Raw genomic sequence first — 115,343 nt, forward strand, 5'->3', positions numbered from 1 at the left:
CCCTTGAAGACGACGAGGTTGATAGGCCTGAGGTGGAAGTGCAGCAATGTATGGAGCTGACAGGTACTAATCGGTCGAGGGCTTATCCAATATCTAATTCAGATTCCAGTTTCGTATCCAGTTTTCAGGTGATTAAACCTGAAAACATATTCCCTGATAGCTCAGTTGGTAGAGCACTCGACTGTTAATCGAGTTGTCACAGGTTCGAGTCCTGTTCGGGGAGCCATATGGAGAGGTGTCCGAGTTGGCCGAAGGAGCACGATTGGAAATCGTGTAGGCGTCACAAGCGTCTCGAGGGTTCGAATCCCTCTCTCTCCGCCATAATTTTTCATTAATAATGTATAAGGCCCGTTGGTCAAGGGGTTAAGACACCTCCCTTTCACGGAGGTAACAGGGGTTCGAATCCCCTACGGGTCACCATTTTCACTTGATTTTCTAGACTTGCATCTGTTACAATAGAATTTGTCTTTCCCTGGAGGCTTAGCTCAGCTGGGAGAGCATCTGCCTTACAAGCAGAGGGTCGGGGGTTCGATCCCCTCAGCCTCCACCATTTAACTGACGCGGGGTGGAGCAGCTCGGTAGCTCGTCGGGCTCATAACCCGAAGGCCGCAGGTTCAAATCCTGCCCCCGCAATTAATTCCTTAAGGAATTGTGCATTACTAGTGTGGAGCCGTGGTGTAGAGGCCTAACATGCCTGCCTGTCACGCAGGAGACCGCGGGTTCGAATCCCGTCGGCTCCGCCATTTTTATCCTAAATGCAAGGCTCGGTAGCTCAGTCGGTAGAGCAGAGGACTGAAAATCCTCGTGTCGGCGGTTCGATTCCGTCCCGAGCCACCATTTAACAACTGAATGAATGTAGTACGCCGTTGTAGCTCAATTGGTAGAGCAACTGACTTGTAATCAGTAGGTTGGGGGTTCAAGTCCTCTCGACGGCACCACATGGAGGCTTAGCGAAGTGGCCAAACGCAGCAGACTGTAAATCTGTTCTCGTACGAGTTCGGTGGTTCGAATCCATCAGCCTCCACCAGTTTTTAGGGGCATAGTTTAAAGGTAGAACAAAGGTCTCCAAAACCTTTGGTGTGGGTTCAATTCCTGCTGCCCCTGCCAGATTCAACTGAATACTTCTTTATGGCGGTCGTGGCGAAGGGGTTAACGCACCGGATTGTGGCTCCGGCATTCGTGGGTTCAAGTCCCATCGATCGCCCCATTTTTTTCTTTTCTAATAATATACGTTGGGGATTAGCCAAGCGGTAAGGCAACGGACTTTGACTCCGTCATCCATAGGTTCGAATCCTATATCCCCAGCCATTAAGCGGACGTGGCTCAGCGGTAGAGCATCGCCTTGCCAAGGCGAGGGTCGCGGGTTCGATTCCCGTCGTCCGCTCCATTTTATATATGGCGCCATAGCCAAGTGGTAAGGCACAGCTCTGCAAAAGCTTTATCCCCAGTTCGAGTCTGGGTGGCGCCTCCAGTATTTTATAAGCCGGCGTGGCGGAATGGCAGACGCGCTCGACTCAAAATCGAGTGGGAAACCGTGGAGGTTCGAGTCCTCTCGCCGGTACCATACATACGCAGAATTAACGGTGATTTATACGCTGATTGGACAAGTGTCCGGTCGGCGTTTTTCATTTTAATAATAAATACGTAGCGACTTGCGCAACCTCGACGAATATAATTCGAGGAGAGTATCGAAATGGCACGGAGAAAAAACGCATTGAATTTTGAGGACGTCGCTAAACAGGCGCATCCCATCTATGTGGTCGATGATTTCGACGGTCATGTTTGAGTTGTTCTACGGCCTCAGCCGTGCGCCGTTCTCCTGGGACATGCCGACCGGCGAACTCTATGAGTCTGTCATCCTCGAGGAGACGCTTGGCCGCCTCTCGTACGCCGCCCAGCGGCAGTGGTTTGCCGTCGTCACCGGCGACTGCGGAACCGGCAAGACGACGATTCGCAGGTTTACCGAGGTTTTCGAACCGGCGACATACAAGGTGCTGTACCTGTCGGACTCCAAGCTTACGCCGCGGCACTTCTACAAGGACCTGCTCGAACAACTGGGCTGCGAATCGAAGTTCTACCGCGGCGACGCCAAGCGCCAACAGCATCGGGAGATCGAACTCATGCGCGGCATTCACCGGCTGCAGTCCGTTGTCGTCGTCGACGAAGCGCATCTGCTGGATCGCGAGATGCTTGAAGAAGTCCGCTTCCTGCTCAACTTCAAGATGGATGCCCAGAGCACCATGGCGCTTATCCTGGTTGGGCAAAGCGAGCTGTGGGACCGCCTTGGGCTGCAAGCCTACGGGTGATTCGCCAGCGAATCGATCTGCAATGCAAGCTGGCTCATTTCGACCGGGCGCAGACCGGCGCGTACATCGCCCGGCACATGAGCTACGTCGGTGCCGAGCACGACGTGTTTACAGAGGCGGCGATCGACGATGTGTTCCGCTTCTCCAGCGGCGCCGCGCACCTGACCAACAAGGTCTGCACGAACAGCCTCATCTACGGCTCGCAGAACAAACATCGCATCATTGACGATCATATGATCAAACGCGTCATCGAGGGAGAATTGTCATGATTCTCCCTTTCTTCACACCATAGACCGGACAACGGGTCCCAGCCCTTGTTCATCCAGATGTCGAAGCAGCAAATGGAAGCAGTTTATTGTTCCCAGACCTATACATGGAATACCACATGAAGCGGACCAGATTCCCCGCCGCCATAATAAGTGAACGCTGCGTTGCTGCCAGTATTCAGTTGGGGCAGGACTTCGTTCAACGTTCCCCCCCCCATCTCTATTTCATGCTTCATAGAATCGCTCTTGAAACCGTCAGTTTGGCTAATTGTATTATTTTTTATGTATGAGGCAACAAAATCAGTGAGCTCTGCTACTGTTGGATCGTTCAACATTTGCCGCAGAAAGGCATCAAACGGAATGGACTGACTTTCACAAGCATAATGACTCAATCGCGCAGCTTCCCGTCAACCTGAGCCATGATTAGTGAATGCGCACCATGTTATACGGAGGGCCCGCTGCCTATTGATAATAAGGGACGGAATCCGTTAAATAATCATGCCCCGTCTTGACGCCGGGCCGGAGCAGCCGTATTGTACAAGTGACAAGAACTGACAATCGTAGGGAGATACATGCTCAAGAAGGGGGAACTATGAATACATTCACAGCCTATGGCCGGCAGCTCGGACGGCAGATCGCCCGCAGGTATTACCGGATATCCATCAAACAGAGGATTCTGTTCTCGTTCATCGTGCTGATCACGCTGTCCATCGGTGCAATGGGCAGCTTCTCGTATTGGATTGCTGCGCAGGAGATCGAGGACAATGCCTACGCCGGCAGCCGGGAGACTGTAAGCAAAACGGCACAGCTTCTGGATTCCCGCCTGAATGATGTAGCGCTGTCCGTGCAGTCCCTGATGCTGAGCGATGCGTACCGCAAGATGATGGTGGATGTGCTGAGCCATGAGGTCTCTAATTATTATGTACATCTGTCCGATCTGCAGTATGTACTCTCGCAGGCAACGTTCAATCAGCCGATCATTGAGAATGTGCTGATCGTTACCCCGATTGGCGATTTCTATTCCACTACGCAGATCCGGGCGCAGGACAACTCGTTCTACGGCTCGGAATTATATGATCTGAGCAAGGAGCAGCCGGGCGGCTACTGGGCCAAAGGACATTATGACCGGTTATTCACGGGCAGCCAGCGGGTGGTCTCCTTCATAGTCCGGGGAATTTATGAATACCCTTACACGCCGATCAACAATGTATTTATTGTGGTCAATATCAGGGAGAGCCGGATAGATGAGCTGCTGAATAAAGGAGGAGAACAAGCAGGGAGAAATTATTATCTGGTGAACGGGGAAGGAGAAGCGGTGGTGGAGTCCCGCTGGCCGTTCCGGGGCAGGTTCCCTTGGAAGCCAGTGCTTGCCGAAGCCGGGAAAGCGGCCGATCCGCAGGATCATTACTACAGCTATGGCGGCAAGGAGTATCTGGTGAATTATGCAAGCTCAGCGGTATCACCCGACTGGATCATCTCCGGCATGCAGTCGCGGGACCAGCTGCTGGGCAAGCTGCAGCGGGTGCAGCGCATCACCATCTATGTCATCGTTGTTTTCCTGCTGGCGACCTGGCTGATTTCCAATAAGCTAACATCTGTACTGTTAAAGCCCCTGTTCAAGCTGCGGCGGCTGATGCGCAGAGTCGAGGAGAACCAGCTCAGTGTGGTGTATGAGAGCCGTTATGAGGACGAGATTGCCCAGGTCGGCTTTCAGTTCAACCGGATGATGTCGGAGATTAATACGCTGATCGCAGATGTGAAGGCGAAGGAGAAGGACAAGCGCCATGCAGAGATCCGTGCCCTTACGGCGCAGATGGAGCCGCACTTTCTGTACAATACGTTGAATACCATTTATTGCAAATCGGTCATGGGCGAAAATGACGATGTGAATGAGATGATCCTGTCGTTGTCGCAGATGTTCCAGATTGGGCTCAGCGGCGGCAAGGATCTGATTCCCCTGGCGGATGAGCTGTCCCACATGCGGCAGTATTTCGCCATTCAGCAGAAATGCTATGAAGGACTGTTTGAATACAAGGTGACGGTAGAGGACGAGGCCCTGCTGTCCTGTCTGCTGCCGAAGATTATTCTGCAGCCGGTGGTGGAGAACAGCATTAAGCATGGATTCAGCGACCGGACCATAGGAGGCAGGATAGACATCACGTTCAGCCGGGAGCAGGGGCTGCTGCATATTTGCATTACCGACAACGGACGGGGGCTTGATGCTGAACAGGTCAAGCAGGGGCTGGTCAGGGCTCCGCAGTCGAGGAAAGGTTATGCCCTGTTCAACATCAGGCACCGGCTGGCTCTGTATTACGGGGACGAAGCCCGTATGGACGTTGGCGGCGAACCAGGTAAGGGATCGCGGACGGATCTGTGGATTCCCGCAGAGGAGGAGAGTTGAAGGATGGACCAAAAGCTGGAGCCGGAAAGGTTCAAATTATGTGTAATCGACGATATCAAAAGTGTGGTGGAGATGGTCTCGCGCAAGCCGCCGTGGCAGGAGCACGGTATTGAGGTCACAGGTACGGCGCTTAACGGTGAAGCGGGCCTGCAGATCATCCGCGAGACCCGGCCGGACATTGTGCTGACGGATATCCGGATGCCAAGAATGGACGGCCTGGAGATGACCCGGGCGATTCTGGAGGTGCTGCCGGACTGCAAGATTATTATCCTCAGTGCCTACTCGGAGTTCTCTTATGCCCAGGAAGCCATCCGGCTGGGGGCGCTTGATTTCGTGAAGAAGCCCTTTTCCCTGGAGGAGATTGTGAATGCAGTGCTGAAGGCCAGGGAGCTGTGCCGGGAGGAGCGTCAGGAGACCGCCAGACTTGCTGTAATGGAGGCGAGAATCAGGGAAAGTCTGCCTATCCTCCGCCAGGAATATCTCACCTTCCTGCTGCACCATCAGACGACAGAAGCCGATGCCCGTTCCCGCTGGGCCTATCTCGATATCCCGCTGGACCAGCATGATTTCTTCGTGTTTGTCGCCGAGATCGATCATTTCGCGGAGAAGCTGAGCGGCCAGCCTGTGCAGGAGGTCGAGCTGCTAAGATTCAGCCTGCACAATATTCTCGAAGAGACGATTTCCGCCTGGACCCGCGGCGTTATTATCCGGGAGGCGACAGACCGGTACGTCTGTATCATGAACGGCTCAGACCCGGAGACCGCCGCGCTGATTACGGAGGCCTGCTGCATGAATGTAAGCCGCTTCTCGCGTCATACCATTTCTATTGGCGTGGGCCTGGGCACAGCGGCGATTCAGGAGCTGGGCACGGCGTACAGGCAGGCGCTTAGCGCGCTGGGGTATCATTTCTATACCGGGGGCAACGGGGTATATCATTACAGCAATATCGAGAATAAACCTCTCACGCTTCACAGCTATTCCGCCGCCGCCGAGCAGGAGCTGCTGTTCGCCCTGCGTTCCGGCAATTCCGCCAAAAGCCTGCAGGTGCTGGACCAGCTATTCGCGGAGCTGCTGGACAGTGGGCTTTTGCCTGAGCCGCGTTATGTTGAAAGTGTCGGCTATGAGCTGAGCTCCAGGATCTGCCGGGTCCTGCTGGAGCAGTTCCCTTACGGGCAGGTGGAGCCGCTGGAGCTCAGAATTGCCGCCATGAAGAACCAGGTGCATCCTTCGCTTCAAGATATCCGGGACCTGCTGTCCTGGCTATGCCGGGAGGCCTGTGCATTGGTTACGGAGGCCCGTTCCCTGGAGTCCACGCGGATTATCCGTCAGGCCGTCGAATATATCCATAGTCATCTGGACACGGGGCTGTCACTGGAGCAGATGGCGAAGCAGATTAACCTTAGCCAGGGGTATTTCTCCAATCTGTTCAAGAAGGTGCAGGGAATTTCGTTTCAGCTGTATGTGATGCATGAGAAGATGGAGAAGGCCAAGGCGATGCTGATCAGCGGCCGGCAGGTTCAGGAGATCGCCCAGGATCTCGGGTATGAGCACAGACGTTATTTCAGCGAGGTGTTCAAGAAATATACCGGCATGACCCCGTCCGAATTCAAATTGCATTATCTTGGAAAAGAATAGGAATCAACAGGGGAGGGATTTCCGCAGGGCGGAGATTACCTCCCTTGCCTGTATACAACTCCTGCAGATATCTGCCCTTAATGTGGGCTTACCCGCCTTATCTGGATGCGCCTATCGAACTATAATCAGATTGTAAGCGAATACAGAAGGGATATTTAAGGGGGCACTACCAATGATGAAGCGTATGCTAATGACATCTCTGAGCCTGGTCCTGGCACTTGGCTTGGCAGCCTGCGGCAACGGTAACAGTGGCGGCGGCAATGCAGCTGAAGGCAAGGGAGAAGGGGCGACTGGCGGTTCGGGGGAAAAAACTAAAATCAGCTATTGGACAGGCGACCGCCACGATGCGGATTTCGTGAAGGAGAAGGTAGCCGAGTTCAACAGGGCCAATCCCGACGGGATTGAGGTGGAGCTGGTCGTCAAGGGCGACGACTTCGATACTGCGCTCGATCTGTCCTTCCAGACCTCCGATGCACCGGATGTGATCCGGGTGAAGGAGAATACCATCCAGACCTTCTACAAAAAAGGCTTTCTCGCTCCGATTGACGAGTTCCTGAACGATGAGCTGAAGGCGAAATTCCCGGCCATGCCGGATCTGAATGAATTCGACGGCAAGCGTTACAGTCTGCCGAACTATGGAACGACCATGCGTCTGGTGTACAACAAGGATCTGTTCGCCAAAGCGGGCATTGAACATCCGCCGACTACCCTGCAGGAGCTGGTGGATACAGCCAAGAAATTGACAGAAGCCGGCAAAGCGGACGGCGCTTACGGCTTCGCCCTTAACTTCAAGAGCCCCGGCAGTGCGTTCGCACGTTCGGCACGGGTGGTTGCGGAGATGAGCGGCTATGGCGGCTTCGGGTATGATTTCAAGACGGCCCGCTACGACTTCAGCGGCTTCGAGCCGATCATCAATGCCTTTAAGCAGATCAGGGACGACGGCAGCATGCTGCCGGGTGTAGAATCGCTGGATATTGATCCGCTGCGGGCGCAGTTTGCGGAAGGCAAGATCGGAATGTATATGTCCTACTCCTCAGAGCCTGGCGTCTACAAGAATCAGTTCCCGGCCAAGATTGACTGGGCGGCTGCTCCGGTTCCTACCATCGACGGCATCGTGAAGGGGGCTTCCGGCTTCCTCGGGGGCCAATGGCTGGCGCTGAGCTCGAAATCAGAGCATAAAGAAGCAGCCTGGAAGTTCATGGAGTTCATGTACGGCGATCAGGTGCTGACGGATTATCAGGAAAAAGGCTTCGGCATCTCCATGGTTCCATCCATTAGTGCAGCAGCCAAGACACCGGATGTGAACGGCATTGAAGGCTTCCTGCCGAACAAGCACGATGGGGTGTGGCCGATCTATCCGTCTGTAGCACCGGAAGGAATGAAATCGGATGACGCCTTCTTCAAATATATGCTGAACGGCGGCGACCTGAAGGCGGTTATCGCTGATCTGAACAAACGCTATAACGCTGCACTGGACAGTGTGATTACGAATGACGGCATAAAGGCTGAGCCGGATACCGGCTTTGATCCCGCCGCTCTGGGCGGCAAGTTCGCCAAGTAGACAGAAGGTTAGGGATAGAGATATAGGCCGGGATAGCGGGGGATGAGGGAGCAACTCCCTCATCCCTCTGCTCTGGTCGTAAAGGAAAGGAGCCGGAAGAAACCAGATGAACAAAACGAAACATGCCTTATTTTCATACAGTTTTATCTTTCCAAGCGCCTTGCTCACGTTGGTTCTCGGGATTTACCCGATTGCCTGGGCGTTCCGCTATATGTTCTATGATTACAAAGGGTTCGGAACGGCGCGGTTTACCGGTCTGGCCAATTTCAGCCGCATTCTGAAGGACACCCAGTTCTGGGATTCGGTGGTGAATACATTTGTCTATGCTGGCGGCAAGCTGCTGATCACCATTCCGCTGGCCCTGCTGCTGGCAGTCATATTGAACCGGGGGCTGCGGGGCAGACAGCTGCTGCGGGGGATTTTCTTCATGCCGACCGTCATCAGTACCGCCGTAATGGCTGTAGTCTTCTTCACGATTTTTAACTCGTATAACGGGATTCTCAACCAGTTTCTGATCCGCCTGGGCCTCTCCGATTCCGGTGTGGACTGGCTGGGGCCGAAATATGCCATGCTCACCGTCATTCTGGTTGCGGCCTGGGGGGCGGTTGGCAATTATATGCTGCTCTTCCTCGCCGGTCTGCAGAATATTCCGGAGGATGTGTATGAGGCGTCTTCCCTGGACGGGGCAGGGAAAATTCAGCAGTTCCGCTATGTCACCCTGCCGATGCTCGGGCCTGTCATGCAGATGGTTATTATGCTGGCGATCATTACAGCCCTGAAGGGCTACGAGAGCATCATGGTACTGACTGAAGGCGGTCCTGTAGGCAAAACGGAGGTCATGTTCCTGTATTTGTACAAATTATTTTTCCCTGTCGGCGGGAGCAGCGCGGCGGTTCAGGTCCAGGAGTTCGGATACGGCAGTGCGGTCGCCTTTGTGTCTGCGGTCATTGTAGGGATGATATCACTCATTTATTTCTACGCATCCAGACGCATGAATCAGACCGATTGAGGAGAGAGGCTATTATGAGACTAAGAACCATACTGGGCAATATCATCCTGTGGATTTTTTTACTGGCTGTTGCTTTTATTACGCTGATTCCGGTCGTTATCACCATCCTGGGCTCCTTCAAGACGAATGCTGAGCTTACTGCGGGAGCGACCTTTCTGCCGGCGAGCTGGCACTTCTCGAACTATGCCGAAGCCTGGGCGCAGGCCAATTTCTCCAGGTATACCCTGAACAGCCTGATTGTCTCCCTGGCGGCGGTGGTCGGCACGCTGCTGGTATCATCCATGGCAGCTTATGTGGTGGACCGGATGGATTTTGCCGGCAAAAAATTGTATATCGGACTGCAATCCTTCACCATGTTCGTGGCTGTAGGGGCGGTCGTGCTGCGTCCGCAGTTCGATCTGATGGTTAAGCTTCATCTGCACAGCAGCCTGTGGGGCGTTATATTGATTCTGATCTCCGCCCATGCTTCGATCTTCTTCATTCTCTCCAGCTTCATGAAGGGGATTCCCCGCGAGCTGGACGAGGCGGCGCTGATGGACGGCAGCTCTCCCGGCCGGACCTTCTGGCGGATCATTCTGCCGCTGCTTGGACCCGGACTTGGCGTAGGTGCCCTGTTCACCTTCCGCGGCGCGTGGAATGAATATCTGCTGCCGCTCGTGTTCACGATGACGAAGCCGGAGCTGCAGACGCTGACCGTCGGGCTGGCGAACCTGAAATACGGGATTTCGGCCGCTGCTCAGACCCACTATATGATGGCGGGCGCCTGCTTGTCCATTCTGCCGATTCTCGTGGCCTATCTGTTCGCCAACAAATCCTTCATGCAGATGACGGCCGGTTCCCTCAAAGGGTAGCGGTCCGGCCCTGCGCAACCCATATTCCATATTTAACATTCAAGGAGGTACACCCCATGACTCAACATGCTCCGGCAATTCTGCAATCTGCCCCGTTCATCCGGCGGTATCCGGGCAATCCGGTGCTGGATGCAACGAAGGTTCCTTACCCCACCGCACTGGTATTCAATGCCGGTGTAACGAAATTTAACGGCAAGTATGTGATGATCTTCCGTAATGATTACGGCTCACTGGTCGATCAGACGCTTGAGCCGCACCACACCACGGATCTCGGCATTGCTTACAGTGACGACGGGCTGAGCTGGACCGCCGGCCCGAAGCCAGTGTTCAAAATGCATGACGAGGAAATTATCCGCGCCTACGACCCGCGCCTGACCGTGATCGGCGACCGTTGTTATATGTGTTTTGCCGTGGATACGCACCATGGCATCCGCGGCGGAATTGCCGTTACCGATGATCTGGAACATTTCGAGGTGCTCAGCCTGTCTACACCGGACCTTCGCAATATGGTACTGTTTCCCGAGTTGATCGGCGGCAAGTATGTCCGACTGGAGCGTCCCTTCACGGTATACAGCCGCGGCGGACGGGACCGCTTCGATGCCTGGATCTCCGAGTCGCCGGACCTTGCGCATTGGGGCAACTCCAGCCTACTGCTCGCCGTTGAGCAGGTGCCGTTTGCCAATGACAAGGTCGGCCCAGCCGCACCTCCGGTCCGGACGGATAAGGGCTGGCTGACCACCTTCCATGCGGTGGATGTGGACCCGGCCAGAGGCAAGCACGGTTGGGAGGACACCTGGAAGAAGCGCTATACCGCCGGAATTATGCTGCTGGATCTGGAGGACCCCCGCAAGGTGATCGGCATGAGCAGGCAGCCGCTGCTGGCACCGGAGACAGACTATGAGATTGCCGGGGGCTTTCGCAATTATGTGATTTTTCCGGGAGGGATGATTCTGGAGGATGACGGCGAGGTCAAGATTTATTACGGTTCTGCGGATACGGTGGAATGTCTGGCAACGGCCCATGTGGACGATCTGCTAAGGCTCTGTCTGGAGCCGGAGCAGAGATAAGTTTGGAAGCAGGCTGAGGGCGGAAATGCGGAGTAACTGATGACAGAGTATTTTATAAAAATATGAAAGAGGTGTTTATTTATGCTAAAAAAGTTAAGGTTATTAAGTTTGATTGTTTGTATGCTCGTCAGTATTTTAGCGATCGTTCCTTTGACAGCAAGCGCGGCGGGTACAGTTGTAAGCTATCCGTTACCGTCGATCTATACCACGACCAGTCAATACACGGTAACAGCAGACTCTACCAATATACCGGTAATCGACACTTCGGAGGTATTTGTAAACTATAATTATTGTAATTTCTCTTTTTCAGGTACGACTACCATCACAATAACAGCAAGCGAGCCAATCAATACCTATAATATTTCTCCCAAAGCTTTTGGAATCCCTGCAACAAAGAGCGGAAATACCCTTACCTTTACACTTTCATCACCAACCTATCTTATCGTTAAGATCAATAACTTGAAAGATCTGGTTATTGCGGCAGATGCTCTTGAAACCAATGTTCCGGCTTCATCCGGTACAGGGATATACAATGTTAAAACCGGGTACGGTGCCGACAGTACCGGTGCCACTTTGGCTACAACTGCCATACAAAACGCCATCAATGCGGCTAACGCAGCAGGTGGCGGTATCGTATACGTTCCAGCCGGAGTTTACAAGAGCGGAAACCTTGTTCTAAAAAGCAATGTTTCGGTTTATCTGGAGGGTGGTTCTGTTATAAGGGGTTCAGGAAATCCAAGCGATTACACTACTCATTTCCATAAGAATTCTCTGAATAAGGATGGAACATGGTTTATTTATACCGAAACCAATGCAAACAATATTAAGATATACGGCAGGGGGACTATTGACGGCAATGGCCATTATATGAGAAATACAAACAATTATTTGAACAATATTCTTGTACCCTTGCAGTGCAGCAACTTCACGGTTGACGGCATAACCATAAGAGACAGCGGTGGCTGGGCTACAATCGTTACAAGATCTAATAACGTAACCTTCCAGAATACCAAGCACTTCAACAACAATGAACTTGATTATGAAAATGATGCAATAGACATTCAAGAGAGCCAGAATGTACTCATAAAGCACACGGTAGCCGTATCGGAGGATGACACCTACTCATTTAAGACATGGGATGTAGCAACTACGGATATAGCTGCAAACTGGCCGGGAAGTCCTGAAAAACAGTCAAATGTAGTTGTGGATGATGCTTTGGCTTGGAGCAGATGTGGAGCATTCAAGGTTGGAGATGGAGTGAAGCAGCTTCAGGATGGTATAGTTGTTAAAAACTCTTATGTATACAGATGCTGGCGCGCTTTAGCGGTAGGTCATCTTTATGGGACTCCAGCAGCACAAAACATCATATTTGACAATATAGATGTAGAAGGCTTCTGGCCAAGATCCGGTGTTCACTCCAGGTGGTTTGATCTTTCTGCAAAAAGCGGTCCGATCAAAAATGTGGTCTATAATAATATCAATTTACGCGCTTTAGGTGAAGTTTCCATAATGAAGGGTTGGAGTGACACATCTACTGTCTCCGGAGTTACAATCAACAATGTTCGCGTCGGTGGAGTTCCGGCAACTACATTGGCAGAATTGAAAATAACAGATACGAACAGCTATGCTGCAGCTCCCAAATTCAACACCTTGAAATTTGAAGCGGAAGGCTATAACCTTAGCTCAGGTGTTATACACTATGAGGCAAGCACTGATGGCGGGCTGGATGTTGGCGGAGGGAGTAATGGCGACTATATCGCATTTAAAAATGTAGACTTTGGCAGTACAGCTAAAACAAGTATTGATTTGAAGGTTGCATCCGCTAATTCCGGCGGAAGGATCGAATTCCACTTGGACAGTCCTACAGGCACTATGCTGGGTTATTGGACGGCAGAAAGCACAGGCGGATGGCAGAAATGGTCAGTCAAGAATATCCCGCTTAATGCCGGGACAGCTGTAGGAACCCATACGGTATATGTTACTTTTGTTAAGTCAGATTCAAGCACAGTTGCAAATTTAACTTGGTTCCAGTTCAAATAGAATGGAAATGGTTTGATTTAATTGAAATAAGATGGAAGAGGTATATCAAATGATATGCCTCTTCATTCAGCTAAAGTCAAGTGGTTAGCTTTACGTTCGCATCTTGTAAAACCTTGGGTATGAATTTTTTTTGCGTAATCTGGCGCTTACGACTATAGATTTTTCGAAAAAGCTAACGTTGCGTGACGTTCACCGCCGGAGGCGTGGATGCGGAGCTTGGACGGCGAATGTCTGCACCGAATTCCAGTACTACGACGATCCGTTCCTGAGGCTGAATTCCAAATGGCGTACATTTTTCGTGATGGTAAGTCCATTCCGGCAGGGTTCGGTAAACGTGCCAGAGGTTGGACTTGGCCAATAATTGAAAGTTCTGAATCAGACAGCATACGGCCGCGTAATCCTCATCTTGCTTGTGAAGATCGCTTTCTTCCTTGGCCACAATGAGCAGGAATGACGTCGACGAGCTCCCTTGTAAACTACGAAGCTTGCCGGCTGTTTCCCCTCCTGTTACATAAACAAAACGCCATGGTTCCCGCATCCCGTCGTTTGGCGCATAGACAGCTTCATTCAACATTCCCAGAATGGTTTGCGGAGAATACGGCAAAATGTCCGGATTTGTATGCGTATAATCATCCCCGCCGATCATCGTCCATTTCTGTTCCGCCGGCGTTCTCTTCCGGGCTCTGGGCACTTTCTCAAAGTATCCGATACTCAGAATCCCGGCAAAACGCTCCCCGTTCTGCAATCCGATTTCCTTGAAGAAAGTCTCGCTCATGATTAGCGGGTCCGTATACCACAGCATGCCCAGTCCTTGCTCCCAGCCTAGCAGCTGGAAATTCTGTATGATGCTGCAGACCGCGGAATAATTCTCGTCGCTTTGCCGCCGCGTGTTGGCGGATTCCGTAATGAATACTATGTGAGCGGGAATCTCGGTGGCATGTTTGCTATAAAAGTCGGTCATTTTGTCGGGGATGAACTTGCCGAAACGACTTTCCTTGATCTTGGCGAGCATGCTTGCGGCCAGTCGTTGACGCGATTCCAGGGAATTGTAATAGATGCAGCGCCAGCTTGGAGTGCCCTCAGTTTCATACAAACCGGCGGCTTTATTCAACAAGGAAATAATCTGCTCTTGCGCGACCGGCGTGGACTTGAATTTGCGAATCGTTCTGCGTTCTCTTATCGTTGCGGAAGCATTCATAAGAATCCCCCTTCTTTACTCGTATTGTTAACTAGTTAACAATTTATTTTGTTAATGAGTAAACTATATAGTCGGATGCGTTATGTTGTCAATTGGAAATTTTGAATGAATGACACGGTTTGATTGCTTGAATAAAGTGTGTTATGTTTGTTTACAAATAAACAAAAAGAGGAGCCGAAGGTATGAATTCGTCCGAGGGACTTAAAAGATTACTGTACAGCCGATTTCTTCATTTTTCGCATTTGACCGAACAAATCTTAGCGACCGAGAGCGAAGAATTTGTAGATTTTGCCCGGCTGGAAGGGCTCAGTGCGTTCCCGACCAATCTAACCAGCGTCCATACCATCGACTGCATCGGCCATAATGAGCCTATCAATAATACTTCCATTGCAGAGAAAATGAATTTATCCAAGGCGAGCATTTCCAAGATCAGCACCAAGCTGCTGGAGGAAGGCTACATCAAGCGCAGCCAGATGAACGACAACAAAAAAGAAGTCTATTTCAGCCTGACGCCCAAAGGCCGACAGATCTTCGAGGTCCATACCAGAATGCATGTCATCTTCGAGAACCGGTTTATCGAATCAATGAAAGACTTTTCGGAATCGGAGCTTCAGGGCGTCCTGAAGTTCTTTCAAATGATAATTCAACATAACGAAAATATCGCAAAAAGGGAAGAATGAGACAATGGGAATCGAGGGAAATTGATTGTTCTTACCATATTTTAGTCCCCTGTAACAGCAGTTACGCTGTACCACTTAGATACGGGGGCGATTGTTTCCATGGGAGGCAGCTTCGATTTTATGGATGAGCGCTCACACGATGGGACAAAAGGGATTACAAGCACTATAGCTTCGAATGGTGGCACTACGGTTTAAGAAACGAACCCTGTTTGACAAGGGGAGCGGTCGATCGATTTTGTACGATATTTTATAAAAATTTAATTTTTACCCCACTTATTCTTTAAACAGTCCTCTCTAATCTAAAGATACGAATGGATGGAGGAAACTGAGAATGAATATGTGGGGTTTTTATATAAAAACGCATGTTGTCATGCTTTGTACCCGCACATGAGCGGGTACTGCTCCTATTTTATAGGTAGGAATGGTTGGAGGAAGCAGAACATGAAGAAACGGTTCATTAGGCATGATGTTGCCATGAAGATAAAGAAACGGATGCGCAAGGATTCGGCGATTGCCTGGATATTTCTCGCACCGAGCGCAGTCGGATTCGCGCTGTTCTACCTGATTCCGTTTGTCATGGGAGTGTTCTATTCATTCGTGGACAATGCGGTAGATCGTCATTTTGTGGGATTGGAAAATTACAGCGAATTGCTTGCGAGCGGGTCCTTCCGTAAGGCAGCATTCAATACGTTTTATTTCAGCGCGGTGGGCGTTCCGATTAGTCTCGCGTTGTCTTTAGGGTTGGCGTTGCTGCTGAATACGAATATTTATCTGCGGAAATGGTTGCGAACCGCCTATGTGTTACCACTTGTCGTTCCCGTCGCCTCGATTGTGTTTATCTGGCAGATGCTGTTTGATTGGAACGGATCTGTGAACGCCTGGCTGAACGACTTCGGAATCGAACGCGTGGACTGGATGAAGACCGAAGCGGCCCGGTATGTCATCATTGTCGTTTACTTATGGAAGAACATCGGCTATAACGTCATTTTATTTTTGGCGGGATTGCAGCAAATCCCGAAGGATTATTATGAAACTGCCCAAGTGGAAGGAGTGGGACGTTTGCGGCAGTTTGGCAGCATTACCCTTGTCTATCTCACGCCCACGATGTTTTTTGTCGTCATTTTATCGATCATGAACTCGTTTAAAGTTTTTCGGGAAACGTATTTGATCGCAGGCGATTATCCGCATGACAGTATCTACATGCTGCAGCACTATATGAACAACATGTTCACGTCGTTGGACATTCAGAAGCTGACTGCTGCAGCGACTTTGATGGTCGTTTGTATTCTTTTGATCGTCGCGGGATTGTTCGCGCTTGAACGCCGGTATCGGCAGTTCATGGAATAGAGGTGGAAAATCATTGCGCATTTTCAAAGTATTTCAAAGATTTGGGCTCACACTCGTCATGGGCACGGTTGCGGTACTATTCTTATTTCCGATCGTGATCACGTTCACGAATTCGTTCATGACGGCACAGGAAATCGATATAAATTATGGGCCCATCGGGCAGATGAATGATGCGACTGGAAAAAACCTTTTTGGAAATTTAAAATGGCTGCCGGATCAAGTGTCTATGGAACAGTATGGCAAAGTGCTAGTGGGCAGTTCCAACTATTTGACGATGTTCTGGAATTCGGTCTTTTTGGTGATACCGATCATCGGCGGACAAACCTTAGTATCGGCCTTTGCCGCGTACGCCTTCTCCAAGCTGCAATTTCGCGGCCGGGATCGTTGGTTTCTCGTCTATGTCATGACGATGCTCATGCCGTTTCAGGTGACACTTGTGCCGAATTATATTATGGCGGATAAATTGGGGCTGCTGAATAGCCCGAATGCCATTATATGGCCCGGCATTTTCGCAGCTTTCGGCGTATTTATGCTTCGACAGTTCATGCTGCATATTCCGTACGCCTACATTGAAGCGGCGAAGATGGACGGGGCCGGCCATTTGCGAATTTTCTTCACGATCATTGTTCCCATGGTGAAGCCGGGTCTTGCCGCGCTTGTCGTTCTTTTGTTTGTCGATTATTGGAATATGGTAGAGCAGCCGCTTATTTTTCTGGACGATCCGTTCAGGCAGCCGCTATCCGTGTACTTGTCCAGGATCAACGATGAGCCGGGGATCGCTTTCGCGGCATCCGTGCTCTATATGACCCCCATGGTGCTGTTATTTTTGTATGCGGAAACCTATTTCATTAAAGGCATTCAATTATCCGGCATCAAGGGGTAATAGAAGCAAGCATTCCAACAGAAAGTTTTTTAGGAGGAGATAGACGGGATATGGAGTTAGCAAACGAACAGGTTGATCGCGGACGCAAACGAACCATTCAAATTGTCTTCATTGTTTTTATGGGATTGTTGCTACTGCTTACGTTTTTCGGCAATACGCTCCGATCATTAACCTTGCCGAAAGTAAGAACGGAACCGCTGGCAAACGGGAGTCTGTTGTTTACGATCAAAGGTAGCGGCATGCTGCAGCCGTTCACTGAAGCGAAATTAACGAATCCTGCCGGCTGGGAGGTCCAAAAGCTGTTCGTAAAGGAAGGGGACCGCGTGAAGAAGGGGCAAAAGCTGATCGAGTATGTCAGCAAAACCGCCGAACGGGAATTGGAAACGGAAATCGCCAACTTGAAGAGGATGAATATTGAGCTGCAAAATCTTCAGGACCAGTTCATCCAATCAATAAGGGAGGAGGACGAACTCGGGATTCGGAACGCACGCCGCGTGATCGAAACGCGAAAGCTTGACCTGGACACGCAGGAACGATTAATTGACGAGCTGAGAGACCGTTTGGCACGCGGACGGGAACTGACCGCTCCGTTCAACGGCATCGTCACAAAATTGAATGCTGTCGAGGGGATGGCGTCATCGGGCGAACCGGATGTTCTGGTCTCAAATGATAGTTTGGGCTACAGGTTGGATATTCTCGCCGATTCTGCGTTGTTGACCCGCTTGGAGATATCGGTCGGGACGAAGATCGAGGTCGAGGTACAAACCGTTCAGGAACCGCAGACCCGTATTCTCGAAGGAACGATTACCGAAATGGCGGATGCCGAGCCGAGAATCGGCCCATTCGAATCTGGAGAGGAGGCGGGCCAGACCCGAATAGATCCTCGGAAGCTGCTCCGCATCAAGGTCGTAGATCCCGATCTGAAAGGAGGTGAGCAAGCATGGATCAACATCGAGAAACGCTCTCGCCTGGAAGGACTGGTTGTTTCAAACGAGGCGATTCACCAGGAGCGTGACGGAATGTTTGTTTATAAAGTCGACGAACAGAGAGGCGCGTTGGGCAATGTTTTCGTCGCGCGTAAAGTGCGCATTCAGTCCGGTGAAAGCAATGATAATGAAACGTTGATTCAGGCCGATAGTCTCTATGAGGACGATCTGTTGATTTTGGAAAGCAGCGAGCCTTTGCAAGACGGAAACCGTATTCGTCTACAATAGGTAAACTAGAATTTAGAGTGAAATGATAGGGAGGAATTCATTCGATGAGAAAGTGGCCAAGTATGGTATCTATGGGCATTCTAATCCTATTAGTGAGTGCATGCGGTTCCGGGGGCGGCAAACAATCGGAAAGCTCGAAAGATTCGGTCAATCCAGAGGGGAAAACCGTCGTTACATTGTCTGTCCAACAAGCGGACTCATTTTATGAGACAGCAAAGAAAAAGTTTGAAGAAAAGTATCCGGACATCGAGTTGCAAATTCAGGTTACAGAAGATTATGAACAATACCAGAAAACGACAAATACAGCAATACTATCGGGCAAAGGCCCGGATATCTTTGAAATTAGCGGCTTGCCAATCAAAGATTATGTGAATAAAAACCTTCTCCTGAACATGGAAGATCTCATAGAACAAGACAAAACGATAGATAAAAGCAATTTGCAAATGAACATTTTGGATCCAATAAAGTCAAATGATAGTTTGTATGCCATGCCTTTCGGATTTTACCTGCGGGCGTTTGTAGGCGATGGAGATATCCTTGGAAACACGAGGATCGATGACCGGAATTGGACTTGGAAGGAGTTCGAAGAGATTTCGAAGGAACTGGGGGCGAGCGGCACGGAACGTCGGTATGCCATGACGGGTGAAGCGCCTGATTTCCGCATGCAAGAAATGATTGTGGACAGGTATGCTGAGTTTGTTGATACTGCCGAGAAAAAGGCCATGTTCGACTCGCCCTTATTCGTGGATGCGATGCAGCAAATTAAAGATATGTATGATCATAAAGTCATGACTTCAGAACCGGCTGATATAGGCAAGCAAATGTTCTATTCTACCGTTCTGAGTTCGTCGGCAGACTTTATCGATGGTCTGCATTTATACTTCTCAAATCCTAAGTTGCTGCAAAAACCGGAGCAAAGAGGCGGAACGAGGATTGTCCCTGCATCTCAGTTTTCCATTCAAGCCCAATCCCCGGTGAAAGAGGAGGCTTGGAAGTTTATTGTCTTCATGCTGTCTGAAGAAGGGCAATCGCTGCAAGAGAGACAAGGATTTTCACTACTGAAATCCGTGAATGAGAAGAAACTGGACGACATTCAGGAGCAAGTGAATAACGGAACGTACAAGACGCCAGACGGGAAAGCACCTAAAGTGTCGGATGATGAATTCGCCAAGTTCAAAGATTTCATTAATACAGCGGATAACTATTCGGAAGGGGGCGGTAAGGTGATCTCCATTGTAGGAGAAGAATCAATGGCATTTTTTAGCGGACAAAAAACTGCTGAAGAAGTTGCAAAGCTGATCCAGAACAGAGTGACAACTTATTTAAACGAGTAGGAGCATTAAAATGAAGCAGCGCATCATTGTGCGCTGCTTTTTATACGTTTCGTTTAAAAAAGCTACATTTATGGACCGAGGAGAACCCTATTATCATTGGAATAGAGAACCAACACGATAGTAATTTGGAGACAGGATGAAAAAATCCTCCTGTTGGACGTTATGTAAGTAAGGCGGTAAGAAAAAGCAATTTGCCGCAAAGAAAAACTTTTGAAGTAATCGAAAAGGAGCTGTTTTTATGAAAAGATTGAGATCATTCAGCCGAGGTCTGAGCTTACGAGCTTTGGCCATTCCCTTGCTCGTTGCCGCGTTTGTTTCCCTCATCGGATGTGTGAGCCCAACCGGGAGCGACCCGGTTAGGCAAGGAGTGCCAAAGAAGCCGCTATCCAGTGTTCAGCCTGCAGATGGGCCTCTGCAAGAGACAGCGCCTCCGGAGATGTCCAAAGCCCCGGCGTTCCCTCCGGTTGACTATGAATCTGCCTGGCCGGAACAAACGGTTCTCTCTGACCAGGGGTACCCGGTGAACAACTGTGTTCCCGAAGAACTGCGCACGCATGCTGTGACGCTGAAGACGAGCGACGGGAAGTACCTATCATCGCTTGTGCTGGGGAGCGGCTCCGACGGGGTATTGCTTGCGCATGAGCAAGGGTACAGCATATGTTCCTTCCTCGATCTCGGTAAGGAATTGGCTGAGCAAGGTTATCTGGTTGTGCTTCCTGAATATCGGGCTCATGGAGCCTCGCAGCAGTCCGATAATACGGAATCCATTGAGCTTGACGCCGAGGCTGCGCTCAAGGAGCTTGAGCGCCAGGGCGCGGAGCGTGTGTTTCTGGCTGGCGCTTCCTGTGGAGGAACGACCGCCATCTTCTCAGGCGTCCGCCAACCGTTGCCCATTCAGGGGCTGCTGATTCTGTCTTCGCCTGCGCAGTGCGGACCCCGGCTGGATGCCATCCCCAGCGTAAAGGAAATAAAAGCGCCGTCCCTGTTTGTCGCGTCTCCGGGAGACATGCTGGGGGAGATTGAAGAGCAGGTTCGCCAGTTGTACGAAGCATCCGAAGCGGATCAGAAAGAACTGATTATTGACGAAAGTGGCTTTCACGGAACAGATATGTATAAAAGAGGGGAGGACGGCGACAAGCTTCGAACCCGGATTATGGATTTTATCACCGCGGCGTTTCTTTAAATGCAGTTTTGAAATAGGCATAACGATCGGCTGGAGAGCACCGTCCGGAGGAGCTATATGAAATATTTGATGCAAGGCACGGGTAAACCATAAGTGTGCACGAGCTTTTGCTTGTTTGCTTCATACTCTGCTTCTGTATCCGGTAAATTAATAATGTAGTAGAATGATGTAGTGCAACAAATTAAGCATATGAAGGAGGAACAAGCATGCATCCAGAATTTCAAATAAAGGGTATAGGACAAGTATCGATTCGTGTACATAATATGGAGGTCGCTACTCAATTTTATCGAGATATTTTAGGACTCCAACTCTTGTTTCAAGTGCCCAACATGACTTTTTTTGAATGCAATGGGATACAAATTGTATTGAGCATTGCAGAGAATGCCCAATTTGATCATCCTAGCTCTGTGTTTTATTTCAATGTCGATCATATTCATTCAGCTTATGAAGCGTTAACAAGAAAGCAGGTGCAGTTTTTGGACAAGCCTCATAAAGTTGTCGACACAGGACAAACGGAAACGTGGATGACTTTCTTCTATGACCCTGATCAAAATGTACATGCATTAATGAGCATCATTCCCACCTTGCTCAATGATTGACGAACATACTAAGAATCTGAGTAATGCTTTGCGCTTCTTTGTCTGCTCCCGACAGGTGTTCCATGCAATTTACTGAAGTGAAAGACACCGTCGTTTCCATAAGTCGTAATCAGGAAGCCGGTTGGGTTAAACGCTGCTCTGGTGCTTGGGAGAGAAAAAACGGGTAGCTTATCGGTTTGCCGTCTGGAACATTTCGCCTCTTTGGTGTGTCTGAATGTTGAGGTGAACGATTTGATGAATAAAATGTATATTGGTTTGCTGGGAGCTGTCGTCACATTCTTTTCTGCAACTGGTTGCTCTTCACTTTTAGCGATCGATGATTTTTCGGAATCCAATACTCATCACGTGCATGCAGAAGCCGCAATAGAATCATTTGAAGCATCCATTCCTGTTGAACAGGAGCAAACAAACGAAGGGGACGTAAAGGAGGCTCCCGATCAGCTAACAGGGTTTGTTGAAAATGAGATCATGCGTGTGAGCCTGTTGGCGCAACTGGAGTCGGATCGAACGAATTATAAGACCACAATTGAATTTCATAACAAGTCAGGAAAATCGGTGGATTTAATTTTCGATTGCGGCCTTCTGATTTCAAATGATCAGTTTGCTCCTAAAACGGGAGATTGTCCTGCTGTGGAATCGATGCTCTTAAAGAAAAACGGGCGGGAATCCGTATCTGTCTCTTTGCCGAGAGCCTTTTTCGATGTTGCGGACAACTTGATCACGATTCGATATCGTCAGGACAGTAGCCCTAATGACTTGGAAATCCAACTGGAGGCATCGAATACGGAGTCTGTGAACGGGCTCAAATAGAAGTCGCTGAGCTTTCCAGCTTTCATGCAGCTCTTGGCGAATCGGGCCTGTTCTTTTGTCGGCTCAAAACAGAAATTGGAGCTTAAAAATGATGCGAGCGGTAAGGTTGGGCGGACAAACCTGCAAATCTGCAGTTTTTTCGAAGGATTTACGTGATTAGCCCAAAAGCCTGCAAAAGTGCAGGGATTTTTAGGATTTGAGTCAATCGGTGTGTGGGTGAAAATAGACCGATTGAGACTCAAAAACTGCACTTTTGCAAGATTTTCATATCATTGGCAGAATGCGTACGAATTCGTCAAGCATCGATTTTTAGGTTGAGCCCTTTTACCTCGCTTGAAATTTCCAAATTTGCAGTATGCCGACTCCTTCGCTGCTGCGCTCGCCGGATACTGCGAATTGCCGGGCATTTTTGGCGGGGATCAGAAGTTTACCATATTTTAATCCCCTGTAACAGAAGTAGGGGGCGCATCTGTTGCTGCTCGACCGGCCTTAAATCCGGAAGCGAGCAGCAGGATCAAAAATCCCACGACGACGCCCCACAAAACGAAGGCGTTCGAGCCGACCACGTCCAGTCCTCCGAAGTACATCACTTCCCGCAGCCCTCCTGCCGCAAACTGCAGCGGCGTCCACGAATAGATCCAAACTCGTGTCGTCTGCGACAAGAACTCCGGAGCCATATTCAACAGCGGCATGGAGAAGAACATCAGGAGTACGAGCAGAGGCATAGCCCGGAATCCGATCCAATTCAGCAAGGAAGATTGCAACAAGAAGAACGCCGATCCAGCCAACCATAAGAACAACCAAGTCTCCCTCGCGTTCGCCAGCTCCATGCCGTACCACGACGAAGCCATCCATACGGTGAAGCCTGACGCTATACCAGCGGTCGCAAGTCCCACGATAGCTTGCAGCGCACTTACTGCCCATCTCCTTGAACCCGCGGCGACCGCCTTCCGGCTAGCCAGGAACAACATGATCCCGGTCACCAGACTGCCGATCCACATGATCTGGATCAATAAACCCGGCGCATTCCCCGATGCATTATTCACTCCCGGTGGATGCACGACTTCCTCCTGAACGGTAATCGGTGTCATTAAAGCTGTAGCCGTTTCAATCGGAATTTGCTCCGTTTGCTGTCCAATCTGCCCAAGCAGCTGCTGCAACAGTTCCCCGCTGATCATTTTCATCGCTTGCCCCATTGCTTGTCTTATGACCATCGAGGCTTGGGTATTCATACCCTCGTTAGAGATGATCTTCACATTAGGGTGAATCGGCGAGTGAGTTGCTAATGAGAGTAAACCGCTGCTCAGATCCGCCGGAATCACCATCGCTCCGTAATATTCGTGTTTATCCAGTCCTTCCCGAGCCTTTTCCTCGGAATCCACGATATGCCAGACGAACGGCATTGCCGGGTCTGACACCAACTTTTCCCGGATCATTTCCCCTACCGCAAACGTTCCTCCAGTCGGCAGCTCCGCCGGCTGGTCAAGGACAACGAGGGCGACCGGGAGCTCCTTTGGCTTCGATCCAACCACCGATCCCATCATCGCAACCCCGAATACGGTCAACACGATCAGGACGAGCGCTAATCCAAGCCACATCATTTTTTGTGTCAATATTTTCATGATTCTCCCTGTTTCCATTGGACTATAAAATTTTCCATTCAAGTACATTCGTGAAGCGAAAGACATCACCGTAATTACATTCGGCGATGTCTTTCTTGCGATTCAGCTACACAAGCTTCAAAATCTACTGTTCGTATTTTTTCGTTTTTCTTCCGGCAGAATGGCCTCGATGACGTCCCAATGCTCAGCGATCTTTCCATCCTGTACGCGGAACAAATCGTAGAAAGCTGTAGGTTGACCATCAAATTGACCTTCACTCCCGGTAAGAACAAAATCGCCTTGCCCGATAATTTGATGGACGTGAGTATATTGAAACTCAACTTTTCTCTCCTTCAGCGCCTGCAATGCAGCGTGAAGACCGGAAAGGCCGTCTGCAATATGCGGACTATGCTGAATGTAGGTATCTCCATCAAAGTAGGAGGCAAGCAGGTCAGGGTTCTTCCCGAGCAAGATGTTCTCAACATAGCTTTTGACCAATACTTTGTTGGCCTCCGTCTTGTCGATATCCTTAATCGTAACCGGTCCGTCAATCATCGTATGATGGCTTGGTGTCTTCTCCACCATCTCTTGCAAATTGTCCCAATGTTCAACGATGAGTCCATTCTCAAAACGGAAGATATCAAAACCGATTTTAGGGCCGTGAAAATGATATACCGAATGAAGAGCCACAACATTTCCGTCAACTAAAGCCCGCTTAACGCTTACCTTTGTCCCCATTTCCTTTAAATGATCAAGTGCGCCAAGCATGGCTTCACGACCATCGAGTAAAGCCTGGTTGTGCTGAATATATTGATCCGGGTGAACGTAAGCCGTAATCGCTTCGGGATTGCCGCTCTCAAAACTTTCCAGTACGGCGACTGCCTTACGAACAAGCTCATTTTGATGGTTGGATGTCATTGAAGTATCCTCCTTAGATTTTTTGGTTATTAGATAAATAATGAACAGTGTGTTGTTTATTTATCTTCTGCTTATTATAATTGAGGTTAATATAACGCTCAATATTCAATATTTTTAGTTATGATAGATAACAGACAACTCATAAAACTTTGTCGCTTAACGACCTAAATAAATTTAGGGGGAACGAAAATAATGACTAAGAAAACCGACCTAAGAATACTGCGTACGATACAATCGATTCGAAAGGCGTTTTATGAGCTTATTCCGGAAAAAGGATATGAGGCGATAACGGTCCAGGATATTGCCGATCGGGCTATGATCAATCGAAACACGTTTTATCTTCACTACCAAAACAAGCCTGATTTATTGGATACATGTATGAATGAACTGTTAAGCGAATTAAAGGAGGCCGTCGTTCTTTGTCCGATCAGCATGAGTCCTTTCAGCCTTTCTTTACTTGAGACCGTCATGCAAACGGTACTGGAGCAAATTTCACTAAATATGACCTTTTACCGTTCCATGTTAATTGAAGAGAATCGAATCTATCCGTTTCAAGCGAAAATGGAGAATATCATTAAGGATAAATTAATGGAGGGGTGGAAACCTGCTCAGGAAAACTCCGTATTAGCGATATCCAAGGAATTGCTGATCGAATACCTCGGATCGGCTTTCATGGGGATCGTAATTTGGTGGGTTAAAAATGATAAGCCCCTTCCTGCAGATGAAGTTTCATCTCAGTTTAGCAGAATCGTTGCCTATGGGCACTTAAGAACTGCCGGCATCGCCGTAGAGGAAGAAAATTAGCCGATTGATTGATGATTGACGAAAGTGGCTTTCACGGAACGGATATGTATAAAAGAGGGGAGGACGGCGACAAGCTTCGAACCCGGATTATGGATTTTATCACCGCGGCGTTTCTTTAAATAATACTTACATAGGAGAATATGTTTATTCTATTAAATCAGAAGTCTGTCAGTGGGTGTTTTTTATTGAGATTTGTAAGGAGAAGACAATTCATCACGTTGTAGAGATTTTGTAGAGACTTATAACGCAACTGATCAGGTGAATCTTCCCAATTATAAATAGAACTAAAACAGGTTGGTCAGAATTAAAAGCGACCGCAATCACGGTATAGATCGTCGTCGTCGGTGCTCCCGGTATTACCTCCAGCGGGGAGAATCCCCTTGTGAGAGAGTAATCGCTCATCCTCGATGATTTGTTTGGCGATGCCCAATTTCTCGCTCACCGCTCCTTCATGGTCCGGAAGCAGTTCCTCCACAGTCTCTCCCAACTGTGCCAAGTTGCTCAGCATGGTTTTCTCCGCTTCCGCATCTTCGCTTTTAACGGAGGGCTGCTAGGTAGTTTCTTCTCCAACTTGGGGTGGCGTTTGACAACGACGCGAAACAGTCGCTTGGCCGCGCCACGTAGCACTTCGAACGGCTTTTGTTTTGGACTGCTGGCCAGTGTATGCGTGGCATCCAGGATGATTCTGGTCTGCTGGAATATGCCCAACATGTAATGATAATTTTTTTCGCGTATTTCCCCAATCCAAAGAAACGTGTTGGATTGCATACAACCCACTTTTCTGCAATGACTATTTTCGACAAAAAGCAGAAATCTCTTGTAAATTTCTTGTCTAGTTTTTGTCGAGATTGTTGTAGTATGTTGAAGATGTACACTCAAAATGTAATATTATGGAATTTTAAGTGTGTGATTGCGAGATTTTCGAAGGGAGGGAAGTAACCAAGCATCGATCAACTCCCGCACACCCGCGGCCCTTATTCGGTATTCGTAAGGGCATAGAATTTGAACGAGGCGGAGGTGCTGGGACAAGTAAATAGCGAAAAGGGAGCTTTGACATGAAACGAAGACGTCGTGTAAGAACATCTGTGCTATCTCTCTGCTTGGCGGTCGTGCTTGCCTTGCAGGCATTGACGTTCCCTGCTGCCGCATATGCGGATATCGCCCCAGAAGACGGTTCCGAGACGGTATCCGTTAGCGAATCCGACTTGCCGAACGCGGATGAACCGTCGTCAGTGCCTGAAGCCGTGTACGCCGTGCCAGCTCAAACGATGGCAGCCGGACCGCAGGACAAAACAGCGATCATAGAAGCCGCCAATTCGCCTTTTCCACTGGAAGTCATACAGGACGGGAAACCTGTGCCTGATGATGGTACCGGTATCATTAACGGTAGACAGCCACTCACCCTGAATCTGACTAATCTCAAGGTGCCGGTGCTTGGCGACGATCAAAGCGCCGATCCTGAGTCGATCGTCCAGAAGGGCAACAAGGTGATTTTCGACAAAGCGACTTATTTCCCTATGGTGAGCCTGACGGCAACAGGCAGCAGGTCAATCATGGTGGACGGCCTAAAAATCGCAACTGCTACTTTTAGCGAAACTGCCGTCACCATTACCTTCGATGGGGATGATGTGTTTTTTAACGGTATCAAATACGGCGTTCTAATCAATCTCACACTCGCCGCAAAACCGGATGTGTCGGATAACTACGGGGAAACAGAGGGGACACAGATATTCTTGAAGCCCTACTCCATCTATAACCCGCCGCTGACACCCGCGTATAAGATCGCGATAACCCCCCAGGACAGTCATAAGCCGAGTCAGTATAGCTACGTTAACCTGGGCAACAATTCGTTTGTAGAGGGAACCATCACGTGGAAGGTGGATGTCGCAGCCTTTGACCGGGACGATAACACGATTCCGCTGTCGCTGGAAGGAACGACGTTCTATGACGACCTTAGCAAGGGGACTACCCTTAACGCTGCCGGCGTCTATGTAGAAGATTCGTTCACGGTCAATGGGCAGTCGGCAACGCCGGTCTATGAAAACGGTGCGCTGTCTTATATTTTTCCGCCGGGCTCTAGCGATAAGGCAACCATTACTTTCAAAACGTGGATCTCCAAGAACTTGTACTACTATGAATACCAGCCTGTTCCTGGAAATGATGGCGGTCAGAAGATAGAGACGACTGCTCAGTTGAAAGATAAAAACGGGGATGAGTTGGCTAAGGCCCTCTCTTATCGCGTCAATATCTATCCCGACTGGATTCAGCAATCCGGCGTGGTGAGCAAGCAGGGGAATGACACCTTTGTGACATGGACCATCGATGTGAACCGAAATTACAAGAAGCAGGGGCTAAAAAACTTCACCATTACCGATGCTCTGCCAACCGGGCTGCATTGGGAATCGGCTGCTTATCAACTGTGGGATGCAAACACGAATAATTGGTCCGTCACAACAACGCCAATTACTCCGACCGGCGCAAGCAATGATACTTATTCTATACCCGGAGGAGAGAGCAACGCCGTCAGGCTGGTCATTGAATCCAAGGTGGAGAGCGGCAGCAGCTTCACGAATTGGGCTCGCGCCAACTGGAAGCTGGATAATCCTCCAAACGGCTTGCAGGACAACGATGCGACGGTGGGGAATAACCCCCAAACCGTGAGTGCTTTCGCGACTGTCACTGTCGGCGCGCATGGTTTGACCAAGAGCGGTACATTTACCGCTGACGATCTCAAGATCGGTGCCGCCACATGGACCGTGAATCTGACGCCGCAGTATAATGACTCCAGTACCGTGGTGTATGACCTGCTAGTGTACAGCAGAACCCTCAACTTCATCGATCCCAGCAAGCTGGATTCTAAGGGCAAGGTGAATTCAACGGTTTTGACGACACTTGCAAATAATGTAAGAGGTAATTCAAATTTGATCGGGCAGCAGTTCCTTGAGGGTTCCTTTACGACCAACGCTGGTTTGCAATGGGAAGTGATTCCCCTGTATCAGGATGATGTCCGGGTGGCGGATTTATTGAAGGTCAGCGGATACACGGACAAGCAGGCGAGCTTCACATTCCGTACGCTGATGACCGATCCCGAGCAATTCGCTGGACAGTATTCCAAAACAAGCTACGCAGCCCCTAGGTACAACCGCGCCTATTTATTTGACGGTGATAAATACTCAAATATTTACGCAGACAACTATGTGAATCGTCACGGGAATATGCTTGAGAAGGGGACGCTTTTCGCATCCGTACCTTTGAAAGCGGACGGTACGCCTGAGAACGTTAAGGCCAACGATATCAACAGCTACATCAAGAACGACAGCAACGAGGCATGGACGACCGCGGGCTACGACCGGGTAACGAAAACCGCGACTTTCCGTCTTGCAGTCAATCATAAAGGCCTAGATACTGTAGCGATGGCTAAGTACGGCGGGAATCGGGTAGCTAGCGACATTAAGCTGGTGGACACCTTGCCTGAAGGCTGGGAATTTGTCCCCTATGATGCGAGCGGGAATTTCTACGAGTTGTATAAAGGCTATTCGAGCAATAATTCAGATACGCAGTACGGTACCCAAATTAGGGCAGACAACGTCATTCCGCCAGACTCTGATGCTCATGTGGTCAACTTCTCCCATAGCGGCAATGTAGGCACGTTTACTTTTTCCAAGCTGGAAGGTCCTTACGTTATCTTTGTGAAAGCAAGTCCTACAGCAGAGAAGATAGATGCAGAGCTCGCGGCAGGCAAGACGAAACATGAGGGATATAATGAAGCTGAGCTGACGATCAAGTGGGGCAGCGTTGAAACAAAGTATAAGGAAAGCCGCAAGGTGATTGTTCCACTTAGTTCGCTGACCAAATCGGTAACCAAGCCTGCTCCCGGCATTCAGGAATGGACGGTGAACTACAGTCCGTCCTTCATATTATCGGATGACGTCTATCTGCAGGACACCCTTGGAGCAGGTTTGAAGTTGCGTGAGGATGTGAACGGCAAGCTATCGCTGACATCTCCGGATATGGCGATCTATCGTGCCACGATGACCCCGAGCGGAGACCTCGCTAGGGATGTCACGGCAATTGATTTAACCGGTCCCGACCCTGAAGTCAGAGTGGAGATGCTCAAATCAGAGGGCAATCCCACCAAGCTGATCTTCAAGATGAAGGACCCTAACCAGTTCTACCAAATCGTCTATCAGACCGAGTCGAGCGGGATGTCTCCTGGAAAAGTCGGCAACAAAATCGAGCTGTTAGGCGATAACAGTCTGCCGCCCGTCGAGGCAAGCCAGGAAGCCACGTTGGACGCCAATGACGTAAGCGGCGCCGCAGGGTCTAACGGCGTGTTGTATATCCAAAAGGTGGACCCCGCTAAGAAGCTGCTTCCGGGCGTTGAGTTTACGCTGTATGAAGCCGATGGCATAACGGAGGCGAAGAATCAGCAGGGGAATCCCATCAAAGGAACTACAGACGCCAACGGTAAGCTGATGCTGCTGATCCCTACACCGGGGCTATATCAGTTGAAGCAGACCTTTATTGACGAGAATACTTACCTGCCCACCACAACGGTTTACACAGTGCGAGTTGCCAATGTAAAAGACAGCCCGACCTTTGCGGACGGGGAGCTCGTGACCTCAGTCAAACCGCTGGTTGTGCCTACCCCGATCACCGGCAAACTAACGATTGGGAAGACCGTGGCGGGGAACGGCGGGGAACAAGGTAAGGAGTTTCTGTTTACCATTACCTTCGACGGTGAGGGGAAAGATGGCGAGTATCCTTATAGCAAACCGGATGGCTCCGCCGGAACCATAAAAAGTGGAGATACGATCCGTCTGAAGCACGGACAAACCGTGGTTATCCCGAGACTGCTTAAGGACCTTGTCTACACCGTTACCGAGGCCGATTATACGGCCGACGGATACACGACCAATTGGCCGGACCGGCAAACGACCGGCACCATTGCCGAAGGAGGCGACCATAAAGCCGAGATCGTCAACACGCGGATGGTGTACGGGGGTCTGCTGATCGGGGAGACCGTGGAAGGTACCGGAGCGGACAAAGGCAAGAATTTTACGTTTACGGTTGAATTCCCTGATGCCCCTGCGGGTGAGACATATACTTACACGAAGTCAGACGGAACGAAGGGAACCCTCAAGTCCGGCGACACGATAACCTTGAAGCATGAGGAAACCGTCGCCATTGAAGGCATTCCGAGCGGTGACAGCTATAAAGTTATCCAAACCGATTATGCGGACGACGGTTACACCACCGACCCGGAAAATCGCGAGTATAGCGGCACGATCGTGGAGAAGCAGATTGCCGAAGCTCGATTCGTCAATGCGAGGTATCTCCCGGGGCATCTGACGCTGACGGCGGAACCCCCAGTCGTTCCCGGTAACGGTGCGACGCCTTCGCAGTTGACGGCCACGTTGACCGACTATGAAGGCAAACCGGTTGCAGATACCGAGATCGTCTTTACCTTGCCGGACAACACGGAAGTAAAAGCTAGTACCGATGCGGAAGGAAAAGCGGTCATCCCTTATACACCGCCGAAGCTGGACACTACAACGCCGGAGGACCACCTCATTACGGCGAAGGTGGACAGTCCGACGGAGGGGAAATTAACCGACACCGCGACGGTAACTACCGTACCGGCGGCGATCACCGGGGTGCTGCGCGATAACACAACGGGTGAAGTGATTCCGAATGCGCCCCTTGTCATCACCGACAAAACGAATGGCAACGAGCAAGAAATCACGACCGACGCCAATGGCGCATACTTCCACCCTGTGCCGTATGGCGGCGACTATACGATCAGCTACACAAAACTGATCCAAGTGAATGGCGTCGACCAGCCGATCACCTTCACGCAAAAAGCGCAAGTCGATGGCAATGTGAAGGGCGGCGAACTGGTTCCGGCGGACATTACAGCTGTAGGCGTCGTGCTTCTGAAGCAGCCTGAAGGGCAGGCTTCGCTGCTGAGCAGCGAACTCGCCGACAAGATGCGCATTTATTTGCGGGACGCAAACGACCGATATGTTGCAGATGAGAACGGCGCTCCGAAAGCGTTCAGTTTGCAACCGAACGGCACGTTCTCGGCGGAAGACTTAGTGGCGGAAACCTACAAAATGGAAGTGCGTTACGAAGTTGCGCCGGGCAAAGAACTGACGATCATTCGGGATGCGGAGCTGGACGTAAAGGCGACCGGGGAATTGAATATTTCCCAGGAGCTCGTTGACCCGTACGGCATCGTTACGGACGAAACAACCGGCCTTGTGATCGAAGGTGCTGAAGTAACGCTCTACTATGCGGATACGCCGGAGAACAAAGCGCAAGGCATTGAGCCGGGCACGAAAGTGACGTTGCCTGCCATTCCGGGCTTCGCGCCGAACGATAACGCCAGCCCAACTCAGTACAGCGACGCAAGCGGCGCCTATGCGTACATGGTGTTCCCGGATACGGATTACTACCTAATTGTGACGAAAGCCGGGTATCAGACGCATACCAGCCCAACGATCTCGGTCGGAACCGATATCGTACGCTACGATGTCGAGTTGAAGCCGGTAAGTTCGGGCGGCGGTAATAACGGTGGTGGAAATGATGGTGGTAGCGGTGATGGCGGTGGAACCGGACCCGGCACCATCGATCCCACACCCGCGAACCCCGGACCTAGCCAACCTGATCAACCCGAACCTGGAACTGGCGACGATAACAACGGAGCCGGCAACGGCGACGACGAAGCTAACAACAGCGACAATGGAACCGATGAGGTCGACAACGAAGCTGACAACAGCGGCGGTGGAACCGGCAACGGTATCAGCGAGACCGACAACGGCAACAACGGGGGCGGAACCGGCAACACTGGCCCCCGCAACGACAACAACGTCAGCAACAACGTTGGCAATGCCGGCAACGAGCTGGACGATGTTCCGGAAACCGGGGATCACAGCGCACCGCCAATCTTCTATATGGCTTTGGCGCTGATGTCCTTGATTACGATCGTACTCTGTCTGCTCGGCAGCAAGAAGAAAAAAATCATTCAGTAACTGGAAAGGCGGTAAGAACATGAGTAAAATTAAAAAAATTCTTATCGCCGTTTCCTCCCTTCTGCTGGTATTTTCTCTCGTTATGGTTGCAAGAACTTTCCTGCGGGATTATACCGAGCAACAGAAAATCGAAGAGCTGACCCGCGTTTGGGAGGATAAGTCAGATAAAGGAGGAGGAGGGGAATCCCTCCCCTCCTCTTTTATCAATAAAACGAATGAACCGATCATGCTTCCCGAATTCCGGGAGCTTTACGAGCGGAACCCCGACATCGTCGGTTGGCTGAAGATCGACGGTACCCGAATTGAGTATCCGATTATGCAGAATCCACAGGATGCGCAGTATTATCTCAATCATGATTTCGACAACAAGAAGAACCAAGGCGGCCTTCCCTTCTTGGACACGCACAGCCGGATCGACAGCTCGGACATCTTGCTGATCCACGGGCATCACATGAAAAGCGGCTGGATGTTTAAAGACTTGATGAAATACAAGGAGGAGAGCTTTTATAAGGAGCATGCCACGTTCCAGTTCAGTACGCTTTACGAAAAGGAAGAGTATGAGATTGTTGCCGTTATTCTGTCCAAAGTTTATCGCAAATCGGACGACATTTTTAAATACTACCAGATCGAGAAGGTCAGAACGCCCGCCGAATTCGATTCCTATGTTCAGAACATCAAGAAACTCGCTCTTTACGACACGGGCGTAACCGCACGGTATGGCGACAAGCTTGTTGTACTGTCCACGTGCGAGTACTCGACCGAAAACGGCCGGTTAGCGGTGGTCGCCCGAAAGCGTTAATGACGATGGTGAAATACGGAGTCAAGCTGTTTTATCTCGTGTTCTCCCTTGGAGGACGCGATTTTTTAGGTTTCTTTTGATAGAGCGCTTGCAATCTCAGTCTTAGGATTCAATGTTAAGACCCTTACTAATAACTGAGCCGCCTCTTGACGACTAAGCCATCTTCCTTCTGAACAATTCTGCATTCAGCGAAAAGAGCTTGAAAGCTTCAGCATGATCATTGATCTCCATACAGGCGATGACCATTTCCCAAGAATAAGCATTTGCGCGGTCACGCAAAACAAATGCGCGGACACCCCGTCTTTCACCCCCTTCTACCGATTCCCTCCAGCCGCCCGGATGTTAATATGGATTAGTGTGCTCCCACTTCAATCGTCACATCATAAAAGGAGATTAACTATGAAAAAGTTCATTATGCTCATCCTCGCTGCCGCCCTGTTCCTCCCGTCCGGTGTAATAGCGGCAGACCCGCAAGCATCCCCTTCGGCCGTGAAGCTGGATAAAGCCGAGGCCGAAGCCTTTGCAGCGCAATTTTTTGGACAAAAGGAAGTCAAGGAACAATTGGCAGGCGCCTTGCTGGTCATCGTCAAGGACGGACAGGTGCTCCTGAACAAGGGCTACGGTTATGCTGACATTGCTGCAAAGAGGCCGATTGACGCCGACAAAACACGGTTCCGCCTGGCCTCTGTATCCAAGCTGTTCACCTCTGCAGGCATTATGCAGCTGGCTGAAGCCGGAAAGGTTGATCTGGACAAGGATGTCCAGACCTACTTGCCGGATCTGCAAATCCCGAACAAAACGGGAGTGCCGCTTACACTGAAGCATTTGATGACCCATACAACTGGCTTCGACAATGCCGACAGCTTGGGTTCAGATAAAGCTTATACGTTAAAGGACTATCTGAAGGACATGATGCCTACCGTCGTACGCAAGCCGGGTGAAACATTCCGTTACGACAACTTTGCTTTTACTTTGCAGGGATATATTATCGAGAAGGTCTCCGGGATGTCTTTTCAGGATTATGTCGGCAAAAATATATTCAAACCGCTCGGTATGGACAGCAGCAGCTTTATGTTCAACGATGAGGTGAAGCAAGCCATTGCCACTCCCTATGACAACAATCTGGAGCCAGTTGCGCAAATCCCGAACGTGCCCGACAATTCGCCGCAAGGGGGAATGTTCTCTACGGGGGCAGATATGGCCAAGTTCATGCTCGCAATGCTGAACGGCGGGCAAGCCGGAGGTGAGCGGTTCCTGACGGAAGCTTCAGTAAAAGCGATGGAGCATACAAGCGTCACGATCCATCCGGACATCCCGGGCATCGGCTATGCCTTTGAGACGAACTATCCAAAAGACTACAACGGGTATAGAGTCGTGGAAAAGGGCGGCGATTTATCGGGTTTCCATTCCAATCTATGGCTGCTGCCCGAGCAGAACACCGGTATGTTCCTCGTTTTGAACAGCGACAAAGGTAACCTGCGGCTCCCTTTCTTTGAGCAGTTCATGAGTCGTTATTTCCCCAAAACAGATGCCGGACCGGCTTTTGTGAAGCCGGCACCGGACAAGCAGCAGCTTCTCCGGTTTGAGGGACTGTACCGCCATCTGCGCACGCCCGTATTGCGTTATGACATTACTGCTGCTGATGGTGCTTTGATCGTGCGCGATGTTTTTGGCACACATACCTTGCGCCAGGCGGACGATCTGTTGTTCTATGACGAAGAAGGGACTCCTGCCGGCTTTAAGCTTAATGCGGATGGAGACATTGCCTACTTTTCCTACAACATGACAGACAGCTGGGCGGAGAAGATACCCGAGCCACCTGTATTCAGCGATGTCCCGGTAGACCATCCTTATGCCAAATCTATTTATTATCTGGTTCAGCTTGGAGCCATTCCGGGCGGCACAGACGAATTCAAACCGGACAAGCCGGTTACGAGAGGCCAGTTCCTCGCACAGATCATGCCGCTGGCGGGATTCCAGCTCTCTACCCAGCCATCTATATTTTCCGACACCAAAGGCAGCCCCTATGAGGCTGTAATCCAGACGGCGGTTAATTACGGGATTGTCCAGGGACTCCCCGGCGGCGTCTTTGGCCCTGACCAGCCATTAACCCGAGAGCAAGCGGCCACCTTCATCTGGCGGATGGTCCAAATCTCGCTGAACGCTGATCCAGTTAAGGCTGACCTGAAAACCTCTGCCTCTCCTTGGGCATCCGAAGGGGTACAGTACATTGTAGGCCAACGGATGTTCGGCCCTGACGTTAAGGCGACAGGCGGAGCGCTGGATTACAGACCGAAGGACCCTATGCTGAACAAGGAAGCAGCGGTATTGATCTACAAGCTTGTTCAACAGCTTTTTTAGACAAGGATTGTAGTTGAAGGCGATAAACAAGCAGGCGGGTCAAGACGATCTGCTTGCTTTTTATTATAATAGAAGGAAACTTACCTGAAGGATTGTGAAACCTGCCATGTCTAGCCTGCTCCGGCACCGGCGCATACAATATTTGTATATCTATGTTTGCCTCGTGGTTTTTATTGCTGCTTCCTTATATATTCAAATCGAGTCGTTTACAACTCCGTATTCGGGAATCCTGGTCGAAATCAACAGTTCTTTGGAATGGATCATCGCCAAAGTCCAGAACGATTCTATCGCCGCTAACTGGGATATCGCACCCGGAGACCGCATCGTATCGGTTGACGGACAGCCAACCCCGAAGATTTTCACAGCAGCCAATGAGAACATGCTGGTTGGGGCCACCAGGCTTGAGGTGCTCAGCAACACGGGATCCCCCCGCTTGTTCATTGTGGCACCGACCTTGAAGGATAAGCTGGAAAACGGGTTGGCGTTTCTGATGGAGCTGTTTCTCATCGGTGTTGGCGGATACGCCTTACGCAAGAAACCGGAGTCCCGATTAATTCGCAGGTTTTTTTTGCTGAACGTGCTGATAGCGTCTACTATTATCACCTTATTTTCAGATGAGGTGGTTGTATCCTCCTATTTATTCTCTTACTGTGCGATTTGGCTGCCCTATGTAATGCTGTCCTTTTATCTGCTATTTGCGTTCAGGAGCATTTATTCCAAGTTCCGCCTCTTGCTGACGGGTTATTTGGCTTATGCCTTCGCCTGCTCCGCGTTCACGGCGTTCTTCCTGCTCCGGCGGGAAGTATACGAATGGATGTCCCATTTGCTGAATATCATTTTTCTCTTCACACTACTGCTGATGGCCGGAATTACCGCTTTCTATTCGAAAAGGCTCGACCGGATTGAACAAAATCAGTTGCTCCTGTTGTTTGTTGGTATATTCACCAGCCTGATGCCTTATGTCCTGCTGTATGCCCTGCCGGAACTGCTTTGGGGCAGTGCTTTGATCCCCGCCGAGTATGCGCTGATCGGACTGGTCCCGATTTCCGGAACCCTGGCCTATCTACTTGTCCAGCGGCAGATCGTGGATATGAAATTTTATATTACTCGGCTATCCGTGCACAGTCTTTATTATTCCTCGATGCTGGTGTTGTTCATGCTTGCGGCGGTGTGGGGATCGCTGCTGTATGCGACTGAACTTTTTATCCTTTTCGGACTGTTAACCTACGGTTATCGCCGCATCCTCCTTCGTATGCAGCAACGGGAGAACCGCAAGAAGGAATGGCTTGAGCACCAGAAGCTCCGCATGTCGCTGCAGCTCGCCGAGAAGAGAAATATCCGCGACATTCTAAAATTATCTGCCGACCTGCTCCATGATTTAATTGAGGTGCAAGGCCTCACCCTGGTCTATTTTGATGATGACAATCTGCCCCTTGTGTACAGCACGGGCATTTACCTGGATACCTGGGCGCCCGGAGCCGCAACTCTACCGGACAACCAGGATTGGAATGACAGAAAGGAGTACGCCCAGGTCATAGAATTGTCACACAGGCCGGAAGAACCACAACTGGGTTACCTGTGCCTTGGACCAAAAACAAACCAAACCCTGCTCTCCGCCGAGGAGAACCGCCTTGTAGAGAAGTTCCGCAGCGAAGCCATTCAAATGCTGCTGAACGCCAGACAAACGTTCCGTTTAAGGCAGAAGTATGAGCAGTTGAACAAGGAACAGGCTGCCTACCATGAACGCCGGTTCCGTGATTTACAGACATACAGCCATTTGGCGCTGGAAGCAAGAGAGGCTGAGAAGATCAGAATCTCCTATTTCCTGCATGACGACTTACTGCAAAACCTGATTTTTCTATCCCGCGATCTGGAGGAGCTGCATGACACCGGCAAATATGAACGTGAGCGCAATGCCACATGGCTAAAATGCCTGTACGATACACAGCGCAGCATACGTTCACTGAGCGATCAGCTCTATCCGCATATTCTGGACAAGGGCGATCTGCAAGAAGCGCTGCACTGGTTGCTCCGCGACATGAACCGGCTAAATGAAATCGCCGTGACGCTGCAATACGAAGCACCCGCACCGGAGGCGTTCCCATCCTTTGTCAAAGCCAATCTGTTCCGCGCTGTGCGCGAGCTGATTGTTAACGTATTCAAGCATGCAGAGGCAACGGAAATGCATGTACGAGTCTGGCAGGCCAAGGACAACCTATATTGCAGTGTCAGTGATAACGGCAAAGGCTTTGCCGAAGCGGCTTCCCGTCCCCAGGCTGCCCGCGGCCCAAGCTTCGGTCTGATGTCGGTCTGTGATCAGATGGAGCATTTAGGCGGCAGCGCCGATATTGACTCCGTACCCGGACGGGGAACCACTATTACGCTAAAATTACCTCTTTTTAAGGAGAAAATTGCCCCATGACTGATAACATTCGCGTTTATTTACTGGATGATCATCCGCTCGTACTCGAAGGCCTCCAGCACCGCCTCGATGCCGAACCCGGCATTGAAGTGCTGCATACGTTCACCGATCCCCGCGAATTCATCGCCCAGACTGAACAGCTCTGCCCCGACGTCGCCGTTATGGACATCTCGCTGCCGCACATGGACGGGTTCGAGTTGGCCCGGAAGCTGAAGGAGCGGTACGGGAATACCTTGAAAATTATTTTATTGTCCGGCTACACTTACGAAGAGTTCTATATCAAGGCTTATAAAGCAGGGGTCCATGCCTATCTGTCCAAGCAAGCTTCCTACACCCAGATTATTAATGCGATCAAGCAAAGCATGCTGGGCCACATTCTGATTCCGGAGAGTATCGGCACCAGACACAGCTCGCAGGATGCGCTTACTTCTGCCGAGCGGAAAGTGCTCCAACTGCTGGCGAAGGAGAAGACGAACAAAGAAATTGCCCATGAATTGGCGCTCAGCCAACGAACCGTTGAATATCATCTGGCTTCGGTGAACCAGAAGCTGGGGGTGACCACCCGCATCGGGGCCATCGTGAAGGGATTTGAACTGGGGCTGTTGACTTTTTTAAAAGAGGACTAGCTGCTAGGTGAAAACGGATTTTAAGTATGCACGAAGAATGGTTTGCTCATTGGAGGCATGCCTATTGCGGCGCTGGCGGGCCGAGTGCCGCAATAGGCATGAATCATAAAGAAAACATGGACCGGGCCAGCTGTGATGGGGATGCTCCGAATATGCCCTTGGTTCAGGATCTGTTATAAGATTAATTAGTTAATCATAAAGACATCAAAAATCAATATGACCCGGTTTTGGAGTGCATTCTTTACTTTGATTTCCGTTATGAGAGCTCGATGATATTCTACCGGTACTTCTCTCAGCCATTCCTTCTAACATTTCATCGATATGCCCTTCAATCCTTCCTTTTTGCCTTTCCGTGAGTAGAAGAAACTTATCAAACAGTTTCAAATCTTCTGTTGAGGCGCCTGCCGGCATCCCTTTGGCCGCCTTCGGCAGGTATTCCTCGCCCCTCAGAATCCAGTCAGTAGAAACCGAAAAGAAATCAGATAGCAAAACCAGATACCTTCCTCCTGGAATACTGCCTTTTTCCCATTTGTTCACGCTCCCTCTCGATGCCCCCAGCAAATCCTCCAACTCGTTCATTGAAAGCTCTCTGGCCTCTCTTAAGCAACGAATTCTCTCACCGATCCCGTCCATACCCCAGACCTCCAAGAAGATAGTTAGTTAAAAAGGGACATTTTATTGTATTTTACAGATTAAAATCAGTATATATAGTTGACGTTACTGATTTTAATCTGTAAAATAAACAAAGATCAACTTATTAATCATTTATGCATTATAACAGACATCACAGTTCGCTTACAGCGTAACTGCTATTAGTGTTGCCCATCTTTGAGTGTCTTGAAGAGCCTGATCGATTATGCCGATGGCGAATTTTGATGCATTTTGCTGACAGAAGTCATTTTTCCTCGGAAAGGAGACGTCCATACAAGCGTGTTCAGTGAGTGCGTGCCTGAGTACGGGAAGTTGTGGAAGAGGGTGTACATAATCTTGAAAAAAAGGAAACTTACTCCGCTTGGAGTAATCATCAGAAAAAGATTGCTGGATCAAGGGAAAACACAGGTGCAGTTGGCAGAAGAGGTAGGTACGACTAAAGTGTATTTAAATTATATTCTGCATGGAGAGAGGACAGGGAGCAAGTATCTTCCCCGTATCTTTGCAGCGCTGGATCTCGATCCTGAACAGATTGAACAGCACACGGCCTAAAATGAAAATTGAAAAGTACTTACAATCGAGTTACAGAATATTTTCGATAAGATGTAAAGAAATCGTCGTAATTTGTCGAAGAAATAGTTAGAATATGCCTTGCGCATTTTTTGATCTCGGTGTGCGTACATCGACTGGACTTAAAAGAACATCTTTCATCAAGAATAAAGTGACTGTATTTTCACCGGCAAATTATTAACCCCCTGAGGGAGAGGAGAATGAATTTTGTTAGAAAGTTTAAAGCGTGTGTTGGAAGTTCGTACACTGCGGAATCGGATGCTCCTGATTTTTGCAGTTATGCTGATAGTTCCTTGCGTACTTATCACTTATTTCAGCTTTACCAGCGCAAGCGGACAGCTTCACGCAAAGATGGAGGAGAGTACCAAGTCTAATGTGGAATTGGTGAATGGATTGGTGACTAATATGGTGGAGGCGGAGATACGCAATGTAGAGGAGTTGGCAGACCAGATTGAATCTGCGCAAATTGATACCCGTTCACCAGAAGTGCAAAAATTGATTGCTTTGCACATCGAGAAGCATCCAGAATTGGAAACATTGACTTTAGGAAATAATAACGGAGCGTGGATGAAGGCTCCTAGCTCGGATGAGACCGATTACGATCCGAGAGAGCGGGATTGGTACAAGACCGCGATGGAAAGCCCAGAAGAGACAGTCATCATTGATCCGTTCGTTTCGGCTTCGACCGGGAATTTTAATTTGTATATCAGCCGTGCGCTGAAAGATGGCTCGGGAGCACTCACCGTTTCTCTGGATTTGGCGAAGCTGAATGAATCCGTAAAAAGCATCAAGCTGGGTCAGCAGGGCTATATTTATATCATTGACCGGAATAGCAAGTTTGTATCCCATCCGAGCCGTGCTGTTGGTGAAGAGGCAATGGGTGACTCGCTTATTCGAGTTCAGAACGAAGAATCGGGCTTCCAAGAGTATGTGAATCCAACGAATGGCGATCAGCAGAGCAGCTTTTTTACTACTAACGCGCTGACGGGCTTTAAAGTCATCGGCGTCCTGAACGTCCAAGAATTTAGCGACGCCTCCATGCCGATTTTATGGACAGCCCTGATCGTTCTGGGCGTCGCTTTGACAATCGCTGGAGTATTGCTATTCTTCGTGATTCGGAGCATTACGCGTCCGATCGAGCAATTGAATCGTTCCGCTCAACGTGTAAGTGAAGGCTATTTGAATGTTGAGGATGTAGCGGTAAATCGAAAAGATGAGATCGGCCAGTTGGCCGCGAACTATAACGGTATGCTGTTTTCATTGCGTACGATGGTTAAGGAAATGTCCGAAACAGCCGGCCAGTTAGCTGCGTCAAGCGAAGAGCTGACCGCCGGAACGGCGCAAAACTCCAAAGCGGTCGAATACGTCGTAGAGCTCGTTCAGGAGGCGGCCGACAACGCAGAGAGTCAAGCGGCCGTTTCGGCCGAGAGCGCTCGAACGATGGAAGACATGTCGAAGGGCATTCATAGAATTGCCGAGGCTTCGGGCACAATTGTCGAGTCGTCGTCACAGACGGTGGCGGATGTACAGCAAGGCAGCGAGAAAGTGACCGAGGTTAGTGCACAGATGGAAGAAATTCGCCGTTCGACGCAAACCTCGGCTGAACTGATGCGACAGATGAACGAACTAAGTAATGAGGTAGCCAACATGAGCAGCGCCATCTCTGATATTGCTGTGCAAACTAATCTGTTATCGCTTAATGCGGCGATTGAGGCGGCCCGAGCCGGAGAAGAGGGGCGTGGCTTTGCGGTTGTTGCCGGCGAGGTCCGGAAGCTGGCAGAGCAATCACGGTCAACGGCAGAAATGATTCAGCAGCGCATCGGTCAAATGACCGAACTGACAGGCAGGGCCTACGAAGTGATGGACCAGGAAGTGAACGTGAACGTAGAGCGGGGAATCTCCGTCACCGATGCCGCACAAATCGCTTTCCGGGATATCGAGCGTTCCACGCAGAAAATTTCCGAGCAAATCCATGAGGTGTCCGCAATTACCGAACAAATGTCGGCTAGTGCGGATGAAGTCGCCCGATCGGTTGAGCATATCGCTACTACTTCGTCCAAGAGCCTTGAAAGCTTTCAAGGGGTTACCGCGGCGACGGAGGAGCAACTCGCATCCATGGAGGAAATCTCTTCAGCTTCTGAGGGATTGTCGCGTATGGCGACGGATGTCCACACTCAAATCGACCGCTTTAAATTGTAAGTCAAAAGCGTTGTCTGCTCCTATGCAGGCAACGCTTTTTAACTCTGAATAGTCTATCCGCTTCTTGCAGACGAAGCAAAGAAATATTCTCGTTGATAAGATGATCATCACGCTCATTTTTTTTGAAAACGGTTTATTGACAAGTCGAATTTTGTCACTTATACTAGGCACATACCTGCAGGGATTTATTTTTTTGAGCATTACTGAAACGTTTCAGTTTGTTCGAAATATTTTTTTGGACTTCTACTGTAACGTTTCAGTAAAGGGATTTTAGTACATGATAAAGTTACTGGGGTGACGCAAATGAGTAACAAAGAGACGGCAACAAGCATCATTAAATTCGTGGGAGGGAGCCAAAATATTTCTAGCCTGGTTCATTGCGCGACAAGACTGCGCTTTGAACTGCATGATAGCTCCAAGGCGGACCGCGAGGCACTTAAAACTCTGCCTAAGGTGCTTGGAGTGATGGATGCGCAAGGGCAAACGATGGTCATCATCGGCCCTACAGTAAATGAGATGCACGCTGAAATTATGCAGCAATTGGAGAGTGGCACAGTGGTGGAAGGAGCCGCGGCGGCGAGCTCGGCAAGCCCTGCTACTGATGCCAATGGTAGCAAGAAGTCCTGGTTCGATAAGCTGCTTGCAACGATTTCTGCGATTTTTACGCCGTATATTCCTATTTTGGCGACATCGGGGATTATTAAAGGGCTTATTGATATTTTGGCTCAATCGGGTATTCTTCCGGCTACCAGCAACACCTATTTGATATTGGCTGGCGCAGGGAATGCTTTGATCTATTTCTTCCCGATTTTACTTGCCTTCACAGCGTCTCAGAAGTTTGGGGCCAACCCCTACATTGGCGCAGCCATTGGTGCGGCACTGATGGAGCCGAACATCACAGGCATCACAACGACGGGGAACGTAATCGATTTCCTGGGCATTCAGTTTACGGCGATGAACTTTTCCAGTACGGTTATTCCGATTATTTTGGCTATCTGGGCCTACTCCCATCTGGATAAGCTGCTGAGAAGATTTCTGCCCAAGATGCTGCAATTCATCTTTGTGCCGCTTTTGTCCATGCTGATTATGGTTCCCTTGACCTTGATGGTATTTGGCCCTGTCGGCGGATTGCTGGCGAATCTGGTAGCTGATGGGTACGAGTTCTTCCTGAACTCCAACGTTATTATTTTTAACGCCATATTTGGCGCTCTGTTCATTTACGTCATCATGCTGGGGATTCACTGGGTTGTGCTGCCTCTACAACTGTCTTATCTGGCTGAACACGGCATGGAATACAGCCTGGCTTCAGGCGGATTGGGGAACTACGCGTTGCTTGGAGTATGCCTCGCTGTCATGGTGATCTCCAAGAGCAAGGAAGAGAAAACGATTGCCAGCTCCTCCGCCTTCGTCAACTTCTTGTCGGGTGTGACTGAACCGGGGTTGTACGGGGTTGTCATGAAGAACAAGAAATATTTCATCTCGCTCACACTGGGCGGTTTAGTTGGCGGTATCGTCTGCGGTGTGACCAAGTCCTATATTACGAACTTTGCGTTCACCGGTCTGTTCGGCCTGCCAGCCTTCCTGTCTTCGCCAACGGCAACGACTTATTTCATCGCGGTGGGCGCAACCTTGGCCGTCTCATTCTTTGCTACGATTCTATTAAGCAAGCAGAACATTCAATTCAAGAAGCAGAAGTCGTAGGCTCCCATTTGCTCACCGCGCTTTTAGCCAAGCAGAAGCCATAGAGCAACCGAAACTGCAAATCCCTTGAGCGTACTCTATAATATAAAGAAAAACGGAACAATAGGCGTGAGGTGTGAGACAAGATGGCAACGATTAAGGATATTGCAAAATTGCTCGATATTTCAGTTTCGGCGGTCTCCATGGCTTTGAACGACAGTCCGGAAATTGGCGAGAAGACCAAGATCAAAGTAAGAGAAGCTGCCAAGCAACTTAACTATATTAAGAACGGCTCGGCGATTGATTTGCAGCGGCAGAAGACCAATATCGTGCTGCTGATTACGGATAACCCGACCCGTTCCTATTTTACCGACTCCTTGCAGGTCATCCAGCAGGAGTTGATTGCGAAGCATATCGACTTGGTCATTATTACGGCCAATGACAAGCATAAAGGAACGGCTGAGCGGTTTATTTCCGAGAATCGGGCGGACGCGGTAATCTGTATGTCCAAATTTATCTCTGAGGAATTTATTAATCTTTATGCTAATAAGAATATGCCGGTGTTTGTGCTGGGCCGGGCAGCCAAGCTGATTACAAATGAACATGTGATCAACGTCCCCCTTGATTATAAGCGTGTCGGGGAGGATATCACCGAGTATCTCATTGCTAAGGGACATCGCAAGATTGCTTTCGTGAGGGGAAGCAGGACATCCATTGGCTCGAATTATCGGTATAAAGGGTACTTGAGAACGTTGAAGAAATATCAATTCGAGCTGGATAAGGAGCTTGTATTTGAAGCGCGCGGCAGCGATTATGACCACGGCTACGGTATTACGGAGAGCATGGTGGAACACATTGCATCCGGGCGGGTTGACGGAATATTTTACGCTACGGATGATCTGGCTGTAGGAGGCTTGCAGAAGCTGCTGGAGAGAGGGATCTCTGTGCCTGATGATGTATCCATCGTAGGCTACAACAACTATCCGATCTCCAGAATGGTCACCCCGCCGATTACGACGGTGGACCTGCATCAGCAGCAAATTATGCGTAGAGTGGCCAAATCCTTAATCGCTATGATGGAGGGGAATAAAGCCAAGGCCGAACTGGTCCAGAAGCTGCAGCAGAGCGCTATTTTCCATTCGGAAATTATAGAAAGAAGCTCGGTGAAAAGTAGAGAGTAAGGAGAGGAACCGTATGTCAACTGAGAAGTTGCCTGATGATTTCTTATGGGGAGGGGCCATATCGGCTAACCAATCCGAAGGAGCATGGAATGAAGGAGGCAAAGGGATTAGCACCGCAGATATCGCTACTGCCGGTAAGCACGGGCAGAAGAGAGTATATACGGACGGCATCCTGCAAGACGTGTATTACCCAAATCACGAAGCGATTGATTTTTATCATCGTTATCCGGAGGATATTGCCTTGTTTGCCGAAATGGGCTTCAAGTGCTTCCGGACCAGCATTCATTGGACGAGAATCTTCCCGCAAGGGGATGAGATGGAGCCGAACGAGGAAGGACTGGCCTTCTATGACCGCTTGTTTGATGAATGCTTGAAATATGGTATTGAGCCGGTCGTTACGATTTCTCATTATGAAACCCCGCTTTATTTGGTCGAGAAATATGGCTCCTGGACAGACCGCAACATGATCGATTTTTATGTTCGCTTGTGCGAGGTGCTGTTCCGGAGATATCGTACGAAGGTGAAATACTGGATGACCTTTAACGAGATTAATGTAATTACCTTAAATCCCGTCATTGCTGCGGGGATTCGCATCGAGCAGGCGGAGCACCCCGAGCAGTTGATGTATCAAGCGGCACATTATCAGATGGTTGCCAGCGCAAGGGCTGTCCAGTTGGGCCGCGAGATTAATCCTGACTTCAAGATCGGCATGATGATGCTGTATCCGTTATCCTATGCGGAGACTTGCTCCCCGGAAGACAACCTGGAAAACATGCATAACATGGACCTCCATTATTATTTTTCCGATATCCAAGTCCGGGGGTACTACTCCCCGAAAGCAATTAAATTTCTGGAACGGCGTCAGATCTCGCTGGATATTACACCACAGGACAAACAAGACTTATTGCAAGGGACCGTTGATTATATAGGCATCAGCTATTATATGTCCCTGGTTACCAGTGCCAACCCCGAGCGGAAAATTCGGGTTAAGGGCAACATGCTGGACGGTATTGCCAATCCGTATCTGGAGAAGAGTGCTTGGGATTGGCAGATCGATGGCTTGGGGCTGCGAATCGCTTTGAATTATTTGTATGATCGTTATCAGTTGCCGATTTTTGTTGTTGAGAACGGCCTGGGGGCAGTCGATGAGAAGCGCGAAGGCGAAATGGTCCAAGATGATTATCGAATCGATTATTTGAGCAAGCATATTGCTCACATGATAGACGCGGTTGTGTTGGATGGAGTAGATGTCATGGGCTACACCGTCTGGGGTTGTATCGATTTGGTCAGCGCCTCGACCGGAGAAATGAAGAAGCGCTACGGCCTGATTTACGTGGATCGTGACGATCAAGGCAAGGGCACGCTGAACCGGGAGCGGAAGAAATCATTTTACTGGTATAAAAAAGTGATTGCATCAAACGGCGCGATGTTGGATGAACCTCAAGAAGAGCAGACAGGGGAGTGATAAGGATGAAATTTCCAAATCTATTCAAGCCGATCCGCATAAAAAATACAGTATTCAATAACCGGATTATCGCCACGCCTGCAGGACCTTATCATGATAAAGCGATTGGCGGAGCCGGGGTCATTATTACGGGCAGTGTTAACGTCAGCCGTAAGAGAGCAAGCTATTCCCGGCCGGACGAACCCTATGCCTTCGATAAATATCAAATTGAAGCAACGAGAAATCGCGTAATTGTCGCCCATCAGGCGGGAGCAAAGGCCTCGCTGGAACTGATTCATTCGGGTCAATATGCCCGTGTAGACGATTATGCCATTGGTCCTGTTGATCTTGTTCGGGCAGACGGCACCATCGTCAAAGCGATGGACGAGCAAATGATGGACGAGGTCGCGAACGACTGGGCTGAGACTGCCAAGCGGGCCAAGGAGACTGGGTTTGATCTGGTTATGCTGCATTTTGCCCATGGCTGGCTCCCTGCCGAATTCCTGTCACCGCTGTTTAATAAGCGGACGGACGAATACGGAGGTTCCTTTGAGAACCGGATTAAATTCCCGAAAATGATTATTGATCGGGTGCGCGAAGCAGTTGGTCATGATTTTATCGTGGACATGAGAATCAGCGCCTCCGAAATCGTGGACGGCTCCATTGAGTTCGAAGACGTGCTGGAGTTTATCAAAATCGTTGAAGACAAGCTGGATATGGTGCATATTTCGGCGGGGCTGGATATCAACTATGAGGGCAATGTGCATATGGCTCCAACGATCTTTAAGGAGCACATGCCTAACGTTGAGTGGGCTGCCGAGGTCAAGCGCAACGTTAAGATTCCCGTATCTGTGGTGGGTGCGATCATGAGTCCGGCGGAAGCCGAATCGATTATTGCGGAAGGCAAGGCGGACTTTGTTGCCCTGGGGCGCCCATTGATTGCCGACCCCTTCTGGCCGCAGAAGGCTAAGGAAGGCCGGGATGAAGATATCGTCCCTTGCCTGCGCTGCCAATACTGCTACCATATTTCCACGGAGCGCAAAAATGTCGGCTGCTCGGTCAACCCGCGTTATACCCGCTATGATATGGTTCCTTTAGAGTTGCCAAAGGCGAAGCAAAGTAAAAAGGTTGTTATCGTTGGGGGCGGCCCGGCGGGGATGAAGGCTGCTTTGGTTGCTGATGAGCGGGGCCATGAAGTTACTTTGCTGGAGAAGCACGAATCACTCGGTGGGGCCTTGCGTTACTCGGCATATGAAGAGCTAAAGATTGATTTGTACAATTATATGAATTATTTAATTACCCAGATCGGCAAATCAGGAGTTACGGTGAAGCTGGGCGTAGAAGCAACGCCTGAGCAGATTAAGCAGTTGTCCCCGGATGCCATTATTGTGGCTACGGGTGCGGTTCCGTTTACACCTCCGATCAAAGGCGTGGAGCAAAGCCATGTGATGGGGGCGTTGGACGTCTACACCCGTATGGATGAAGTCGGGAATGAGGTCGTGCTGGTTGGCGGCGGATCCACGGGCTGCGAGTTAGGCATCGAGCTGGCGCGGCACGGGAAGCAGGTTACTATCATGGAAGCGGGAGATCTGCTGGCCAAGAACGGGAACATCCTCTATCGTGTTGGATTACGGCAGGCGATGGACAAGCAAGAAACGCTGCGCACCAAGTTAAATGTGAAAATTGTAGAGATTAGCGCAGATGGGGTTATTTATGAGGAAGCTGGCGAGCGGAAGCAAATTTCGGCGGATACCGTGATTCTCTCCACGGGGATGAGAACCACTCCAGCGCTCATCGATTCGTTCTATGGCATCGTTCCGGACACCTTTGTCATCGGCGACGCTAACAAGCCAAGAAATGTGATGGATGCCACCCGAGAAGGTTACTTCATCGCTAAAAATCTGTAGAAATCAGTGTAGGGGGGAGCAGCTGTGTTTGGTTGGAAGAAGAAACAAGCCGTTCCGGTAGTGGTCGAAATTCCGTCTCCAGTACCCGGAACGTTGGTAGACTTGGAGCAAGTGCCTGATGAAGCTTTTGCCGCTAAAATGATGGGGGAAGGCATCGCCATTCAGCCCGCGGAGGGCAAAGTCATCGCTCCGTTTGATGGCAAGGTTGTTCACTTGATGGAGAAAAGCAAGCATGCGATTATGCTGGAGCACGCTTCTGGCGCGCAAATCCTGATCCATGTCGGAATGAATACCGTATCTCTGAAGGGTGAGGGGTTTACGGCACATGTCAAAACGGGGGATGTTATAACCCGGGGACAACTGCTGCTGGAGTTCGACATCGCCCTGATTGAGCAAGCGGGTTATCCTGTGATTACGCCTGTAATTGTACCGAATGGTCAGGAGTGTGTGAAGCAGGTAGAGGTAGCTGCAAGTCAGGGCGATCCTGCCCAAGCTGTTATAATCATTCAATGCTGAGAAATCTGAATTTGAATATTTACTGAATGTGATAAACATAAACGGCTGCTTTCCGAAGTTACTTCGGCGAGCAGTCGTTTTGTTCGACTTGAAGCAATCGCTTCTTCACAGACAGATTCATGACAAACAGAAAACTTATCTCCTTGACAGGAGAAATATCCTCATGCTAGATATATAATATATTACCTATTGATTCGGGAGAGGCAGGGGATGACTGTGGATGAGCATAAAGGGAATATTTTCGCCTCGCTATTCATTATCGCAAATCGACTGCAGGTACTGGGGGATCGGCTGGATCCCGAAGTAACGGTGAAGCAGTGGTTGTTGATTGCCATTATGTACAAAAGTCAGCCGCACATACTCTCTGTGAAAGAAATTGCCGGCGTACTCGGCGTTTCTCATCAGAACGTCATGCAAATGGTCCGGAGTCTTGATAAGAAGGGCTTTGTTCAAATTTCCATCGATAACTCCGATCGCCGTATCAAACGAATCAGCCTTACTGCGAAATGTCAGGAGCATTTTGCGGGGAGAGAAGATCGGGAGTTGGCCTTTTTACACGATTTGTTCGAGTGCTTCACGGATGATGATCTCCGGCACTTCACAGCCCTTATTGATCAATTAGTATCGAACATCGTAAAGTTGGAAGCGCGTATGAATTAATTTCACTGATGGATCATAGAGGAGGCGGCGCATGCATTGGCTTCAGAACTTAGTCGTAGTCGTTATTATCACGATTGGATCAGGATTACTCATAGCTTTGATTGTTAAAAATTTCACTTTTCGGCGAAGCGCAAAAAAGGAAACAGCTCTCCTCCTGCAAGCATGCTCCCATGAGCCCGTTATCCAAATCAATGAAGAAAGGTTGCAGCAGTTGCCCCCGCCGGTGTTGAGGTGGTTGCGCCTTACTCATTCATTGGACATGGAGAAGCCGATTCGATCGGTGATGATTAGGCAGGAAGGAATGCTGCGCACGAAGCCAGAGGGAAGGTGGATGCCGTTCAGCGCAAAGCAGTACTCCTTGCTTGACTGGCCTTCTTTCATCTGGAGGGCGAGAATTCGGGCGACTCCGGGGGTTGCGATTTATGGCAGAGACTTGTACCTGAATGGTCAAGCCGATATGCTCATCAAGCTTATGGGCGTGTTTAAGGTGGGGCATGCACATGGCCGCGAGATTAATCAGGGATCGCTTGTACGATATCTGGCTGAAATGGTCTGGTATCCGACAGAGGCTTTGTCGCCGTATATTACTTGGGAAGCGATTGATGACGATATGGCGCGAGCCAACATCTCCTATGGAGACATCAACGCGTCAGGCACCTTTTATTTTCAAAAAACGGGTGAGCCCGTTCGTTTTGTGGCGCAACGATTTAAAGAAGATCGAGGGACCTGCACTTTGGAGGAGTGGGAGGTTCGTATGGGAACCTACAAAAGGTTTCAGGATATGCTCATTCCTTCGCAGGGCGAGGTTAGCTGGAACCTGCGAACGGGGCCGTTTCATTGGTTTCGATTCGAAGTGAAGGAAGCGCAGTTCGATTAGGTCCCCAAATGATTCGGCGATGGGGGCAGACAGCAATACTCTGCTTCGAATCGTTGTGCCTTGGAACTATATCCAGGAATTTATTTTGCTATTGAGGGTGTTCCAAAACTTACACCATCTTGTTAATATAAACAAGCGATATATAAGTTGAACTATATAAACTACGAAGAAGGGCATAAGAGTGAAGTGTGCTGAGAAGCGTAAGTGTTCGCCTTTGTGAGTGGATCTCTACCTTATAATATCTTAGTTCAATTCGAGAAATCCGCGAACAACAGCGATCGTAAGCACACTTCACACGTTGCCCTCAAAACGTAAAATTCAAGAGTTCAACTTATATAGCTCTCAATATTACTTAAACGTTGAAGACCGTGCCCCAATCATAGTCTCCGGATGCTTCAATACTCTTGGGCCAGTTAGCACACCAGTCCGGTACAATAGGATGCTCTACTCGGTCCAAACTTGGCGTATAGGGCTTGATATCAATTACCGGAGTCCCGTCTTCGGCATCCATATAAGCTAGACCTATAATTCCGTTATCAAAATCCAGATAAGTAATGCAGGCACAAGTAAGAGCGATTGGATTTGGACGTTCCGGAGAACGTGTTGCAAAAGTGCCCAATTTATCCGGAGAATTCTTGTAAGGGCCGTTCTCTACAAGCTTTGAACGAGACTCCTCAGTGTCGTTTTGATGAAACCACCAAAGGACGTTAATATAACTGAACCCATCCAGGTTAGTTAGAGCCGGAATGAACTCTCTTTCCAACTCAATGCGCATTCCGTGCTCATCCGAACGTATTCTGCCGATTGGCCTTACCATGAAATTTCCCATAAATGAATCTCCTATTCGATTTATTTACGGCGCCGTTACATTCAGTATAGCGATGCATTTTTATACTACAAGCATTTAAATTGCTGTAACAAATATGTCAACTGAGATTTATATTGGGCGAGTTACGAAAGAAAGAAACTATATCCTCGCTTTTCAGCAAGTAAAATCAAACAATGAAATTTCCATCACTCTATAATGGCTGTAGAGTCGTTGAAACGAGGTGAACAGACGAATGTACGAGTGGCACAAGCAAATCCAAATCATCGTTGATGAAATTGACGAGTGTATTCAACATCGTAACGGTGAAGCGATATCGCTCCGGTTTCTATCCCGCAAGTTAGGCTATTCCGAATTTCATATGACGAGAAAATTTAAGGAAATATCGGGTATGCAATTTAGGGATTATCTGCGGAACAGAAAACTGGCCTTTGCACTAAAGGAGGTTCGGGATAGGGACAAAAGCCTGTTGGATATTGCGTTTGAATATGGTTTTTCATCACATGAAGCTTTTACCCGAGCTTTTAAGGGAACCTTTGGTGTAACTCCAAGTGAATACCGAAAACAGCCTATGCCTGTTGCCCTTCGTACAAAAATCACCCCTTTCGACCGCTACTTTTTCGGATTGGGAGAGATTGGTATGATCAAATCGACAGACGGGGTTAACGTTTATTTTGTAACCATTCCCGCGCACAAATTTTTGCATATCAAAAATGATGAGAGTAATGGGTATTGGGATTTTTGGCAAAAGCAAAGTCTTATTCCCGGTCAGGACTGCGAAACCATAAGCGGCTTGCTCGATAGTATCAAGGGCAAATTGGATGACGATGGCGGGAGCGAAACGAACAGCGGCAGCGGTCAGATTATGGCGTACATCATTGACCCGGGCGGCAGACTTTGCGGTTGGGGGATTCCACGTACAGAGTGCTATGGTGTGCGACTTCCTTTGGATTATCAAGGCGAAATCCCCCCACAAATGCTTTTGACTGATATTCCCGAATCCGATTATCTTGTCTTTGAACATGGGCCGTTTGATTATGAGCAGGAAAATCGCAGTGTGGAGGAGAAGCTGGAACAAGCGATGGCAACTTTTGATTTTGCAGGCACCGGTTACTGTCTGGATGCTTCCCCCGGCAGAATCATTTACATGTATCATGATCCGGAGCGGTTTTTTAAGTATATCAGACCGGTGCGGAAGTCATAATCGTTAGAAGCACCTGACCAATGCGGCAGGTGCTTTACTACATATGATTAAGTCCTGACACCTTCCTCAACCAAGTGATAAAAGTCAAAGCGTCCATACGCTAAAATTAATATATAGTTCAATAAAAGGTGGGATGAAGAAATCATGACGGACAAAAAGATCGCAGTACAATTTACTATGCTGACATTTTTCATAGCGTACCTTGTGTCAGGTGCTTTGATTGCTCTTGGGCCATTCGGATATACGGTACATAATTGGGTTCACACATTCCAGCAATTCATGATGAATATTCCTTTTGCAATCTATATTTTGTCGCCTGCTATTGCTTCGTATATCGTTCTGAGGAAAAACAAACAAGTAGCGGATTTTATGGAATGGTTGAAAACGGTTTTCTACGTTAAAAACAACCTGTTTCCCTATTTATTCGTTATTATGGGCCTTGTTTTATACTTCCTAATACATATTGTGGTTTCAGGCCGTACGGAAATGGCGCTTCCATTCTATACGCTTTTTCTTTCACTGCCAGGTAATCTTATAATCGGCGGCTTGGAGGAAGCTGGTTGGATGTACATATTGCAGCCTAAACTCAGCAAAAAATACGGCTTTGTTTTATCTTCTGTTATTACCGGGATTATTTGGACTGCATGGCACATCCCTCTTTTCTTCATTCCGGGGACGAATCACGGAGAGGGACTCATTAACTTTTGGATGTTTGCCGTTCAACTTATGGCGTTTCGGTTTTTTTACGGGGCAATCTACACAATATCAGGAAAAGGCCGTGTGTTTATGTGCGTATTATTCCACACCATGTTCAATGCGGCATCCCCCATCTTCGGTACGACGACTATGACTTGGGCGGGAACCATTGCCGCAAATGCTGCGATTGTTCTTGTTTCAATTGTAACCGTTGTGATGTACGACAAGAAGCACAGGAGAACCTTGACATTGACGTCGTGTCGCACTTTATGATCTGTGTAAGAAAGGAGATCAGGCGTGAGCAATTTAAAGACGATAACAGAGGTTACAAGATCATTTGGTATTTCTACCCGCATGTTGCGCTATTACGAACAACTGGGTCTGATTCAAAGTCAACGAGTACAAGGATACTCATACCGGGTATACGATGCAGAAGCTTGTACGCGCATAAACCAAATCCTTATTCAGAATATTCATGCTATCAATATCGAAATCGATTCATTATCCACCATTCGTTCCATTTTAAACAAATTCGTGGGCAAATATTATCGATTCTTTCGAAATTCGCTTGGAGTCATATTATATTTTTCGCGGATCATTTTATAGATGATAACGGCGTTCTTATACCCTACCCGATCAGCAATTTGTTCAATGGATAGATTCGTATATCGGATTAATGTCTCGACTTCTTCCATTCGTATCTCTCTTACTATTTTCTGAAAGCTTTCTCCAAATTCCTCGGAAATTAATCGGCTAAGGTAACACTTATTATATGAAAATTCATTAGCCAATTGGTCCAGAGTAATGGTTTGCATATTTTCTCTTACATAATTCAGCAGTTGATCATGTTGTAATCGTTTCGTTTTTATATCAAAATGCACACTGTTTAGAATGGAATTACTTCTGCTAAGTTCAATAAATAACAGCTTCAAATAGCAGCACATGGCATCTTCAAAATAATTTGGCTTTTGATAGTATTCAGTAACCAATCTTTCAACAAAAGTCCTGATTAACGGATTTGACGCCGTACGAAAATGCAAATAGTGATAGGATAAACTCCTTTTCATCACTGACTTGGTTAAAAAATCAAGAATGGAGTCCTGAAACTCCTGGCGTTCGCCAAATTCAAACCCTAAGTACCTAGGGGGAATAATCATCTTGATGATGATGTCTTCTGGATTTGGCTGATACAATGCGTGCAGCACATTCTGGTTAAGAATAAATAATTCTCCTTCATTCAGAATCATGAGCTGATCTTGTGATTCAATATATTGATAACAAAGACCTTTATATACGTAGACCATTTCGATAAAGTCGTGCCGATGAAAATAAGGCGTCGTTGAAAAATGATGCTTCTTAGCGCTGATTGTATCTTGCGTCCGGATCAACATATCAGGTGTAGCATGATCTTGGTTCAACGAAGGAAATACATATTGTTGACCCTCAATAAGCTTTCTCATATTGTCATTTAATTGATACTCATCTTCCATTAATTCATCGAGTGAACGGTCAATCCGCTTTTTTTCTTCCTGATCTGACAGTTGAAGCACTTTATTAAAGGAATGATTCAAGTCGATTGCCCCTCTCAAACGTTATAAATCAAACTCTAAGTATGAAAAAGTAAACTGAAGATAGGTAAGATCTAAAGTGGGTAAATATGTTTTTCTATGCTTTGAAATTATACTGGAGCTAGGCCAGGTGAAAATGGAATAGATAACAACATGGACAAAGGGTGGGAGAAATGGCGTATTTAACTAAAAACATCCAAAGTGAATCGACACTCACAAAATTGATTCAGCAGGCTTTCCCTGAGAGAAAACTCGAAAATTTTCGTGAACTGACGGAAGGATATTTTAATATCGCCTACGAGGTTTCTTTCGATGATGGGACAGCAAGTATTCTCAAGATAGCGCCTCACCCTAAAGTCACGGTCATGACCTACGAACAGAATATCATGGAGTCCGAAGTGCGTTCAATGCGATTAGTTGCACAGAAGACCCATGTCCCCGTACCGAGGGTCGAATTTTATGATCCTTCATGTCAATGGTGTAGTGCGCCCTATTTTTTCATGGAAAAGTTAAAAGGAGAAAGCTTGTCTACCCGGAAATCAAGATTGACCCCACAGGAGGTAAACGATGTTTATTCTCTGGTGGGTTCGCTGACTAAAGAAATTAACCAAATTACAAACGCTTACTTCGGTTATCCTGGCCTAAAGAAATTTCAAGGCGAAAACTGGTATGAAGTGTTTTGTGAAATGTTGAAAGCCGTCATGATGGATGCAGAAAAGGAAAGCATTGATCTTAAAATCTCATCGCGCGAGCTGCTGGATTTACTGGATAAAGATAAAAACCTATTTCTTGAGGTTGTAACGCCTCGTTTAGTTCATTGGGATATATGGGATGGCAATATTTTTATTGAGGATGGGAGGCTTACGGGGATCATTGATTGGGAGCGATGCCTGTGGGGCGATCCGCTGATGGAGGTTGGATTCAGATCCTATGCTCAATCGCCTGACTTTTTGAGAGGCTACGGAATTGGGCAGCTGACAGAGGAGGAGAACCGAAGAATTCTTTGGTACGATCTTTATTTGTTAATGATCGTTGCGCAAGAACATGTGTATCGGAAGTATGAAACGGCGGACTCATATGACTGGGCGACAACCTTATTAGGTAAGAAATATATCGAGTTGAACCCTAAATGATAAAAGCCATGAGGTATAGCCTATATATAAAGGAGAGAGACATGAATATAGAAATTATACCTGTATACAAATACCTCGATGCTTACATCACAGACGTTGAAAACAGGGTAGATACGGTGGAGGCACTGTGGAGCAAATATGCAATCGACCCTTATTGGGCAACGCTATGCCAATATGCGCCGCACGATTTATCTGACAGGAAACCAAAGCCAATTACAGATATTGCAACACTGAAAAAGCAGATTGATTTACTGAACCCTATCGATCTTGCCAAGCTGAAAGACGAATTTCAGAAGGTTGCGGATTTATTACCCAATTATGATGACGATCCTATATGTGTAGCTCTATATCCTTTGTCTGATGATAATTCTACTGTGAACAAATTTCAAAACGGCATCATAGGCAGCTCAACCTTTGGACATATGCTGATAAATATCAATCCATTGGCTGATAGCTTTCTTCAGTGGATACCGTATGTTTTTGCGCACGAGTATCATCACACCGTTTGGGGAAATTACTGGTATGCGATTTACGGAGGCCAGTTGGAAAACCAATTTGTTAATTCTTTGCTGATTGACGGAGAAGCTGACAGCTTTGCCTTGTCTGTCTATCCCCACTTAAAACCTAAATGGCTGTTTGACATGTCGTATGACTTGGAACAGTCTCTTTGGAAAAATCATTATTCAAAGATAGTGCTGGAACAAGACGTTGATTATGGCAAATATATGTTTGGCGATCATCATTCGGGCATACCGTGGTGTGCCGGGTATGCGATCGGATACAGAATGGTTCAACAGTTTTTAATAAAAAATCCTCAGATTACGTTCAAGAGGCTGCTTGAAATTCGTCCAATTAACATATTCCGTGAAAGCGAATATGGTGTTTTCTTATGATGAGCAATAAACCCAAGAAGGATTTATCGTTGGAACAGCGAAAAACAGACGTAGATTTATGGGCTATTGCCTTGATTTCTTTTGTGGTGCTTGGGATATACATGGTATTTCAAAATCAATTTATTGCGTTTGTAAAGGATAGCAGTATTAATATCCTTCTGCGTGTCCTTTGGAGTGCTGCCTTTCAATTTGGTCTGGCGGGATTAGGAATTGTCATGGTGTCCATGATCAGAAAGGAGAATCTGCTTACTTATGGTTTGAACAGAAAAGGGGCGGTAAGTTCTGTTATTTTGTGTTCCCTATGCTTTGTTCCTTATATGATTTTCATGCTATCGACGGGGCAAATAACAAGCTATTTACCCTTTCAATCTGTTTGGACGACCCGGGAGGTGTTATCAAGCGGTTTTCCGATAAATGTTATCGGGATGCTGATAACTGCTATTGCCTGGGGGTTCTTTGAAGGTTTCAATTACGTGGTGATCAGCGATAAAATCAACCGGCGATATCCCAGTAAGAATCGATGGCTTAATCGGGGAGCTATTGCTTGCGCTGTTCTCTGCATCCTTATTCATGGTGCAATCGGTGTAACTGCTGAAGGTATTATTGAAATGTTGACGATATTTTTCATTGTTTATGGCATGCTGATTGCAAAAAAATTCACCGGGAATGCCTGGGGCTGTGTGTTTATCTTTTTGTTTTTTTGGAATGCATTTTAGAGATAATGTTTGTGAAAAGTATAACATTATGGAGAGTGAATAAGATGAAGCTGGGAGCAACCTTATATATTAAAAATACGGTTGAAGCTGTAGCGTTTTACACAGAAGCCTTCGGATTGACCTTGGGTTATCATGAGAAGTTTCCGGATGGTACATTTATGCATGCGGCATTACTTAGAGACGGACAAGAAATATTTGCTGTCAGTGAATCACATAATGACGCCTTTGTTGATGTGATGCTCGCGTCCTCCTTAAAAGCGTCACGCCCCACCATGAGCTACGGGATCAATTTTGATAGTGAAGATGAAGTGAAAAGGGTATATGAGATGTTGAAGAAGGATGGAACGGTGCTGCTACCATTGGGTCCCCTTCCATGGAGCTCTTGTTGCGCTGATGTAGTCGACAAATACGGTGTATACTGGTATATCGCAGTATAGGAATTCGTAATAAAGACATAGGTATTGAAACAGATCGAAGTCAGAACCCAAGGGGGACGGCAGAATGGGGCTGAGCAATTTATGTATTCGCGAATGCGATTAAAACGAGAAAGCGGTGAAAGGAAACATGGTACATTTAGTCTATTGCGATCATACAGGCAAAAAGGGAGAGCGGGTTTTAGATCGAATTTTAGCGGGAACCAAAACGATGGTTGTGAGAGGAGCTGCCGGGCGCAAAATACCGCATAGCCGGGTGTTTGAGGGCGAGGCTCTTTATTTTATGGAGAAGGGTTCGGCGTTAATTTCTGCCTCCGCCATCGTTAAATCCGTTCAAAACTATGTGAAGCTGACAGAAGACGAAATTGTAAAAACGCTGAACGATAATCAGGGCAAACTGAACTTATCCGAAAAGCAAAAGGAGCGTTGGCATAAGAAGTGTTTATGTCTCGTTGAATTTGAAGAGGTGCAGAACATAGAGCCGCCGCTTGCCTTTGACCATCAAGGGAACATGGACGATTGGCTTATGATCGATAGAATTGAGGATGTCGTGGTCGGGACGAGTATACCGTTTAATTATGAAAAGTCGAAGTTTGGAAAGTAAGTGGGTGAGGAGCGTGAAAACAGCAATACTGGGGTTAGCGGAGGTTGAAGCGCAAACTGGCCAAGGAGATGAGAAATGGTACTTGATAAACGCAGATTAGTTGGTTTTGTAATTTGTACTTTTCTTTTTACATATTCAGCATGGGGCCTAATCATTGCAGCAGACCGCTTCGGTTTATTCGGCTTCAATACTCCTGTCGGTACACTTCTATATATTTGCGGAACATGGGCGCCTACCCTTTTTTCATACATCATCCTGAAGCAAAACAAGACTATCCATACTATGAAGGATTTCATAAAGCTTACGTTTTCCTTAAAGGCAAAGCCGAAACTGTATGTGTTGGCTTTAATTTTTCTGGTGGCGCTATATATTCCAGCTATGATTGGGAACGGGACAAATCGTGATATAGGCTGGTTTGTCTGGCTCCCCATTTTTCCCCTCATGATTTTGGATGGCGGAATGGAGGAGGTTGGGTGGAGGTATTTGGTACAGCCTACTCTAGAGAAGCGGTTTTCATTTTTTTCGGCAACTATCGTTACAGCTTGCATCTGGTGGACCTGGCATTTACCCATGTTTTTTATTCCGGGCTCCGGTCAAAGTGAGATGTCTTTTTTGCTGTTTGCCTTATTTATTTTCGGCCAATCCTTTGCTTTGGCTGCTATATTTCAAGCGAGCAAAAGCGTCTGGCTCTGTATCATGTATCATGCGCTTGTCAATACATTGTCGATGTATTGGCCAGTAGGCGACCATTTGCCGGCAACGCTGGCATCTTCGGTGGCTGCAATAGTATTGTCTCTATCTGTTGTTCATTTAAAGCAAGCCAAGAGGCACTGGAATGGAGATGAACGGTGATGGAATGGAGTTGCACATACGGTGCGAATAATAAGCCAAACCAGCAGCAAGTTGCGGATTTTGTCCGAAGCAGTTTGTAGAGAACGCTAAATCATCATCTTTATCAGATCTACAGGATTGAGCCAACATACAATTACAGTAATTGCTCGATGCAACCCGGTTGGAATGTCAGATACAGAAAAAATGGCAAAACCTTATGTACGCTTTATCCCATGGAAGGTTACTTTATTGTTCTTGTAGTCATTGGAAGAAAAGAAATGTCCAACGCTGAGCTTCTTATTCCTTTTTTGTCGGAATATGTTCAGAAAGTTTTTAGGGAAACCAGAGTTGGCCAGGGCGCAAAGTGGCTTATGCTAGATGTGCAAAATTTGAATACGGTTGTAGATATTATGAAGCTGCTTGCACTACGGGTGAAGCCTCTAATAAATATAGAGAAGGAGAATGAATATGTCCAGAGCATCCCAAATCACCTAAAAGCGAAGACCTGAAAGGAATATGTTGTCTATTCGCAAAACCATTCATTTCATGAGAGAATATTCTGACTTCATGGCAAATGCGAGTAAAGATATTCTTACGCTCATTGAAGAACAGAAGACTGTGCCCAGTAGCGGCCCCATTGTGTGTTTTCATAACGTTGAGCTTGAAACGCTTGATTGGAAGTAAGCTATGAGATTGCCCTTCTGTTGAGCCGAGAGGGGATGTAACATCGCACATCGCTCACTGATGAAATGGATACCTGAACATGGTTTTGTGGCAAAAAGCGGCATTTATTATCATTATTTGAACGATGAAGAACAGCCTCAAAACGAGTATTTGACTGAAATGTATATCCCGGTTGAGATAATTGTTTGCTGAGTTAAGGAGGGTACCCGAGTTGTTGAAAATTACACCCAATCTTCATTTTAAGGGTCAATGTAAACAGGCAATTCAACTATACAAGGAAGCATTCAATGCTCAAGTCAAAGTGATCCTGTGTGAATCTGATGCGAATCCAAGTGACTGGACGGTTCAAAGTGGTGATGAGGATTTAGTCTACCATTGTGAAATGTACATCGGTAGCCAGCGGCTTATGCTCAATGATTCGTCAGATGAGGATGCTCATTCGCTTAAACATACGATGTCCGTAGTCGTTACTTTTAACTCGGCGACCGAGGTTGAATGCGCGTTCTCAAAATTGTCGGATGGTTGCACCCTCATTCATCCTATGCAAAGTACTTCATACAGCAGTTGCTTCGTATCCCTCATTGACAAGTTCGGCATGCGATGGGAACTGATGACCGAACAGGCGAAATGATAGTTGTGAAAAGGATAACATTGTGGAGAGTGAGTAAGATGAAGCTGGGAGATTGACTGAGCAAATGGAGAGGATATGCGATGTTAAACGAACTTCAATCTGTACATAACGCATTCATAACAGCCATGAAAGCTGAACAAGGTGTGCTGGGAGCATGGTATTTTGGCTCTGCCGCTCATGGGACAACGGACGATCATTCCGATATCGACATTGTTTTTCTCGTGAAAGAAGGCGCTTATACGGCGGTGGATGAAAAACTCACCGTTATGCTTGAAGACGTGTGTGATGAAGTCATTCTTTGTTGGCCGGAGGATTTTAACAGCCAGGCCATCAAAAACTATGGCTATATTTTGCGACAGAAGGAGCATTTGTTTCAGTATGATGTGTTCCTATTAAACAAAGGAAAGATAGACGACTATATGTGCCGGATTCATTACACCGAGTTGCAAGCAAAGGATATCGTCTTTGATCGGGATGGCAGTGTGCAAGCGTTGGCGGATTTGGGAGTCAAAGGGCATTTGTGGAAAGATGACATTCGGAGGCTGATTACGACTTACTGGTTTCATGTGCAGATGTCTGCCAAGTATTTTGCGCGCCAAGACTTTTTTAAGTTAAACGGGGTCATGCGCATATTGATGGATACGCATAGCTCTTTGCTGTTGACGGCATATGATCAAATCACCTGGGGCGGCTCGGCCAGCAAGCTGCATTATATAGATGAAACTAAACAAAAGCATTTGATGAAATATGGCTGTACAGAAGATTTGGTGATGGTCAGAGATAACCTCCTGCAAGCCATGGAATGGTTTGAGGACGATGTCAGAGAAATCACAGAGCCGGATGAAAGCATACTCAGCCCAAGAGCCATTGAACTTATCAAGCAGGACTGGACCATAAAAACCGGATCGATTGTTAATTTGTAATGGAGAGGGAAATATGCTATACGGACAACGAGTAACAATAAGGCCGGTTGTTGAAGAAGATTGGATACAGCGATATGAATGGCTATCCGATCCTGCAGTTAACCGAACGTTACCATCTGGAAGCGGTATGCCGATAACACCGGGTGTAGTCAAAGAACGTGTACTGAGGTATGCACAAACAGATCTATCAGCTGTCTATTTTACTATTATGAAAGAAGATGGCATCCCGACTGGCAACACTCAATTGTTTAATATCCATCCTTGGTCCAAGCATGCTGAATTTGGTATTTGGATTGGAGACAAAAGGGTATGGGGACAAGGATATGCTACAGAAGCGACAAGTGTTGTTCTAAAATTTGCATTTGAGCGTTTAAATCTTCATAAAGTGTATTTGACGGTAGATGCCGATAATCCTGGTGCTATTCGGAGTTATGAAAAGTCGGGCTTCAAGAAGGATGGCATACAACGAGACGAAGTCTATAAAAATGGTCAATATGTCGATCGTATAATGATGAGTATCTTGAAGCATGAATATTTAAATATTTCTGACTCTTCTAATTAGCATGCGTGTAGGTATCATTTTACGCACTAGTAAAGGAAGGAATGGGGCTGCATCATGAGAAGATTTTATTGTCTGGGGGCAAATCTGTTATTGCTTGCATGGTTTTTTTTAATTATGACCGGACTGTATTTCGAAAACAGTTATCTGGTAACCCGCTCCTGGAAAGAGGATGGTATCTTTTTTGTACTGTTCGTATTGGCCCTGGCCTTGTTCATATGGAAAGAGCATATCGGAAAATACGTCCTAATGATCTGGCTAACGCTATGGCTGATTACCCAGCTGATTTTTCATGAATGGTATACTGTTACGGGCGGCGGGGCGGGAAAAATTCGTTATTTCGAAGGCTCCGTCAAGCTGATTGATTCCGAAATGCGTTATATTCCTGATTTATATCATATTGTCCTTCATCTGCTTATTTTCATTTCGTTGCTGTTGACTGTGCTATATACAAAACGCAAGCAAGCTTATAAGTGAGAGAGGTAGTTATGTATACGGACTATAGCGTTTGGGAAGCCGTTCAGCAGCGATTACCGCCTGCATACCGGCCGGATCATACTACAATGCCGGAGGAAATCTATATTTCGCTCAGCGATGGTAACCGGATTCATCTGGATGTATATTCGCCGCAAAACGCAAAAGCGACCATTATTTTACTGCATGGGGTAGGCGGAAACGGACGGCTGCTCTCTTTTTTGGCGGTGCCGTTATATAGGTGTGGATATGAAGTCATTTGTCCGGACTTGCCCCTGTATGGATGCAGTGAATATTCCGGTACGGTAACCTATCCTACCTGGGTGAAGGATGCTTCAGAAATGACCGGTTATTATGTCCAGAGAGGAAAGCCGACATTTCTGTTTGGCTTAAGCGCTGGCGGCATGTTAGCTTATCAGGTTGCTTGTAAAAACCCGGCTGTACGGGGGGTTCTCGCCACATGCATTTTAGACCAGCGTGTAAGGGAAATTACCGAGAAGACTTCAGCCCATCCCTATCTGGTCAAGCTGGCGCTGCCGGCTGTCTCCTATATTCGCAAATGGCTGCCCGATTTGAAGATCCCTATGAAATGGGTTGCCAATATGAAAGCCATTGTCAATCATAAGGACCTGGCCCGATTGCTGATGGCGGACAAGAAGTCTGCGGGGGCGAGCATTTCTCTGGCCTTCCTGTACACCATGCTCCACCCTGAGCTGGATATAGAGCCTGCGGAGTTCTTCACTCCTTTCATCCTGCTTCATCCTGAGCAGGACCGCTGGACGGATGTATCGCTCAGCAGAGTGTTCTATGACAAGCTTGGCAGTGAAAAGGAGCTCCATATGCTAAAAGGCGCCGGGCATTTTCCGATTGAAGAAGAAGGGTTACATCTACTCGTGCGAAATAGCATTTCATTTATTGAGAGGCATCGCAGGGAAGCGGAACCGGGAAACCCGTGGGAAAAAATAAAGTTAACGGACTATGAAAACCATATGAAATCAGACTCTGTTAGACAGCTGCAAGTCCTGAACGCGATGATGAAGGAGCAGTTTGCTCAGTATCCTGTCAAAAGCATCATGATTTTGGGGATTGCGGGCGGAAATGGCCTGGAGCATATCGATCCGGAGATCATTAATCATGTCATTGGCGTAGACATTAACAGCGATTATCTGGATGCCTGCGTAAGCCGCTATCCTCAGCTGGGTAGCCTGTTGGAACTGCTCTGCTTCGATTTAACAGAAGATTATACGCTGCTTCCTCATGCCAATCTGGTTGTAGCCAACTTGTTTATCGAATATATCGGCTGCGCCTGTTTCCAACAAGTCATCAACCAGGTTAAACCGCATTATGTATCATGTGTTATTCAAACGGATACAGAAGACGCATTTGTGTCAGCTTCTCCGTATAGTCGTGTCTTTAACGATTTGGGCAGGGTGCATCACCAGATAAGCGCAAAATCTTTGATCCAGGCTATGGAAGAGATTCATTATCACAACGTATCCCAAGCGGAAGTGCTTTTGCCAAATGGTAAAAAGTTGGTGCGATTGGATTTCAGGCGTTTGTAAGGGAGAGGGGGAAAAACTGCTTAAAATCGGAGATTTTTCTGCACTATCTAAAATAAGCATTTACAGGCTTCGGCACTATGATGAGATTGGGTTACTCATTACCGGAGGGCGGGCATAGCCGCTTTTGGTATAGCTGTCCTTACTCAGCGGAAATGAATGTGAAAGGAGCAACTAATATGAACCATGTGGAAAAAGTAAGGTTTTTTTATGAGTCGATTACATCTGAGCATTTGATGGATGAAGTTCTTCATTATGTATCAGACCAGTGTGTGATTAGAACAGGGGACAAAATCATTCCGGTTGGGATAGAGGGCATGAAGCAACACATGATTGAAGTAAGGCAGACCTATCCTGATTTAAAAATGCTCATTACGGCTCAATATTGTGACGGTGATTACGTCATTTCTGAATTTATAATGGAAGGAACACATCAAGGCGAGTGGCTCGGCATGAAACCTTCTGGCAAGAAGTTGTGTATTACCGGAGTCAATATTGACAAGGTACTAAACGGAAAAATTGTGGAGCATGGAGGGGCGGCCAATACATTTGAAGCTTTGTTTGCGGCCAAAATTATTTGCCCCGCTCCGTAACAAGGAGCTGCGGTTCCACTATCGGGCGAAACAAGCAATCGGGGGGAATTATTATTATGAGCAAGCTTCAAAATATGCGAGGCATTGAAATCAGGAAATTCCGTGCGGTTTCCTCAGGCTTAAAAACATTGGACGAGCTGTTTGGCAAAGACGGCTTTAGCGAATGGTTAGAGTCTCACCGCCATCTGGTACAAGCGCATATCTATGAACCTGCAGACTTTTTATGGCATGAGGGCGATAAAGAAACATGGGGATGTGGGCAAAATGTTTTGATATCAGCAATCAAGGATGATGTTACTCAAGCGGACGTAGTTCCTTACGAAATCATTGAATTTCCGGGTGGGATGTTCCTGGTTGCCACAGGGGATGAAAACAACGAGGATGACCTGAACGACACCGTGAATGAGATGATGAACTGGATAAAAAACAGCGACGTTTTTGAATATGGCGACTTTCCTAAAAGTGGAATGTGCAATATGCCAAACCCTGGCGGTGCTTTTGATCAGGCGCTTGGTGTTGCCCAACAGCAAATCTACTTACCATTAAAACTGCGTTCAAACATAAGAAAGAGTGATAAATGATGAGTTCAATAGTGGAATTTGAAAAACTGCTTTATGAAATACCGAAGGTCATAAACCGCATTGAAGATCATGAGTTTATGAATAAGGTTTCGGCAAACAAGTGGTCAAAGCAAGAAATATTAGGACATTTATGTGACTCGGCGGTAAATAACCATTCCCGATTTGTCCGAATCATTTTGACTGATGAACCAGTGAGTATTGATGGATATAAGCAGAATGAATGGATCAGAATTCATGATTATCAAAACAATTATAGTAAGTCAGATTTGCTTGCATTATGGATTCAACTCAACAAACAAATACTGAATGTCCTGAGAAATGCTAGTGAACTGGATTTCAATAAGCAATGTATCTTAAGCGATAAGCGCAGGGTTACCCTACGCTGGTTATTTGATGATTACTTAAGTCACATGCTGCATCATATAAAACAAATTGAAAGCTGACGATCTAGAAAATAATAAAACTTCAAGATGGAGGTGATGTAATGCTTGAAAAAATACCAACCCATGAGGAAATGATAGGTTTGCTTGGGCAACCGTTATTCGATGTATGGGTACAGCTAACCAACCTAATAGAATCAAAATACGATATGGAACGTCTCTGGAACAGCGGCGGGAAGAGATGGACCTACGAGTATAAGTATCGCAGGGGCGGCAAATCTTTGTGTGCCTTGTACGCAAAAGAGAATGTGTTTGGCTTTATGATTATTTTCGGTAAGGATGAGAGGGCCAAATTTGAGGCTGATAGAAATAATTATTCACCAGAAGTGCAACGAGTTTACGATGAGTCTACCACCTACCATCATGGCAAATGGATGATGTTTGAGCTGACCAATACTTCTTTATTTCCTGATATGGAAAAGCTGCTACAAATCAAACGGAAGCCCAACAAAAAGTACAAGTGATTTGAATCTGTAGCAGGTTAGGTACTGGAATATCCTTAAAAAGGGGAGAGAGCATGGAGAAGGAAATATTTCTTTCTGTGGACGGGCTAAGCAAATCCTACGGAAGCACACGGGTCGTGGATCAGGTAAGCTTTTCGGTATTTAAAGGAGAGGTGTTCGGATTGCTTGGCCCAAATGGCGCCGGCAAAACGACGACGATCAGTATGCTGTGCGGACTGTTGAAAGCGGATGCCGGAAACGTGGCTTATGGCGGAATCTCGATATCGGCACACTATCGTCAGGTTAAAGGGATGATCGGATTATGTCCCCAGGACATTGTGATCTGGGAGAAACTGACCTGTTCCGAACAGTTGAAATTTGCCGGAATGTCCTATGGATTAGCTCCAAAAGAGGCCGGCAAAAGGGCAGGGTACCTGCTGGAAGCCCTTGGACTTACAGATAAAAAGAATAAGCTTGCCGGGACTCTTTCCGGAGGCATGCAAAGAAGGCTGAATATCGCGCTTGCGCTTGTCCATGATCCGGACCTGATCATCCTGGATGAGCCTCAGGCAGGGCTTGATCCGCAGAGCCGTGTTCTTGTGCGAGACTTTATCAGACAACTGGCGGCCCAACAGAAAAGCGTACTCCTTACGACGCATGACATGGATGAAGCCGATAGACTATCCAATCGAGTAGCTATTATTGACCATGGGAAAATACTCCAGATCGACACGCCTGAAAGACTTAAAGAAAAATCAGGCAAGGGAGATATTTTACAGGTCAGACTCAGCGGAATACCTGCGGGTCAAACCGATAAACTACTGGAAGCCTTTCCGCCCGTATTCACAGAAAAAAAGCTGGTAGACGGTCTTTTATTGCTTGGCGCAAGCCATGTGATTGAGCACATTCCAACCGTCAACCAGACATTAAAAGCATTTCGTATCCAGATGGAGGATATGACGATCCGCAAGCGGACGCTTGAAGACGCATTTATTTCTATGACAGGAAGGGGGCTTCGGGAATGAAACTGATAGCGGCTGCAATAAAGTCATGGAAAGAAAATATTCGGGACTGGAAAGTACTTGTGATGGTGCTGTTTTTTTCTCCGTTTTTTCTGCTGATCATGTACTTGTTTTATGGGGGAGAGCCGACTACATACCATATCGGAGTTCTTAATCTCGATGGTGGCAAATCGGCGACTGAACTGGTTGAAATGATCCAAGAGAAGAAGGGACAGAATGGCGAGAATATATTCGATTTCAGCCCTATCACCGAGCTTCCTGAATTGGAGGCGCAAGTAAAAGAGAAAACAATCGATATTGGAATGGTTATTCCTAGCGATTATTCCAAAATCCATGCCGATGCCATCTCAAAGAAAGCGATTGTCCCGTCGGAAGTCCATTTTTACGGGAGCATGAATAATCTGCGATATCCCGTTGCGGCAGTCATGGCCGCTGATGAGGTGAATAAACAAGGGATCGCGGCCGTCCAAATTACACTTCCTGCTTTGATAACCGAAACCTTTTTGGAGAAACAACTCCCCTTAAATGAGTTTGACGGTTATGTTCCGGGGTTGCTGGCTTTGGCCATCTTAATGATCTTGTTTACCGCATCCGCGTCCATTGTGAAGGAGAACGATAAAAAAACACTGATCCGGCTGAAGCTAAGCCGTCTCGGAGCCGTTCATTTCCTTACGGCTATTGGTATGGTGCAAGCCGTTATCGCTGTAGGAGCGCTTGTTCTTTCTTATTGGACTGCATTGGGGTTGGGCTACAGTCCGGCAGGGAATTTCGGGCCTGTTCTTCTGATTGGCATCATTTCCAGCCTTTCGATGGTGTCCGTGAGTCTGGTAGTGGCAAGCTTCCTGAATACGGTTTTTGATGTGTTAACCGTGGGCTGTTTTCCATTTTTTATCCTCATGTTCTTTTCAGGCACGATGTTCCCGCTGCCGAAATTGAATATGTTCTCGATCCTTGGGCATCCGTTGGGGCTGACGGACATTTTGCCGCTTACGCATACGGTGAATGCCTTTAATAAAATATTGAATTACGGAGCCGGCTTCTACGAGATCCGATTTGAGGTTTTCATGATGGTTGTGCTCACACTGATCTATTTTTTTGCAGGATTAGTTCTATATCAGAAGCGCAAGCTGTCCAAAGCGTAAATTTCGGTTGTAATCGATAGACCCGATTCGTTTATGGAGGGATAGATGAAGATACGGCCATGGCATTCACGGCTATCTTGTTGGGTTGTGCGGTCTACGTTGGTGCTTACACCATACCTTTAATTACTATCCCTATGTCCAGATCATTGAGTAGAGTTCGGTATTTCCGATAAGTTGCTACATTCTTCCAGAACCTTGGACTTATCGCCATAAATTTTTTCCAGGTGATCCTCTCCCCAATAGCATAGATGGTCAAGTGCGGGCTTTAATCCCCAGCCGTAGGATGTCAAATCATACTCTACTTTTGGAGGCACCTCATTATAAACCATCCGTGTGACGATCTTATCCTTTTCCAGGCCTCTGAGCTGAGTGGTCAGCATTTTTTGAGTAATGCCCGGAATTAGCCGGCGAAGCTCGGACGTTCGTTTTCTCCCCGTCATCAGATGGTAGATAATCAAGGGCTTCCATTTGCCTCCCATTACCTCTAAGGCCGCCTCCACGCCAACTTGATATTTCTTCTGTATGCTATTCTTCATCTGCTCACTCATTTACAATCCTCCTTCACTTCTCGCTGCTGTTCGAGTCAGTTTCCAGGGAACAGGCTTGGGTACTTCCATGTTCCTATGGCACCCGTATCATCCTATAGAACTTAAAAGTGCGTACTTCCGGATCATTTTCCTACTGATTATAATAGCATCAGCCATTGATCATGGCTAGAAATTAGCTGCTGGAGAAAGGTAGTGAAGGTGCAAGATGAAAGTATTAACCGTTGTTTCTCACCCGAGAAAAGATTCCCTGACCTTTAAAGTGGCCGATCGTTTCGTACAAGGCCTCGCCGAGGCTGGCCACAATTATGAGATATTGGATTTGCACGGGATTGGGTTTGATCCTGTCTTGAAAGGAGCGGATGAACCCAATTGGTCCACTTCGGAGCAGATATTTTCTCCTGAAGTAGAGCTGGAAATAAAACGGATGAAGGAGCATGATGCTCTGGCATTTATTTTTCCAGTTTGGTGGTGGCATCTGCCGGCTATGTTAAAGGGTTATATTGACCGTGTATGGAATAATGGGTTTGCGTACGGTTTAAACCACCTTCCTCATCAGCATGTCTTGTGGATGGGTCTGGCGGGCGTTTCCAAAGAACAGATGAAAAAGCGCAGCTACGACGAAATGATTACTCATCTGCTGAATGTGGGCATTGCGGATTATTGCGGTGTATCCAACTCCAAGGTTGAATTCCTATATGAGACTCTGGATTCAAATCCCAGTCATTATGAGTTGCTGCTGGACCAAGCTTACCGCTTAGGTTTGAATTATAACAAGCAGGTTTGAGGATTTCGAACAAATGAGGAAATCTATTGTAAGCTAATGTTCATTAGCTTACAATAAGGCTAATGAACATTAGCCAAGGAATGGATTGGTTTTGATGACCACAAAGCAACGAATCATTTACTCGGCGCTAACACTTTTAGCAGAAAAGGGATATGACGCCGTGAGTGTCAGTGAAATTGCCGAAGCTGTCGGGATTAAAGCTCCGTCCTTATACAAGCATTTTTCAAGTAAACAGGACATCTTTCATGCGATACTTGCTGAGATGGCAGAGAGGTACGAACAGCGGGCAGCCCAAATGCAAATGAATGGCTTGGACGCACATGCGGATCTGGAAAGGCTGGCTCTCTTGTCGGAAAATCAGCTCGTAGAAATGGGAAAAGAGCTGTTTCTATTTTTTTTAAGAGATGAGTATGTATGTAAGTTTCGAAAAATGCTGACGGTGGAGCAATATCGAAATCGTGAGCTTGCTGCGCTCTATTCCAAGCAGTATGTAGAGGATCCCTTGACCTATCAAGGCATGCTATTTGACCTGCTGGCCCAGGCTGGTGTATTCAAGGACGAGTCTCCGCAAATAATGGCGGTTCACTTCTATGCCCCGATTTATATGCTGCTGACTTTATGTGACCGGCAGCCCGAGCGCGAGCAGGAGATGCTTCAACTGGTAGAACAGCATATGAAGCAATTCAGCAGACTTTATAATAATGGAGGAAACTCAAAGTGAAGCGGACGCCAGTTCAATGGTGCGGATTGTTGGGAATCATCAGCTTGTTCTCCTATGCGGCAGCGGTGCTTTTTTCTCCATTAGCCTATCCCGGATATCAATGGATGTCGCAGGCGGTCAGTGATCTCAGCGCAAGCAATGCCCCTTCCAAAGTGCTGTGGGGGCAGCTTGCTTCTCTGTACGATATCTGCGGTATCACCTCTGTGATGATGGTATGCGTATTTATACAAGGAAAGCTGAATAGAACGATCCGGATCGGGATTTATTTGTTCGCAGCGATGAATTGGGTGTCGGCTATTGGATATGCAGCCTTTCCGCTCTCTGCCCAGGGGAATGCCGGTACTGCGTTTCAAGATATCATGCATGTGTATGTCGTGACAGCGCTTGTTGTCCTGCTCTCCGTTCTTTCGCTCATTCTGATTATGGCCGGAGGATATCAGGACAGACGTTATCGCTATTTAGCTGGCTGGGCAACGGCGGCTTTACTATTCATGCTTGCAGGAGCCGTTGGCACAGGGATCGTACCCGCAGCCTATTTTGGCATTCCCGAGCGCTTCAGTGTGTTTGCCGCAGCTGGATTCAATGCGGTATTAGGTGTTTGCTTGTATAGAGGTTTTAACTAAGACAGCCATAGAGAGAACAGCCTTTCATTTACATAAAAATTGAAGAAGGTAATGACATGAACAGGAATACAGCCAAGAGTATAAGAAATAATTTAACTGCTGATTGCGCTAAATGCTTTGGACTTTGTTGTACAGCGCTTAATATAGTACAATCAAGTGATTTTCCCATGAGTAAACCCGCAAATACGCCCTGCGTCAATTTGAAATCGGATTATAGATGTAATATTCACTCTCAATTAAGAGACAAGGGATATAAAGGCTGTACAGTATTTGATTGTCTAGGTGCCGGACAAGTTGTATCTCAAGTTACTTTCAACAACGTAAGTTGGAGAGAGAATCCGGAAGCTAGAGATCAAATGTTTAGAGTATTTCCTATAATGGAACAAATTCACGAAATGATTGCATATGCAGCAGAGGCCTTGTCGTACGATCTTCCGATCGCGTTAACTGATACGCTAAGCAAGAAATTAGCCGAGCTGCAGAAGGTGACTGCCTGGAGTGCCAGCAAATTATTAGCTTTTGATCTGGTAACCTATCGGTTCTCACTGAATGGATTGCTTACAGAGGCTAGTGATTCAATTCGAGAAACTGCGATTGCAGAATTACCTGGTGCTAAAAAACTTAAAGACTTGGATCGTTCAAGAGTTAATTGGATGGGGAAAAAGTTGAATGGCAAAGATTTAAGGGCAGTTGATTTTAGAGGAGCATTACTAATTGCTGCTAATATGCAAAATACAGATTTAAGAGCGGCAAGCTTTATTGGCGCTGATTTGCGCGACGCTGATTTTAGCGGCGCCAATCTTTCTACTAGTATGTTTTTAACCCAGATGCAAATGAATTCGGCTAAAGGTGATGCAAAGACGGTACTACCTTTCTATATACAGCGGCCTTCTCATTGGATACGTGTTGGATCAGGAAGGAGTCGTTAAAAAGGCACCATGTGTAGCAAGTTGACAAGTATAGAGGATTTAATACGAAACAAATCATGTTTTCCAGAGAGAGACCTGGATTTAGCCAGGTCTCTCTCTTTGTAATTGTAACATTTTTAATCCCTAAATACCCACTTGACTAGGTGGAATAATAGGAATATAGTATAAAAAAGCTTAAACGTAGGGACTAAAATAATTGTATACAATTATACAATTTTCCTCGAGATGAACCGTGGAGGAGATGGTTAACTAGTGATGCGATCAAGAAGGTTGTCAAAGGACAATGCTTACTATGAATTAAAACAAAAAATCATAGATAGCGAGCTGAAGCCAAACCAAGCTGTAAACGAAGAGAACTTAGCAGCATTGCTTGGGGTCAGTCGTACACCGCTAAGGGAGGCCATACAGAGGTTGGAGAATGAGGATTTTCTCGTTCGACAGCCCAATGGAAGGTTGAAGGTAGCTTCCATAACAGTTAAAGAGGTTGAAGAAGTTTTTCTTGTTCGCAGCATGCTTGAAGGCTATATCGCGAGGAATGCGGCTAAGAATGCAACAGATAAAGATATTCAAAAATTAACAGTAATCCTTGAGAACATAAAACAATCCTTCCAGCTAGGCGATAATCAGAACTTTGTATCCTATGGCTTTGAATTTCATGATTATTTATCGGAAATGAGTGAACTCATCGTTTTCGAGAAGGTTTTGAATCAATTAAGAGACCACGCGCTTCGCTACTGTCGCTTTGTTTCCTTGCACGGAGATTGGACAAGACAGGCAGATGAAGAACATGGCTTAATCTTACAAATGATAGCTGACAGAAATGAAGACGGCGCTGAGAAGGCAATGCGAGATCATATTATAAGCAGTCTATCTATTGCACTGGAGCGAATAAGAGGAATAGAGGAATAGAAGGAGACAAGGAGGCATGAGTGCAGTGGGGGAAAACAATTTGACTGTGCAGCCATCGGATTTGGGCAACTACTTGATTAGCGTTCGAAGAAATCTTCACAGAGAGCCTGAATTGGCTTATGAAGAGTTCAAAACAACCGAGAAGCTGCGGGGCTGGCTGACAGCAGCTGATATTCAGATCATGGATCTCCCGTTGGCAACGGGATTAATCGCAGAGATTGGACAAGGCGATGGGCCCATTGTGGCTATTCGATGTGATATCGATGCACTTCCAATAGAGGAGCAAACAGAGCTGCCCTTTGCATCAGAGATTCCGGGGAAAATGCACGCCTGTGGACATGATTTTCATACCGCTACGATTTTAGGCGCTGCTTTGCTGCTGAAAAAGCGCGAAAGCGAGCTTCCCGGTACAGTGAGGATCTTGTTCCAGCCTGCAGAGGAAACAGGTCATGGAGCGGAAAGTGTCCTGGCATCAGGAGGCCTCAAGGATGTTGATGCCATATTTGGATTACACAATTCACCTGATCTGCCAACGGGAGCCTTTGGAACGAGAACGGGAGCTTTAACAGCGGGTGTTGACCGGTTTGAAATTACGGTAAAAGGTGTCGGGGCCCATGCTGCTACACCGGAAAAAGGTGTGGATGCCATTGTGACAGCGGCTCAGATCATTACCATGCTGCAGACGATTGTTAGCCGTCAAAATAATGCGATAGAGCCGGTGGTATTAAGTGTAACGAGAATTAACGGGGGCTTTACATGGAACGTTCTCCCGGAAAAGGTGGAGCTCGAGGGAACGGTTCGAACTTACAATGAAGAGATTCGCCGCCTTATTCCTGTTCAAATGACGCGCATCATCGAAGGAGTCGCTGAAGGAGCCGGAGCTGAGGCACAACTGCATTGGTATCCTGGGCCTCCTGCAACTATTAATCATGCGGAATGGGCTGATTTCACCAAAGAGGTCGCCTTAGAGGCCGGGTATGATGTGCATGATATTCCGCTGCAAATGGGGGGCGAGGACTTTTCATTTTATCTGCAACAGATCCCAGGCGCATTTGTAAATATCGGAACAGGACCGGCCTATGCACTCCATCATCCTCGTTTCGATGTTGATGAGGCCGCACTATTGCCTGCCGCTAAGTACTTTGCTTCATTGGCAGAGCGAGCCCTTGAGAAGCTGCAAGCGAAAGCTTCATCTGACTCTAGAAAATGATTGAGGGGAACCAACATGATTGAATTAAAGAATGCTTCCAAAACATTCACTCGGAAAGGGATCACGATCGAAGCTCTGAAGGGAATCAATTTGAAGGTTGAAAAGGGAGATATCTTCGGGGTAATCGGCTATAGCGGTGCCGGGAAAAGCACCTTAATTCGTCTAGTCAATTATCTGGAAAGACCGACAGAAGGACAGGTCCTGGTGAATGGGCGTGACTTAGGAACTTACAACGATAAAGAGCTGCGATTGGCCAAAAAGAACATAGGTATGATTTTTCAACATTTCAACCTGCTAGAATCCAAAAAAGTATTTGATAATGTAGCAATTCCCCTCGTCCTATTGAAAAAGAGTAAAAGTGAAATCCGTCAGCGAGTGCAGGAGCTGCTAGAGTTTGTAGGATTAAGCGACAAAGCGGGAAGCTATCCGAGCGAGTTGTCAGGGGGACAGAAGCAGCGTGTTGGAATTGCCAGAGCGCTTGCCTCGAATCCATCGATTCTTTTGTGTGACGAAGCAACCTCTGCACTTGATCCGCAGACAACACAATCTATTTTGCAGCTTTTAAAAAGAATTAATGCAGAATATAACATTACGGTGATGATTATTACACATGAAATGTCCGTCATCCAAGAGATTTGCAACAAGGTAGCTGTGATGGAAGAGGGACGAATTATAGAGCAAGGGAGCGTTCTGGAGGTGTTCGGTCATCCCCAGCATGAGACCACGAAAAATTTTGTGAAGACAGTTGTTCAAAATAGCATGACACCAAGTGTTGAAAAATCATTAAAGGCAGAAAACGGAAGTCTGCTCTACAAGCTCCATTTTGTTGGCAAAAGTGCTTCCGAGCCTATTCTCTATGAGATGATCCGCTCCTTCGATATTAAGGTCAATATCCTATTTGCAAATATGACAGAGATTCAAGAAACGACCTTGGGAACAGCAATCATCCAATTGTCTGGTGATAGAAAGCTGGTAGAGGATGCCCTGACATTTTTGACAAGGCATGAAGTCAGTGTGGAGGAGATAGAGTCTTATGTTTTCGACGACAATAACGAATGAGCAATTTCTGAAGGCAATTATAGAGACAATTCAAATGGTAGGAGTCTCCCTTTTCGTGGGTTCCTTATTAGGGATTCCATTGGGAATATTACTCGTCATCACTCGCTCGGGCGGCGTGCTGGAGAACAAAGCGCTCTATGCTATCCTGAATCCGATCATCAACATCGTTCGCTCTCTGCCCTTTATTATTTTGCTGGTTGCCATTATTCCGTTCACAAGATTGATTGTTCACACTTCGATCGGGACAAGTGCGGCGATCGTACCGCTGATCATCTATATCGCACCCTATATTGCACGTTTAGTAGAGACTTCTCTGCTTGAAGTGAACCCGGGAATTCTTGAAGCTGCCGAGGCCATGGGGGCGACGCCCTTGCAGGTCATATGGTACTTTTTGTTGCCGGAAGCAGTAAGCTCATTGATTCTGTCACTAACCACGGCAACGATCGGCTTGATTGGAGCGACCGCAATGGCCGGAACCGTGGGTGGCGGTGGAGTTGGAGACTTGGCTATCGTGTATGGCTATCAACGCTTTGACACCGTAGTCGTGGTAACCACCGTGCTGATACTTGTCATTCTGGTACAGGGAATACAGTCTTTAGGCAACACGCTGGCGAGAAAAATTCGCCGTTATTAGATAACTAGATACAGGGAGGAACTTCAATTGAGTGCATGGAGCAAGCAGGATCGATTCAATGCCCTATTATCCGGAGAGCGGGCAGACCGTCCCATTGTCAGCGGGTGGCGCCATTTTATTGACAAGGAACAGAATGCGGATGATTTGGCGGAAATAACGATTTCGTTTACGAAAAAACATGATTGGGATTGGGTCAAGATTAATCCGAGAGCGACTTACTTGGCGGAAGCTTGGGGCAATCAATATGACTTTTCCGATTATCAAACCGTATTTCCTAGGCAGAAATCAACGGTTATTCCAACGGCGGAGCGTCTTTGGGAGCTTGAAGTGAAGAAGGCAACCCAGACGCCATCACTACAGGAGCATTTGGAGGCAGTTAGGAAGATACGTCAAGGGTTACCCGATACCCCGCTGATTCAAACGGTATTTTCACCTTTAACGGTGCTGCTGTTCATTGTAGGGCGATCGGCTTATGTAACCAAGACCGTATTCGGTATTGAGCAGCCCGTTACTTTGGATTCGCTGTTCAAGGAACATAGAGCGGCAGCTCACCATGCGCTGCATGTCATCTCATTAACCTTAGCTGATTATGTGCAAGAGCTGCGTCAAGCAGGCTCGGATGGTTTGTTCTACGCGGTAACCGGTACGGCGCATCCGGGTTTGTTTGATGAAGCTAGGTTTGATGAATTCTCCAGACCGTATGATTCTATTGTCCTGGAGGCTGCAGCCTATGGTAAGAATATTCTTCATACCTGCGGTGCTCATGCGAAGCCGGAGAAATTTAATGATTATCGAATTGACGGGATCAGCTGGGATACTGTAGCCGAAGGAAATCCTGGTTTGGATGCAGATCTCAAAGCTACGAAAGTAGGGGGCGTTGATCACGGATTGTTCGCAGCAAATGATATTATACAGATTCGCAAGCAAGCGAAGGATGCTTTAGCCTTTATGAAGGACCAACCGTTTATTCTCTCGCCAAATTGCGCGATTCCGTTGAACGTGACGGATGAGGCGTTGGAGCAATTTAAAAATATAATATTTGAATAGGAGATGGGTGTATGAAAAAATTAATGTTGGTAGTGTTGATAGGGGTTCTGGCGGTGCTGACGGCTTGCGGCAGTAAACAAGCGGACGATGGCGGGGATAAGAAGAAGATCACGGTTGGGTTTGGAGTCGGTACCTATGAGGAGCAATTCCGTCAATCGATCTTGCCAATCCTGGAGGAGAAAGGCTATACCGTTGAAATCAAAACCTTCTCGCAAAATATGCAGGTCAATCCCGCGATGAAGGAAGGTTCCATTGACGCGAGCGTGTTCCAAAGCACGGCCTATATGGAAGCAATCAACGAGGAGATTAATGCGGACATGGTAGGGATCGCTTATGTTCCAGGTGCTCCGCAGGGTCTGTACTCTGTAAACCATACTTCACTGGACGATGTCAAAGACGGTACAACCGTAGCTGTTCCTAACGACCCGGTAAACCAAGAGCGCGCCCTTCGTATTCTGGAGGAGCTGGGCTGGATCAAGATTAAAGAAGGAGCAGGTGTCGCTGATTTCAACATCAATAGTATGGAGCCGGACAAGTTTAATATCGATATTAAGATTTTGGACCCGGCACAAATTCTCGTATCACTTCAAGATGTTGATTATGGGGTTGTAAACGGCAATTACATTGCAAATGCGCCGGACAGAAAGATTACAGATGCGCTTAAAATAGAAAATACACCTATGCAGCATAGAATCATCGTATCCATTAACAAAAAGGATGAAGACACTCAATGGGCAAAGGATTTGAAGGCCGCATATGAATCCAAGGAGTTTGAGGAATACATCCTCGGCCTGGAGAAATATGATGGTTTTATCCTGCCGGAAGCGTGGGAGAACAACTAACTAAGGAAGTGGCTGACATGACAAAGAGAAGGATTCATTTTATTGGCGGAGGACAGATGGCGGAAGCGATTATTCGCGCATGTATTGCCAAGGGTACGCTGTCCGCAGAGCAAATCAGTGTATCCGATATTAATGAGGCGCGCCTTCAGTTGTTAAATACAAAGTACGGCGTTAATACGGAAGGCAGACAAGAGCAGGTCCTCCCCAGAGCAGAATTAATCGTAGTGGCTGTTCGGCCTCAAGATGATCTGGCAGCACTTGGACACCTTGTACAGCAATTTGCCTCGCCGTCTGCCGCTATCGTGTCGATCGTAGCGGGGGTAACGATTGAAAAGCTGGGCAGTTACTTTGGAGCTGAACGTCCGATCATCCGGGTCATCCCGAACACATTGACCGATACGGGATATGGATATAGCGGTGTAGCCTTGAATGCATTCGCTACCCGGGATCAGGTTGAGGACTTCCTGCTTGGGTTCGGCAAAGTGCAATATCTCGAGGAGTCTCTGATAGACATATTCACCGGGTTTGGAGTGGCCGGACCTAACTATATCTATTACTTCATTGAGTCTCTTGCAGACGCTGGCGTACTTGCAGGACTGCCGCGTGAGCAAGCTTGGAAGGTAGCGCTGGAGAACATGCTGGGTGCAGTTGCGATGCTGCAGCAGACAGGCATGCATCCGAGACAATTGCTTGATATTAATAACTCGCCTGGCGGGGTGGGGATTCACGGCTTGTATGAGCTGAACAATAGCGACTTCGCTGCCGGGCTGCAAAGAAGCGTTCTGGCGGCTGTGAAGCGGACCACCGAACTGGGAGTGAAGGAATAATGGCAAAGCTCAAATGGGACCATCTGGTTCATTACGTGAATAATCTGGACAAGCCGGTTGAACTCTTCGAAGAGCATGGTTTGGCAGCCTTCAAAGGAGGAGCTCACAAGGCTTGGGGGACCTATAATACCTTAAGTTACTTTGGGTTAACTTATATTGAGTTTCTTGGCATTGAGAATCTGGAATTAGCCAAGGCGACCGAGCATAATGTCGTTGTAAGGGATGCGGTTAAAGCTCTTCCAGAGCATGAGATATTAAGTAGAGTTGTACTTCGCACTGACGATATTGAAGAGGTAGCTGCTTCTCTCAAGTTGGCAGGCTTATCTCTATCTCCTATCATCGATGGCCGGCGTCTGGATCATGAAGGCAGATTAATAGAATGGCGGATGCTGACCATTGATGGCGACTTCCAAGGGCTGGTCTATCCATTTATTATTCAATGGAGCGGAAACGATGAAGAAAGGCTGGAGCGCCTATCCGCATCTGGAGTCATACGGCCCCACCCTTCAGGTCATGCTGAAATCGTAAATGCCGTATTCCGCGTCTCCAATCCTGCGGCTGCCGCCGAACATTGGGGAGAGTTATTTCAATTGCCTGTTATAAAATCACATTCTGGATCGGCTACCCTGAAAATTGGAGATAAGTCCTTTGACTTCGTACAAGGAGACGAGAACCAATTCAAACAGGTCATCATTGAAACAGATTCAACGAAATTACAAGGAAAGACCCTTCGGATTGGTGAAGGAGAATATATCTTCGTTTGATAGTTGATTTATGACAGGTATTCCACCAGTACCGGCTTTTCAAGCAGCTTTTTTGCTTGAGAAGCCGGTATTTTTAGGTTCAAGATTGTAATCCGCGCTCTAGTCTGTTATTATGGATACCGTAGATCCATAATTAATGATATCAATAGAAAAGGAAGACAGAATGATGCAGTATTCCAAAAGCACTGATTACGCGCTGCATGCCTTGCTTCATTTGGGCCATTCGGATCGCCAAAGCAATATCGGGATTAAAGAGCTGTCCTCGAAGCTTGGAGTGTCCGAAAGTTATTTGTCCAAAATTATGTCCAAGCTGCGGCAGGACGGGATTGTGCGGGCCGTTCCCGGGGTAAATGGCGGCTATGAGCTGGCGCGGCCTGCCGATCAGATTACTTTTCTGGATGTGATCCAAGTCATCGAGGGAAGACAGCGGCTATTTGAATGCTCCAATTCAGCCTCTCAGCAACATCAGCTATTAGCGAAACCGGAAAACGAGGCGGAAGGCGATTGCGACCGGACGGATGCCCCGCGAAATACTTGCTTGGTGGAACGAGTGATGTACGGCGCTGAGCAGTATCTTCACCAATACCTGCAGGAGCAGACTATTCAGTCTGTCCTGAATATGGCAGCGAAGAATTGCGCGAATGAAGCCATGAGCAAGAAGTAACCCCTTCTTGCACCTCAATTATGGATATCACAGGTCTATAATAATAATGAAAGGTGGAACAAAAAATGACGAATAGCAAGAGGTACGATGTTCTGATTATTGGAGGCGGTCCTGCCGGGCTGAACGCAGCCCTTGTACTGGGAAGAGCAAGGAAGGACGTGGTTGTGATCGATGAAGGAGCCCCGCGTAACGCGGTAACACAGCATGCTCATGGCTTTCTTACCCGTGACGGAATCACGCCAGGCGATTTCCGGCGTATTGCCCAGGAAGAGATAAGCGCCTATCCTTCCGTAACCTTTATTAAGGATAAGGCCGTAGCCGCAACGGGGGAGGATGGAGACTTCCAGATTACGACCGCACAGGGATCCGTATATATGGCCAAAAAGTTATTCTTCGCGGTAGGAATGGCTGACCGCCCGCTGAACCTTCCAGGCTTATCCGAAGTGTATGGAAAAAGCGCTTTTGTCTGCCCTTACTGCGATGGCTGGGAATTGCGGGACGAGCGGCTTGTAATCATCAATCAAGGGCCGGAGCTTATGCATTTTGCACCTGTCCTATCGGGTTGGAGCAAGAATCTCACCATCTGCACGAACGGTCCCGATGGATTAACGGAGGCTCAGCGCGAAGAGCTTCAGCAGCATGGAATCCCCCTATTTGATTCTCCGATTCGTCAGATTGATTCGGTTCAGGGGATAGCTCAGCAGGTTGTGCTGGAGGACGGAACCTCCATTCCATGCCGGGGAATCTTTTTCAAGCCGGATCTGGTAATGGGGTCCCATCTTCCGCAGGATATCGGCTGCAGAATGACGGATGAAGGAATCGTGGCAGTCGATGAGTATGGAAAGACGAGTATTCCGGGCGTTTATTGCGCCGGAGACGCAGCCTCACGGATGCATCAGGCTATTGCCGCTGCCGCTAAAGGTGCGGTCACTGCTGCCGTGATAAATAATGAATTGAATACGGAAAACTGGATGAAAGAGGGAAAATAATGAAGAACGAATTTTTTAGTCAAGAGGTTTGGGAGCAGGCCTGGAAAGAGCGCGGGGATGCAGTTCTTAGCAAAATGAAGCAGGCTGGCATTTCGCCGGCCAATGCTTTTGACCATAAGGCAGAGACCTTTAACGAGCAGTCCTTCAACGAAGAAGGGAGAAAGAGAAGCAGACGTATTCTGAACTGGATTGAGGACCAGGGAGTCCGCTTTCATCAGGCCTCCGTGCTGGATATCGGGGCTGCCTCCGGCGTGTTCTCCGTTCCGTTCGCAGAGCAGGGAGCCCATGTGACTGCTGTTGAGTCCTCTTTGCCATTGGTGAAGCTGCTGGAGGAAAATACGAAGCCTTTTACCGATAATCCTGTGAAAATAGTTCCAGAGCCTTTTGAAAACATTGATGTGCACGCCAGAGGCTGGAACCAAGCCTTTGATCTGGTCTTTGCCTCCATGTGTCCGGTCATCTACAACTGGGAGAGCGTAGAGAAAATAATTCAGTGTGCGAAGCAGTATTGCTACATCAGCATGCCGGCAGGCGCCGCAGAGAACAGTCTCGCAAATGAAATCTGGCCTTTGATTAGCGACAAGCCGCATGCCTCGAAGCCGGCGGAGGTAGCTTATCTCATGCATCTTTTATTCCTCAAGGGCTATTCGTATGAATCGTTAGTTACACGGGAGCTGAAGACGACCGAGGTCTCTGCCGAAGTAGCCATGCAAGAAATGATCAGCTGGTTCCGCGGCCAGGGGCTGGCCGAGGATACCCGGAAAATGAAAGTGGTTGCCGACTATTTAGAGCAGGCCTATCCGGCCGGCAAAGTGGTCATCCATCAGGGAGGGCGATTCGCTAAAGTGCTTATTCGTTTGCAAGATGAAAAGATGTATTCGAGAAATTAACGTTCAGCTTGCGATAGAGTGCCCAGGCGCTGCATGTATTCCCGTGGCGAGATCCCCTCTATCTTTTTGAATACTTTGCTGAAATAAAATGCACTCTCATATCCAAGACGCTGAGAAATTTCATATATTCGCCCTTCGCCGCGCTGCATCATTTCTTTAGCCGCTGAGATCTTGGTCTCCGTGACATACTCGACAAAATTGACCTTGGCGGTCTTGGCGAACAGATGGCTTAAGTAGTTGGGACTGAAGCTGAACATATCCGCTACCTGATTCAAGGACAGCTTGCTGTCCAGATTACGCTTGATATATTCCTGGACATTTCTAACGACTTGCTCCTTGTAAGTCTGCCTGCGGCCGGGCAGAATGCTGCAGCATCCGTCGCGGAACTGGATGAGCCAATCAATGATCCCCTCCATGGAATGCTTCTGGTAAATCGACCGGTAGCCTTCAGGCTCATGCTCGAAAATGTGCTCGACAATCTGTTCGCCATCCGCGAGCAAGGAGGTAGCCATGTAGAGCAGATTGCTTGCCGCATCTGTTGCCGAGACCAGCAGGTGCGGCTGTCCGGCAAAGCGGTCGATCAGCCGGGTGATCATCTCATGGAGAGCCTGAACATCCATCTCCTCAAAGGCCCGGCGAATGTCCGAGCGCAAGGCGGAGTAATCAAACAGAGAAGCATCAGGCTCAGAGACCTGCGGTTCATTTGTGAAGAAGACAATGCTCTGCTCCTGGCTATTTACAGGCAGAGCTTTTCTTGCGGACTGGTAGCTTTCATATAGCAAATAGGGATCCTCAACAGCGATGCCAACGCCTGCGATCAGGATGACATTAAAGTAATTGTGCAGCAGCCTTGCCATGTCGTGCAGCCGCTTTTGCAGATCACTCAGCCATAGGTCTGATTCTTTTCCCGGCAGAGGCAGGGTAATGGCAAAGTTTCTAAGATCCAGGCTCGTGATATGACAGGGCCCGGAGGAGGCTAAGGTCTCTCTGGCCATCTGAACCGTGCTGGTACAAAGGGCAGCAAGCTTGTCTCCGCGGGCAGGCACGGTGTCCGGACCCAGAATGCGGCATGTACAGACGACGTAAGCCGGGGCATCCAGCTCGAGCTCCAGATCATTCTTTTGCAGGAGAACCTGCTCCCTGCTCTCAAACAGATGATTAAACAAGCGGATAAAAAATTTATCGCGAAGATCCTGCAGATTTCTGCGATAATCCAGCTGGGGCTGCCCGGAAGCCGCTTCGGATTCCTCCAACATGGAAATAGCCCGCAGGATGGATTCCTCCAGCATTTTCGGAGTGAGCTCCAGCTTCACAAGGTAATCGACAGCCCTTACTTCGATCGCACCGCGGGCATATTGGAAATCTTCATAGCTCGTTAAAATAATGAATTTCGGAGCACGCCCAGTTTTTTTTCGCACAGATTCGGCTACTTGCAACCCCGTTTTAATAGGCATTTTAATATCGGTGATAACAATATCAGGCTGCAGGCTGTCGATCATTTCCTCGGCCTGCGCGCCGTTATGGGCTACGCCGACAATTTCGATCCGGTAATCCTCCCATTTCAGCATAGACTGAAGACCGACGCATACAAGCGCCTCGTCATCGGCAATCAACAATTTGATCATACGGTTCACCTCGCCTGAAGATTTGGGATTAGAGAAGATCTTTGCGAAAAGGGAGACGGAGCATCATCTTCGTATATTGGTTCGGTATGCTCTGAATGGACAAACCGTAGTTCTCTCCAAATGTCAGCCTGAGCCGTTCATGAACGCTTCGAAGCCCCATGTTCTCAAGCAGCCCGTTGGCACCCTGTTCGCCGGAAGAGAAGACCTTGGCAATGCTCTCTTCACTCATCCCTATGCCGTTATCCGCGAGGCTGACCTGAATATCGTTCGGCGCACAGCGTTCTATAGACAGGATGATATCTCCCTTGCCCTTTGGTTCAATGCCATGGAAGATCGCATTCTCGACCAAAGGCTGAAGCGTAAAGCGCGGAATCAGACAATGCAGCAGCTCCTCCTCCTCGATATGCTTCTCCAAGGTAATATTGCTCCCATAGCGGTATCCTTGAATTAGAAAATAATCATCCAGCAGTGCTATTTCGTCACGAAGCGGCACCAGCTTCCGCGGATCCTTGGCAATACTGCGAAGCAGCCTCGACAGGGAGGTCGTCATTTCGGCGATTCCTGTTGCATTCTGAAGCGTAGCCATCCATTTAATCGAATTGAGCGTATTGTATAGAAAATGGGGGTTAATCTGGCTCTGCAGCATCCGGTATTCCAGGTCTTGCTTCTGCTTCTCATCCGCCAGACGCTTCTCCATCAAGGTCACCATATCCTGGGATAAGCGATTAATTCCTCTTCCCACATCCCCCAGTTCACTGTTCCACTCAATATTGCGGTCGATCAGAAAGTTTCCTTGCGCAATCTTGTCGATGCGTTTCTTCAGCTTCTCCACTGGCAGACTGATCGTCCGGGTCAGATAATAAGTGATGATAGCACTAAGAACAATAACCAGAATAACGACGCCCAGGACCATCAGCAGCCAGATATTCACTTGGGGCACAAACTGCTGCCTCGACAAGGTCTGTGTCAGCGTTACCCCGGTACGAACCGGGTAGGAAACGGCCACTTGGGATTTACCGTCAGCAGTGAACAACAGCAGATCAGTGAATTGCGCACTGCTATCCTCCTGCTCATAGGCGGAAATAAGGAACTCGGAGGGCGCTGGCCCGATTTTTCCTTCAGAAATAGAGTAATATTGATCTCCCAGCTTCAAAAATAACTGTGCTCCCTCCGGCAGCGCATATCCCCGAAGCTTATCCGTAACTACGCTGACATTGGCCAGCAGATAGACCGTTCCGATCCGAACGGAGCGATCTCCATAGATAGGAAGCACGAACGGGATAGTGCTTGTACTGGACAGCGGATCGGCAATCACCCGCTCCCATTCCTCATAGGAGTCCTCCGTCAGCCCGGGAAGCGTACTAATATTGTGTATATTCAAGGGAAGGGAGGTGCCTACGGCATTGTCCACCTGCAGAAATTTGCTGTTATGATCCGTGACGATAATTCTTCTTACATAGCCGTTGGATGGATTCACCCGGAAAGCCTCCTGCATGGCATTAAATGCCTTGACCGCATCCATAGGGCTTGCCTCCGGAGAAGTGAAGTATTGCTTCAGTAAAGCATTTGTAGACGAATTGGTGCTGGAGTTCATCGCCAGAACGGATAAATTCAGCAGGTCCTGCTCTATGATATGAGACACCAGTTGTAAATTGAATTCGGTTGCCTGAATGGTAGTCTTACGCTGGAAATACGAGATCAGCTCGTAGCTGACGTAGGACATCAGTGTGGCGATGAGCAGTGCAAAGCCGGCCATCAGCAGGATGATACGCGTCTTAACGGTAGACCTTCTCTTCGTAGAGCTCACCTCTTCAAATAGAGAGTAAAACGCTTTCAATCATATATTTAACATACCATGTTTCAGCTACCCCGTCACAGGAGGGAGAATAGAAACGAGAAAAATTACAGGTTTATCAACCAATTTTGCAGGTTCATCTTCCGGACATTTTATAAGACAATAGAATTTGGAAGTGTTTCGGATGAAAAATGTATGCCCTTTCATAGGGATATCCGCTACGATAATTGCAGGGTTCGAAATTTCGAATTCGATTCAGAACAAACTCACTGAAAGAAGAGGGGTTAAAAGCATGGGAATGAAAAAGATATTTGGACTTACCCTGACCGTGATCCTTTCAATCGGCTTGCTTGCAGGCTGCGGCGGCAATAACAACAAGACGGCAAATTCGGCTGACCCGGCACCGAACAATTCTGCAAGCGCTGTCAATACGGCGGGGGAGGACAACAATTCAAGTCAGGAGCCTGTGACATTGAAGTGGGCGTTATGGGATTGGGAAGCGACGGCTTACTACCAGCCGCTGATTGACGCTTATAAGGAAATAAACCCGCAAGTAACCATCGAGTACGTGGATCTGGGTTCTACCGACTATATGACCATGTTGAGCACACAGCTCTCCGGGGGCGCGGATCTGGATATCCTGACCATCAAGGATATTCCCGGGTATGCCAACCTGGTGAAGCAGAATCATCTGGAGCCGCTCAAGGGCTACATGGGTGAGCAGAGCATTGATCCTGCCCAATACGGCGGGACCGTGGAGCAAATCGAAGTGGACGGCGAAGTATATGCCCTCCCGTTCCGCAGCGATTTCTGGGTAGTGTACTACAATAAGGATTTATTCGATAAAGCAGGTGTTCCTTACCCTGACAACGATATGACCTTGACCGAATACGACGAGTTGGCCAGAAAGCTAACCTCGGGAAGCGGTGCGGAGAAGGTATACGGAGGACATTATCATACGTGGCGAAGCGCGGTGCAGCTGTTTGGCATCCTGGATGGTCAGAATACGATTATTGATGGCGAATACGACTTCCTGAAGCCGACCTATGAACTCATTTTGAAAGAGCAGGAAGACGGCATTGTGATGGACTATGCCACGCTGAAAACCTCCAGCACCCATTATTCCGGTGTATTCTACAACAACTCGGTAGCGATGATGAACATGGGCAGCTGGTTTATTGCGACACAGATTGAGAAGGTGAAGAGCGGAGAATCCCAGGCAACCAATTGGGGAATTGTGAAATACCCTCATCCGGACGGTGTCGAAGCGGGAACAACACTGGGCACGATCACTTCCCTGGCAGTCAATCAGAAGTCCAAAAATAAGGATGCAGCGCTGGACTTCATGAAGTTTGTCACCGGAGCGGACGGGGCGGCGGTTATCGCTTCCACAGGCACGATCCCGGCTATTAAAACCGATGAGGTTGTCAATTCAATCGCTTCTATTGATGGCTTCCCGTCGGATGAGAACAGCAAGGCAGCGCTGACTACGGCGAAGACTTATCTGGAAATGCCGCTGCATGAGAAGAGTGCAGATATCGAGGTTGTGCTCAACGAGGTGCATGACAGCATCATGACCAAGAACACGACCATAGATAAAGGTCTGGAGGATATGACCACCCGAGTACAGCAGGTGCTGAATAATTAACTGGTGAGGTATGCCCCAGCTCCCCGCAAAGAAACGGATCAGGCTGAAGAGCTGTTCGCGCTTTGCGGGTTTCTTGTCTCAAGGCAATATAGGTTGGACTGAGCAGCCGTAGCAGGCAAGAGTGTGAAATGTTCTGAAGAAACGTAGTGGTCGCCTTTGTGAGCGGATTTCAACAACATCTCATTTTAAATCAGAGAAATCCGCAAACAACAGCGATCGTAAGAACATTTCACACGGCTGCCCTCAACAGCACACTAATTAGTTCAACCTATATTGCCACACATAGGAGGAGGAAACATGCAGAACGAAACTGTGATTAGCACGGGCAAGCCGCCAAAGACGGGCGTCTCCAAGAGCGTGAAGGAGCACCTTGTCGCCTACAGCTTCATTGCCCCAAACTTTATCGGATTTGCCTTGTTTACATTGGTGCCCATGATTTTTGCCTTTGTGCTGGCGTTCGTCAAATGGGACGGAGCCAATCCGATGGATTACGTTGGATTGAAGAACTTTAACCGCCTGATTCAGGACCCGACATTCCACAAGGCTTTATGGAACACGATTATCTATACGATCGGCGTAGTTCCGCTCACCATGGTTTGTGCGCTTGGACTGGCTATTTTATTGAATCAGAAAATTTTAGGCCGAAATATCATGAGAACGGTCTTCTTTTTCCCGTATGTGGCTTCTCTCGTTGCTGTAGCCGCTGTATGGAACTTCATCTTCAGCCCGACGATGGGACCGGTCAACAATATTTTGCATGCCATAACCGGAATTCCAATAGAGGAGCTGCCGCGGTGGGCTGCGGATAAGGATTGGGCGATGTTCACCGTTGTCCTGTTTACCGTATGGAAAAATATGGGTTACTACATGGTGATTTACCTGGCAGGTCTGCAGGGTGTGAACCCGGAGCTGTATGAAGCTGCTGAACTGGATGGGGCAAATGCGTGGAAAAGATTCCGCAATGTTACCATTCCACAGCTGGCTCCAACCACGTTCTTCGTATTGATGATCCTGATTATTAACTCCTTCAAGGTGTACGACATCTTCATCAATTTGTTTGCGGGTGCGGATAACCAGCTTAACGATTCCACCCGGGTATTGGTGTATCAAATTTATAACACCGCATTCCGTTCGCTGGACTACGGCTATGCCAGTGCGATGGCGATCGTGTTGTTCCTGCTGGTTCTGGGCATCACCATTGTTCAATTCCGCGGTGAGAAGAAATACGGACAATAGGAGGATGACAGAGACATGGTAGGATCCAACAAAACCTTAAAATTCGGCGCGCTGATGTTCGCCTATCTTTTATTAATCGTCGTCGTGCTGTGCATGCTTGTTCCTTATGCCTGGATGCTGTCATCCTCGCTGAAGCTGAATAAAGACGTGTTCACCTTCCCTATGCAGTGGATCCCGGAGCTGCCGCGGTGGGCGAACTATGTGGACATCTGGACCAAAATACCGCTGGGCAGGTTCATTTATAACACGGCGAAGCTTTCCATTATCGTCACGGTCCTCCAGCTGCTGACCTCCAGCTTTGCCGCTTATGCGTTCTCCAAGCTTCAATTTAAAGGAAAGAACGTTCTGTTTCTGGGCTACATCGCGACAATCGCCATCCCTTGGCAGGCTTACATGGTGCCGCAGTTCATTCTGATGCGCTCCATGGGGCTGAACAATACGCATCTGGCTATTATATTGCTTCAGGCCTTTTCCGCCTTCGGAGTCTTCCTGATGCGCCAGTTCTATCAAAGCATCCCTGATGAGCTGTGTGAAGCCGCGCGGATTGACGGGCTGAGCGAATACGGAATCTGGGCCAGAATCATGCTGCCTCTCTCCAAGCCGGCTTTGTCGACATTAACCATCTTTACCTTTGTCTCCACATGGAACGATTTCCTGGGCCCGATGATCTATCTGACCAAGACGGAGCTGAAGACGATCCAGATCGGCTTGCGGATGTTCATCTCCCAATATTCTGCGGAATATGGATTAATCATGGCGGCTAGCGTCATTTCGATTATCCCGGTGCTGATCGTGTTCCTGGGCTTGCAGAAATATTTTGTACAGGGCGTCGCCTCTTCAGGGATTAAAGGTTAACAGGCTGCGAATGCAGAAATAGTTACCAAAGAGGTGAAAATATAGATGAAACTCCAGGCCATCAGTCTCGGCTTTTATTATCCCGGGGGAGATGCAGAAGCCTTCTGGAGCAAGGTATGGAGCAGTCCGGAATATGCGGACGATCTGGCGGAGATCAGAGCGGAGGGGGAAAGGCTGCTGGCTGCCCCTGCACAGGAGCTGAGCTACTCGACCTTTTCCCTTTTTCATACGCAGGGCTCCCGGCTGGAATTCGAACAAATTTATTTTGAAAAAAGAAGACGGCTGAATACCTTCGCACTCCTTAGTCTGCTTGAGCCAGAATCCGAGTGTAATCATAGGGCCTTACTGGATGCGATCTGGTCGATCTGCAGCGAATTGACCTGGTGCCTTCCTGCTCATGTCAGTCTCGATAAATCGGTTAGCGCGGAGATTGATCTGTTCCTGGCGGAGACAGGCTTTACGCTGGCCGAGCTCCGGCTGCTTCTTGGTGACCGGCTGCCTGAGATTCTGCGCTCGCGGATCGCTGAATTGGTTGAAGAGCGCCTGTTCCGCCCGTTTCTGGAGCAGGGACCCTATAGCTGGGAGGAGGCGGAGCATAATTGGTCTGCGGTCTGTGCGGGCTCGATCGGCTCGGCGGCGCTGCTGCTGCTGGACTCGGAGGAAGATGCCGGACGTCTGGCCCGGATCTTGGAGAAGACAGAACGAAGCATGGAGTTTTATTTGCGCGGCTTCGGGAAGGATGGGGCCTGTCTGGAAGGCTTGGGCTACTGGAATTATGGATTCGGTTATTTCGTCTACTATGCTGATTTGCTGCTCAAGCGAAGCGGAGGACAGCAGGACTGGTTTCATAGGGAGCAGGTACGCAGTATTGCGGGTTTTCAGCAAAAATGCTTTCTCGGCGGCGATGCCGTCGCCAACTTTTCAGACGCCTTGCCGCATGCTGCCGTTCATTTAGGCCTTTCCCGGTACCTTGCCTCCAAGTATGAAGAGGTAGAGCCTCCTCCGATCCGGTTGCGTGCGGATTATCGGGACGATCATTGCAGCCGCTGGGCCCCGGCACTCCGGAATCTATTGTGGCGGGAGGTGCGCGAGGCGAGGAGCGACTGGGGACCGATCGATGTCTATCTTGAGGATGCGGGCTGGTTCGTGTCAAGGGAGGGAGCGGATGCGGGGGTGTTCGGATGGGCGGCGAAGGGCGGTCATAATGATGAGCCGCACAATCACAATGATCTTGGCCAGTTTATGCTGGCCCATGACGGTGAATTCTATCTCTCGGATCTTGGCTGCGGAGAATATACAAAGGATTATTTTCGTGATGAAGGCAGATATGACTACGCCTGTAACGGTTCGCAAGGACACGCTGTTCCGATCATTGACGGTGTCTTGCAGGCAGCGGGGCGAAGCAGACAGGCACAGATCAGGGAAGCGAAAATTACCGAAATGGAAGACAAGCTGACAATGGAGCTATCCTCCGCTTATCCGTTAGATGAATTAACATCGTTTACCCGCTCCTGGGGCTGGCATAAGTCCAAGCTTCCGAAGCTGGCTCTTCAGGATGAATTCTGTTTCAAGGCTGCTCCCGGCTCGTTGACGGAACGCTTTGTCACGCTTCTTCCTCCTGTCCTTGCAGCTGAAAGCGGGTTGATTGTCCTGCCAGGCCGGGAGGGAAAAGCTGCGCTGGAGCTTCGTTACAATGCGGATTTACTGCGGCCGGAGATAAGCAGGCGGACATTCCGTGATCACTTTGGCAGGGATGCGGTTTGGTACACCGTAGATTTTCATGCCCTTCAACTGAAGCGGACCATGAGATTTCAATTTCAGTTTCAATTTGTCCTATATAAATTGAAATGAAGAAGCTACGCACAGAAAAGGCATAAGTGTAAAGAGTTCTGAAGTAAATATATAGAGAAAGAAACGGAGGATGTGGCGAATGACTAAGCAAGCGGCATGGATCGATGAAGCATGGGAGCGATCCCTGAAGAAGACCATGCAGAATGCGGCCCGAATCGGATCGGGCTTTCCCCATGCAAGTCAGGGCGGCACCTATGATCTGGCAAGTCCCGGGTGGTGGACCGCCGGCTTCTGGCCAGGCATGCTGTGGGTGTTGCACAGCGGAAGCGGCCATGATGAGCTGAAAAAGCTGGCGGAGGAATGCGAAGCGAAGCTGGATAGTGTGCTGGATGGCTATGTGACACTGGATCATGATCTTGGCTTCATGTGGACCTTGACCAGTGTGATGAATTACAAGCTGACGGGAAATGAGATGTCCCGCATTCGGGCGTTGAAGGCTGCAAACTATTTGGCGGCGCGCTTCAATCTGAAAGGGAGATATATTCGGGCATGGAATCCCTGGCAGGAAGGAGAACGTAATGAGGGAATCGCCATTATCGATTGCTGCATGAATATGCCGCTATTGTTCTGGGCTTCCCGGGTAAGCGGCGATCCTCGTTACGCCCATATTGCCGAGGCCCATCTGGATACGGTGGTCAAGCATTTCCTCCGGGAGGATGGCTCGGTCTACCATATTGTCCACTTTGATCCGCATACCGGAGAAAGGCTGGGAGGACTGGGAGGCCAGGGCTATGCGGCGGAGTCGGCCTGGTCGCGCGGCGCGGCCTGGGCGATCTACGGTCTTGCTCTAGGCTACCATCATACCGGGAAGCAGGAGTATTTAGCAGCAGCACAGCGTGCCGCCAACTTCTTCCTCAGCCGGTTGCCGGAGGATCATGTCCCCGCATGGGACTTCAGAGTGCCTGAAGAATTTTCGAATTTGCGCGATTCATCTGCCGGCTCTTGTGCGGCCTGCGGCCTGCTGTTGCTGTCCGCCCAACTGGATGGAGCAGATGCAGCCGTCTATGAGACGGGAGCCGCGCGGATCCTGGAATCTCTCTACAAAAATTATGGAGCTTGGGAAGAGAAGGAGGAAGGTCTGCTTCTTCATGGAACGAGCAATTACCCGCAAGGGACGAACATCGATGTTCCGCTCATCTATGGCGATTACTACTTTGTAGAGGGCTTGGCGAGGCTAAAAGGCTTGGATACGCTCTGCTGGGAATAAGGCTAGGGAGATACGGAGCATGGAAAGGAGATATCCTTAATGGTGGAAATCCTGAATTCGATTGAACGGAATCCGCTGAGAACCCGGCAGGAGGTCCAGGAAGCATTGCGTCAATTGGTTCGCCCGCTCAAGCCGCTTTATGAGCTGGGGGGAAGCCGCCTGCCGATCAAAGGCAGCAGTGCGGGATATGGAGAGGAACTCGCCGGCATGGAAGGCTTTTCGCGCATCCTGTGGGGGATTGTCCCTGACCTGGCAGGGGGAGGCACGAGAGAGCTGTGGGCAGATTGCCTGCAAGGTATTCTAAACGGTACGGATCCAGAGCATGATCAATATTGGGGAGAGGTCGGCGATTATGATCAGCGTCTGGTCGAGATGGCCGTTCTCGGTCTCGCCCTTTGCCTGATCCCCGAGATAATCTGGGAGCCCCTTAATGAGCGGGAACGCCAGCATCTCTACCGGTGGCTTAATCAGATGAACAGCCACCCATGTCATGATTGCAACTGGTTGTTCTTCAACGTGATGGTCAATATGGGTTTCTATAAAATCGGGGAGCCTTATGACAAAGAGCAAATGGAGCGAAACCTGCGGCGGATCGAGGAATTTGACCTTGGCGGAGGGTGGTACAGCGACGGTATCGGAGGGCACAGCGACTATTACGTGCCTTTCGCCATGCACTATTACGGGCTAGTCTACGCCAAGCTGATGGAACAGGAAGATCCTGAACGCTGTAGTCGCTTCAAGCAAAGAGCACTTGAGTTTGCAGCGGATTTTATTCACTGGTTCTCACCGGATGGCTCGGCAATCGCTTATGGAAGAAGCATGACCTACCGGTTTGCCCAAGCCGCTTTCTGGAGCGCGTTGGCGTATGCGGGGGCTTATAATGAGACATTTACACCGGGTGTTGTAAAAGGATTGGTACTGCGGAATCTGCGCTGGTGGTTCAGCAAGCCCATTTTCGATGCCGGCGGAATTCTGACGGTGGGTTATGCGTATCCGAATTTGATCATGGCCGAGAATTATAATTCGCCAGGCTCCCCTTATTGGGCGTTAAAGACGTTTCTTATCCTAGCGATCGGCGAAAAGGAACTCTTCTGGCAGCAAGAAGAGCAGGAGCTGCCAAATCTTCCGGCGCTGTCTGTGCAACCGGAGCCTCATCTGGTGCTATGCCGAGAGGAGGAGACAGGTCATGTCACAGCGTTCAATACCGGGCATCTCTCAACAAATGAGCATACGCATACCTCGGCAAAGTATGAGAAGTTTGCCTACTCAAGTGTCTTTGGCTTCAGTGTGCCGCGAGCTGAATGGGGCTTGGGACAGTCGGCAACAGATTCCATGCTGGGCTTGAGCGAGCGGGACAATCTTTATCGCGTTCGCAGAAAGAACGAGGAGACCTGGATTCAAGGTCATGTCCTGTATGCCCGGTGGCTTCCGTGGCGTGATGTTGAGGTGCGGACATGGATTCTGGCAGGATTGCCGTGGCATATTCGCATCCATCGAATTGTAACGGCGCGTCCGCTGGATGCCGCAGAGGGTGGATTCGCCCTGGGGATTCAGGAACCGCCTGCTGTCGAAGAGGGTGATAAGCAGGTAACGGTAAGGAATTCTATCGGGTGCTCAGCGGTATACGGACTCGTTGGTTACAGTAGTGCCGTTGCAGTTTATCCGAATGCCGACACTAATCTGCTGCATCCCCGCACGGTCTTGCCTACTTTGACTGCAATTTTAGAGCCGGGCACGCATTTATTGATATCTGCCGTCTATGGTCAAGCTGGTGAAGCGGAAATGCCGGAGCTTGCAGAAGCGCTTGAGGCATTGGGAGTTCGTATTGGAGATGGAAAGGCAGCAGTCACGCTAGCCAGTGGAGAAATCCTGAACATAAGTTGAAGTGAGAATGGTTGAAGCAATCGTGTTTTTCTAGCAAAACAACCCGGTACGCGTCGTTCTGAACGGTGCGTACCGGGTTGTTTTTTGCTTATAATGCGCCAGTCAGGAACTGTGCCTCGCCATTGCCAAAGCTCCAATCCGTGTCGCCGTTCTCAACGATCGAAATGATTAAGTCGGAGGGCGGGATCTGGCATTGCTGCTCAAGACGTTCCGCGAGCAGCTTGTATAGCTGCTGCTTTTGCTCTCCGGTCCGTTGCTTGCTTACAATGCTAATCACCACCGCTTGAGAAGTTCGCGCAAAGCCTAAACCGGTATCCTTCAGAACCAACTCATGAGCAGGATGCTGATGGACAATTTGGTACCGATCCGTTACGGGAACCTGGAAAGCATCAACCATGGCCTCATGCGCCGCATCCAGCAGCTTTTTCAATTCTTCAGGGCTGCGCCCTTCGATTACATCAAAACGTAATAATGGCATTTTGCTCATCCTCCTATGAAGTAAGCTCACTTCGTCTATGACAAGTACATTAGGATAAGCATAAAACATAATCAACAATTAATCAACAGTTAACCAAAAATCATGGAGTAACAATCGTAATCCCATTTTCAGCAGCATACTGTTTATAGTTTTCGTTAGGCACACTGTTGGTGATCAAATAGTCGATGTCGCTCAGCGAGCAGAAGGTAGTAATACCGTATTTATCAAACTTGCTGTCATCAATCATGAGGTAAACTTCAGAGCTCTTCTCAACAACCGTACTTTTTACATCGGTCTCCAGCGGTGAGGAGTTGGTTACCCCGTTCGTGACGGTTACCCCGGTCGAAGCGAGAAATGCCTTGTTAATATTGAATTTTTTCAAGAAATCAACACTTTGAAAGCCTACGAATGAATTGGTCTTTCGCTCCAGCATTCCTCCGGTGGAGAAGATGGTCAAGGAAGGGTGGGCCGTTGATTGATGAATGAAATCAAAGTTGTTGGAAATCACGGTGACCTGCTTGTTCTGGATATAAGGAAGAAGTTCCAGCGTAGTCGTTCCGGAGTCTACAAAAATAATATCTCCATCTTCTACAAACTGGGCGGCAAGCCTTCCGATCTCCTGCTTCTTGCTGAGATTCTGATCTCTGCGTTCACTGAATCCGATAAGCACAGAGTGGTTGACTGTGACTCCGCCATACACCTTGTTCAATATACCGGCATCAACCAAGGCTTGAACATCACGGCGTATTGTATTTTTGGAGACGCCAAAGTAGTCTACCAGCTCCTCCAAGGACACGGATTCATGCTCGAAAACATACTCTTTAATTTGATTAATCCGTTTGGTTTTGATCATATGTTGATTCTCCTAAGATAAATTTAGTTAACTTTATGGTCATATATGAATAACCTTTATGGATAAATTTATTGTAATCTAGCCAAGGTTAAAAATCTACACTTCTATTTTAAGGTAAATACTTCTGACGATTATCGCAATTTATTACCAAGATTTACCCATAACAAAAGTCTTTACACTAATAAATTCAAAGAAAATGTGAAAATTATTGGATTGTGTAGTTATATTTTGAGTTTTTTATTGACTGAAAGCGGTTTACGAAATAGAATATAACCATAACTTAACCATACTTGATCAAAAGTTGATGATTATAGTTTGGAATTCTTGAAAGGCAGGAGGATCTTACATGACACAGGCTTCGAAAGTAGAGATTCTAAAAAACTATATTAATGGTGAATGGGTCGAGAGCAGCACAGACCGCTATGAGGATGTATATAATCCGGCGACAAATGAAGTGATTGCTCGTGTGCCATTGTCCACGAAGGAAGAGGTGGATTATGCTGCGAGGGTAGCCGCTGAAGCTTTTCAAACCTGGCAAAAGGTAGCTGTTCCCCGGCGGGCCCGAATCTTGTTCAATTATCAGCAGCTTCTGACCCGGCATAAAAAAGAATTGGCCCGGTTGATCACGTTGGAGAACGGGAAGAACCTGACGGAAGCCTTGGGCGAAGTGGGGCGAGGCATTGAAAATGTCGAGTTTGCGGCTGGAGCTCCTTCGTTGATGATGGGCGATTCGTTGGCTACAATTGCAACCGATGTAGAGGCAGCCAACTACCGCTATCCGCTGGGGGTTGTTGGCGGTATTGCTCCATTTAACTTCCCGATGATGGTTCCTTGCTGGATGTTCCCCATGGCGATTGCACTTGGCAACACGTTTATCCTGAAGCCGTCGGAGCGGACGCCGCTGTTGACCAGACGTCTTGCAGAGCTGTTTGATGAAGCGGGATTGCCAAAGGGCGTATTCAATGTCATCTATGGCGCACATGATGTCGTTAACGGAATTCTGGATCATCCGGAGATCAAGGCAATTTCCTTCGTTGGCTCAAAGCCGGTTGGAGAGTATGTCTTTAAGCGGGGCAGCGAGAATCTGAAACGGGTACAAGCCTTGACCGGAGCGAAAAATCATACCATTGTGCTTAATGATGCCGATCTGGAGGACACCGTAACCAATGTAATTTCAGCCGCCTTCGGCTCTGCAGGAGAACGGTGCATGGCTTGCGCGGTGGTGACCGTTGAAGAGGGGATCGCCGATGCCTTCATGGAAAAGTTGAAGGAAAGAGCAGCCTCCATTAAAATCGGCAATGGCCTGGATGACGGAGTGTTCCTTGGTCCGGTTATTCGCGAAGATAATAAGCGTCGCACGATACAGTACATTGAGAAAGGCTTGGAAGAAGGAGCGACACTCGTGTGCGATGGACGAGACCATATCCCGCAGAATGGTTATTTTGTCGGACCAACAATCTTTGAAGGCGTAACAACGGATATGACGATCTGGAAAGAAGAAATCTTCGCACCTGTCCTGTCCGTCATCCGTGTCAAGCATCTGAAAGAGGCTGTAGAGATCGCGAACCGTTCGGAATTTGCTAACGGCGCTTGCATCTTCACGTCTAACGCCTCGGCCATTCGTTACTTCCGGGAGAACATCGATGCAGGAATGCTGGGCGTAAATCTGGGGGTGCCGGCTCCAATGGCCTTCTTCCCGTTCTCGGGATGGAAATCCTCCTTCTTCGGTACGCTGCATGCGAACGGAAAAGACAGTGTCGACTTCTATACCCGCAAAAAGGTTGTCACAGCCCGCTATGCCGCGCCTGTTTTTGAGTGAGCAAGCCTGAGAGTGGGGAGGTTAGAACATTGACACTGGTAACGATGAAGGAAATGCTGGAAAAGGCCAAGGCAGAGCAATATGCGGTTGCCCAATTCAACTTGAACGGGGTGCAGTGGGCACAGGCGATCTTGCAGGCTGCTGAGGAAGAGCGCTCTCCCGTCATTTTGGCGGCCTCAGATCGGATGGTGCCTTTCTTAGGAGGCTATCGGGTTATTGCTGTAATGGTGGCTGAGCTTGTCAAAGAGATGGGGATTACCGTCCCGGTTGCGCTCCATCTGGATCATGGGATGAAGGTAGAGAATTGCAAGAAAGCAATAGATGCCGGCTTCACTTCTGTGATGATAGATGGCTCACATGATCCGATCGGACAAAATATAGCAATGACCGGCGAGGTTGTAGCATACGCCCGCCGGTATGGTGTATCGGTGGAAGCGGAGGTCGGCACGGTCGGAGGCATGGAGGATGGAATGGTCGGCGGGATTCGCTATGCGGACCCGGAAGAATGTGCCGCTCTTGTAAAAGAGACCAGAGTGGATGCGCTTGCGGCAGCGCTTGGATCCGTACACGGGCCTTACCGGGGAGAGCCGGTGCTCGGCTTTGCTGAAATGGAGCAAATTTCGGACTTGGTGGGAATTCCACTGGTTCTGCATGGAGCCTCAGGTATTCCGGAGCATCAAATCCGGAGAGCCATCTCCTTGGGGCATGCCAAAATTAACATCAATACAGAATGCCTTCAAGCCTGGGCTGCGGCGCTTCGCAAAACGTTGAACGCTGATCCCGGTCTGTATGATCCCCGCGCAATTCTAACGCCGGGAACTGAAGCTATTAAGGAAGCTGCCAGAGCAAAGCTCCGGGAATTCGGTTCTGCCGGAAAGGCGTAATATAAAGCTCCGAGGTAGGCTAACAAGCTTGAAATAGATCCTTGCCTGTCGCGGAAGAGGCTCCCCCGCGCCAGGCACAATCATTAAAAATAACGTGTTAGGAGAGATTGGAATGCTGAAGAACGAGCAACAGCGTACATTTGACCTCGTCACATTGGGAAGAGCATGCATTGACTTGAACGCTGTAGAGTATAACCGTCCCATGGAAGAGACGATGACCTTCTCGAAATATGTGGGCGGTTCCCCTGCAAATATCGCGATTGGTGCAGCCAAACTGGGATTGAAGGTGGGCTTCATCGGAAAGGTTCCTTCTGATCAGCATGGCCGATTTATTCGCAGCTATATGAAGAGCAGCGGTGTCGATGTCTCGCACATGATTGACGATACCGAGGGTCATAAGGCTGGTCTTGCCTTTACGGAAATCAAGAGTCCGGAGGAATGCAGTATTCTGATGTACCGCGAGCAGGTGGCTGATTTGTATCTGCGTCCGGAAGAGATTGACGAGAGCTATATCGCCGATGCGTCGGCCTTGCTGGTCTCAGGTACGGCTCTCGCCGCAAGCCCGTCCCGTGAAGCAGTTTTTAAAGCGGTCTCAATTGCGCGGGATCATGGCACCAAGATTATTTTCGAACTCGATTATCGCGGTTACACCTGGAAATCCCCGCAGGAGACATCGGTATACTATTCTGCGATTGCTGAGCAAGCCGATGTAGTCATCGGCACACGGGACGAGTTCGATGTGCTTGAAGGGATGGAGGGAGGAAAGAACGAAGAGACGGTATCGCGCTTGTTCCGTTATCGTCCGCAATTGCTAGTGATCAAGCACGGGGTCGAAGGCTCCTATGCCTTTACCAAGGATGGAAGCATCCATAGAGGCTTGGCTTATAAATCCAAGGTGCTTAAAACGTTCGGAGCCGGTGATTCTTATGCTGCTGCTTTCCTGTATGCACTGATGACCGGAGAAGAGATTGAGAAGGCCTTGAAATATGCCAGCGCATCGGCAGCGATTGTCGTTAGCAAGCATAGCTCCTCGGAAGCCATGCCGACAGTGGCGGAAATTGAACAGCTGATTGCAGATCAAAGCTGATAAGTCTGATTGATCCTATTTTGGAGGGAATATTAATATGCCAATACTTATTGTGTGCCTAGGGGTTGCTCTGCTGTTATTCCTCATTATGAAGGCCAAGCTGAACACTTTTGTCTCATTGACCATTACAGCATTTGTTGTGGCGCTGCTGCTGGGGATGGAGCCAACCAAGATCGTCACCACTATTGAAACCGGAATTGGCGGACAATTGGGTCACCTTGCGCTGGTATTCGGATTCGGGGCTATGCTTGGCCGACTTGTATCCGATGCTGGCGGCGGATATCGGATCGCGATTACGCTGATTGACAAGTTTGGCCGAAAACGGATTCAAACGGCGGTGGTTATCGCTTCCTTCATTGTCGGTATCGCCTTGTTCTTCGAGGTTGGACTGGTGCTGTTGATCCCGATTGTTTTTGTGATTGCTAAAGAACTGAAGATGCCGTTCCTTTATCTCGGTATTCCAATGGCTGCCGCATTGAATGTAACCCATGGTTTTCTGCCGCCGCATCCGGCTCCGACCGCGATCTCGGCAGCTTACGGTGCAGACTTGGGTCTTGTGCTCTTATATGGTATCATTATCGCAATTCCTACGACGATTGTGGCAGGACCACTGTTTAATAAGGTGTTGAAAAAGGTATATCCGCGTGTATATGAACGCGAGCTCGATGCATCCGTTGTTGTTGGTGAGCAAAAAGCGTTCGTTCTGGAGGAAACCCCTGGCTTTGGCATAAGCGTACTGACCTCCATGCTTCCGGTTATTTTCATGGGGATTGCCGCAGCCGCTAAAATGATTCTTCCCGCTGAGTCCAATGTACTCCAGGTTCTTGATTTCATTGGCACTCCAGGGACAGCAATGCTGGTCTCCTTGCTGGTAGCCATCTATACGATGGGATTGGCAAGAGGGACCAAGATGAAGCAAATCAGTAACACTCTTGTAAGCGCTATATCCCAAATCTCCATGATGCTGCTTGTTATCGGGGGCGGAGGTGCCTTCAAGCAAGTATTGGTCGATGGCGGGATTGGAGATTATGTATCTCAATTGTTCACAGCTACCAATATGTCTCCGTTACTGGTTGCCTGGATGATCGCAGCCATTCTGCGGCTGTGCCTCGGTTCTGCGACCGTAGCCGCATTGACGACAGCTGGCCTGGTCACACCGCTGATTGCTGCCGGTGGCGCAGATCCCGCTTTAATGGTATTGGCTACCGGAGCCGGAAGTGTAATCGCTTGTCATGTGAATGATGCCGGATTCTGGATGATCAAGGAATATTTCGGCTTGACCCTGAAAGAAACCTTTGGTACTTGGACCACATTGACGACCGTATTGTCAGTTACCGGACTTGTATGTGTTCTTGGTCTGGGAGCTATTTTGTAAAGTAACTTTAGATGATAGACCTAAATGGTGGAGGAGGCGTATAGCATGAATGACCTGGATGTATCGCGAGTGCTTGCCTGGCTGGAGACGGCGGCCCAAATGCTGCGGGATTCTTTTCAAGAAGAAAGGGAAATATCCCGGAAGACGGGCAATCTGGATTTGGTGACAGATATGGATCGCCGTATTGAACAGTTTCTGGTCAGCAACATCCGGGAGTTCTATCCCGAGGATCGTATTCTTGGTGAGGAAGGCACAGGAGACCAGGTTGAGGAAATGTCCGGTCGTGTATGGATTCTGGATCCCATTGATGGAACCATGAATTTTATCAAGCAGCAAGAGAACTTTGCCATCATGGTTGCGGTTGTGGAGAATGGGGCGGGCAAATGCGGCTTCATCTACGATTGCATGCGTGAACGTCTGATCTGGGGCGGACCGGATATGGGCTTATACTATAATGGTCAACCGCTTCAGCCGCCGCAGGATCAGGAGCTGAAGGACAGTCTGGTAGCGATCAACTGGCAGATGTTCGCAGATAATGTCTCGAATGTGCAGGCCCTGGCCTGGGGAAGCTGCGGTGTCCGGATTCAAAGCTGTGCGGGTACGGAATTCATTCATTTGCTGCTAGGCAAGCAGTCGGTGTACGTCTCCAAGCTCGCTCCATGGGATTATGCAGCAGGACGGATTCTGTGCGAAGCGGCAGGTCTTCGCTGCTCCACCATCGAAGGAGCTCCACTGGCATGGCTGGAATCAATCAGGGGTGTGTTTGCAACGCCTCGGGCTTATGAAAGTGCGATACGCCTCCTGAACACGCAATAGCGTTTGGGTTTTTAGCTGGTACCGATATTTCGTCGGTCCAGTTGTTTTGTAACGGCTTTAGCTAGTTGAGCTCGCGAAGCGGGCGAAACCGCCCGCTATGCGGGTGGAGGGAACAAAGGTTGAACCAACAGGATGATTGCTCCAGTTTATATTCAACTTATGGTAGCGGTTTAATTGTAAAAGCTACGCCTAATTTCTGAGCTTTGGCCCCGAATTTTAAAATAGCTGTATAGAGTACAGTTAGGTTCGCAAATCTCAGTCATCCTGATAAAAGAACAGACTTTTAGCTGTAGGTTGTACACTTAAACCTGTGAAATTTGGGAATGTCGAGGTTTTAGTTGTACTTCTTACAATTTTAGACGCAGTTTTGGCAATGGTGGGGACTTTGGAAGAGCTATGCTGTCAGTTATTTATGTTTTATTTGCAGGATGAGGTTGTCTCGAAATTCAGAAGAATGCTAACGGTGGAGCGAGTATGGAAATGTAGAGGCATCCCAGCTTTTTAGCAACTTTTCATTGAGGAGCCGTTGGCCTATGAGGCCCGGCTATTCACCAGAGATGACAAATTAGCCAATTTTGATGCTATAGAGCAGGCCATTTCACGGTTCAGAATTACACGCTGCTTGCTTTTGACACTGGCGGCCATATGATGGAGGGACATGAACAGGAAATGGATGGTGCTTGGATACATTCGTTCAGAAAAATGATTGAATTTCAGATATGACGCCAAAGACCAAGGAGCTAAGCGATCTGTTCTCGCTTAGCTCCTTGGTCTTTTAATGAATACCTCGTATAGATCCGATCTATTCAGTTCGTCTTGAACTAACTCTCCATTCCGGAAAGGGCCTGTGTCAGCACATGGCCCATATGCTCCAAGGCCTGCAGGCTATGGCGGTAAAACGTCGTTCGGCTCATGTGAAAATCGTCCGCCAATTGGTTCTTGTTGCGATTCCTCTGAAGATAAACCGCTCTAAGGATACTCTGATCCAACTGTGTCAGCGGATAGGGTGCTTCGTTGGTCGTCAACATATTCTGCACGCAGTTCCGCACGTCAGAGCCGCGCAGTCCCAGCGTTTGCACAACCGGGAGCTGGTCCATTTCATCGCCGCGGAACAGCAGCTCCAAGATCTGTTTTGCCGCGCTTCCATCCACCTTCGCACGGGGCTCATTCCGGGGAATCAGCGAGGGAAGACCCGCGGGTCCGGTTTGCCGGATAATTTCTTTCACCCACTTGTCGAAGGTCTGATGCCGGAAGTCCAGTTCCCACCGGATCAGTTCGCCCTCCGCTTCGGTACCGTTTAACTTGATGTGTCCCATCTTCTGAAAGCCAAGATTTTGGAACAGACCCTTGAGCTGCGGATCAGCTGTAATCATGATTCCCCGGAGTCCGCTGGTCATTTCAACTAACCATTGCCGCATCAGCAAAGCGCCCAATTCCTCCGGTCCATATAAGGGATGACGAACATCAACGGCAGCGAGCAGCACGCAAAGCGTGTCGGTCAACTCCCGGGGGAGCGTCCGGAGAGTGGCCTGCTCATCACTTAATAAAGCAAGAATGCCTGGGGCGTACCGATCCAGCATCGACAGGGTCGAACCATGCAGCCAGAATCCGGCGCAGAAGGCCAGCGGGGCCCCCGAATCATCGCGCACGACACAGATGCCTTCGGGGCTATACCGGGCGATATCGTCGAGCAATGCGGAGTACTCCTGCGCATGAACCAGCTCAGATTGCCAGTTCGTCGGCGAAATCGCCGCCGCCAGCAATTGTTGGAGGCTGTCGAGGTCTTCCGGGCGAAACGGCGTGTGGACTCCCGGGTTCAATGCAGTGGAGAAGTCAGCGTAAGCATGGGCAGACGGCAAAAACTCGCGGTACAGCTCCAGAATATGCGCAGCAATTCCCCTTTGCTGCCGGACATCCGCGAGGCGGAATTGCTCTGCCAATAGCTGGAACGCTTGCTGCCGCCGGACTTGGAACTGATCGGCATCCCTCTGGGCGAAATCGCTTCGCAGGAGCCCGGCGATCACGTGATGCAGCGTTAAGCCGCAGGCCGTTCTGCGGACGAATGACAGATTTCCAAGCGCATAGTAGCCGGCGGCCTCCAGCGGAGCATCCATTAAGCGATTTAGCGTCGCTTGATCCGCTGCCGGCAGCAGCGACAGGACCGATAAAGCCTGATACAAATCCGGAGAAGCCGCTTCCCGCAAAATATCGGCGCTCAGTCTGCCCGGAATCTCGCCAAGCCCTGCGCCGGCATCGGGATTGCTCTGCCGGGAATACAGCACATCTGCAGTCATTGCAAGGAGCAGGGGGAGCCCATCGGTTTTCCGGGCGATGTCCGTCCGCAGCATGTCATCTAGGCCGCATCGGTGCAAATAGTCAAGCACTTCCGCGCGCGTTAATAACGATAAAGGAAATGCCTGGATGCGGTGTCCCCAATAAGGGCTGGTATGCCATTGAATGGGCAATCCGCCTCGCGAAGCCATGACGAACAGCACTTCGGCGCCGCTCAGTTTGGGAAGGAAGCTTGACATCAGCCATCCCTCAATCCCGGTTAGTCGTGAGCAATTATCGATCAACAACACGGAGCGTTGCCGGGTTAGCTCCCCGACCACGAAGGAGAGCAGGGGAAGGCCCGGCTCACGCTGTCTTCCGTACTCGATTTTCAGGCTCGCTTCGAGGCCGGATAAGAAAGCACCCGACGTCGCCAGCTCGCTTTGCCCATCCAGCCAAAGAGTGAGAATCCCGGCCTGCGCTGCGGCCTTCGTCATTTCTAACAGCAGCGTAGTTTTGCCGATTCCGCCAATTCCCGATACGTCGAACAGGCTGGTGGTCGAGTTTGAATCGGTCAGCCATTGCTTGAAGCTTGCCAGCTCCCGGGTAAAGCCGACGATGTGTCGGCGAGGGACGTACGGGCCACTCGTCGGTATCCATTCCAAGCCGATCACTCCTTATCCGTAGTTTATTAAAATTTGAAACAAAAATGAAACATCCAAAGATGGCTGCTATATTACACTATAAATTGTTTGGGCAGATGTTGTAACCATTCTTTATCCGGTAACTATTTTTTGATCATAGAAAGGGGCTTAACTCATGAAACGCTGTGTATCGTTTATTCTGGCCGCGATCCTCTTGGCGGTGCAATTCACCTCCGGGGAGACGCCTTCTGCGCATGCTGACGCTCCCTCGCCCCCGCCTGTAGTAGAAGGCTGGGTACAGGTATCAACGGCGGAGCAGCTTGTCTATATTAACCAGCATCAGCCCGACTATGTGGCTTCGAATATCCGGTTGATGAATGATATCGATTTAAGCGGGGTTGACTGGCTTCCGTTTGGCGGGAATGACAATGACGCCTTCAGCGGCACCTTTGACGGAAGGGGGCACCTGATTTCCGGGGTAGAGATCAACAGCGCCGATTGGGAGGATCCTAAACAGTACGAAAACGTCGGCTTCTTCGGAAAGGTCACCGGAACCGTGCAGCAGCTGCAACTGGCCGTTCAAATCAGCGGTGGTGCCAACACCGGCGGCGCTGCCGGCGTATTAACCGATGGGGGCAAGATTCTGCTTACGCAAGTAGCGGGCTCCGTTGCCAGCGTACCGGTGAGCGAAAACACCCATGTAACCGGAGGTCTGGTCGGCGTTGCGGTCAATTCGACCATTTCCCGCTCTTCCTCGGCAGCTGCGGTCATGGGCGGATATGCTTCAAATACCTACACAGGCGGCTTGGTCGGCTCCCAGGGCGCGGGGCTGATTGAGAATTCCTATGCCACCGGAGCCATCGAACTTCAGTCGTCAGAGGGGGTGTTTATTTATTACTCCGGCGGACTGACTGGCTTTATGATTTACGGCACGATCGTAGAAAGTTATGCTGCGGGCAAGGTGTCCATGGGTCATGGGAGTCTGCACTCGGTAGTTGCCGGCGTTGTAGGGCATCTTTGGTCGGAGGCCAACGTTCTCCGCTCCCATTTTGATTCCGATGCAACGGAGCAGTCCGTAGGCATCGCTGACGAAAACGGCGGAACGGCCGAAGCCGCAGGACATTCTACGGCTGAGATGGTCCAAGCTGCGACCTATACCGGCTGGGACTTCGCGAATACCTGGGCGATCCATCCGACGGTCAACGGCGGATACCCCTATCTGCGTCCGACGGTGCTTACGGAAGGCTTGGCAATGGCCCGACAAGAGAGCACCTATGTCCAGCAGCTTGAAGCTTATGATGGAGCAGGAGGCGGATTAGTCTGGCAAGCAACAGGACTTCCGGAAGGGCTCGCTCTCGGCAGTACAGGCAAGCTGGAAGGGACGCCTCTGGAATCGGGCAGCTTTGATGTTGCCGTCACGGTTACCGACGCCGGAGGTGCCTCCGCAGGGGTGACGCTTCGCTTGATGGTTGCCGAGCCTCCATCCCCGGAACTCGGCACGGTGACCGGTACCGTCTATGGTACCGGAAATATGCCGTTGTCCGGGGCAACGGTGACGGTTGACGCCTATGGAATAAGCGATACGACCCGTGCCGACGGCAGTTTTACATTGACGAACCTCCCGACCGGCCTGCAGACGGTGAAATTCCTTGCTGCGGGCTACAAGACACAGACCGCAAACGCAAACGTTGAAGCGGGGGCAAGCATTGATTTGGGCCGCATCGTCCTGGAGCCCAATGACCCGCCTGGCCCGCCTGCGGGCTCCGGAGGCTCTGGAGGTTCAGGAGGCTCTGGAGGTTCTGGAAGTTCTGGAAGTTTAGGAGGTTCATACGTTCCGGTGAAGCCTTTGGCCTCCAGTCAGCCGGATAAAGCCAAAATCAAAGCCGGGGGCCAAGAATTGCTTGTTGCCGTGACTCATGAGAGGGCAAGCGATGGCCGAGAGATACAGCGATTTATTCTGGGTGACAGCGAACTATCTGCACTGTTCGCATCCGGAAGCGAGAGCACGCTTGAGATCGCCGCCCCCGCTCCCATCCTCAAAACCGACCTGCCGATGAAGGCGATTCGCGACATCCTGCGGCTGCAGCCCGATGCTGTCCTGGGTGTTACGATGAACCGGGCAACCTACAGCTTGCCGCTGCGCCTCTGGAAGGGAGAACCCGGCACAGTTCTAACCGTCACGATCGCGGAAGCAGCGGAGCGGGATCTTTTGGAATTCGAATCGGCTTTAGCGAGATATGGCTTTGAGGGACTCGCCGACCCTGTTGATTTTACGTTGGACGTTGACGGAGAGGTCGTCGCCGATTTTGCGGGAGCTTATGTGGAACGGGCGATCCGGTTGGATACGGCGCCTGATCCGGCCCATGCAACGGTTGTTTGGGTTGATGAGGAAGAACGTCTGCATTTTGTTCCCGCCGTTTTTCGCGGGGATACTTCCAGCGCATACGCCGCTGTATTTTCGGCTCTTCACGATAGCCGATACGCCGTTGTTGGCACCGATCATGCCTTTGCCGATCTAGCGGGGCATTGGGCGGAAGCAGATGTTGAACTGCTCGCCAATAAGCTGATTTTGGACGGGAAGGGGGACGGTGCCTTTGATCCGGATGGCAGCGTAACCCGCGCCGAATTTGCAGCGATGCTGGCACGTTCACTGGGATTGGCTGCCCGGCCCGCAGTAATCGCCTTTTCCGACGTGCCTTCCGATGCATGGTATGCCGGCGAGATCAATGCCGCCGTTCATGCAGGACTGGCCGAAGGTTATGAGGATGGCACGTTCCGGCCGGGCGATCTGATCACCCGCGAGCAAATGGCGGTGATGCTGGCACACGCGGCGCAACTCGCAGGCGGCTTGCCGGCGGTCGAATCAGAGGCGCTGGGCCGCTTTCGCGGCGCGTCGACTCTAGCCCGTTGGGCGGAAGAGCCGATGTCGGGCTTGTTGTCAGCGGGTCTGATTCAGGGAGTGGACGGAGGCCATCTCGCTCCGAAAGCAACAGCAACCCGGGCCCAAAGTGCCGTGATGCTGAGACGGCTGCTGGCTTATTTGAACTTCATCGATTAAGTGAGCGCCATGCAGTTATTTAGCTAGCGTAAGAGCTCATGCGAGTAAACAAGTGCGTAAAAGCAGTTATTTAGCTGGCGTGGGAGTTGGCAGTCACGATGCTCCGGCCTGATAGCGAAATTCTGAGCGCAAAACCTCGCCTGTCCGCCATGAGCTTGTTCAAGTTCAACTATCGACCGTAAGAAAAGCCGCATGAGCTATGTTAGTGCATTTGCCACATAAAGAGGGTGTCCCAAAGCTTACTTTTTTGGGACACCCTCTTATGTGCTTTTTCGCAAGCGTTCTTTTCTCCGCTCGGGTTATTCTCGCAGGCTGCTCTCCACGGGAGGGGCGGCTGAGGCCCTTTTGATACCGGCCCTATTTTCAGTAAAGAAGTAAATCAAAGCCAGCAGCGGCACGATGATGCCGATCAGTGAGGTGAAGCTCCAGCCGCCGCGGGTATATGACCAGCTGCCCAAAGATGATCCGACAGCCCCGCCGATGAAAAAAACAGCCATAAATAAGCCGTTAAGGCGTCCTTTGGCTTCATTGCTCAGAGAATAAACTACCCTCTGTCCAAGGACCAGATTTCCCGAAACGGCCATGTCCAGCAGAATCGCAGCAAGAACCAGCAGGACGAGGGATGCTGCCGAATGGCCATGAACAAGATAGGCCAGGGTACATGATGAGGCGGCAACGATCATGGCCAATCCGGTCAGGAACCGGGTCCAGCCTTTATCCGCGAGTCTTCCCGCGATCGGCGCGGCAATAGCGCCCCCTACGCCCGCCAGCGCGAACCAGGCGATCCCTTGCTGCGTCATGCCGAATTCGTCCGCCAAATATAGAGGGACCACGGTCCAGAACAGACTGAAGACGCCAAACAGGCATGCTTGATAAACGGCGCGGCGGCGAAGAATCGGTGTTTGTTTCCATAGAGAGCCCAGAGAAACGATCAACGTTCCGTAACTCAAGGCAGGTTCAGGCTTACGTTCGGGAAGCACCCGGTATAATAAAATCGTTAAAAGTGCAATGGCCGCCGCGGATAAGGCAAATACCGCCTGCCACTTCCACAGGCCGGCAATGAAGCTGGCTACGGGGCGGGCAAACATGATCCCGAGCAGAAGTCCGCTCATAACATTCCCCACCACCCGGCCTTGATGGGAACCTGATGCTAAATAGGTCGCATAAGGAACCAGGATTTGGGCTACCACGGATCCCAGACCGATAAGCATGGAAGCAGCGAGGAACAGGGGCGCGCTCGTGGCAAAGGATGCCGTCGCCAAGGCGAAGAATGCCACGATAAGGAAGGTGGCGACGAGACGTCGGTTTTCCATGATGTCGCTGAGCGGAACGATGAACAACAGACCCAGCACATACCCGATTTGCGTTAAAGTGACGATGAGCCCAGATGCCCCGGAAGTTAATCCTGTGGCAGCGCTGATCGGCCCGACCAAGGTTTGGGAATAATACAGATTGGCTACGATAAGCCCGCAAGCGGCGGCTAACAAAAATAGGATCCAGCCTGAAATCGGCTTACTGCCGGCAGTTTCTTTCGTGTCCATAACAAAGCCTCCTTATTTAATCTAAATACTGAACGCAACGTTTATTAATTGTCGACGGTTATATAATATACTGAACGTATCGTTTTGTAAATAGCAATTTGATTGCCGTATTTCGAATAAATATTTAGTATAATGAACGTACAGTATTAATGTGGAAAAGGAGTGGGTACAAGTGAGTACCAAAAGAGGGCGCCCGCGCAATCTGGAAACGAAAAACGCCATTCTTGCCGCTTCCCATGAATTGTTGCTTGAACAAGGCTTCGGATCGGTCACGGTGGAGAAAATCGCAGAGCGGGCTGGGGTCAGTAAAGCCACGATCTATAAATGGTGGCCCAACAAAGCCGCGGTGGTCATGGACGGGTTCCTGACGGCGTCTACGGCCAGAATTCCGGTTCCCGATACGGGTTCGGTCTCCCAAGACCTGGTCATTCATGTGACGAGATTGGTTCAGTTTATGACAAGCCGGGAGGGAAACGTCATCAAAGAACTGGTCGGGGAAGGACAGGTTGATGCCGGATTGGCGGAAACTTACCGCTCAAGATACTTTCGTCCCCGCCGGCTGGAGGCAAGCCAAATCATCGAACGCGGAATCCGCCGCGGTGAGTTGAAGGATCAGCTTGATCTTGAATTATGCCTGGATCAAATCTATGGACCGATCTTTTATAGGCTCTTGATTTTGAGCGACGAGCTGGATGAGAACTACGTTGAAAATTTGGTGAGCTGGGTTCTGGAGGGACTGGCGGCAAAATAAACCGGTACATCCGTTTGATACATTTAGAAAATTGACGCCGCATCTGTAGCTATTTCATTGAATTTCAGATATAGTGAGTGAAGAATAAGTTTAGTAAAATATTTTAGAACTTGTATTCTTCAAAGAGCGGAGCTGATGAGTGTGAATAGCAAAACGACCATCAACGATGTTGCCCGCTTGGCCGGTGTCTCGAAAAGCACAGTCTCGCAATATCTGAACGGGCGGTTCAATTATATGAGTGAGGCTACGCGTGAGCGGATTGCCAAGGTCATCGAAGACCTGGATTACCGTCCCAATGGTCTGGCCCGCAGTCTGAAGCAGAATCGTACCTTTCTGGTCGGGATTATCGTTGCCGATTTGAGCTATTCGCTCTCCATTACTTGCATACAGGCTATCGAGAATGAATTGCAGGACCGGGGGATCCAGGTCATTATCTGTAATGCGGACGAGAACCCGGATAAGGAAGCCGATTATATTGAAACCTTGCTTGCGCGGCAAGTGGACGGCTTGATCCTGTTCCCGACGGGGGATGTTTCTGCTCCTTATCAGCAATTATTGGAGGCAGGGGTTCCCTTTGTCCTGATGGATCGGCTGCTCGAACAGGTTACTGCCCGAAGCATATTGCTTGATAACGAAATGGCGGTAAAAATAGGAATTGAGGAGCTTGTGCGGGCAGGTCATCACGCTATCGGGATGATCACTTTGCCGCTTACAGCCCAGCCTATTACCCCGCGCAAGGAGAGGGTAAGCGGATATCGCAGGGCAATGCTGGAGGCAGGGCTCCCGCTTCGGGAGGAATATCTGATCAGTGTGCCGGCAGAGGAGGTCGCCGATAGTCTGGAACAGCTCCTGGCGCTTCCTGAGCCTCCTACCGCTTTGCTTGCCGGCAATGATATCGTGTTGGGAGAGGTGCTCAAGGCAGCGAATCGTTTGAAACTAACGATACCGGAGCAATTGTCGATCATTGGAATTGATGCTGCGGATTTTGCGGAGGTATACAACCCGGCAATCACAACGATCAAGCAGCCTGCCTATGAAATGGGAAGTCAGGCTGCACGGATCTTGCTTGCAAGCATTGAAGACCGCGAGACAGGTCTCCCGATCACCTATCGATTCCCTCCCGCTCTTCAGCGTGGAGAATCCGTTCTGAAAAGAGGGTGTCCCAAAAGTGATCATAAGATGAACTGAGGGGCGCCCTCTTTCATTTCGTCAAACAAAAAGAAACCGCTCTCTGGAAAATGGAGGTACCACCCAACCATAAACCAAGGAGACGGTTTCTTTGCACATTCGATCTAGCCGGGATCAACTCTGTTTCCCAATATAAGCCATGCGGTACATTTGATCTAAGGAAGTAAGCACTTGGTCTAACGGACATTTTGTCTCCTTACGGTTCGTCTTTGGATGAGCCAGAATTGTAACGGACATTTTGGCCGCTTAGAGAGTAGAATCGAGTGAACCAGAGTCGTTTGAGCGTCCTAAGCGCCCGAAATGTCCGTTACCCCTTCGAATCATGAGAACAAGTCTGCTAAGAGTCTAGAATGTCCGTTAGCGAGTTTAAAATATCCGACAGCAATTTTAGGGAAGAGAAACAGCTTCAGCAAAATGGATCATGACGCTGCCTTTATGCGAATAAAAGAGACCACATGCGAAACGGCCAGCTAAAGCCAGACTATACTGTATACTGTTCAGATCGGCACCGAGAATCAATTCATTATCGGCTACAGTCTGCACCAGCATCGGCTACAGTCTGCACCAGCGACCGATACGCGCTGCCTCATCCCGCATCTTGAACAAGTAAAATCACAGTTAGGACAGCTCCCGGGCACCATCATCGCCGATGCAGGCTATGGCGGCGAAGAGGGCTATGCCCTGGCCGTAAGGCGCATGATCGAGCCGGAGCCTGTGTTTGGCGATATGAAGAATAGCCGAGGCTTTAGAAGGTTCCTGCTTCGAGGCTTATACAAAGTAAGCCTTGAGGTCGGGTGGCTTTCTCTTGCCCGCAATCTACTCAAAAAAGCAGCGGTGCACGCCAAAAGCCAAGGGGTTAAGCGAAGATAGACTGCTTAGCTCTTGGCTTTTATTAATACTCCCCTATTTTGTTGCTGTGGGTGTTCCAAAGTTTTCTTTTGGGGCACCCTCTTTTTCCTGTCCCTGTCTATCCTTCGGCCCGTTTTGCAGAAGCCAGGAAAGCCTCCAACTGCGCGCGCGTCGGCAACCCGTCCATATCACCAGGCGACATGACGGCCAGAGCACCCAGCGCGTTGCCGCGTGCTACCGCTTCCGGGATCTCAAGCTTTTCCAGCAGGGCACTGATCACCCCGGCGGCAAACCCGTCCCCGGCCCCGACCGTATCCACGACTTGATCCACCTTGAAGCCCGGAACAAAGCCGGAGCCTTCTTTGGTTTTGTAGTAAGCTCCTTCAGGTCCCAGCTTAATAACCACCAAGGATACCCCAAGCTTCAGATAAAAGTCTGCAATCTCTTCCGGCTCAGTCAATCCGGTTAGAATCTTACCTTCTCCGATCCCGGGAAAGAACCAGTCGCACCGGCAGGCCAGTTCATTGATCGTCGAGACCATGGTCTTCTGATCCGGCCACAGCACCGGCCGCAGATTCGGGTCGAACGATACGGTTCTTCCCAATGACCGCATATAATCCATGGCATGGCGGGCAAATTCCAGCATGCTGGCAGAGAGAGCAGCAGAGATGCTGGTTGCGTGCAAATGGCCGGCCGAAGCAAAGTAATCATTATCGAAATCGGCAATGCTCAAGGTGGAGGCGGCCGAATTTTTACGGAAATACTCCACCTTCGGATCGCCTTCCAGCACCTTGGACTTCATCAGCATACCGGTTGAATGCTTCTTCGTAAAAGTAACGGCAGAGGTATCGATGCCTTCTTGGGTCTGCGCATGAATAATAAACTTTCCGAGGTTATCCTCGCCGAGCTTGGTAACGTAGCCAGTGGGATGCCCCAGTCGGCACAACCCGGTTGCTACATTGCTTTCAGCTCCAGCAAGCGCTTTCGAAAAGGATGAAACCTCATGGAGTTCGCCGACTTCATTGGCGTAAAACATCGCCATCGGTTCCCCGAAGGTAACGGCGGCCAGTGACTTGGACATGATCTATACTCCTCCTTGGAGAGAATTTGGAATCCGGTCTTTTTCAAATTATCACATAAATCGGTTTTGTTCAATTGAAATATGGGATTTTTCAATATTTAATTGTATAATATAACGTTGTTTAGTAAACTAATAGGAGTCCTCAAATGACTTTCGTGTATTTGTCTGCCTATGAGCCTATAGCTAATACGTCTTGGACAAAGAAACTTCGGAAACGTACGATAAAAGAACCACAACAAAGAAGGAATGAAGGATGAGGCTATGGATGGTTTGATGATTTCTTTTTTACACACGATCTACCAAGTTCTGCTGCCGATTTCCTTACCGGTCATTGGCGGAGCATTGCTAAAGAAATTTAAACGCCTGGATACAAAACCCCTGTCCACCTTGTCCTTATACGTCATGAGTCCGGCCCTGATCTTTGAGACGCTGCTTCAGGCCGAGGTCAGTGGGGGCGAGGTCCTCAAAACGGTTATCTTTTGCCTGCTTAACGTGCTGCTGCTCTGGTTGGTCAGTGAGGGGGCCGGGCGATTCCTGTCGATGTCGCAGCCGGAGCGCTCGGGTCTCAATCTGGTTACCATGTTTACGAACAGTGTTAACTATGGACTTCCGCTGGTATTACTTGCATTCGGACAGGCAGGATTGGACAAAGCATCTGTATACGTCATTGTTCAGATCATTATTATAAATACAATCGGAGTATTCCTGGCGGCAAAATCTCACTTCTCGGTAAAGAAAGCACTTCTGTCGGTCTTCACCCTGCCATCGGTCTATGCAGCACTTTTGGCCGTATTGCTCCGCTTGCTCCAGGTGTCTCTGCCTGATGCTCTGGGTACCGGGGTTAGCTTGCTCTCGGCGGCATACGCTCCGCTTGCATTAGTTATTCTGGGTGCGCAAATGACAGGAGTCAGTTCCGGAGACGACAAGCCAGGAGTGGCGAAGCAGGCCTTTGTTACGGGAATGCTGCTGCGGCTGCTAATCGCACCTTTTATCGCTTGGGGCATTCTTGCAGTGCTTCAGGCCGACGGCCTACTGTTCTCTGTTATCATGATCCTTTCCTCGATGCCGGCAGCTGTGAATGCGGTGATTCTGGCGGAGCAATATGATGCGGCACCCGCACTGGTATCGAAGTGTATTCTATGGACGACACTTGCTTCCTTTGCAGTACTGCCGATATGGCTTTTGGCCTTGTAGACAGCAAAAAGGCCGACTAATGGTTGATTCTGCGTGCTGGGGGTAACGCGTGAAGTGTGCTTACGATCGCTGTTCTTCGTGGATTTCTTTGACTGGATTAAGCAAGGAAGAAATCCAATCACAAAGGCGGCTTACGCTTCTACAGCACACTTCACACTTATGCCCAAACTACACAGGCTCCTTAGTTCGGCTTTATGGTACCGGATGCACTTTAAGAGTTAACAATGCCGCCATACCCGCACATACATTTAGTGAATAAAGTTACCTTACATTTAGGGGAAATGGTAGAGGGGCGGATATAGTGAAACTTTTGCGCTTAAAGTTGGCTAAAACGTGGGTTTTACAAGTTTCTGGATATTTAAAGTAAGTTTTTTCACTACAGGTGGGTTTAAGCGCCGAACGGAGAATATAAGGGAAGTAATTTCACTAAATTGCGGCCGGAAGGAGCATGGCAAGAATCAGTCTGGTCAAGTCAAGGCTTACGTTCATATCTTGCTTGCATACCGTTTACGTTAGGATTACGTCGTGCAACATATTGCTGCGTTGCCGTTTATGGCATAGCCATGTGCAACCTGCATTGCAGTTACCCTACAGGGGCGAAGTGATCGGGGCATAAGTGAGAAGTGTGCTGAAGAAGCGGAGCGTTCGCCTTTGTTCGCGGATTTCCCCCTTGTTAGAACTTATTTCAATTAATGAAATCCGCGGACAACAGCGATCGTAAGCACACTTCACACGTTGCCCATCTAACTCGCTCTTTTATGTTAACTGTATTCCACTACTGCACATTTTCCAGCTTACATGCCACAAATAGTAAGCTTACCGCAGTGACTTACGGCAGAATTAAAATTTCACTGTCCGGGTCACAGTTGAGCACGATGGCCTTGAGTCGTGAAACCTCCCAGCGATGACACTTCAACTGAATTTGATCCGGCTCACCATCCAGGGAATTCAGCTTGATGAATTCCGCCTTTCTGTTTAAGTAGTGAAATAAAGCTTCCTGAATATGCGCACAGTGATGACTCTCGATTTGAACCTGATTATAGAAGCGGAAGCCGCTCAGACATAGCTTGATGGATTCATAGGCCAGCAAATAGGCGGTTACGGAATAAATGGCCTGCTCAAAGCCGAAATGGAATCCGGCAATGATGAGTACAAGACAGTTAAACAGCATCACGAGACCTTCCGGTGTGATCCATCTTGTGAAAGGCAAATTACTGACGGCCTTTTCCGCCGAATCGAGATAGCTGCCGAACCGCAGCGCCAGCCCGATTCCGAATCCCAGAGACAATCCTCCCAATAAAGCTGCCGCCAAGGGCTCATTCA

At 48.8% G+C, this 115,343-nt stretch carries 103 protein-coding genes, 15 tRNA genes, 1 rRNA gene and 3 pseudogenes (1 of these 122 running past the window's edge); 104 read left to right on the forward strand and 18 right to left on the reverse strand.

Going from position 1 to position 115,343, the window contains the following annotated elements:
- The 18 genes from KI362_RS17900 to KI362_RS17985 form a co-directional block, all read left to right on the forward strand.
- A 23S ribosomal RNA gene (locus tag KI362_RS17900) occupies nucleotides 1-90 on the forward strand; the annotation flags it as partial.
- A 60-nt stretch (nucleotides 91-150) separates the two neighbouring features.
- Nucleotides 151-226, forward strand: a tRNA-Asn gene (locus KI362_RS17905).
- A gap of 3 nt (nucleotides 227-229) precedes the next feature.
- Nucleotides 230-321: transfer RNA gene (locus tag KI362_RS17910), tRNA-Ser, on the forward strand.
- Between the two features lie 24 nt (nucleotides 322-345).
- Nucleotides 346-420: transfer RNA gene (locus tag KI362_RS17915), tRNA-Glu, on the forward strand.
- A gap of 54 nt (nucleotides 421-474) precedes the next feature.
- Nucleotides 475-550 (forward strand) — tRNA-Val (locus KI362_RS17920).
- A 9-nt stretch (nucleotides 551-559) separates the two neighbouring features.
- Nucleotides 560-633: transfer RNA gene (locus KI362_RS17925), tRNA-Met, on the forward strand.
- A 33-nt stretch (nucleotides 634-666) separates the two neighbouring features.
- Nucleotides 667-743, forward strand: a tRNA-Asp gene (locus KI362_RS17930).
- 18 nt (nucleotides 744-761) lie between these two features.
- Nucleotides 762-837: transfer RNA gene (locus KI362_RS17935), tRNA-Phe, on the forward strand.
- Nucleotides 838-862: 25 nt separating this feature from the next.
- A tRNA-Thr gene (locus KI362_RS17940) sits at nucleotides 863-938 on the forward strand.
- A 3-nt stretch (nucleotides 939-941) separates the two neighbouring features.
- A tRNA-Tyr gene (locus tag KI362_RS17945) sits at nucleotides 942-1,027 on the forward strand.
- Nucleotides 1,028-1,033: 6 nt separating this feature from the next.
- Nucleotides 1,034-1,107, forward strand: a tRNA-Trp gene (locus KI362_RS17950).
- A gap of 24 nt (nucleotides 1,108-1,131) precedes the next feature.
- Nucleotides 1,132-1,207 (forward strand) — tRNA-His (locus tag KI362_RS17955).
- Between the two features lie 26 nt (nucleotides 1,208-1,233).
- Nucleotides 1,234-1,308: transfer RNA gene (locus tag KI362_RS17960), tRNA-Gln, on the forward strand.
- Nucleotides 1,309-1,312: 4 nt separating this feature from the next.
- Nucleotides 1,313-1,387 (forward strand) — tRNA-Gly (locus KI362_RS17965).
- Nucleotides 1,388-1,397: 10 nt separating this feature from the next.
- Nucleotides 1,398-1,471 (forward strand) — tRNA-Cys (locus KI362_RS17970).
- An 11-nt stretch (nucleotides 1,472-1,482) separates the two neighbouring features.
- Nucleotides 1,483-1,564, forward strand: a tRNA-Leu gene (locus KI362_RS17975).
- A gap of 199 nt (nucleotides 1,565-1,763) precedes the next feature.
- Entirely contained in the window at nucleotides 1,764-2,306 is a 543-nt protein-coding gene (locus KI362_RS17980; RefSeq protein WP_301629174.1) for an ExeA family protein, read from the forward strand.
- Nucleotides 2,303-2,575, forward strand: coding sequence for a hypothetical protein (locus tag KI362_RS17985; RefSeq protein WP_301629176.1), 273 nt, complete (start codon nucleotides 2,303-2,305; stop codon nucleotides 2,573-2,575). The genes KI362_RS17980 and KI362_RS17985 overlap by 4 nt, the downstream gene beginning before the upstream one ends.
- 98 nt (nucleotides 2,576-2,673) lie before the next feature.
- On the opposite strand, the gene KI362_RS17990 is transcribed toward KI362_RS17985, so the two are convergent.
- Complete coding sequence (locus tag KI362_RS17990; protein ID WP_301629178.1) at nucleotides 2,674-2,964, reverse strand: hypothetical protein; 291 nt, start codon at nucleotides 2,962-2,964, stop codon at nucleotides 2,674-2,676.
- A gap of 200 nt (nucleotides 2,965-3,164) precedes the next feature.
- Between KI362_RS17990 and KI362_RS17995 the strand changes: the two genes are divergently transcribed.
- The 7 genes from KI362_RS17995 (at nucleotide 3,165) to KI362_RS18025 (ending at nucleotide 13,136) form a co-directional block, all read left to right on the forward strand.
- Nucleotides 3,165-4,973 (forward strand): cache domain-containing sensor histidine kinase, encoded by a 1,809-nt coding sequence (locus tag KI362_RS17995; RefSeq protein ID WP_301629180.1) that lies wholly within the window; start codon nucleotides 3,165-3,167, stop codon nucleotides 4,971-4,973.
- Between the two features lie 3 nt (nucleotides 4,974-4,976).
- Entirely contained in the window at nucleotides 4,977-6,608 is a 1,632-nt protein-coding gene (locus KI362_RS18000) for a response regulator (protein ID WP_301629181.1), read from the forward strand.
- Between the two features lie 172 nt (nucleotides 6,609-6,780).
- Nucleotides 6,781-8,169, forward strand: coding sequence for an ABC transporter substrate-binding protein (locus KI362_RS18005; protein WP_301629182.1), 1,389 nt, complete (start codon nucleotides 6,781-6,783; stop codon nucleotides 8,167-8,169).
- 106 nt (nucleotides 8,170-8,275) lie between these two features.
- Complete coding sequence (locus KI362_RS18010) at nucleotides 8,276-9,178, forward strand: carbohydrate ABC transporter permease (RefSeq protein ID WP_301629183.1); 903 nt, start codon at nucleotides 8,276-8,278, stop codon at nucleotides 9,176-9,178.
- Between the two features lie 14 nt (nucleotides 9,179-9,192).
- Nucleotides 9,193-10,029, forward strand: coding sequence for a carbohydrate ABC transporter permease (locus KI362_RS18015; protein WP_301629184.1), 837 nt, complete (start codon nucleotides 9,193-9,195; stop codon nucleotides 10,027-10,029).
- 56 nt (nucleotides 10,030-10,085) lie between these two features.
- The gene (locus KI362_RS18020; protein WP_301629185.1) at nucleotides 10,086-11,096 is read left to right on the forward strand and encodes a glycoside hydrolase family 130 protein; all 1,011 of its coding nucleotides are present in this window, start codon (nucleotides 10,086-10,088) and stop codon (nucleotides 11,094-11,096) included.
- A gap of 81 nt (nucleotides 11,097-11,177) precedes the next feature.
- On the forward strand, nucleotides 11,178-13,136 hold the full coding sequence (locus KI362_RS18025; RefSeq protein ID WP_301629186.1) for a carbohydrate-binding protein: 1,959 nt from the start codon (nucleotides 11,178-11,180) through the stop codon (nucleotides 13,134-13,136).
- A 172-nt stretch (nucleotides 13,137-13,308) separates the two neighbouring features.
- On the opposite strand, the gene KI362_RS18030 is transcribed toward KI362_RS18025, so the two are convergent.
- The gene (locus tag KI362_RS18030) at nucleotides 13,309-14,334 is read right to left on the reverse strand and encodes a nitroreductase family protein (protein WP_301629188.1); all 1,026 of its coding nucleotides are present in this window, start codon (nucleotides 14,332-14,334) and stop codon (nucleotides 13,309-13,311) included.
- 182 nt (nucleotides 14,335-14,516) lie between these two features.
- On the opposite strand from KI362_RS18030, the gene KI362_RS18035 reads away from it, so the two are divergent.
- From KI362_RS18035 to KI362_RS18075, 9 genes and pseudogenes are all read left to right on the forward strand, one after another.
- The gene (locus KI362_RS18035; RefSeq protein WP_301629190.1) at nucleotides 14,517-15,014 is read left to right on the forward strand and encodes a MarR family transcriptional regulator; all 498 of its coding nucleotides are present in this window, start codon (nucleotides 14,517-14,519) and stop codon (nucleotides 15,012-15,014) included.
- Between the two features lie 60 nt (nucleotides 15,015-15,074).
- Nucleotides 15,075-15,298, forward strand: a pseudogene (locus tag KI362_RS18040) (M15 family metallopeptidase); the annotation flags it as partial.
- A 157-nt stretch (nucleotides 15,299-15,455) separates the two neighbouring features.
- Entirely contained in the window at nucleotides 15,456-16,361 is a 906-nt protein-coding gene (locus tag KI362_RS18045; protein WP_301629192.1) for a carbohydrate ABC transporter permease, read from the forward strand.
- A 58-nt stretch (nucleotides 16,362-16,419) separates the two neighbouring features.
- Entirely contained in the window at nucleotides 16,420-17,244 is an 825-nt protein-coding gene (locus tag KI362_RS18050) for a carbohydrate ABC transporter permease (RefSeq protein WP_374705680.1), read from the forward strand.
- Between the two features lie 50 nt (nucleotides 17,245-17,294).
- Complete coding sequence (locus tag KI362_RS18055; RefSeq protein ID WP_301629195.1) at nucleotides 17,295-18,458, forward strand: efflux RND transporter periplasmic adaptor subunit; 1,164 nt, start codon at nucleotides 17,295-17,297, stop codon at nucleotides 18,456-18,458.
- A gap of 44 nt (nucleotides 18,459-18,502) precedes the next feature.
- Nucleotides 18,503-19,792 (forward strand): ABC transporter substrate-binding protein, encoded by a 1,290-nt coding sequence (locus KI362_RS18060; RefSeq protein ID WP_301629196.1) that lies wholly within the window; start codon nucleotides 18,503-18,505, stop codon nucleotides 19,790-19,792.
- A 238-nt stretch (nucleotides 19,793-20,030) separates the two neighbouring features.
- On the forward strand, nucleotides 20,031-20,975 hold the full coding sequence (locus KI362_RS18065; protein WP_301629198.1) for an alpha/beta hydrolase: 945 nt from the start codon (nucleotides 20,031-20,033) through the stop codon (nucleotides 20,973-20,975).
- A 206-nt stretch (nucleotides 20,976-21,181) separates the two neighbouring features.
- Nucleotides 21,182-21,574: a VOC family protein gene (locus tag KI362_RS18070; protein ID WP_301629200.1), complete on the forward strand. Its 393-nt coding sequence runs from the start codon at nucleotides 21,182-21,184 to the stop codon at nucleotides 21,572-21,574.
- Nucleotides 21,575-21,715: 141 nt separating this feature from the next.
- A complete protein-coding gene (locus KI362_RS18075; RefSeq protein ID WP_301629202.1) occupies nucleotides 21,716-22,384 on the forward strand; it encodes a hypothetical protein in 669 nt (222 codons plus the stop codon).
- Between the two features lie 437 nt (nucleotides 22,385-22,821).
- Here KI362_RS18075 and KI362_RS18080 read toward each other — a convergent pair whose 3' ends face one another.
- Together KI362_RS18080 and KI362_RS18085 are read right to left on the reverse strand one after the other, a co-directional pair.
- Nucleotides 22,822-24,006 carry a YhgE/Pip domain-containing protein gene (locus KI362_RS18080; protein WP_301629205.1) on the reverse strand — a complete coding sequence of 395 codons (1,185 nt, stop codon included), beginning with the start codon at nucleotides 24,004-24,006 and terminating at the stop codon, nucleotides 22,822-22,824.
- A 117-nt stretch (nucleotides 24,007-24,123) separates the two neighbouring features.
- The gene (locus KI362_RS18085) at nucleotides 24,124-24,903 is read right to left on the reverse strand and encodes a nuclear transport factor 2 family protein (RefSeq protein ID WP_301629207.1); all 780 of its coding nucleotides are present in this window, start codon (nucleotides 24,901-24,903) and stop codon (nucleotides 24,124-24,126) included.
- 192 nt (nucleotides 24,904-25,095) lie between these two features.
- Between KI362_RS18085 and KI362_RS18090 the strand changes: the two genes are divergently transcribed.
- A complete protein-coding gene (locus KI362_RS18090; RefSeq protein WP_301629209.1) occupies nucleotides 25,096-25,707 on the forward strand; it encodes a TetR/AcrR family transcriptional regulator in 612 nt (203 codons plus the stop codon).
- 364 nt (nucleotides 25,708-26,071) lie between these two features.
- On the opposite strand, the pseudogene KI362_RS25575 reads toward KI362_RS18090, so the two are convergent.
- A pseudogene (locus KI362_RS25575) lies at nucleotides 26,072-26,391 on the reverse strand (hypothetical protein); the annotation flags it as partial.
- A gap of 371 nt (nucleotides 26,392-26,762) precedes the next feature.
- Here KI362_RS25575 and KI362_RS18100 point away from each other — a divergent pair.
- From KI362_RS18100 to KI362_RS18125, 6 genes are all read left to right on the forward strand, one after another.
- Nucleotides 26,763-32,741 carry a DUF7601 domain-containing protein gene (locus KI362_RS18100; protein WP_301629213.1) on the forward strand — a complete coding sequence of 1,993 codons (5,979 nt, stop codon included), beginning with the start codon at nucleotides 26,763-26,765 and terminating at the stop codon, nucleotides 32,739-32,741.
- Nucleotides 32,742-32,760: 19 nt separating this feature from the next.
- Nucleotides 32,761-33,540 (forward strand): class B sortase, encoded by a 780-nt coding sequence (srtB, locus tag KI362_RS18105; protein ID WP_301629215.1) that lies wholly within the window; start codon nucleotides 32,761-32,763, stop codon nucleotides 33,538-33,540.
- A gap of 399 nt (nucleotides 33,541-33,939) precedes the next feature.
- Entirely contained in the window at nucleotides 33,940-35,901 is a 1,962-nt protein-coding gene (locus KI362_RS18110; protein WP_301629217.1) for a beta-lactamase family protein, read from the forward strand.
- A 106-nt stretch (nucleotides 35,902-36,007) separates the two neighbouring features.
- The gene (locus tag KI362_RS18115) at nucleotides 36,008-38,323 is read left to right on the forward strand and encodes an ATP-binding protein (RefSeq protein ID WP_301629219.1); all 2,316 of its coding nucleotides are present in this window, start codon (nucleotides 36,008-36,010) and stop codon (nucleotides 38,321-38,323) included.
- Entirely contained in the window at nucleotides 38,320-38,949 is a 630-nt protein-coding gene (locus KI362_RS18120; protein ID WP_301629223.1) for a response regulator transcription factor, read from the forward strand. The genes KI362_RS18115 and KI362_RS18120 overlap by 4 nt, the downstream gene beginning before the upstream one ends.
- A 26-nt stretch (nucleotides 38,950-38,975) precedes the next feature.
- Entirely contained in the window at nucleotides 38,976-39,128 is a 153-nt protein-coding gene (locus KI362_RS18125; protein ID WP_301629225.1) for a hypothetical protein, read from the forward strand.
- A 25-nt stretch (nucleotides 39,129-39,153) separates the two neighbouring features.
- On the opposite strand, the gene KI362_RS18130 is transcribed toward KI362_RS18125, so the two are convergent.
- Entirely contained in the window at nucleotides 39,154-39,582 is a 429-nt protein-coding gene (locus tag KI362_RS18130) for a helix-turn-helix domain-containing protein (protein ID WP_301629227.1), read from the reverse strand.
- Between the two features lie 354 nt (nucleotides 39,583-39,936).
- Here KI362_RS18130 and KI362_RS18135 point away from each other — a divergent pair, with 354 nt between their 5' ends.
- The 9 genes from KI362_RS18135 to KI362_RS18175 all read left to right on the forward strand — a co-directional run bounded on the left by KI362_RS18135 (nucleotide 39,937) and on the right by KI362_RS18175 (nucleotide 50,634).
- Complete coding sequence (locus KI362_RS18135) at nucleotides 39,937-40,152, forward strand: helix-turn-helix domain-containing protein (RefSeq protein ID WP_044482019.1); 216 nt, start codon at nucleotides 39,937-39,939, stop codon at nucleotides 40,150-40,152.
- A 225-nt stretch (nucleotides 40,153-40,377) separates the two neighbouring features.
- Nucleotides 40,378-42,369, forward strand: coding sequence for a methyl-accepting chemotaxis protein (locus KI362_RS18140; protein ID WP_306432848.1), 1,992 nt, complete (start codon nucleotides 40,378-40,380; stop codon nucleotides 42,367-42,369).
- 303 nt (nucleotides 42,370-42,672) lie between these two features.
- A complete protein-coding gene (locus KI362_RS18145; RefSeq protein WP_301629230.1) occupies nucleotides 42,673-44,070 on the forward strand; it encodes a PTS transporter subunit EIIC in 1,398 nt (465 codons plus the stop codon).
- A gap of 125 nt (nucleotides 44,071-44,195) precedes the next feature.
- Entirely contained in the window at nucleotides 44,196-45,230 is a 1,035-nt protein-coding gene (locus tag KI362_RS18150; protein WP_212940611.1) for a LacI family DNA-binding transcriptional regulator, read from the forward strand.
- Nucleotides 45,231-45,243: 13 nt separating this feature from the next.
- Nucleotides 45,244-46,695: a 6-phospho-beta-glucosidase gene (locus KI362_RS18155; RefSeq protein WP_212940609.1), complete on the forward strand. Its 1,452-nt coding sequence runs from the start codon at nucleotides 45,244-45,246 to the stop codon at nucleotides 46,693-46,695.
- Between the two features lie 5 nt (nucleotides 46,696-46,700).
- A complete protein-coding gene (locus KI362_RS18160) occupies nucleotides 46,701-48,581 on the forward strand; it encodes an oxidoreductase (RefSeq protein WP_301629235.1) in 1,881 nt (626 codons plus the stop codon).
- Nucleotides 48,582-48,605: 24 nt separating this feature from the next.
- Nucleotides 48,606-49,097 (forward strand): PTS sugar transporter subunit IIA, encoded by a 492-nt coding sequence (locus KI362_RS18165; protein ID WP_301629237.1) that lies wholly within the window; start codon nucleotides 48,606-48,608, stop codon nucleotides 49,095-49,097.
- A 210-nt stretch (nucleotides 49,098-49,307) separates the two neighbouring features.
- Nucleotides 49,308-49,757, forward strand: a complete 450-nt coding sequence (locus KI362_RS18170; protein WP_301629238.1) for a MarR family winged helix-turn-helix transcriptional regulator — start codon at nucleotides 49,308-49,310, stop codon at nucleotides 49,755-49,757.
- Nucleotides 49,758-49,788: 31 nt separating this feature from the next.
- Nucleotides 49,789-50,634 carry a DUF6544 family protein gene (locus tag KI362_RS18175; RefSeq protein WP_306432849.1) on the forward strand — a complete coding sequence of 282 codons (846 nt, stop codon included), beginning with the start codon at nucleotides 49,789-49,791 and terminating at the stop codon, nucleotides 50,632-50,634.
- 352 nt (nucleotides 50,635-50,986) lie between these two features.
- On the opposite strand, the gene KI362_RS18180 is transcribed toward KI362_RS18175, so the two are convergent.
- Nucleotides 50,987-51,463 carry an SAM-dependent methyltransferase gene (locus KI362_RS18180; protein ID WP_301629242.1) on the reverse strand — a complete coding sequence of 159 codons (477 nt, stop codon included), beginning with the start codon at nucleotides 51,461-51,463 and terminating at the stop codon, nucleotides 50,987-50,989.
- A gap of 232 nt (nucleotides 51,464-51,695) precedes the next feature.
- On the opposite strand from KI362_RS18180, the gene KI362_RS18185 reads away from it, so the two are divergent.
- The 3 genes from KI362_RS18185 (at nucleotide 51,696) to KI362_RS18195 (ending at nucleotide 53,966) form a co-directional block, all read left to right on the forward strand.
- Nucleotides 51,696-52,664 carry a helix-turn-helix transcriptional regulator gene (locus tag KI362_RS18185; RefSeq protein ID WP_301629244.1) on the forward strand — a complete coding sequence of 323 codons (969 nt, stop codon included), beginning with the start codon at nucleotides 51,696-51,698 and terminating at the stop codon, nucleotides 52,662-52,664.
- Nucleotides 52,665-52,808: 144 nt separating this feature from the next.
- Entirely contained in the window at nucleotides 52,809-53,633 is an 825-nt protein-coding gene (locus tag KI362_RS18190) for a CPBP family intramembrane glutamic endopeptidase (protein WP_301629245.1), read from the forward strand.
- Nucleotides 53,634-53,657: 24 nt separating this feature from the next.
- Nucleotides 53,658-53,966: a MerR family transcriptional regulator gene (locus KI362_RS18195; protein ID WP_301629247.1), complete on the forward strand. Its 309-nt coding sequence runs from the start codon at nucleotides 53,658-53,660 to the stop codon at nucleotides 53,964-53,966.
- Here KI362_RS18195 and KI362_RS18200 read toward each other — a convergent pair.
- A complete protein-coding gene (locus KI362_RS18200; RefSeq protein WP_301629250.1) occupies nucleotides 53,906-54,931 on the reverse strand; it encodes a helix-turn-helix transcriptional regulator in 1,026 nt (341 codons plus the stop codon). The genes KI362_RS18195 and KI362_RS18200 overlap by 61 nt on opposite strands.
- A gap of 170 nt (nucleotides 54,932-55,101) precedes the next feature.
- Here KI362_RS18200 and KI362_RS18205 point away from each other — a divergent pair, with 170 nt between their 5' ends.
- The 20 genes and pseudogenes from KI362_RS18205 (at nucleotide 55,102) to KI362_RS18295 (ending at nucleotide 68,590) form a co-directional block, all read left to right on the forward strand.
- Nucleotides 55,102-56,061, forward strand: coding sequence for a phosphotransferase family protein (locus KI362_RS18205; protein ID WP_301629401.1), 960 nt, complete (start codon nucleotides 55,102-55,104; stop codon nucleotides 56,059-56,061).
- A gap of 41 nt (nucleotides 56,062-56,102) precedes the next feature.
- Complete coding sequence (locus KI362_RS18210; protein WP_301629252.1) at nucleotides 56,103-56,954, forward strand: DUF2268 domain-containing putative Zn-dependent protease; 852 nt, start codon at nucleotides 56,103-56,105, stop codon at nucleotides 56,952-56,954.
- Between the two features lie 29 nt (nucleotides 56,955-56,983).
- Entirely contained in the window at nucleotides 56,984-57,670 is a 687-nt protein-coding gene (locus KI362_RS18215; protein WP_301629254.1) for a hypothetical protein, read from the forward strand.
- 44 nt (nucleotides 57,671-57,714) lie between these two features.
- The gene (locus KI362_RS18220) at nucleotides 57,715-58,107 is read left to right on the forward strand and encodes a VOC family protein (RefSeq protein WP_301629255.1); all 393 of its coding nucleotides are present in this window, start codon (nucleotides 57,715-57,717) and stop codon (nucleotides 58,105-58,107) included.
- A gap of 127 nt (nucleotides 58,108-58,234) precedes the next feature.
- A complete protein-coding gene (locus KI362_RS18225) occupies nucleotides 58,235-58,708 on the forward strand; it encodes a hypothetical protein (RefSeq protein WP_301629257.1) in 474 nt (157 codons plus the stop codon).
- 75 nt (nucleotides 58,709-58,783) lie between these two features.
- A complete protein-coding gene (locus tag KI362_RS18230; protein ID WP_301629259.1) occupies nucleotides 58,784-59,560 on the forward strand; it encodes a CPBP family intramembrane glutamic endopeptidase in 777 nt (258 codons plus the stop codon).
- A 95-nt stretch (nucleotides 59,561-59,655) separates the two neighbouring features.
- Nucleotides 59,656-60,048 (forward strand): annotated as a pseudogene (locus KI362_RS18235) (DUF3788 domain-containing protein); the annotation flags it as partial.
- 235 nt (nucleotides 60,049-60,283) lie between these two features.
- Entirely contained in the window at nucleotides 60,284-60,415 is a 132-nt protein-coding gene (locus KI362_RS18240) for a GyrI-like domain-containing protein (RefSeq protein ID WP_301629260.1), read from the forward strand.
- A gap of 19 nt (nucleotides 60,416-60,434) precedes the next feature.
- Nucleotides 60,435-60,854 carry a VOC family protein gene (locus KI362_RS18245; RefSeq protein ID WP_301629262.1) on the forward strand — a complete coding sequence of 140 codons (420 nt, stop codon included), beginning with the start codon at nucleotides 60,435-60,437 and terminating at the stop codon, nucleotides 60,852-60,854.
- A gap of 80 nt (nucleotides 60,855-60,934) precedes the next feature.
- Nucleotides 60,935-61,777 (forward strand): nucleotidyltransferase domain-containing protein, encoded by an 843-nt coding sequence (locus KI362_RS18250; RefSeq protein WP_301629264.1) that lies wholly within the window; start codon nucleotides 60,935-60,937, stop codon nucleotides 61,775-61,777.
- A gap of 13 nt (nucleotides 61,778-61,790) precedes the next feature.
- Nucleotides 61,791-62,339, forward strand: a complete 549-nt coding sequence (locus tag KI362_RS18255) for a GNAT family N-acetyltransferase (protein WP_301629266.1) — start codon at nucleotides 61,791-61,793, stop codon at nucleotides 62,337-62,339.
- Between the two features lie 54 nt (nucleotides 62,340-62,393).
- The gene (locus KI362_RS18260) at nucleotides 62,394-62,813 is read left to right on the forward strand and encodes a hypothetical protein (RefSeq protein ID WP_301629268.1); all 420 of its coding nucleotides are present in this window, start codon (nucleotides 62,394-62,396) and stop codon (nucleotides 62,811-62,813) included.
- Nucleotides 62,810-64,372, forward strand: coding sequence for an alpha/beta fold hydrolase (locus tag KI362_RS18265; RefSeq protein WP_301629270.1), 1,563 nt, complete (start codon nucleotides 62,810-62,812; stop codon nucleotides 64,370-64,372). The genes KI362_RS18260 and KI362_RS18265 overlap by 4 nt, the downstream gene beginning before the upstream one ends.
- Nucleotides 64,332-64,490: a MerR family DNA-binding transcriptional regulator gene (locus KI362_RS25580; protein WP_374705677.1), complete on the forward strand. Its 159-nt coding sequence runs from the start codon at nucleotides 64,332-64,334 to the stop codon at nucleotides 64,488-64,490. Before KI362_RS18265 ends, KI362_RS25580 begins: the two co-directional genes overlap by 41 nt.
- A 58-nt stretch (nucleotides 64,491-64,548) precedes the next feature.
- On the forward strand, nucleotides 64,549-64,962 hold the full coding sequence (locus KI362_RS18270) for an ester cyclase (protein ID WP_301629272.1): 414 nt from the start codon (nucleotides 64,549-64,551) through the stop codon (nucleotides 64,960-64,962).
- A 56-nt stretch (nucleotides 64,963-65,018) separates the two neighbouring features.
- Nucleotides 65,019-65,543, forward strand: coding sequence for a hypothetical protein (locus KI362_RS18275; RefSeq protein WP_301629274.1), 525 nt, complete (start codon nucleotides 65,019-65,021; stop codon nucleotides 65,541-65,543).
- Nucleotides 65,543-65,986, forward strand: coding sequence for a DinB family protein (locus KI362_RS18280; protein ID WP_301629276.1), 444 nt, complete (start codon nucleotides 65,543-65,545; stop codon nucleotides 65,984-65,986). The genes KI362_RS18275 and KI362_RS18280 overlap by 1 nt, the downstream gene beginning before the upstream one ends.
- 41 nt (nucleotides 65,987-66,027) lie before the next feature.
- Entirely contained in the window at nucleotides 66,028-66,447 is a 420-nt protein-coding gene (locus KI362_RS18285) for a DUF3788 domain-containing protein (RefSeq protein ID WP_301629278.1), read from the forward strand.
- Nucleotides 66,448-66,500: 53 nt separating this feature from the next.
- On the forward strand, nucleotides 66,501-67,451 hold the full coding sequence (locus KI362_RS18290; RefSeq protein WP_301629279.1) for an ABC transporter ATP-binding protein: 951 nt from the start codon (nucleotides 66,501-66,503) through the stop codon (nucleotides 67,449-67,451).
- Complete coding sequence (locus KI362_RS18295; protein WP_301629281.1) at nucleotides 67,448-68,590, forward strand: ABC transporter permease; 1,143 nt, start codon at nucleotides 67,448-67,450, stop codon at nucleotides 68,588-68,590. Before KI362_RS18290 ends, KI362_RS18295 begins: the two co-directional genes overlap by 4 nt.
- 143 nt (nucleotides 68,591-68,733) lie before the next feature.
- Here the strand turns inward: KI362_RS18295 and KI362_RS18300 are convergent, their stop codons facing one another.
- On the reverse strand, nucleotides 68,734-69,138 hold the full coding sequence (locus tag KI362_RS18300; protein WP_212940549.1) for a winged helix-turn-helix transcriptional regulator: 405 nt from the start codon (nucleotides 69,136-69,138) through the stop codon (nucleotides 68,734-68,736).
- A gap of 205 nt (nucleotides 69,139-69,343) precedes the next feature.
- Here KI362_RS18300 and KI362_RS18305 point away from each other — a divergent pair, with 205 nt between their 5' ends.
- The 15 genes from KI362_RS18305 (at nucleotide 69,344) to KI362_RS18375 (ending at nucleotide 82,030) form a co-directional block, all read left to right on the forward strand.
- Nucleotides 69,344-69,922: an NAD(P)H oxidoreductase gene (locus KI362_RS18305; protein WP_301629283.1), complete on the forward strand. Its 579-nt coding sequence runs from the start codon at nucleotides 69,344-69,346 to the stop codon at nucleotides 69,920-69,922.
- 94 nt (nucleotides 69,923-70,016) lie between these two features.
- Nucleotides 70,017-70,643 (forward strand): TetR/AcrR family transcriptional regulator, encoded by a 627-nt coding sequence (locus KI362_RS18310; protein WP_301629285.1) that lies wholly within the window; start codon nucleotides 70,017-70,019, stop codon nucleotides 70,641-70,643.
- Entirely contained in the window at nucleotides 70,640-71,266 is a 627-nt protein-coding gene (locus KI362_RS18315; protein ID WP_301629288.1) for a DUF998 domain-containing protein, read from the forward strand. The genes KI362_RS18310 and KI362_RS18315 overlap by 4 nt, the downstream gene beginning before the upstream one ends.
- Nucleotides 71,267-71,322: 56 nt before the next feature.
- Nucleotides 71,323-72,195: a pentapeptide repeat-containing protein gene (locus KI362_RS18320; RefSeq protein ID WP_301629290.1), complete on the forward strand. Its 873-nt coding sequence runs from the start codon at nucleotides 71,323-71,325 to the stop codon at nucleotides 72,193-72,195.
- Between the two features lie 270 nt (nucleotides 72,196-72,465).
- Nucleotides 72,466-73,104 (forward strand): GntR family transcriptional regulator, encoded by a 639-nt coding sequence (locus tag KI362_RS18325; protein WP_301629292.1) that lies wholly within the window; start codon nucleotides 72,466-72,468, stop codon nucleotides 73,102-73,104.
- 16 nt (nucleotides 73,105-73,120) lie between these two features.
- Nucleotides 73,121-74,314 (forward strand): amidohydrolase, encoded by a 1,194-nt coding sequence (locus KI362_RS18330; protein WP_301629294.1) that lies wholly within the window; start codon nucleotides 73,121-73,123, stop codon nucleotides 74,312-74,314.
- Nucleotides 74,315-74,329: 15 nt separating this feature from the next.
- Nucleotides 74,330-75,373, forward strand: a complete 1,044-nt coding sequence (locus tag KI362_RS18335; protein ID WP_301629296.1) for a methionine ABC transporter ATP-binding protein — start codon at nucleotides 74,330-74,332, stop codon at nucleotides 75,371-75,373.
- Nucleotides 75,348-76,007 carry a methionine ABC transporter permease gene (locus KI362_RS18340; protein WP_301629298.1) on the forward strand — a complete coding sequence of 220 codons (660 nt, stop codon included), beginning with the start codon at nucleotides 75,348-75,350 and terminating at the stop codon, nucleotides 76,005-76,007. Before KI362_RS18335 ends, KI362_RS18340 begins: the two co-directional genes overlap by 26 nt.
- Before the next feature lie 27 nt (nucleotides 76,008-76,034).
- Entirely contained in the window at nucleotides 76,035-77,054 is a 1,020-nt protein-coding gene (locus tag KI362_RS18345; protein WP_301629300.1) for a uroporphyrinogen decarboxylase family protein, read from the forward strand.
- A gap of 11 nt (nucleotides 77,055-77,065) precedes the next feature.
- Nucleotides 77,066-77,896 carry a MetQ/NlpA family ABC transporter substrate-binding protein gene (locus tag KI362_RS18350; RefSeq protein ID WP_212940540.1) on the forward strand — a complete coding sequence of 277 codons (831 nt, stop codon included), beginning with the start codon at nucleotides 77,066-77,068 and terminating at the stop codon, nucleotides 77,894-77,896.
- Between the two features lie 17 nt (nucleotides 77,897-77,913).
- Nucleotides 77,914-78,723 (forward strand): pyrroline-5-carboxylate reductase, encoded by an 810-nt coding sequence (proC, locus tag KI362_RS18355; RefSeq protein ID WP_301629303.1) that lies wholly within the window; start codon nucleotides 77,914-77,916, stop codon nucleotides 78,721-78,723.
- Nucleotides 78,723-79,487: a VOC family protein gene (locus KI362_RS18360; RefSeq protein ID WP_212940538.1), complete on the forward strand. Its 765-nt coding sequence runs from the start codon at nucleotides 78,723-78,725 to the stop codon at nucleotides 79,485-79,487. The genes proC and KI362_RS18360 overlap by 1 nt, the downstream gene beginning before the upstream one ends.
- Nucleotides 79,488-79,653: 166 nt before the next feature.
- The gene (locus tag KI362_RS18365; RefSeq protein ID WP_301629304.1) at nucleotides 79,654-80,151 is read left to right on the forward strand and encodes an RrF2 family transcriptional regulator; all 498 of its coding nucleotides are present in this window, start codon (nucleotides 79,654-79,656) and stop codon (nucleotides 80,149-80,151) included.
- 65 nt (nucleotides 80,152-80,216) lie between these two features.
- On the forward strand, nucleotides 80,217-81,140 hold the full coding sequence (locus KI362_RS18370; protein WP_301629306.1) for an NAD(P)/FAD-dependent oxidoreductase: 924 nt from the start codon (nucleotides 80,217-80,219) through the stop codon (nucleotides 81,138-81,140).
- Nucleotides 81,140-82,030, forward strand: a complete 891-nt coding sequence (locus KI362_RS18375) for a class I SAM-dependent methyltransferase (protein ID WP_301629307.1) — start codon at nucleotides 81,140-81,142, stop codon at nucleotides 82,028-82,030. Before KI362_RS18370 ends, KI362_RS18375 begins: the two co-directional genes overlap by 1 nt.
- On the opposite strand, the gene KI362_RS18380 is transcribed toward KI362_RS18375, so the two are convergent.
- Nucleotides 82,027-83,655: a response regulator gene (locus KI362_RS18380; RefSeq protein ID WP_301629310.1), complete on the reverse strand. Its 1,629-nt coding sequence runs from the start codon at nucleotides 83,653-83,655 to the stop codon at nucleotides 82,027-82,029. The two genes, KI362_RS18375 and KI362_RS18380, sit on opposite strands and share 4 nt — an antisense overlap.
- 28 nt (nucleotides 83,656-83,683) lie before the next feature.
- Nucleotides 83,684-85,411: a sensor histidine kinase gene (locus KI362_RS18385; RefSeq protein WP_301629312.1), complete on the reverse strand. Its 1,728-nt coding sequence runs from the start codon at nucleotides 85,409-85,411 to the stop codon at nucleotides 83,684-83,686.
- A 337-nt stretch (nucleotides 85,412-85,748) separates the two neighbouring features.
- Here KI362_RS18385 and KI362_RS18390 point away from each other — a divergent pair, with 337 nt between their 5' ends.
- The 6 genes from KI362_RS18390 (at nucleotide 85,749) to KI362_RS18415 (ending at nucleotide 94,131) form a co-directional block, all read left to right on the forward strand.
- Nucleotides 85,749-87,098 carry an ABC transporter substrate-binding protein gene (locus KI362_RS18390; RefSeq protein WP_301629314.1) on the forward strand — a complete coding sequence of 450 codons (1,350 nt, stop codon included), beginning with the start codon at nucleotides 85,749-85,751 and terminating at the stop codon, nucleotides 87,096-87,098.
- Between the two features lie 297 nt (nucleotides 87,099-87,395).
- Complete coding sequence (locus KI362_RS18395; protein ID WP_212940532.1) at nucleotides 87,396-88,334, forward strand: carbohydrate ABC transporter permease; 939 nt, start codon at nucleotides 87,396-87,398, stop codon at nucleotides 88,332-88,334.
- A gap of 15 nt (nucleotides 88,335-88,349) precedes the next feature.
- On the forward strand, nucleotides 88,350-89,189 hold the full coding sequence (locus KI362_RS18400) for a carbohydrate ABC transporter permease (protein WP_301629317.1): 840 nt from the start codon (nucleotides 88,350-88,352) through the stop codon (nucleotides 89,187-89,189).
- A 45-nt stretch (nucleotides 89,190-89,234) separates the two neighbouring features.
- Nucleotides 89,235-91,040 (forward strand): heparinase II/III domain-containing protein, encoded by a 1,806-nt coding sequence (locus KI362_RS18405; RefSeq protein ID WP_301629319.1) that lies wholly within the window; start codon nucleotides 89,235-89,237, stop codon nucleotides 91,038-91,040.
- A gap of 70 nt (nucleotides 91,041-91,110) precedes the next feature.
- Nucleotides 91,111-92,247, forward strand: a complete 1,137-nt coding sequence (locus tag KI362_RS18410) for a glycoside hydrolase family 88 protein (protein WP_374705678.1) — start codon at nucleotides 91,111-91,113, stop codon at nucleotides 92,245-92,247.
- Between the two features lie 39 nt (nucleotides 92,248-92,286).
- The gene (locus KI362_RS18415) at nucleotides 92,287-94,131 is read left to right on the forward strand and encodes a DUF2264 domain-containing protein (RefSeq protein ID WP_301629323.1); all 1,845 of its coding nucleotides are present in this window, start codon (nucleotides 92,287-92,289) and stop codon (nucleotides 94,129-94,131) included.
- Nucleotides 94,132-94,219: 88 nt separating this feature from the next.
- On the opposite strand, the gene KI362_RS18420 is transcribed toward KI362_RS18415, so the two are convergent.
- On the reverse strand, nucleotides 94,220-94,609 hold the full coding sequence (locus KI362_RS18420) for a tautomerase family protein (protein WP_301629325.1): 390 nt from the start codon (nucleotides 94,607-94,609) through the stop codon (nucleotides 94,220-94,222).
- 100 nt (nucleotides 94,610-94,709) lie between these two features.
- Nucleotides 94,710-95,462: a DeoR/GlpR family DNA-binding transcription regulator gene (locus tag KI362_RS18425; protein ID WP_301629327.1), complete on the reverse strand. Its 753-nt coding sequence runs from the start codon at nucleotides 95,460-95,462 to the stop codon at nucleotides 94,710-94,712.
- A 346-nt stretch (nucleotides 95,463-95,808) separates the two neighbouring features.
- On the opposite strand from KI362_RS18425, the gene iolA reads away from it, so the two are divergent.
- The 5 genes from iolA to KI362_RS18450 all read left to right on the forward strand — a co-directional run bounded on the left by iolA (nucleotide 95,809) and on the right by KI362_RS18450 (nucleotide 101,443).
- Nucleotides 95,809-97,281, forward strand: a complete 1,473-nt coding sequence (gene iolA / locus KI362_RS18430) for a methylmalonate-semialdehyde dehydrogenase (RefSeq protein WP_301629329.1) — start codon at nucleotides 95,809-95,811, stop codon at nucleotides 97,279-97,281.
- A gap of 29 nt (nucleotides 97,282-97,310) precedes the next feature.
- Nucleotides 97,311-98,165 carry a class II fructose-1,6-bisphosphate aldolase gene (fba, locus tag KI362_RS18435; protein ID WP_301629331.1) on the forward strand — a complete coding sequence of 285 codons (855 nt, stop codon included), beginning with the start codon at nucleotides 97,311-97,313 and terminating at the stop codon, nucleotides 98,163-98,165.
- 112 nt (nucleotides 98,166-98,277) lie between these two features.
- Nucleotides 98,278-99,252: a 5-dehydro-2-deoxygluconokinase gene (gene iolC / locus KI362_RS18440; protein WP_301629333.1), complete on the forward strand. Its 975-nt coding sequence runs from the start codon at nucleotides 98,278-98,280 to the stop codon at nucleotides 99,250-99,252.
- A 37-nt stretch (nucleotides 99,253-99,289) separates the two neighbouring features.
- Nucleotides 99,290-100,627 carry a gluconate:H+ symporter gene (locus KI362_RS18445; protein ID WP_301629335.1) on the forward strand — a complete coding sequence of 446 codons (1,338 nt, stop codon included), beginning with the start codon at nucleotides 99,290-99,292 and terminating at the stop codon, nucleotides 100,625-100,627.
- Between the two features lie 45 nt (nucleotides 100,628-100,672).
- The gene (locus KI362_RS18450) at nucleotides 100,673-101,443 is read left to right on the forward strand and encodes an inositol monophosphatase family protein (protein WP_301629337.1); all 771 of its coding nucleotides are present in this window, start codon (nucleotides 100,673-100,675) and stop codon (nucleotides 101,441-101,443) included.
- Nucleotides 101,444-102,264: 821 nt separating this feature from the next.
- Here KI362_RS18450 and KI362_RS18455 read toward each other — a convergent pair.
- Nucleotides 102,265-104,379, reverse strand: a complete 2,115-nt coding sequence (locus KI362_RS18455; RefSeq protein WP_301629339.1) for a bacterio-opsin activator — start codon at nucleotides 104,377-104,379, stop codon at nucleotides 102,265-102,267.
- 154 nt (nucleotides 104,380-104,533) lie between these two features.
- Here KI362_RS18455 and KI362_RS18460 point away from each other — a divergent pair, with 154 nt between their 5' ends.
- Nucleotides 104,534-107,416, forward strand: a complete 2,883-nt coding sequence (locus tag KI362_RS18460) for an S-layer homology domain-containing protein (RefSeq protein ID WP_301629341.1) — start codon at nucleotides 104,534-104,536, stop codon at nucleotides 107,414-107,416.
- Between the two features lie 299 nt (nucleotides 107,417-107,715).
- On the opposite strand, the gene KI362_RS18465 is transcribed toward KI362_RS18460, so the two are convergent.
- Nucleotides 107,716-108,957, reverse strand: coding sequence for an MFS transporter (locus KI362_RS18465; protein WP_301629343.1), 1,242 nt, complete (start codon nucleotides 108,955-108,957; stop codon nucleotides 107,716-107,718).
- 172 nt (nucleotides 108,958-109,129) lie between these two features.
- On the opposite strand from KI362_RS18465, the gene KI362_RS18470 reads away from it, so the two are divergent.
- Nucleotides 109,130-109,708 (forward strand): TetR/AcrR family transcriptional regulator, encoded by a 579-nt coding sequence (locus KI362_RS18470; protein WP_301629345.1) that lies wholly within the window; start codon nucleotides 109,130-109,132, stop codon nucleotides 109,706-109,708.
- 141 nt (nucleotides 109,709-109,849) lie between these two features.
- Nucleotides 109,850-110,896: a LacI family DNA-binding transcriptional regulator gene (locus KI362_RS18475; protein ID WP_301629347.1), complete on the forward strand. Its 1,047-nt coding sequence runs from the start codon at nucleotides 109,850-109,852 to the stop codon at nucleotides 110,894-110,896.
- A gap of 387 nt (nucleotides 110,897-111,283) precedes the next feature.
- Here KI362_RS18475 and KI362_RS25615 read toward each other — a convergent pair whose 3' ends face one another.
- Nucleotides 111,284-111,445: a hypothetical protein gene (locus tag KI362_RS25615; protein ID WP_445376008.1), complete on the reverse strand. Its 162-nt coding sequence runs from the start codon at nucleotides 111,443-111,445 to the stop codon at nucleotides 111,284-111,286.
- A 177-nt stretch (nucleotides 111,446-111,622) separates the two neighbouring features.
- Here KI362_RS25615 and KI362_RS25620 point away from each other — a divergent pair, with 177 nt between their 5' ends.
- Nucleotides 111,623-111,766 carry a hypothetical protein gene (locus KI362_RS25620; protein ID WP_445376007.1) on the forward strand — a complete coding sequence of 48 codons (144 nt, stop codon included), beginning with the start codon at nucleotides 111,623-111,625 and terminating at the stop codon, nucleotides 111,764-111,766.
- Between the two features lie 97 nt (nucleotides 111,767-111,863).
- Here the strand turns inward: KI362_RS25620 and KI362_RS18485 are convergent, their stop codons facing one another.
- Complete coding sequence (locus tag KI362_RS18485) at nucleotides 111,864-112,826, reverse strand: sugar kinase (protein WP_301629348.1); 963 nt, start codon at nucleotides 112,824-112,826, stop codon at nucleotides 111,864-111,866.
- A gap of 270 nt (nucleotides 112,827-113,096) precedes the next feature.
- Here KI362_RS18485 and KI362_RS18490 point away from each other — a divergent pair, with 270 nt between their 5' ends.
- A complete protein-coding gene (locus KI362_RS18490; RefSeq protein WP_374705681.1) occupies nucleotides 113,097-114,020 on the forward strand; it encodes an AEC family transporter in 924 nt (307 codons plus the stop codon).
- 829 nt (nucleotides 114,021-114,849) lie between these two features.
- On the opposite strand, the gene KI362_RS18495 is transcribed toward KI362_RS18490, so the two are convergent.
- Nucleotides 114,850-115,343, reverse strand: partial view of a YitT family protein gene (locus KI362_RS18495; RefSeq protein WP_049895155.1) — the 3' portion only. The gene runs 352 nt beyond the window's last position; only the last 494 of its 846 coding nucleotides appear in the window; its start codon lies beyond the right edge, outside the window; its stop codon occupies nucleotides 114,850-114,852.

It is taken from the genome of Paenibacillus apis (assembly GCF_018333295.1).
Classification (GTDB): domain Bacteria; phylum Bacillota; class Bacilli; order Paenibacillales; family Paenibacillaceae; genus Fontibacillus; species Fontibacillus antibioticophila.

Excerpts from the sequence above, each read along its gene's own strand:
- KI362_RS25620 (WP_445376007.1), top strand. The coding sequence starts at position 111,623 with ATGAAGAATAGCCGAGGCTTTAGAAGGTTCCTGCTTCGAGGCTTATAC.
- KI362_RS18425 (WP_301629327.1), bottom strand. The coding sequence starts at position 95,462 with ATGATCAAAACCAAACGGATTAATCAAATTAAAGAGTATGTTTTCGAG.
- KI362_RS18330 (WP_301629294.1), top strand. The coding sequence starts at position 73,121 with ATGAGTGCAGTGGGGGAAAACAATTTGACTGTGCAGCCATCGGATTTG.
- KI362_RS18305 (WP_301629283.1), top strand. The coding sequence starts at position 69,344 with ATGAAAGTATTAACCGTTGTTTCTCACCCGAGAAAAGATTCCCTGACC.
- KI362_RS18290 (WP_301629279.1), top strand. The coding sequence starts at position 66,501 with ATGGAGAAGGAAATATTTCTTTCTGTGGACGGGCTAAGCAAATCCTAC.
- KI362_RS18055 (WP_301629195.1), top strand. The coding sequence starts at position 17,295 with ATGGAGTTAGCAAACGAACAGGTTGATCGCGGACGCAAACGAACCATT.
- KI362_RS18005 (WP_301629182.1), top strand. The coding sequence starts at position 6,781 with ATGATGAAGCGTATGCTAATGACATCTCTGAGCCTGGTCCTGGCACTT.
- KI362_RS18120 (WP_301629223.1), top strand. The coding sequence starts at position 38,320 with ATGACTGATAACATTCGCGTTTATTTACTGGATGATCATCCGCTCGTA.
- KI362_RS18045 (WP_301629192.1), top strand. The coding sequence starts at position 15,456 with ATGAAGAAACGGTTCATTAGGCATGATGTTGCCATGAAGATAAAGAAA.
- KI362_RS18465 (WP_301629343.1), bottom strand. The coding sequence starts at position 108,957 with ATGGACACGAAAGAAACTGCCGGCAGTAAGCCGATTTCAGGCTGGATC.
- KI362_RS18320 (WP_301629290.1), top strand. The coding sequence starts at position 71,323 with ATGAACAGGAATACAGCCAAGAGTATAAGAAATAATTTAACTGCTGAT.
- KI362_RS18145 (WP_301629230.1), top strand. The coding sequence starts at position 42,673 with ATGAGTAACAAAGAGACGGCAACAAGCATCATTAAATTCGTGGGAGGG.
- KI362_RS18080 (WP_301629205.1), bottom strand. The coding sequence starts at position 24,006 with ATGAAAATATTGACACAAAAAATGATGTGGCTTGGATTAGCGCTCGTC.
- KI362_RS18270 (WP_301629272.1), top strand. The coding sequence starts at position 64,549 with ATGAACCATGTGGAAAAAGTAAGGTTTTTTTATGAGTCGATTACATCT.
- KI362_RS18130 (WP_301629227.1), bottom strand. The coding sequence starts at position 39,582 with ATGGACGGGATCGGTGAGAGAATTCGTTGCTTAAGAGAGGCCAGAGAG.
- KI362_RS18190 (WP_301629245.1), top strand. The coding sequence starts at position 52,809 with ATGACGGACAAAAAGATCGCAGTACAATTTACTATGCTGACATTTTTC.
- KI362_RS18255 (WP_301629266.1), top strand. The coding sequence starts at position 61,791 with ATGCTATACGGACAACGAGTAACAATAAGGCCGGTTGTTGAAGAAGAT.
- KI362_RS18035 (WP_301629190.1), top strand. The coding sequence starts at position 14,517 with ATGAATTCGTCCGAGGGACTTAAAAGATTACTGTACAGCCGATTTCTT.
- KI362_RS18275 (WP_301629274.1), top strand. The coding sequence starts at position 65,019 with ATGAGCAAGCTTCAAAATATGCGAGGCATTGAAATCAGGAAATTCCGT.
- KI362_RS18125 (WP_301629225.1), top strand. The coding sequence starts at position 38,976 with ATGCACGAAGAATGGTTTGCTCATTGGAGGCATGCCTATTGCGGCGCT.
- proC (WP_301629303.1), top strand. The coding sequence starts at position 77,914 with ATGACAAAGAGAAGGATTCATTTTATTGGCGGAGGACAGATGGCGGAA.
- KI362_RS18050 (WP_374705680.1), top strand. The coding sequence starts at position 16,420 with ATGGGCACGGTTGCGGTACTATTCTTATTTCCGATCGTGATCACGTTC.
- KI362_RS18390 (WP_301629314.1), top strand. The coding sequence starts at position 85,749 with ATGAAAAAGATATTTGGACTTACCCTGACCGTGATCCTTTCAATCGGC.
- KI362_RS18220 (WP_301629255.1), top strand. The coding sequence starts at position 57,715 with ATGAAGCTGGGAGCAACCTTATATATTAAAAATACGGTTGAAGCTGTA.
- KI362_RS18180 (WP_301629242.1), bottom strand. The coding sequence starts at position 51,463 with ATGGGAAATTTCATGGTAAGGCCAATCGGCAGAATACGTTCGGATGAG.
- KI362_RS18415 (WP_301629323.1), top strand. The coding sequence starts at position 92,287 with ATGGTGGAAATCCTGAATTCGATTGAACGGAATCCGCTGAGAACCCGG.
- KI362_RS18170 (WP_301629238.1), top strand. The coding sequence starts at position 49,308 with ATGACTGTGGATGAGCATAAAGGGAATATTTTCGCCTCGCTATTCATT.
- KI362_RS18395 (WP_212940532.1), top strand. The coding sequence starts at position 87,396 with ATGCAGAACGAAACTGTGATTAGCACGGGCAAGCCGCCAAAGACGGGC.
- KI362_RS18185 (WP_301629244.1), top strand. The coding sequence starts at position 51,696 with ATGTACGAGTGGCACAAGCAAATCCAAATCATCGTTGATGAAATTGAC.
- KI362_RS18090 (WP_301629209.1), top strand. The coding sequence starts at position 25,096 with ATGACTAAGAAAACCGACCTAAGAATACTGCGTACGATACAATCGATT.
- KI362_RS18460 (WP_301629341.1), top strand. The coding sequence starts at position 104,534 with ATGAAACGCTGTGTATCGTTTATTCTGGCCGCGATCCTCTTGGCGGTG.
- KI362_RS18350 (WP_212940540.1), top strand. The coding sequence starts at position 77,066 with ATGAAAAAATTAATGTTGGTAGTGTTGATAGGGGTTCTGGCGGTGCTG.
- KI362_RS18445 (WP_301629335.1), top strand. The coding sequence starts at position 99,290 with ATGCCAATACTTATTGTGTGCCTAGGGGTTGCTCTGCTGTTATTCCTC.
- KI362_RS18000 (WP_301629181.1), top strand. The coding sequence starts at position 4,977 with ATGGACCAAAAGCTGGAGCCGGAAAGGTTCAAATTATGTGTAATCGAC.
- KI362_RS18020 (WP_301629185.1), top strand. The coding sequence starts at position 10,086 with ATGACTCAACATGCTCCGGCAATTCTGCAATCTGCCCCGTTCATCCGG.
- KI362_RS18400 (WP_301629317.1), top strand. The coding sequence starts at position 88,350 with ATGGTAGGATCCAACAAAACCTTAAAATTCGGCGCGCTGATGTTCGCC.
- KI362_RS18335 (WP_301629296.1), top strand. The coding sequence starts at position 74,330 with ATGATTGAATTAAAGAATGCTTCCAAAACATTCACTCGGAAAGGGATC.
- KI362_RS18300 (WP_212940549.1), bottom strand. The coding sequence starts at position 69,138 with ATGAGTGAGCAGATGAAGAATAGCATACAGAAGAAATATCAAGTTGGC.
- KI362_RS18205 (WP_301629401.1), top strand. The coding sequence starts at position 55,102 with ATGGCGTATTTAACTAAAAACATCCAAAGTGAATCGACACTCACAAAA.
- KI362_RS18285 (WP_301629278.1), top strand. The coding sequence starts at position 66,028 with ATGCTTGAAAAAATACCAACCCATGAGGAAATGATAGGTTTGCTTGGG.
- KI362_RS18310 (WP_301629285.1), top strand. The coding sequence starts at position 70,017 with ATGACCACAAAGCAACGAATCATTTACTCGGCGCTAACACTTTTAGCA.
- KI362_RS18015 (WP_301629184.1), top strand. The coding sequence starts at position 9,193 with ATGAGACTAAGAACCATACTGGGCAATATCATCCTGTGGATTTTTTTA.
- KI362_RS18365 (WP_301629304.1), top strand. The coding sequence starts at position 79,654 with ATGCAGTATTCCAAAAGCACTGATTACGCGCTGCATGCCTTGCTTCAT.
- KI362_RS18115 (WP_301629219.1), top strand. The coding sequence starts at position 36,008 with ATGTCTAGCCTGCTCCGGCACCGGCGCATACAATATTTGTATATCTAT.
- KI362_RS18025 (WP_301629186.1), top strand. The coding sequence starts at position 11,178 with ATGCTAAAAAAGTTAAGGTTATTAAGTTTGATTGTTTGTATGCTCGTC.
- KI362_RS18030 (WP_301629188.1), bottom strand. The coding sequence starts at position 14,334 with ATGAATGCTTCCGCAACGATAAGAGAACGCAGAACGATTCGCAAATTC.
- KI362_RS18280 (WP_301629276.1), top strand. The coding sequence starts at position 65,543 with ATGAGTTCAATAGTGGAATTTGAAAAACTGCTTTATGAAATACCGAAG.
- KI362_RS18260 (WP_301629268.1), top strand. The coding sequence starts at position 62,394 with ATGAGAAGATTTTATTGTCTGGGGGCAAATCTGTTATTGCTTGCATGG.
- srtB (WP_301629215.1), top strand. The coding sequence starts at position 32,761 with ATGAGTAAAATTAAAAAAATTCTTATCGCCGTTTCCTCCCTTCTGCTG.
- KI362_RS18155 (WP_212940609.1), top strand. The coding sequence starts at position 45,244 with ATGTCAACTGAGAAGTTGCCTGATGATTTCTTATGGGGAGGGGCCATA.
- KI362_RS18240 (WP_301629260.1), top strand. The coding sequence starts at position 60,284 with ATGAAATGGATACCTGAACATGGTTTTGTGGCAAAAAGCGGCATTTAT.
- KI362_RS18230 (WP_301629259.1), top strand. The coding sequence starts at position 58,784 with ATGGTACTTGATAAACGCAGATTAGTTGGTTTTGTAATTTGTACTTTT.
- KI362_RS18175 (WP_306432849.1), top strand. The coding sequence starts at position 49,789 with ATGCATTGGCTTCAGAACTTAGTCGTAGTCGTTATTATCACGATTGGA.
- KI362_RS18410 (WP_374705678.1), top strand. The coding sequence starts at position 91,111 with ATGTGGCGAATGACTAAGCAAGCGGCATGGATCGATGAAGCATGGGAG.
- KI362_RS18110 (WP_301629217.1), top strand. The coding sequence starts at position 33,940 with ATGAAAAAGTTCATTATGCTCATCCTCGCTGCCGCCCTGTTCCTCCCG.
- KI362_RS18225 (WP_301629257.1), top strand. The coding sequence starts at position 58,235 with ATGGTACATTTAGTCTATTGCGATCATACAGGCAAAAAGGGAGAGCGG.
- KI362_RS18210 (WP_301629252.1), top strand. The coding sequence starts at position 56,103 with ATGAATATAGAAATTATACCTGTATACAAATACCTCGATGCTTACATC.
- KI362_RS18485 (WP_301629348.1), bottom strand. The coding sequence starts at position 112,826 with ATGTCCAAGTCACTGGCCGCCGTTACCTTCGGGGAACCGATGGCGATG.
- KI362_RS18070 (WP_301629200.1), top strand. The coding sequence starts at position 21,182 with ATGCATCCAGAATTTCAAATAAAGGGTATAGGACAAGTATCGATTCGT.
- KI362_RS18405 (WP_301629319.1), top strand. The coding sequence starts at position 89,235 with ATGAAACTCCAGGCCATCAGTCTCGGCTTTTATTATCCCGGGGGAGAT.
- KI362_RS18360 (WP_212940538.1), top strand. The coding sequence starts at position 78,723 with ATGGCAAAGCTCAAATGGGACCATCTGGTTCATTACGTGAATAATCTG.
- KI362_RS18380 (WP_301629310.1), bottom strand. The coding sequence starts at position 83,655 with ATGATCAAATTGTTGATTGCCGATGACGAGGCGCTTGTATGCGTCGGT.
- KI362_RS18250 (WP_301629264.1), top strand. The coding sequence starts at position 60,935 with ATGTTAAACGAACTTCAATCTGTACATAACGCATTCATAACAGCCATG.
- KI362_RS17995 (WP_301629180.1), top strand. The coding sequence starts at position 3,165 with ATGAATACATTCACAGCCTATGGCCGGCAGCTCGGACGGCAGATCGCC.
- iolC (WP_301629333.1), top strand. The coding sequence starts at position 98,278 with ATGCTGAAGAACGAGCAACAGCGTACATTTGACCTCGTCACATTGGGA.
- KI362_RS18085 (WP_301629207.1), bottom strand. The coding sequence starts at position 24,903 with ATGACATCCAACCATCAAAATGAGCTTGTTCGTAAGGCAGTCGCCGTA.
- KI362_RS18420 (WP_301629325.1), bottom strand. The coding sequence starts at position 94,609 with ATGCCATTATTACGTTTTGATGTAATCGAAGGGCGCAGCCCTGAAGAA.
- KI362_RS18160 (WP_301629235.1), top strand. The coding sequence starts at position 46,701 with ATGAAATTTCCAAATCTATTCAAGCCGATCCGCATAAAAAATACAGTA.
- KI362_RS18065 (WP_301629198.1), top strand. The coding sequence starts at position 20,031 with ATGAAAAGATTGAGATCATTCAGCCGAGGTCTGAGCTTACGAGCTTTG.
- KI362_RS18060 (WP_301629196.1), top strand. The coding sequence starts at position 18,503 with ATGAGAAAGTGGCCAAGTATGGTATCTATGGGCATTCTAATCCTATTA.
- KI362_RS17980 (WP_301629174.1), top strand. The coding sequence starts at position 1,764 with ATGATTTCGACGGTCATGTTTGAGTTGTTCTACGGCCTCAGCCGTGCG.
- iolA (WP_301629329.1), top strand. The coding sequence starts at position 95,809 with ATGACACAGGCTTCGAAAGTAGAGATTCTAAAAAACTATATTAATGGT.
- KI362_RS18100 (WP_301629213.1), top strand. The coding sequence starts at position 26,763 with ATGAAACGAAGACGTCGTGTAAGAACATCTGTGCTATCTCTCTGCTTG.
- KI362_RS18450 (WP_301629337.1), top strand. The coding sequence starts at position 100,673 with ATGAATGACCTGGATGTATCGCGAGTGCTTGCCTGGCTGGAGACGGCG.
- KI362_RS18370 (WP_301629306.1), top strand. The coding sequence starts at position 80,217 with ATGACGAATAGCAAGAGGTACGATGTTCTGATTATTGGAGGCGGTCCT.
- KI362_RS18385 (WP_301629312.1), bottom strand. The coding sequence starts at position 85,411 with ATGGCCGGCTTTGCACTGCTCATCGCCACACTGATGTCCTACGTCAGC.
- KI362_RS18340 (WP_301629298.1), top strand. The coding sequence starts at position 75,348 with ATGTTTTCGACGACAATAACGAATGAGCAATTTCTGAAGGCAATTATA.
- KI362_RS18375 (WP_301629307.1), top strand. The coding sequence starts at position 81,140 with ATGAAGAACGAATTTTTTAGTCAAGAGGTTTGGGAGCAGGCCTGGAAA.
- KI362_RS18295 (WP_301629281.1), top strand. The coding sequence starts at position 67,448 with ATGAAACTGATAGCGGCTGCAATAAAGTCATGGAAAGAAAATATTCGG.
- KI362_RS18010 (WP_301629183.1), top strand. The coding sequence starts at position 8,276 with ATGAACAAAACGAAACATGCCTTATTTTCATACAGTTTTATCTTTCCA.
- KI362_RS25615 (WP_445376008.1), bottom strand. The coding sequence starts at position 111,445 with ATGCTGGTGCAGACTGTAGCCGATAATGAATTGATTCTCGGTGCCGAT.
- KI362_RS25580 (WP_374705677.1), top strand. The coding sequence starts at position 64,332 with ATGGTAAAAAGTTGGTGCGATTGGATTTCAGGCGTTTGTAAGGGAGAG.
- KI362_RS18150 (WP_212940611.1), top strand. The coding sequence starts at position 44,196 with ATGGCAACGATTAAGGATATTGCAAAATTGCTCGATATTTCAGTTTCG.